106 protein-coding genes, 1 tRNA gene and 1 pseudogene (1 of these 108 only partly in view) are annotated in these 111,443 nt (G+C 67.7%); 61 read left to right on the top strand and 47 right to left on the bottom strand.

Annotation, left to right across the window (positions count from 1 at the left end):
• Together pnp and BZF57_RS07760 are read left to right on the top strand one after the other, a co-directional pair.
• Positions 1-1,157, top strand: partial view of a polyribonucleotide nucleotidyltransferase gene (gene pnp / locus BZF57_RS07765; RefSeq protein ID WP_086736467.1) — the 3' portion only. It extends 1,141 nt beyond the left edge of the window; the window shows 1,157 of its 2,298 coding nt (coding positions 1,142-2,298); its start codon lies beyond the left edge, outside the window; it ends in the stop codon at positions 1,155-1,157.
• A 71-nt stretch (positions 1,158-1,228) separates the two neighbouring features.
• The gene (locus BZF57_RS07760) at positions 1,229-1,909 is read left to right on the top strand and encodes a spermidine synthase (protein WP_086736465.1); all 681 of its coding nucleotides are present in this window, start codon (positions 1,229-1,231) and stop codon (positions 1,907-1,909) included.
• On the opposite strand, the gene BZF57_RS07755 is transcribed toward BZF57_RS07760, so the two are convergent.
• Positions 1,897-2,853, bottom strand: a complete 957-nt coding sequence (locus tag BZF57_RS07755) for a DUF481 domain-containing protein (protein ID WP_086736463.1) — start codon at positions 2,851-2,853, stop codon at positions 1,897-1,899. The genes BZF57_RS07760 and BZF57_RS07755 overlap by 13 nt on opposite strands.
• 79 nt (positions 2,854-2,932) lie before the next feature.
• Entirely contained in the window at positions 2,933-3,634 is a 702-nt protein-coding gene (locus tag BZF57_RS07750; protein WP_086736461.1) for a GcrA family cell cycle regulator, read from the bottom strand.
• 84 nt (positions 3,635-3,718) lie between these two features.
• Between BZF57_RS07750 and BZF57_RS07745 the strand changes: the two genes are divergently transcribed.
• A complete protein-coding gene (locus BZF57_RS07745; protein WP_086736459.1) occupies positions 3,719-4,621 on the top strand; it encodes an ABC transporter permease in 903 nt (300 codons plus the stop codon).
• Here BZF57_RS07745 and BZF57_RS07740 read toward each other — a convergent pair.
• Entirely contained in the window at positions 4,611-5,246 is a 636-nt protein-coding gene (locus BZF57_RS07740) for a hypothetical protein (protein ID WP_086736457.1), read from the bottom strand. The two genes, BZF57_RS07745 and BZF57_RS07740, sit on opposite strands and share 11 nt — an antisense overlap.
• A gap of 26 nt (positions 5,247-5,272) precedes the next feature.
• The gene (gene hspQ / locus BZF57_RS07735) at positions 5,273-5,653 is read right to left on the bottom strand and encodes a heat shock protein HspQ (RefSeq protein ID WP_086736455.1); all 381 of its coding nucleotides are present in this window, start codon (positions 5,651-5,653) and stop codon (positions 5,273-5,275) included.
• A gap of 180 nt (positions 5,654-5,833) precedes the next feature.
• Here hspQ and BZF57_RS07730 point away from each other — a divergent pair.
• The 7 genes from BZF57_RS07730 to BZF57_RS07700 all read left to right on the top strand — a co-directional run bounded on the left by BZF57_RS07730 (position 5,834) and on the right by BZF57_RS07700 (position 14,739).
• Positions 5,834-5,923 (top strand) — tRNA-Ser (locus tag BZF57_RS07730).
• 204 nt (positions 5,924-6,127) lie between these two features.
• A complete protein-coding gene (locus BZF57_RS07725; RefSeq protein WP_086736453.1) occupies positions 6,128-9,688 on the top strand; it encodes a hydantoinase B/oxoprolinase family protein in 3,561 nt (1,186 codons plus the stop codon).
• A complete protein-coding gene (locus BZF57_RS07720) occupies positions 9,685-10,356 on the top strand; it encodes a DUF969 domain-containing protein (protein ID WP_086736451.1) in 672 nt (223 codons plus the stop codon). Before BZF57_RS07725 ends, BZF57_RS07720 begins: the two co-directional genes overlap by 4 nt.
• Positions 10,353-11,303, top strand: coding sequence for a DUF979 domain-containing protein (locus BZF57_RS07715; RefSeq protein WP_086736449.1), 951 nt, complete (start codon positions 10,353-10,355; stop codon positions 11,301-11,303). The genes BZF57_RS07720 and BZF57_RS07715 overlap by 4 nt, the downstream gene beginning before the upstream one ends.
• Positions 11,294-12,280 (top strand): DUF2891 domain-containing protein, encoded by a 987-nt coding sequence (locus BZF57_RS07710; protein ID WP_086736447.1) that lies wholly within the window; start codon positions 11,294-11,296, stop codon positions 12,278-12,280. Before BZF57_RS07715 ends, BZF57_RS07710 begins: the two co-directional genes overlap by 10 nt.
• A 120-nt stretch (positions 12,281-12,400) precedes the next feature.
• Positions 12,401-13,906 (top strand): WS/DGAT/MGAT family O-acyltransferase, encoded by a 1,506-nt coding sequence (locus BZF57_RS07705; RefSeq protein WP_086736445.1) that lies wholly within the window; start codon positions 12,401-12,403, stop codon positions 13,904-13,906.
• Between the two features lie 35 nt (positions 13,907-13,941).
• Positions 13,942-14,739 carry an esterase/lipase family protein gene (locus BZF57_RS07700; protein WP_143738412.1) on the top strand — a complete coding sequence of 266 codons (798 nt, stop codon included), beginning with the start codon at positions 13,942-13,944 and terminating at the stop codon, positions 14,737-14,739.
• Between the two features lie 13 nt (positions 14,740-14,752).
• On the opposite strand, the gene BZF57_RS07695 is transcribed toward BZF57_RS07700, so the two are convergent.
• On the bottom strand, positions 14,753-15,676 hold the full coding sequence (locus tag BZF57_RS07695; protein WP_086736443.1) for an NAD-dependent epimerase/dehydratase family protein: 924 nt from the start codon (positions 15,674-15,676) through the stop codon (positions 14,753-14,755).
• 287 nt (positions 15,677-15,963) lie between these two features.
• Between BZF57_RS07695 and BZF57_RS07690 the strand changes: the two genes are divergently transcribed.
• Positions 15,964-18,207 (top strand): TonB-dependent receptor family protein, encoded by a 2,244-nt coding sequence (locus BZF57_RS07690; RefSeq protein WP_086736441.1) that lies wholly within the window; start codon positions 15,964-15,966, stop codon positions 18,205-18,207.
• Positions 18,208-18,223: 16 nt separating this feature from the next.
• Here BZF57_RS07690 and BZF57_RS21505 read toward each other — a convergent pair whose 3' ends face one another.
• Complete coding sequence (locus tag BZF57_RS21505; protein ID WP_206073224.1) at positions 18,224-18,334, bottom strand: enoyl-CoA hydratase; 111 nt, start codon at positions 18,332-18,334, stop codon at positions 18,224-18,226.
• 32 nt (positions 18,335-18,366) lie between these two features.
• The gene (locus BZF57_RS21500) at positions 18,367-18,480 is read right to left on the bottom strand and encodes an enoyl-CoA hydratase (RefSeq protein ID WP_206073223.1); all 114 of its coding nucleotides are present in this window, start codon (positions 18,478-18,480) and stop codon (positions 18,367-18,369) included.
• A 399-nt stretch (positions 18,481-18,879) separates the two neighbouring features.
• On the opposite strand from BZF57_RS21500, the gene BZF57_RS07685 reads away from it, so the two are divergent.
• Positions 18,880-19,215 (top strand): UrcA family protein, encoded by a 336-nt coding sequence (locus BZF57_RS07685; RefSeq protein ID WP_162290964.1) that lies wholly within the window; start codon positions 18,880-18,882, stop codon positions 19,213-19,215.
• Between the two features lie 339 nt (positions 19,216-19,554).
• Here BZF57_RS07685 and BZF57_RS07680 read toward each other — a convergent pair whose 3' ends face one another.
• A complete protein-coding gene (locus BZF57_RS07680; RefSeq protein WP_162290963.1) occupies positions 19,555-20,250 on the bottom strand; it encodes a Crp/Fnr family transcriptional regulator in 696 nt (231 codons plus the stop codon).
• A gap of 75 nt (positions 20,251-20,325) precedes the next feature.
• On the opposite strand from BZF57_RS07680, the gene BZF57_RS07675 reads away from it, so the two are divergent.
• From BZF57_RS07675 to BZF57_RS07665, 3 genes are read left to right on the top strand one after another with little or no spacing between them, the layout of a single operon-like run.
• The gene (locus BZF57_RS07675) at positions 20,326-21,018 is read left to right on the top strand and encodes a hypothetical protein (RefSeq protein WP_086736435.1); all 693 of its coding nucleotides are present in this window, start codon (positions 20,326-20,328) and stop codon (positions 21,016-21,018) included.
• Position 21,019: 1 nt separating this feature from the next.
• On the top strand, positions 21,020-21,964 hold the full coding sequence (locus tag BZF57_RS07670) for a hypothetical protein (RefSeq protein WP_086736433.1): 945 nt from the start codon (positions 21,020-21,022) through the stop codon (positions 21,962-21,964).
• A complete protein-coding gene (locus BZF57_RS07665) occupies positions 21,961-23,619 on the top strand; it encodes a Dyp-type peroxidase (protein ID WP_086736431.1) in 1,659 nt (552 codons plus the stop codon). Before BZF57_RS07670 ends, BZF57_RS07665 begins: the two co-directional genes overlap by 4 nt.
• Positions 23,620-23,640: 21 nt before the next feature.
• Here the strand turns inward: BZF57_RS07665 and BZF57_RS07660 are convergent, their stop codons facing one another.
• The 9 genes from BZF57_RS07660 to BZF57_RS07625 all read right to left on the bottom strand — a co-directional run bounded on the left by BZF57_RS07660 (position 23,641) and on the right by BZF57_RS07625 (position 36,163).
• Positions 23,641-24,939 (bottom strand): cytochrome P450, encoded by a 1,299-nt coding sequence (locus BZF57_RS07660; RefSeq protein WP_162290962.1) that lies wholly within the window; start codon positions 24,937-24,939, stop codon positions 23,641-23,643.
• Positions 24,940-24,976: 37 nt separating this feature from the next.
• Complete coding sequence (locus BZF57_RS07655) at positions 24,977-28,066, bottom strand: AAA family ATPase (protein ID WP_086736426.1); 3,090 nt, start codon at positions 28,064-28,066, stop codon at positions 24,977-24,979.
• Entirely contained in the window at positions 28,033-28,266 is a 234-nt protein-coding gene (locus BZF57_RS20610) for a hypothetical protein (protein ID WP_143738410.1), read from the bottom strand. The genes BZF57_RS07655 and BZF57_RS20610 overlap by 34 nt, the downstream gene beginning before the upstream one ends.
• 389 nt (positions 28,267-28,655) lie before the next feature.
• A complete protein-coding gene (locus BZF57_RS07650; protein ID WP_086736423.1) occupies positions 28,656-29,294 on the bottom strand; it encodes an isochorismatase family protein in 639 nt (212 codons plus the stop codon).
• On the bottom strand, positions 29,294-30,478 hold the full coding sequence (locus BZF57_RS07645; protein ID WP_086736421.1) for a CaiB/BaiF CoA transferase family protein: 1,185 nt from the start codon (positions 30,476-30,478) through the stop codon (positions 29,294-29,296). Before BZF57_RS07645 ends, BZF57_RS07650 begins: the two co-directional genes overlap by 1 nt.
• Complete coding sequence (locus BZF57_RS07640) at positions 30,475-32,373, bottom strand: hydantoinase B/oxoprolinase family protein (RefSeq protein WP_086736419.1); 1,899 nt, start codon at positions 32,371-32,373, stop codon at positions 30,475-30,477. The genes BZF57_RS07645 and BZF57_RS07640 overlap by 4 nt, the downstream gene beginning before the upstream one ends.
• Positions 32,374-32,377: 4 nt before the next feature.
• Complete coding sequence (locus BZF57_RS07635) at positions 32,378-34,435, bottom strand: hydantoinase/oxoprolinase family protein (RefSeq protein ID WP_086736417.1); 2,058 nt, start codon at positions 34,433-34,435, stop codon at positions 32,378-32,380.
• Positions 34,436-34,450: 15 nt separating this feature from the next.
• Complete coding sequence (locus tag BZF57_RS07630; RefSeq protein WP_086736415.1) at positions 34,451-35,359, bottom strand: hydroxymethylglutaryl-CoA lyase; 909 nt, start codon at positions 35,357-35,359, stop codon at positions 34,451-34,453.
• 120 nt (positions 35,360-35,479) lie between these two features.
• A complete protein-coding gene (locus BZF57_RS07625) occupies positions 35,480-36,163 on the bottom strand; it encodes a GntR family transcriptional regulator (RefSeq protein WP_086736412.1) in 684 nt (227 codons plus the stop codon).
• Between the two features lie 197 nt (positions 36,164-36,360).
• Between BZF57_RS07625 and BZF57_RS07620 the strand changes: the two genes are divergently transcribed.
• The 4 genes from BZF57_RS07620 to BZF57_RS07605 are packed head-to-tail and all read left to right on the top strand — an operon-like array spanning position 36,361 to position 40,546.
• Complete coding sequence (locus BZF57_RS07620) at positions 36,361-37,104, top strand: aspartate/glutamate racemase family protein (RefSeq protein WP_086736410.1); 744 nt, start codon at positions 36,361-36,363, stop codon at positions 37,102-37,104.
• Positions 37,104-37,538, top strand: coding sequence for a nuclear transport factor 2 family protein (locus tag BZF57_RS07615; RefSeq protein WP_086736408.1), 435 nt, complete (start codon positions 37,104-37,106; stop codon positions 37,536-37,538). Before BZF57_RS07620 ends, BZF57_RS07615 begins: the two co-directional genes overlap by 1 nt.
• On the top strand, positions 37,538-37,948 hold the full coding sequence (locus tag BZF57_RS07610) for a nuclear transport factor 2 family protein (protein WP_086736406.1): 411 nt from the start codon (positions 37,538-37,540) through the stop codon (positions 37,946-37,948). The genes BZF57_RS07615 and BZF57_RS07610 overlap by 1 nt, the downstream gene beginning before the upstream one ends.
• 39 nt (positions 37,949-37,987) lie before the next feature.
• The gene (locus BZF57_RS07605) at positions 37,988-40,546 is read left to right on the top strand and encodes a TonB-dependent receptor (protein ID WP_169712938.1); all 2,559 of its coding nucleotides are present in this window, start codon (positions 37,988-37,990) and stop codon (positions 40,544-40,546) included.
• A 102-nt stretch (positions 40,547-40,648) separates the two neighbouring features.
• On the opposite strand, the gene BZF57_RS07600 is transcribed toward BZF57_RS07605, so the two are convergent.
• Positions 40,649-41,629, bottom strand: a complete 981-nt coding sequence (locus BZF57_RS07600) for a Vgb family protein (RefSeq protein WP_086736403.1) — start codon at positions 41,627-41,629, stop codon at positions 40,649-40,651.
• Between the two features lie 178 nt (positions 41,630-41,807).
• On the opposite strand from BZF57_RS07600, the gene BZF57_RS07595 reads away from it, so the two are divergent.
• The 12 genes from BZF57_RS07595 to BZF57_RS07540 all read left to right on the top strand — a co-directional run bounded on the left by BZF57_RS07595 (position 41,808) and on the right by BZF57_RS07540 (position 56,123).
• Positions 41,808-42,896, top strand: a complete 1,089-nt coding sequence (locus tag BZF57_RS07595; RefSeq protein WP_086736401.1) for a putative urea ABC transporter substrate-binding protein — start codon at positions 41,808-41,810, stop codon at positions 42,894-42,896.
• 4 nt (positions 42,897-42,900) lie between these two features.
• A complete protein-coding gene (locus tag BZF57_RS07590) occupies positions 42,901-43,716 on the top strand; it encodes an ABC transporter permease (RefSeq protein WP_086736399.1) in 816 nt (271 codons plus the stop codon).
• On the top strand, positions 43,713-44,510 hold the full coding sequence (locus tag BZF57_RS07585; protein WP_086737079.1) for an ATP-binding cassette domain-containing protein: 798 nt from the start codon (positions 43,713-43,715) through the stop codon (positions 44,508-44,510). The genes BZF57_RS07590 and BZF57_RS07585 overlap by 4 nt, the downstream gene beginning before the upstream one ends.
• A 12-nt stretch (positions 44,511-44,522) precedes the next feature.
• A complete protein-coding gene (locus BZF57_RS07580) occupies positions 44,523-44,999 on the top strand; it encodes a CopG family ribbon-helix-helix protein (protein WP_240505889.1) in 477 nt (158 codons plus the stop codon).
• Positions 44,996-45,817, top strand: coding sequence for an urea amidolyase associated protein UAAP1 (locus BZF57_RS07575; protein WP_086736397.1), 822 nt, complete (start codon positions 44,996-44,998; stop codon positions 45,815-45,817). Before BZF57_RS07580 ends, BZF57_RS07575 begins: the two co-directional genes overlap by 4 nt.
• A gap of 22 nt (positions 45,818-45,839) precedes the next feature.
• Positions 45,840-46,478, top strand: a complete 639-nt coding sequence (locus BZF57_RS07570) for an urea amidolyase associated protein UAAP2 (protein ID WP_086736395.1) — start codon at positions 45,840-45,842, stop codon at positions 46,476-46,478.
• A complete protein-coding gene (gene uca / locus BZF57_RS07565) occupies positions 46,475-50,017 on the top strand; it encodes an urea carboxylase (protein ID WP_086736393.1) in 3,543 nt (1,180 codons plus the stop codon). Before BZF57_RS07570 ends, uca begins: the two co-directional genes overlap by 4 nt.
• A gap of 112 nt (positions 50,018-50,129) precedes the next feature.
• On the top strand, positions 50,130-51,896 hold the full coding sequence (gene atzF / locus BZF57_RS07560; protein WP_086736390.1) for an allophanate hydrolase: 1,767 nt from the start codon (positions 50,130-50,132) through the stop codon (positions 51,894-51,896).
• A 4-nt stretch (positions 51,897-51,900) separates the two neighbouring features.
• Positions 51,901-53,379: an ATP-binding response regulator gene (locus BZF57_RS07555; protein WP_162290961.1), complete on the top strand. Its 1,479-nt coding sequence runs from the start codon at positions 51,901-51,903 to the stop codon at positions 53,377-53,379.
• Complete coding sequence (locus BZF57_RS07550) at positions 53,369-54,280, top strand: response regulator transcription factor (protein ID WP_086736386.1); 912 nt, start codon at positions 53,369-53,371, stop codon at positions 54,278-54,280. Before BZF57_RS07555 ends, BZF57_RS07550 begins: the two co-directional genes overlap by 11 nt.
• A 137-nt stretch (positions 54,281-54,417) precedes the next feature.
• Positions 54,418-55,431, top strand: coding sequence for a sterol desaturase family protein (locus BZF57_RS07545; protein WP_086736384.1), 1,014 nt, complete (start codon positions 54,418-54,420; stop codon positions 55,429-55,431).
• Positions 55,428-56,123, top strand: coding sequence for a hypothetical protein (locus tag BZF57_RS07540; RefSeq protein ID WP_086736382.1), 696 nt, complete (start codon positions 55,428-55,430; stop codon positions 56,121-56,123). Before BZF57_RS07545 ends, BZF57_RS07540 begins: the two co-directional genes overlap by 4 nt.
• Here BZF57_RS07540 and BZF57_RS07535 read toward each other — a convergent pair.
• Both BZF57_RS07535 and BZF57_RS07530 read right to left on the bottom strand, forming a co-directional pair.
• Positions 56,120-56,473, bottom strand: a complete 354-nt coding sequence (locus tag BZF57_RS07535) for an ArsR/SmtB family transcription factor (protein ID WP_420810177.1) — start codon at positions 56,471-56,473, stop codon at positions 56,120-56,122. The two genes, BZF57_RS07540 and BZF57_RS07535, sit on opposite strands and share 4 nt — an antisense overlap.
• The gene (locus BZF57_RS07530) at positions 56,470-57,123 is read right to left on the bottom strand and encodes a peroxiredoxin (RefSeq protein WP_086736376.1); all 654 of its coding nucleotides are present in this window, start codon (positions 57,121-57,123) and stop codon (positions 56,470-56,472) included. The genes BZF57_RS07535 and BZF57_RS07530 overlap by 4 nt, the downstream gene beginning before the upstream one ends.
• Positions 57,124-57,196: 73 nt before the next feature.
• Between BZF57_RS07530 and BZF57_RS07525 the strand changes: the two genes are divergently transcribed.
• The 10 genes from BZF57_RS07525 to BZF57_RS21080 all read left to right on the top strand — a co-directional run bounded on the left by BZF57_RS07525 (position 57,197) and on the right by BZF57_RS21080 (position 64,468).
• A complete protein-coding gene (locus BZF57_RS07525; RefSeq protein WP_086737075.1) occupies positions 57,197-58,129 on the top strand; it encodes an MBL fold metallo-hydrolase in 933 nt (310 codons plus the stop codon).
• Entirely contained in the window at positions 58,126-58,575 is a 450-nt protein-coding gene (locus BZF57_RS07520) for a YeeE/YedE family protein (protein WP_086736374.1), read from the top strand. The genes BZF57_RS07525 and BZF57_RS07520 overlap by 4 nt, the downstream gene beginning before the upstream one ends.
• Entirely contained in the window at positions 58,572-58,994 is a 423-nt protein-coding gene (locus BZF57_RS07515; protein WP_086736372.1) for a DUF6691 family protein, read from the top strand. Before BZF57_RS07520 ends, BZF57_RS07515 begins: the two co-directional genes overlap by 4 nt.
• Positions 58,995-59,008: 14 nt before the next feature.
• A complete protein-coding gene (locus tag BZF57_RS07510; RefSeq protein WP_086736370.1) occupies positions 59,009-59,806 on the top strand; it encodes a sulfite exporter TauE/SafE family protein in 798 nt (265 codons plus the stop codon).
• Positions 59,807-59,925: 119 nt separating this feature from the next.
• A complete protein-coding gene (locus BZF57_RS07505) occupies positions 59,926-61,380 on the top strand; it encodes a cytochrome ubiquinol oxidase subunit I (RefSeq protein ID WP_086736368.1) in 1,455 nt (484 codons plus the stop codon).
• A complete protein-coding gene (gene cydB / locus BZF57_RS07500) occupies positions 61,380-62,375 on the top strand; it encodes a cytochrome d ubiquinol oxidase subunit II (RefSeq protein ID WP_086736366.1) in 996 nt (331 codons plus the stop codon). Before BZF57_RS07505 ends, cydB begins: the two co-directional genes overlap by 1 nt.
• 34 nt (positions 62,376-62,409) lie before the next feature.
• Positions 62,410-62,544, top strand: a complete 135-nt coding sequence (locus BZF57_RS07495) for a DUF2474 domain-containing protein (RefSeq protein ID WP_086736364.1) — start codon at positions 62,410-62,412, stop codon at positions 62,542-62,544.
• A 2-nt stretch (positions 62,545-62,546) separates the two neighbouring features.
• Positions 62,547-62,897, top strand: coding sequence for a thiol-disulfide oxidoreductase DCC family protein (locus BZF57_RS07490; protein ID WP_086736362.1), 351 nt, complete (start codon positions 62,547-62,549; stop codon positions 62,895-62,897).
• A 70-nt stretch (positions 62,898-62,967) separates the two neighbouring features.
• Positions 62,968-64,134, top strand: a complete 1,167-nt coding sequence (locus BZF57_RS07485; RefSeq protein ID WP_086736360.1) for an alpha-hydroxy-acid oxidizing protein — start codon at positions 62,968-62,970, stop codon at positions 64,132-64,134.
• A 178-nt stretch (positions 64,135-64,312) separates the two neighbouring features.
• Positions 64,313-64,468 carry a hypothetical protein gene (locus BZF57_RS21080; RefSeq protein WP_156076238.1) on the top strand — a complete coding sequence of 52 codons (156 nt, stop codon included), beginning with the start codon at positions 64,313-64,315 and terminating at the stop codon, positions 64,466-64,468.
• A gap of 12 nt (positions 64,469-64,480) precedes the next feature.
• Here BZF57_RS21080 and BZF57_RS07480 read toward each other — a convergent pair whose 3' ends face one another.
• From BZF57_RS07480 to tsaD, 9 genes are all read right to left on the bottom strand, one after another.
• Complete coding sequence (locus BZF57_RS07480; RefSeq protein WP_086736358.1) at positions 64,481-65,932, bottom strand: NAD-dependent succinate-semialdehyde dehydrogenase; 1,452 nt, start codon at positions 65,930-65,932, stop codon at positions 64,481-64,483.
• Between the two features lie 108 nt (positions 65,933-66,040).
• Complete coding sequence (locus BZF57_RS07475; protein ID WP_086736356.1) at positions 66,041-67,051, bottom strand: fumarylacetoacetate hydrolase family protein; 1,011 nt, start codon at positions 67,049-67,051, stop codon at positions 66,041-66,043.
• A gap of 171 nt (positions 67,052-67,222) precedes the next feature.
• Positions 67,223-67,861, bottom strand: a complete 639-nt coding sequence (maiA, locus tag BZF57_RS07470) for a maleylacetoacetate isomerase (RefSeq protein WP_086737073.1) — start codon at positions 67,859-67,861, stop codon at positions 67,223-67,225.
• A 193-nt stretch (positions 67,862-68,054) separates the two neighbouring features.
• Positions 68,055-68,396, bottom strand: coding sequence for an endonuclease domain-containing protein (locus BZF57_RS07465; protein ID WP_086736354.1), 342 nt, complete (start codon positions 68,394-68,396; stop codon positions 68,055-68,057).
• Between the two features lie 37 nt (positions 68,397-68,433).
• Positions 68,434-68,790, bottom strand: a complete 357-nt coding sequence (locus BZF57_RS07460; protein ID WP_169712937.1) for a response regulator — start codon at positions 68,788-68,790, stop codon at positions 68,434-68,436.
• 74 nt (positions 68,791-68,864) lie between these two features.
• Positions 68,865-69,449 carry a hypothetical protein gene (locus BZF57_RS07455; protein ID WP_086736352.1) on the bottom strand — a complete coding sequence of 195 codons (585 nt, stop codon included), beginning with the start codon at positions 69,447-69,449 and terminating at the stop codon, positions 68,865-68,867.
• 71 nt (positions 69,450-69,520) lie between these two features.
• Positions 69,521-71,047, bottom strand: coding sequence for a lipopolysaccharide biosynthesis protein (locus BZF57_RS07450; RefSeq protein WP_086736351.1), 1,527 nt, complete (start codon positions 71,045-71,047; stop codon positions 69,521-69,523).
• Complete coding sequence (locus BZF57_RS07445) at positions 71,044-72,045, bottom strand: NAD(P)H-dependent glycerol-3-phosphate dehydrogenase (protein WP_086736349.1); 1,002 nt, start codon at positions 72,043-72,045, stop codon at positions 71,044-71,046. The genes BZF57_RS07450 and BZF57_RS07445 overlap by 4 nt, the downstream gene beginning before the upstream one ends.
• Entirely contained in the window at positions 72,042-73,127 is a 1,086-nt protein-coding gene (gene tsaD / locus BZF57_RS07440) for a tRNA (adenosine(37)-N6)-threonylcarbamoyltransferase complex transferase subunit TsaD (RefSeq protein WP_086736346.1), read from the bottom strand. The genes BZF57_RS07445 and tsaD overlap by 4 nt, the downstream gene beginning before the upstream one ends.
• A 44-nt stretch (positions 73,128-73,171) precedes the next feature.
• Here tsaD and hemC point away from each other — a divergent pair, with 44 nt between their 5' ends.
• From hemC to BZF57_RS07425, 3 genes are read left to right on the top strand one after another with little or no spacing between them, the layout of a single operon-like run.
• A complete protein-coding gene (hemC, locus tag BZF57_RS07435; RefSeq protein WP_086736344.1) occupies positions 73,172-74,125 on the top strand; it encodes a hydroxymethylbilane synthase in 954 nt (317 codons plus the stop codon).
• Positions 74,126-74,127: 2 nt separating this feature from the next.
• Positions 74,128-74,853, top strand: a complete 726-nt coding sequence (locus BZF57_RS07430) for a uroporphyrinogen-III synthase (protein ID WP_086736342.1) — start codon at positions 74,128-74,130, stop codon at positions 74,851-74,853.
• Between the two features lie 32 nt (positions 74,854-74,885).
• Positions 74,886-75,788, top strand: coding sequence for an MICOS complex subunit MIC60 (locus tag BZF57_RS07425; RefSeq protein ID WP_240505888.1), 903 nt, complete (start codon positions 74,886-74,888; stop codon positions 75,786-75,788).
• Here BZF57_RS07425 and BZF57_RS07420 read toward each other — a convergent pair whose 3' ends face one another.
• Together BZF57_RS07420 and BZF57_RS07415 are read right to left on the bottom strand one after the other, a co-directional pair.
• Positions 75,789-76,049: a hypothetical protein gene (locus BZF57_RS07420; RefSeq protein WP_086736339.1), complete on the bottom strand. Its 261-nt coding sequence runs from the start codon at positions 76,047-76,049 to the stop codon at positions 75,789-75,791.
• Positions 76,050-76,060: 11 nt separating this feature from the next.
• Positions 76,061-77,305, bottom strand: a complete 1,245-nt coding sequence (locus BZF57_RS07415) for a UbiH/UbiF/VisC/COQ6 family ubiquinone biosynthesis hydroxylase (protein WP_206073222.1) — start codon at positions 77,303-77,305, stop codon at positions 76,061-76,063.
• 50 nt (positions 77,306-77,355) lie between these two features.
• Here BZF57_RS07415 and BZF57_RS07410 point away from each other — a divergent pair, with 50 nt between their 5' ends.
• Complete coding sequence (locus BZF57_RS07410) at positions 77,356-79,434, top strand: protein-disulfide reductase DsbD family protein (RefSeq protein WP_086736337.1); 2,079 nt, start codon at positions 77,356-77,358, stop codon at positions 79,432-79,434.
• On the opposite strand, the gene BZF57_RS07405 is transcribed toward BZF57_RS07410, so the two are convergent.
• The 3 genes from BZF57_RS07405 to uvrB all read right to left on the bottom strand — a co-directional run bounded on the left by BZF57_RS07405 (position 79,420) and on the right by uvrB (position 83,862).
• On the bottom strand, positions 79,420-80,007 hold the full coding sequence (locus BZF57_RS07405; RefSeq protein WP_086736335.1) for a hypothetical protein: 588 nt from the start codon (positions 80,005-80,007) through the stop codon (positions 79,420-79,422). The two genes, BZF57_RS07410 and BZF57_RS07405, sit on opposite strands and share 15 nt — an antisense overlap.
• Positions 80,004-81,515, bottom strand: a complete 1,512-nt coding sequence (locus BZF57_RS07400) for a S10 family peptidase (protein ID WP_086736333.1) — start codon at positions 81,513-81,515, stop codon at positions 80,004-80,006. Before BZF57_RS07400 ends, BZF57_RS07405 begins: the two co-directional genes overlap by 4 nt.
• 151 nt (positions 81,516-81,666) lie before the next feature.
• Entirely contained in the window at positions 81,667-83,862 is a 2,196-nt protein-coding gene (uvrB, locus tag BZF57_RS07395) for an excinuclease ABC subunit UvrB (protein WP_086736331.1), read from the bottom strand.
• 124 nt (positions 83,863-83,986) lie between these two features.
• On the opposite strand from uvrB, the gene BZF57_RS07390 reads away from it, so the two are divergent.
• From BZF57_RS07390 to BZF57_RS07355, 8 genes are all read left to right on the top strand, one after another.
• A complete protein-coding gene (locus BZF57_RS07390; RefSeq protein ID WP_162290960.1) occupies positions 83,987-84,544 on the top strand; it encodes a DUF3617 domain-containing protein in 558 nt (185 codons plus the stop codon).
• A gap of 70 nt (positions 84,545-84,614) precedes the next feature.
• A complete protein-coding gene (locus BZF57_RS07385) occupies positions 84,615-85,436 on the top strand; it encodes an esterase/lipase family protein (RefSeq protein ID WP_143738408.1) in 822 nt (273 codons plus the stop codon).
• Between the two features lie 101 nt (positions 85,437-85,537).
• Entirely contained in the window at positions 85,538-85,906 is a 369-nt protein-coding gene (locus BZF57_RS07380) for a hypothetical protein (RefSeq protein WP_143738405.1), read from the top strand.
• 177 nt (positions 85,907-86,083) lie between these two features.
• Entirely contained in the window at positions 86,084-87,514 is a 1,431-nt protein-coding gene (locus tag BZF57_RS07375; RefSeq protein WP_086736327.1) for a circularly permuted type 2 ATP-grasp protein, read from the top strand.
• Position 87,515: 1 nt separating this feature from the next.
• Positions 87,516-88,460 carry an alpha-E domain-containing protein gene (locus tag BZF57_RS07370; RefSeq protein WP_086736325.1) on the top strand — a complete coding sequence of 315 codons (945 nt, stop codon included), beginning with the start codon at positions 87,516-87,518 and terminating at the stop codon, positions 88,458-88,460.
• Complete coding sequence (locus BZF57_RS07365) at positions 88,457-89,344, top strand: transglutaminase family protein (protein ID WP_086736323.1); 888 nt, start codon at positions 88,457-88,459, stop codon at positions 89,342-89,344. Before BZF57_RS07370 ends, BZF57_RS07365 begins: the two co-directional genes overlap by 4 nt.
• Before the next feature lie 88 nt (positions 89,345-89,432).
• A complete protein-coding gene (locus BZF57_RS07360) occupies positions 89,433-90,179 on the top strand; it encodes a proteasome-type protease (protein ID WP_086736321.1) in 747 nt (248 codons plus the stop codon).
• Between the two features lie 142 nt (positions 90,180-90,321).
• On the top strand, positions 90,322-90,942 hold the full coding sequence (locus BZF57_RS07355; RefSeq protein WP_086736319.1) for a response regulator transcription factor: 621 nt from the start codon (positions 90,322-90,324) through the stop codon (positions 90,940-90,942).
• A 266-nt stretch (positions 90,943-91,208) separates the two neighbouring features.
• On the opposite strand, the gene BZF57_RS07350 is transcribed toward BZF57_RS07355, so the two are convergent.
• From BZF57_RS07350 to putP, 3 genes and pseudogenes are all read right to left on the bottom strand, one after another.
• The gene (locus tag BZF57_RS07350; RefSeq protein ID WP_086736317.1) at positions 91,209-91,937 is read right to left on the bottom strand and encodes an extensin-like domain-containing protein; all 729 of its coding nucleotides are present in this window, start codon (positions 91,935-91,937) and stop codon (positions 91,209-91,211) included.
• Between the two features lie 107 nt (positions 91,938-92,044).
• Positions 92,045-92,440 (bottom strand): VOC family protein, encoded by a 396-nt coding sequence (locus tag BZF57_RS07345; protein ID WP_086736315.1) that lies wholly within the window; start codon positions 92,438-92,440, stop codon positions 92,045-92,047.
• Positions 92,441-92,582: 142 nt separating this feature from the next.
• Positions 92,583-94,001, bottom strand: a pseudogene (gene putP / locus BZF57_RS07340) (sodium/proline symporter PutP).
• Positions 94,002-94,177: 176 nt separating this feature from the next.
• Here putP and BZF57_RS07335 point away from each other — a divergent pair.
• Positions 94,178-94,996: a DUF4253 domain-containing protein gene (locus tag BZF57_RS07335; protein ID WP_206073221.1), complete on the top strand. Its 819-nt coding sequence runs from the start codon at positions 94,178-94,180 to the stop codon at positions 94,994-94,996.
• A gap of 10 nt (positions 94,997-95,006) precedes the next feature.
• On the opposite strand, the gene typA is transcribed toward BZF57_RS07335, so the two are convergent.
• Entirely contained in the window at positions 95,007-96,839 is a 1,833-nt protein-coding gene (typA, locus tag BZF57_RS07330) for a translational GTPase TypA (protein WP_086736311.1), read from the bottom strand.
• A 420-nt stretch (positions 96,840-97,259) separates the two neighbouring features.
• Here typA and BZF57_RS07325 point away from each other — a divergent pair, with 420 nt between their 5' ends.
• From BZF57_RS07325 to BZF57_RS07315, 3 genes are all read left to right on the top strand, one after another.
• Positions 97,260-99,842, top strand: coding sequence for a TonB-dependent receptor (locus tag BZF57_RS07325; RefSeq protein ID WP_086736309.1), 2,583 nt, complete (start codon positions 97,260-97,262; stop codon positions 99,840-99,842).
• A gap of 125 nt (positions 99,843-99,967) precedes the next feature.
• Positions 99,968-100,369 (top strand): DUF805 domain-containing protein, encoded by a 402-nt coding sequence (locus BZF57_RS07320; protein ID WP_086736307.1) that lies wholly within the window; start codon positions 99,968-99,970, stop codon positions 100,367-100,369.
• A 99-nt stretch (positions 100,370-100,468) separates the two neighbouring features.
• Positions 100,469-101,326 (top strand): glycerophosphoryl diester phosphodiesterase membrane domain-containing protein, encoded by an 858-nt coding sequence (locus BZF57_RS07315; protein WP_086736305.1) that lies wholly within the window; start codon positions 100,469-100,471, stop codon positions 101,324-101,326.
• Here the strand turns inward: BZF57_RS07315 and BZF57_RS07310 are convergent.
• Together BZF57_RS07310 and BZF57_RS07305 are read right to left on the bottom strand one after the other, a co-directional pair.
• Positions 101,323-103,845, bottom strand: coding sequence for an ABC transporter permease (locus BZF57_RS07310; protein WP_086736303.1), 2,523 nt, complete (start codon positions 103,843-103,845; stop codon positions 101,323-101,325). The two genes, BZF57_RS07315 and BZF57_RS07310, sit on opposite strands and share 4 nt — an antisense overlap.
• Positions 103,842-104,549 (bottom strand): ABC transporter ATP-binding protein, encoded by a 708-nt coding sequence (locus BZF57_RS07305; RefSeq protein ID WP_086736301.1) that lies wholly within the window; start codon positions 104,547-104,549, stop codon positions 103,842-103,844. Before BZF57_RS07305 ends, BZF57_RS07310 begins: the two co-directional genes overlap by 4 nt.
• Positions 104,550-104,608: 59 nt before the next feature.
• On the opposite strand from BZF57_RS07305, the gene BZF57_RS07300 reads away from it, so the two are divergent.
• On the top strand, positions 104,609-105,331 hold the full coding sequence (locus tag BZF57_RS07300) for an arylesterase (RefSeq protein ID WP_240505887.1): 723 nt from the start codon (positions 104,609-104,611) through the stop codon (positions 105,329-105,331).
• A 116-nt stretch (positions 105,332-105,447) separates the two neighbouring features.
• Here the strand turns inward: BZF57_RS07300 and recF are convergent, their stop codons facing one another.
• A complete protein-coding gene (gene recF / locus BZF57_RS07295; protein WP_086736297.1) occupies positions 105,448-106,539 on the bottom strand; it encodes a DNA replication/repair protein RecF in 1,092 nt (363 codons plus the stop codon).
• A gap of 242 nt (positions 106,540-106,781) precedes the next feature.
• Between recF and BZF57_RS21495 the strand changes: the two genes are divergently transcribed.
• The 3 genes from BZF57_RS21495 to BZF57_RS07290 are packed head-to-tail and all read left to right on the top strand — an operon-like array spanning position 106,782 to position 107,277.
• Positions 106,782-106,895, top strand: a complete 114-nt coding sequence (locus tag BZF57_RS21495) for an enoyl-CoA hydratase (protein WP_206073220.1) — start codon at positions 106,782-106,784, stop codon at positions 106,893-106,895.
• Positions 106,896-106,933: 38 nt separating this feature from the next.
• A complete protein-coding gene (locus BZF57_RS21490) occupies positions 106,934-107,047 on the top strand; it encodes an enoyl-CoA hydratase (protein WP_206073219.1) in 114 nt (37 codons plus the stop codon).
• Positions 107,048-107,079: 32 nt separating this feature from the next.
• Positions 107,080-107,277 (top strand): PspC domain-containing protein, encoded by a 198-nt coding sequence (locus BZF57_RS07290; protein ID WP_086736295.1) that lies wholly within the window; start codon positions 107,080-107,082, stop codon positions 107,275-107,277.
• Positions 107,278-107,305: 28 nt separating this feature from the next.
• On the opposite strand, the gene BZF57_RS07285 is transcribed toward BZF57_RS07290, so the two are convergent.
• From BZF57_RS07285 to BZF57_RS07260, 6 genes are all read right to left on the bottom strand, one after another.
• Entirely contained in the window at positions 107,306-108,088 is a 783-nt protein-coding gene (locus BZF57_RS07285) for an SDR family oxidoreductase (protein WP_086736293.1), read from the bottom strand.
• A 4-nt stretch (positions 108,089-108,092) separates the two neighbouring features.
• Complete coding sequence (locus BZF57_RS07280) at positions 108,093-108,653, bottom strand: NUDIX hydrolase (RefSeq protein ID WP_086736290.1); 561 nt, start codon at positions 108,651-108,653, stop codon at positions 108,093-108,095.
• Positions 108,654-108,729: 76 nt separating this feature from the next.
• Complete coding sequence (locus tag BZF57_RS07275; RefSeq protein WP_086736288.1) at positions 108,730-109,404, bottom strand: TPM domain-containing protein; 675 nt, start codon at positions 109,402-109,404, stop codon at positions 108,730-108,732.
• A 3-nt stretch (positions 109,405-109,407) separates the two neighbouring features.
• On the bottom strand, positions 109,408-110,295 hold the full coding sequence (locus BZF57_RS07270) for a TPM domain-containing protein (protein WP_240505886.1): 888 nt from the start codon (positions 110,293-110,295) through the stop codon (positions 109,408-109,410).
• The gene (locus BZF57_RS07265; RefSeq protein ID WP_162290959.1) at positions 110,292-110,810 is read right to left on the bottom strand and encodes a TPM domain-containing protein; all 519 of its coding nucleotides are present in this window, start codon (positions 110,808-110,810) and stop codon (positions 110,292-110,294) included. Before BZF57_RS07265 ends, BZF57_RS07270 begins: the two co-directional genes overlap by 4 nt.
• A 1-nt stretch (position 110,811) precedes the next feature.
• Complete coding sequence (locus tag BZF57_RS07260; protein WP_086736284.1) at positions 110,812-111,441, bottom strand: LemA family protein; 630 nt, start codon at positions 111,439-111,441, stop codon at positions 110,812-110,814.
• Between the last annotated feature and the right edge of the window lie 2 nt (positions 111,442-111,443).

The following is a 111,443-nucleotide window of genomic DNA, read 5'->3' as shown; positions in this document are numbered from 1 at the left end:
ACTTCCCGCCCTATTCGGTCGGTGAAGTGGGCCGCTTCGGCGCGCCGGGTCGCCGCGAAGTCGGTCACGGCAAGCTCGCCTGGCGCGCGCTGAACCCCGTGCTGCCGAGCAAGGAAGACTTCCCCTACACCATCCGCGTTCTGTCGGACATCACCGAGTCCAACGGCTCGTCCTCGATGGCGACCGTGTGCGGCGGCTGTCTGTCGATGATGGACGCGGGCGTGCCGGTGAAGGCTCCCGTGTCGGGCATCGCCATGGGTCTGATCCTCGAAGGTGACGAATTCGCCGTCCTCTCGGACATTCTGGGCGATGAAGACCACCTCGGCGACATGGACTTCAAGGTTGCCGGGACCGCCGAAGGCATCACCACGATGCAGATGGACATCAAGGTCGCCGGCATCACGCAGGAGATCATGGCCAAGGCGCTGGAGCAGGCGAAGGCCGGGCGTCAGCACATCCTGGGCGAAATGGCCAAGGCGCTGACCGGTGCCCGCACCGAAGTCAGCAAGCACGCGCCGCGCATCGAGACGATCCAGATCGACAAGTCGAAGATCCGTGACGTCATCGGCACGGGGGGCAAGGTGATCCGCGAGATCGTCGCCGAAACCGGCGCCAAGGTCGACATCGACGATGAAGGCGTGATCAAGATCTCGTCCTCGAACCTCGACGAGATCGAAGCGGCGAAGAAGTGGATCCTCGGGATCGTCGAGGAAGCCGAAGTCGGCAAGATCTACAACGGCAAGGTCGTCAACATCGTCGATTTCGGCGCTTTCGTGAACTTCATGGGCGGCAAGGACGGTCTCGTCCACGTCTCGGAAATGCGCAACGAGCGCGTCGAGAAGCCGACCGATGTCGTCTCGGAAGGCATGGAAGTGAAGGTCAAGGTCCTCGAGATCGACCAGCGCGGCAAGGTCCGCCTGTCGATGCGCGTGGTCGACCAGGAAACCGGCGAAGAGCTGGAAGACACCCGTCCGCCCCGCGAACCGCGTGAACCGCGCGGCGACCGTGGTGATCGCGGCGACCGTCGTGGCCCGCGTGGCGGCGGCGACCGGGGTCGCGGTGGTGACCGTGGCGGACGCGGCGGTGACCGCGGCGATCGCGGCGGCCGGGAGCGCGACAGCGGTCCGGCGGGTCTGCCCGACTTCCTGAAGGACTAAGCACCTCGCAAGAGGTATGAACATCGGCCGCCCGGAGCGATCCGGGCGGCCTTGTTTTTGGGATTTGCCAGATGCTCCAGCGCGAACTGATCGACACGACCCAGATCGAGGACGGCGTCACTCTCGAACTCTACACCCATTCCGGTCATTTCATGATCGTGATGGGCCGCAACGAGTTGATGAGCACGCGGATGCGGTTCTCGGAAGAGCAACTGGCCGATCTCACGCTCGACCGGCTGGGCAAGGACCATGCCCGCATTCTGATCGGCGGCTACGGCATGGGCTTCACCTACCGCGCGGCCGCCGCCAAGCTGGGCCCGAAAGCGCAGATCGTGGTCGCGGAGATTTCCGAGGCTATCATCGACTGGGCCAAGGGGCCGATGGCCGCGCTGACGGGCGAGGGCCTGTCCGACCCCCGGCTCGACCTCAAGATCTGCGATGTCGCCGCGCTGATCGACGATGCGAACGATGGCACCTGCGCCAAGTTCGACGCGATCCTGCTCGACGTCGACAACGGCCCCGACGGGATCGTGCGCGATGCCAACAACCGCATCTATTCGCGCACCGGCCTTGCCAAGGCGCGCGATGCGCTGAAGCCGGGCGGCATCCTTGCCGTGTGGTCGGCGGGGCCGGACCCTGCCTTCCGCAAGCGGCTCTACGACACGGGGCTCAATGTGACCGAGTGGAATGTGCGATCACGCCCCAACAACAAGGGCGCGCATCACATCATCTGGTTCGCTCAGAAGTCGTAGACGAGCGTGATCCGGCTCAGGGTGTCGGTCTGCACCGCGCCCGGGGGCGGGTTGCTGTCATATTCGACCGAATAGGACAGACGCGCCTTGAGGCTGCGGTAGATCGTCGCGTCGAGCCCGGTGACGAGGTCGATCGAGGTGTTGCGCGAATCGATGATCGCCACCGCCGAGCTGCCGGTTTCCGCCACCGCATTGGTGTCCTGCGTCAGCTTGAGGCTGTCGGTGATCTTCCAGTCGAAATCGAGCGCGACGAGGCCGGCGATCCGGCTTTCCTCGCGCCCGTCGACGAATTGCGTGACGCGGTAGGCCGGCCCCGCCTTGATCGCGAGCTGCACGTCGTCGCTCTTGAGCGCCTGATAGCCCATCCCGCCCGAGACCGCATAGCGGCCCGAGAATCCCTGGAACCGGTCGCGCTCATACTGCGCCAGCGCATAGGCGTAGAAGCGGTCGGAGACATTCACGTTGGGCTCGTAGCGGCCCAGGAACTGCTCGCGCGTGGTGACGCCGTTGGCGCGTTGGTAATCGATCCGGCCCGTCAGCTTGTGGCGCCAGTCGATCCCCTGCCGGTCGAGTGTGAGGCCGGCGACAAGGCCCGTGTTTGCGGAATTGCCGGTTCCCCGGAACCCGCCGAGCTCGCCCCTGCCGCTCCAGTTATCGAAGATGTCGGCCTTGCGCAGGGCGGCCTGCTTGGCCTCGGCCTCGGAGGCCTTGCGCGCGGCGAGATCGGTCTGGAACTTGCCGACGATGGCATCGATCTCGGCCGTATCGGCGGGGTTGGTGGTGCGGGCGATATCCGCCACGGTGCGCACCTTGCCCTCATCGCCCGTGGCAATTGCGGCGTCGATCATCGCGCGGACAGGGGCAGGCAGCTCGGCCAGCGCGGGCGGCGCGGCGGCGAGCAGCGCGAAACATACGGCGATGCGCAAACCCGTTCCGGCGTCCATGTTAGCGCTCCCTTCAGGCCTCTCCCTCATAGGGGCGAGGGCAGGGCGGGGGCAAGCCCCCGCATGCCGGTGCGCGCGATCAGCGGACGCGGGGACCGCCGAAAGGCAGCGGCGGAGGCGGACGGCGAACGCCGCGCGGCAGCTGCGCCTGATAGGCGCGGCCGCAATGCTCGACGCAATAGGGGAAGCCGGGGTTCACCTGCTCGCCGCAGAAGTGGAAGTCGGGCTCGCCCGGGTGACCCATCGGCCAGCGGCAGACCTTGTCCGAAAGGTCGAGCAGGCTGGTCTTGCCGGCGATCTCGGGGCTCGGCTTGGCGGGCACCAGACGGCGCGGCGGGGCGGGCGGGATCGGGGCCTGCTGGTCGCCCGGACCCTGACGCAGGAAGCCGCCGGGGCCGACCGAGACGATCTTGGGCAGGTTTTCGGCGGGCGCAGCCGGGGCGGCGCTTTCGCCCGCAGGCTCGGCACGCGGCGCAGGGGCAGGGCTGCGCGGAGCAGGCCGCTCGGCCGCTTCGACGGGAGCTGCACGCTCCACCGGCTCGGCGGCGCGCGGCGCGGGAGGCGCAGCGGGGGCCGCCGGCTTCTTGGCGACCGGCGCTGCGGTCTTCTTCTTCTCGTTGGCCTTGACCGGCGAGGGGCGGGCCTTGAGGCCGAGACGGTGCGCCTTGCCGATCACCGCATTGCGGCTGACCCCGCCCAGCTCGGTGGCGATTTCGCTGGCAGTCGCGCCGCCTTCCCACATCTTCCTGAGCGTTGCGATGCGCTCGTCCGTCCAGCTCATATGTTCTACCTGTTCCTGTGTCCGGCGCGTGTCCGGGTGGTGGGGTGCTTGTCAGGGACGCTGGCCCGGCCTAGGCACCTCGCCATGGCCGACAACGCTCCTGCAAACCCGCCTGGCAACGCCGCTCCCGTGACTGAATTGACGGCTGATGACAAGACCGGCGGGAGCTTCCGGTTCACCCCGCGCGGGCAGCCCGTCATTATCGGGGTCAATCGCGTTGGGCTTCTGGCCCTCTATATGAAGGAGGTGCGCCGGTTTCTCAAGGTGCAGACGCAAACGATCTGGGCTCCGGCCTTCACGACGCTGCTGTTTCTGGTGATTTTCACCGTCGCATTGGGCCGTGAAGGGCGCGAGGTGCTGGGCGTGCCCTTCGCCAGCTTCGTCGCGCCGGGGCTGATCGTGATGGCGATGATGCAGAACGCCTTCGCCAATTCCAGCTTTTCTCTGCTGTCGGGCAAGATGCAGGGGACGATCATCGACCTCCTGATGCCGCCCCTGTCGAGCGGCGAGTTGATGGCGGGAATCCTCGCCGCTGCCGTGACGCGCGCGATCCTGGTGGGCTGCACCGTGGCGCTGGCGATGGCGCTGTGGCCGGGCGTCTCGCTCGGCGCGGCGCATCCCTGGGCGGTGGCATGGTTCGGGCTGATGGGAGCCCTGCTGCTGGCGACCGCGGGCCTTGCGACCTCGATCTGGGCCGAGAAGTTCGATCACAACGCGGCGATCACCAACTTCATCATCGCCCCCCTCTCGCTGCTGTCGGGCACCTTCTACGTGATCGAGAACCTCCACGGCGTGTTCCAGACGATCAGCCGGTTGAACCCGTTCTTCTACGTCATCTCGGGCTTCCGCTATGGCTTCCTCGGCGCGAGCGACATCGGCGGCGCGGACCATGTGGTGGCCGCGGGGCTCGGCCTGCTGGTGCTGAACGCGGTGCTGGCGGCCGGGGTTTACGCGGTGCTGCGCAGCGGGTGGAAGCTCAAGAGCTGATCACGGCGACCGGCGCGGCGGGAGGGGGAGCGGCGGCGATGCGGTTGACCGCCTGCTGCGCGCCCATCACATCGGCGACGAGGCCGATGACGAAGCTCTCGGTCTCGCGGTCGCCGTCGCTGTCGCGCCCGATCCTGATGGCGAGGCTGAGGGTGCCCGTCCCGTCCGGCTGCTCGCGCCGCTCGGCCGGGCCGAGGCGGTCGGCGGGTACCGCATTGACCTCGAGCGCGCGTCCGGTGGCAAGCTTCAGCACCCGCCTGTCGGTGACGACATAGAGCACCTTGCCGCGCTCCCACAGGGGCACGAAGGGGCGCGAGAGCATCCACGCGCCGATGGCGATGAAGGGCGTGCCGAACAGCGGGAAGACCCACGCGACCAACCCGAGCGGGTTCTCGCCGCTCGCGCTGCCGCTCGCCACCGCAGCAGCGCCGATGCCGGTCCAAGCGAGCGAGAAGGCCGTCCACGGTACGGCGAAGATATAGGCGAGGAAGCTGCGCGGATCGATCCGCCCGAGCTGCCAGCCATGCCACAGCACCTGCTCGTCAGCCCCGAGCTCGCGCTCGAGCGCGGCGCGCAGGCGGTCCGCATGGGCATTGTCGGGCGAGGGGAGCGCGGGGCTGGTCATGCGGGCCTTGTACCCGCACAAGGTTGTCAATGCGTAAGCGAGGCCCGCATCCGGTAGCGACCGTCCTTGAAGCTGTCGAACAGCTGGCGCACCGTCGGGTGATCGACCGGCCCGCCCTCGGGATCGGCGAGGAGGTTGCCCTGGCTCACATAGGCGACATAGGAGCTGTCGTCGTTCTCGGCGAGGAGGTGGTAGAAGGGCTGGTCGCGCCGGGGACGGATATCCTCGGGGATCGACTGGTACCATTCTTCCGAGTTGGCGAAGACCGGGTCGATATCGAACACCACCCCGCGGAAGGCGAACAGGCGGTGGCGGACCACATCGCCGATACCGAAGCGGGCGCGGGTTTGCCGGGGCGCGATAATCGTGCGTCCGGCCTGGCTCGAGAAGAACTCAGCACGTTCCATACAGGGCAATATGGACCTTTGGCGGCGCAAAACAAGGATTCTGCATCCTTCGCCACGGGATATGCCCGCATTTTGTAGGATTGCGGGTCTTGGCAAGCGCGAAGCCTTCGGCTAACGGGCGCGCTTCCTGCTGCCCGCCGCCCTCGACCGAGCGGCCCTTGCACCCGCAGCAGGCCTCGCGGAGAGGTGGCAGAGTGGTCGAATGCGCCGCACTCGAAATGCGGTTTACCGGCAACGGTAACGTGGGTTCGAATCCCACCCTCTCCGCCACACATCCTCCCGAACCGCCCGCTCCGATGTTTCACGCGAAACATTGCCAAAAGCCGTGGCCTGTGCGGGGCTAGAGGGGGCCTAGAGGGGGTCGAGAAGGGGGCGAGGCGGCGCTGGCGGGGGTCTGGCCCCGTGCGAAGTCCCGGCAGCGCGGGCGTGCGGCGCGGTTGCTTTGTGCGCGGGCTTGGACAACACCTGCGCCGCATGAATCCCGCATCCCCTCCCGCCTGGCGCTTCGCCGTCGACCGCGGCGGCACCTTTACCGATGTCGTCGCGACCACGCCCGATGGCCGGCTGGTGACCGCCAAGCTCCTGTCGGAGAACCCCGGCCACTATGCCGACGCCGCGAGCGAGGCGGTGCGGCAGCTCATGGCGGAGCATGGTGAGGGGCCGATTGCCGAGCTCAGGATCGGCACCACGGTCGCCACCAACGCGCTGCTCGAGCGCAAGGGCGAGCGGCTGGCGCTGGCGATCACGCGCGGCTTCGCCGATGCTCTCAGGATCGGCACGCAGGCGCGGCCCCACATCTTCGCGCGCCATATCGTGCTGCCCGAACAGCTCCCCGCCAAGGTCATCGAAATCGACGAGCGGGTGGCGGTCGACGGCGCGGTGCTGCGCCCGCTCGATGAAGCCGCCGCGCGCGCGGCCTTCACCGAGCTTCGCGCGGAGGGCTTCGATGCGCTCGCCATTGTCCTCATGCACGGCTGGCAGCACCGCGACCATGAAGCCCGCCTTGCACGGATCGCGCGCGATATCGGCTTCGCGCAGGTCAGCGTCAGCCACGAGGTCGCCCCGCTGATCCGCCTCGTCCCGCGCGGCGATACGACCGTGGTCGACGCCTACCTCTCGCCCGTGCTGCGCCGCTACACCGACCAGCTCGCCGCGAGCCTGCCCGAGACCGGAGCGCTCCGGTTCATGCAATCGAACGGCGGCCTCGCCGAGGTCGGCGCGTTCCGGGGCAAGGACGCGATCCTCTCCGGCCCGGCCGGCGGGGTGGTGGGGATGGTCGCCGCCTGCGCCCCCCTCGGCCACTCGCGGCTGATCGGCTTCGACATGGGCGGCACCAGCACCGATGTCGCGCATTACGCGGGCGAGGTGGAGCTGACCGGCGACAGCGTGGTCGCAGGTGTGCGCGTCGCGGCGCCGATGATGCAGATCCACACTGTGGCGGCAGGAGGAGGCTCGATCTGCCGCTTCGACGGTTCGCGCTTCCGTGTCGGGCCGGAGAGCGCGGGGGCGAACCCCGGCCCCGCCTGCTACCGCAAGGGCGGGCCGCTGACGGTGACCGACTGCAACCTATTCCTCGGGCGGATCGATCCTGCCTTCTTCCCCGCCGTGTTCGGCCCCGCAGGCGACCAGCCGCTCGATGCGGACGCTGCCCGCGACCGGCTGGAAGAGGTCGCCGCGCAGCTGCCCGAACCGCGCCCGCTCGAAGAGGTCGCCGAGGGCTTCCTCGCCATCGCCGTCGACAACATGGCCGCCGCGATCCGCAAGATCTCGGTCGCGCGCGGGCATGACGTGACCACCTATGCGCTCGCCTGTTTCGGCGGGGCGGGCGGCCAGCATGCGGCCCGCGTGGCCGATGCGCTGGGGATGGAGACCGTGCTCGTCCACCCGCTCGCCGGGATGCTCTCGGCCTATGGCATCGGCCTTGCGCCGGTGAAGGCGATCCGCGAGGCGACCGTGATGCGGCCCCTTGGCGAGAGCTTTGCGACTGAGCTGGCCGCACTGGAGGAACAGGCGCGGGCCGACCTGCTGGCGCAGGGTATCGCTCCCGGCGCGATCCGCCTCGCACCTTTCGCCCGCCTGCGCTTCGCCGGAAGCGACAGCCTGCTCGCGATCCCCTGCGGCGAGTCGGCGGCGATGGATGCCGCCTTCCGCGCGCTTCACCGCCAGCGCTTCGGCTATTCCGATGCGGAAGGCGCGATCATCGTCGAGGCGCTGAGCGTCGAGGCGTCGGGGCAGGCGGGTGGGCTGGGCGCGGCGAGTGCCATGCCTGAAACTGGCGCGGCCACTGCGAGGCAGCTGCCGGGCAATTGGCCGGCCATGGCCCGCGCGGGGCTGCGGGCGGGAGAGGTTGTGCAAGGCCCGCTGCTGATCATCGACCCCGGCTCGACCACGGTGGTCGAGGAGGGCTGGCAGGCGAAACTGGCGCAGGAGGGCAGCCTCGTGCTCACCCGCGCCGTCCCGCTTTCCCGCGAGCGCGCCGCCGGAACCGCGGTCGATCCCGTCCGGCTCGAAATCTTCAACAACCTCTTCATGGCCATCGCCGAGGAGATGGGCGTGGTGCTGCAATCGACCGCGACCTCGGTGAACATCAAGGAGCGACTCGATTTCTCCTGCGCGCTGTTCGACCGCGCGGGCGCACTGATCGCCAATGCGCCGCATATTCCGGTGCATCTGGGGAGCATGGGCGATTCCATCGCGCGGGTGATCGAAGCCCGCGGGGCCGCGCGGGACGGGCGGGGCTTCCGGCGCGGGGACGCTTACGTTCTCAACGATCCCTATCGCGGCGGCACGCACCTGCCCGACATCACAGTGATCGTGCCGGTGTTCTATTCCGGCAAGGGCGACGAGCCCGACGCCTTCGTCGCCGCAAGAGGCCACCATGCCGATATCGGCGGGATCGCGCCCGGATCGATGCCGCCCGAAAGCCGCACCATCGCCGAAGAGGGCGTGCTGCTCGACAACGTTCTGCTGGTGGACGCGGGACACTTCCGCGAGGCCGAAATCCGCGCGGCGCTGGCGGCGGCGGACTATCCGGCGCGCAATCCCGACCGCAATCTTTCCGACCTGCGCGCCCAGCTTGCCGCCTGCACCCGCGGGGCGGAGCTGCTGGCGGGGGCGGCGCGCGAGCATGGGGCAGACGTGCTCGCGGCCTATATGTACCACGTCCTCGCCAATGCCGAGGAAAGCGTGCGGCGCTTGCTGGACGGGCTTTCGGACGGGGCATTCGCCTATCCGATGGACAACGGTGCCGAGTTGCGGGTAGCGATCCGGATCGAGCGCGAGAGCCGCTCGGCGGTGTTCGACTTTACCGGCACCTCTGCGCAACTGCCCGACAACTTCAACGCCCCGAAGTCGATCACCCGCGCCGCCGCGCTCTATGTGCTGCGCACGCTGATCGACGATGCCATTCCCATGAACGACGGGTGCCTGAGGCCGGTGACGCTGGTGGTGCCCGAAGGCTCGATGCTGAACCCGCGTCCGGGCGCGGCGGTGGTGGCGGGGAATGTCGAAACCTCGCAGGTGGTCACCGACGCGCTGTTCGCCGCCACGGGCCGCCTCGCGCCCTCGCAGGGCACCATGAACAACTTCACCTTCGGGAACGAACGCCACCAATATTACGAGACGATCTGCGGCGGGTCCGGTGCGGGACCAGACCATCCGGGGACGAGCGCGGTGCAGACCCATATGACCAACAGCCGCCTCACCGATCCGGAAATTCTGGAGACACGCCTGCCAGTCAGGCTGGACGAGTTCAGCATCAGGCGCGGCTCCGGGGGCGAGGGGCGGCATTGCGGCGGTGACGGGGTGGTGCGGCGCGTGACCTTCCTCGAGCCGATGCGCGCCAATATGCTCGCCAACCGCCGCAAGGTGGCCCCGAGGGGCCTCGCGGGCGGGGGCGATGCGCTCCCCGGACAGAACTGGGTCGACCGCGCTGACGGCACCCGGGAGGACCTCGGCGCGACCGGCTCGGCCGCAATGCAGCCGGGCGACACTTTCGTGATCCTGACACCCGGAGGAGGGGGCTTCGGCGCATGAATTACTGGCCGCTGGCGGGCATCGCCATCGTCGTTCTGGGCTTTGCCTTGCGATTCAACCCGCTGCTGGTGGTGGTGAGCGCCGCGCTGGCGACGGGGGTACTGGCGGGGCTCGACCTCGTCGCGGTGATCGAGGCGCTGGGCAAGGCCTTCAACGACAACCGCTATATCTCGGTGACGTGGATCATCCTGCCGGTGATCGGACTCTTGGAGCGCTACGGTCTCCAGCAACGCGCGCGGGGCATGATCGAGGGGATGCGGGGCGCGACGATGGGCCGGCTGCTGGTCGCCTATCTCGCCTTCCGCCAGCTCGCCTCGGCGCTGGGGATGAAGGACATCGGCGGGCACGCGCAGGCCGTGCGCCCGCTGGTCGCGCCGATGGCCGAGGCCGCGGCGGTCAAGACCCACGGCGACTTGCCCGACCACGCCCGCGACGAGGTCAAGGCGATGGCCGCCGCGACCGACAATGTCGGGCTGTTCTTCGGCGAGGACATCTTCTTCGCCATCGCCTCGATCCTGCTGATCCAGGGCGTGTTCGAGAGCGCGGGCTATCCGCTCACGCCCTTGCAGCTCTCGCTCTGGGCGATCCCGACCGCGCTCTGCGCCTTCGCGATCCATGCGTGGCGGGTGCTCGCCTTCGACCGGCGGCTGGGGAGGGGGCGGCGATGATCACCTACGAGTGGCTCTATGTGCTCGCGGGCGTGGCCTTTGCGGTGTGGGCGGTGCTCTCCGCCAAGGACCGCCGCTGGGGCAATGCCGCCTTCTGGGCGCTGCTGTCGGCGAGCTTCTTCTCCGGCAGCCACCTGTCCGATCTGGCGAACGGCGTGCTGGTGCTGGCGCTGGTCGCGATTGCCGGGCTGGGCGGGCTCAAGCGCAGCGATCCGCCGACGACCTCGCCGGAAGAGCGGCAGGCCCATGCCGCGCGGCTCGGCAACCGGCTGTTCCTCCCCGCGCTGGTCGTCCCGCTCACGGCAGTCGCGGGGACGCTGCTCTACACCTACACCCCGCTCGGCCAGACCGGGCTGTTCGAGGCGCGGCGCGAGACGCTGATCCTGTTCGGTATCGGCGTGCTGGCGGCGCTGGCGGGCACGATGGTGTGGCTGCGCCCGCCGCTGATGGCGCCCGCCGAGGAGGGCCGCCGCCTGATCGATTCCATCGGCTGGGCCGCGATCCTGCCGCAGATGCTCGCCGCGCTCGGCGCGGTCTTCGCGATTGCGGGCGTGGGCGACATCATCGGCGGCGTCGCGCGCGGGGTGATCCCCGAGGGGAGCGTGTTCCTCACCGTCGTCGTCTTCGCGGCCGGGATGGCGGGCTTCACCATGATCATGGGCAACGCCTTCGCCGCCTTCCCGGTGATGGCGACCGCGATCGGCATTCCGCTGCTGATCCAGCAATATGGCGGCAACCCGGCGGTGATCGGCGCGGTGGGGATGCTCGCGGGCTTCTGCGGCACGCTGCTCACCCCGATGGCGGCGAATTTCAACATCGTGCCCGCCGCATTGCTCGAGCTCAAGGACCAGAACGCGGTGATCCGCCAGCAGATCGGCACTGCCGTTCCGTTGTGGGCGGTCAACGTCATCATCATCTATGTCGGAGCCTTCCTCCTGTGGAGCTGACCGAGACCATTGCCCGCCAGTTTGCCCGCGTGGCGCTGGGCCATGTGGCGCGGGCCTTCCCCTACAAGGACGATCACGTCTTCACTGGCTCCGAAGACCTGCGCCTGCCGCAAGAGGCGCATCCGGTGTTCTTCGGCAGCTTCGACTGGCATTCCTGCGTCCACGGCTGGTGGACGCTGCTCACCCTGCGGCGGCTCTATCCGGCGATGCCCGAGGCCGCCGCAATCGCGGCGCTCGCCGAGACCACCTTCACCGAAGAGAAGCTGGCGGCGGAGATCGCCTATCTGGGGCGCCCGTCCGCGAGGGGCTTCGAGCGGCCCTATGGCTGGGGCTGGCTGATGTATCTGCATCACGAGGCCGCGCGGCACGGGGACGCGGCGTGGGGCGAGAGGCTCGAACCGCTCGCCCGCGCCTTTGCCGCGCGCCTGCGCGATTACCTCTCCATCCTCTCCTATCCGATCACCGTCGGCACCCACTTCAACACCGCCTTCGCGCTGGTGCTGGCGCGGCGCTGGGCCGAGAGCCGCGACCCCGGCCTCGTCGTGCTGATCGACGACTGGGCGAGCCGCGCCTTCGCCCACCGCCGCGACTATGCCGGGTGGGAGCCGGGGGGCGACGAGTTCCTCTCCCCCGTCCTCACCGCGGCCTCGCTGATGAGCGAAGTGCAGCCCCACCTCGCCTTCGCCCCGTGGTTCGCCGCGCTGGTCGAGGAGAACGGCTGGCTGCTGCGCGAGTGCCGCCCCGTCACCGTCTCCGACCGTTCGGACGGCAAGATCGCGCATCTCGACGGCCTCAACCTCAGCCGGGCATGGTGCCTGAGAGACATTGCCCGCGCCCTCGGCCGCAGCGATCCCGCAGACCCCCTCCAGCGCCTCGCGGAAGAGCACCTCGCCGCGGCGCTCCCCCATGTCGAGGGCGACTACATGGGCGAGCATTGGCTGGCGAGCTTCGCCCTGCTGGCCCTGCTGCGCCCCTAGGGAAAGCCTTGACGGGGGCGGCAAGTTGACCGCCGCCCTTCGTCTGTTAGCCTCTCCTGCAACAAGCCCTCGCAAAAGGGGGCGCAAAACGGGGAGAGTGCCTTGCGCCAGTTGCAGGGAATGGACGCGTCCTTCGTGGCGCTGGAGACGCGCAATTCGCCGATGCATATCGGCTCGATCCTGGTCTACAATCCCGCGACCGCGCCCGGCAGCTTCGTGCGCTTCAAGGACATCCTGCAATTCATCGGGGAGCGTGCGCAGCTGAGCCGCACCATGCGCCAGCGGCTGGTGCGGGTGCCGTTCGATCTCGACTATCCTTACTGGGTCGAGGATCCGGACTTCGATCTCGAATATCACGTGCGCCACATCGCCTTGCCGCAGCCGGGGGACTGGCGGCAGCTGTGCATTCAGGCGGCGCGCATCTTCGCCCGGCCGCTCGATCTCGACCGGCCGCCGTGGGAGTTCACCGTGGTCGAAGGGCTCGACAATGTCCCCGGCGTCGCCCCCGGCAGCTTCGCGATGGTCACCAAGGTCCACCACGCCGCGATCGACGGGATGAGCGGGATCGACCTGATGGAGGCGCTCCACACCCTGCGCCCCACCGATCCGCCCCCGTCGAAGCCCGACACGTGGAAGCCCGAGCGTATTCCGAACCCGATCGAACTGCTCGGCAAGAGCTATTTCAACGCGGTCACCAATCCGCTCAAGCAGCTCGAAGTCGCTGCCAAGGCCGCGCCAGGGCTGGCGAAGGCCATCAAGGGTCTGGTGGTGAAGGACTTCACCGTCTCCTCCGATCTGCTCGCGCCCAAATCGCGCTTCAACCGCACCATCAGCCCGCACCGCGTGGTCGAGGGGCGGAGCTTCAAGCTCGCCGACATCAAGGCGATCCGCGCGCTGGCAGACGGGGCGAAGGTCAACGACGTGTTCCTCGCGATCATCGGCGGGGCGATGCGCAAATATCTGCTCGCGAAGAACGATCTGCCCAAGAAGACCCTGACCGCGATGGCCCCGATCTCGGTGCGCTCGGGCGGCGAGAAGGGCGACATGGGCAACCAGGTCGCCGCCATGATCGCGCCGCTCGGCACGCATATCGAGGACCCGGCCGAGCGCCTCGCCTTCGTCTTCTCGCAGACCGCCAATTCCAAGGCCATGTCCGACGCCATCGGCGCGCGCAACATGACCGAGATGAGCAAGGTCTCCCCCGCCCTGTTCATGGCCTTGGGCGCGCAGCTCTACACCCGCTTGGGCCTCGCCAACCGCGGGGTCGCGCCGCCGTTTACGACCGTGGTGACCAACGTGCCCGGCCCGCCGGTGCCGATCCACTTCGCGGGCGCGCGGCTGGAGAGCATGATGGGCCTCCTGTGCCTTACCGACGGCCTCGGTCTCGGCCACGTGGTGCAGTCCTATTGCGACGAGGCGACGATTGCCTTCACCGCCGACCGCGAGCTGCTCCCCGATCCCGATTTCTACGTAAAGTGCATCGAGGATAGTTTCGCCGAGCTGCTCGCTGCTACACAGGCTGGCGAACCCGCTCCCGCCAAGGCGGCCAAGCCCGCCGCCGCTGCCGCCAAGCCGAAACGCGCGCCTGCAAAGGCAAAGACCAAAGCCGGAGCCAAGCGGGCATGACCGCCCGCAAGCCCCGCGATGCAAAGGATCCCCCGATGGCCACAATGGCAGCCGTAGAGGCCGAATTCGATCACGCGGCCCGCCCGCCGCACCGTTTCTGGACGCTGGTCGAAGGCCGCGCCTTCTTCGAGCTGGGCGCGTTCTACATGAGCCGCCCGTTCCTTGCGACCCTGCCCAAGGGCGATGGCCACGCGGTGCAGGTGCTCCCCGGATTCATGGCCACCAACACCTCGACCGGCCCGATGCGCCGCCTGCTGCGCGAGCTCGGCTACGAGGCGCATGGCTGGGACAGCGGGCGCAATGTGCGGGTCGATAACGCCTTGATCCGGCGTCTGGAAACGCAGCTCCAGCGCCTCAACGACGATACCGGCCGCAAGGTCTCGCTGGTGGGCTGGAGCCTCGGCGGGGTGCTGGCGCGCGAGCTGGCGAAGCTCCATCCGGACCGGGTGCGGCTGGTGATCAGCCTCGGCAGCCCGATCTCGGACGACCGCAACCACACCAGCGCCGCGCGGCTGTTCGAGCTGCTCAACGGCAAGGAGCCCGAGGCGATGCAGGGCGGGCGTTTCCGCGGGCTCGACGAGGCGCCGCCGGTGCCGACCACCTCGATCCTCACCAAGACCGACGGGATCGTCCACTGGCGCGGATCGGTGCAGAAGCCTGCCAGGACCCCGACCGAGAATATCGAGGTCTATGCCAGCCATTGCGGGCTGGGCGTGAACCCGAGCGTGATGATCGCGATCGCCGACCGGCTGGCACAGGGCGAGGGCACGTGGGCCCCGTTCGAGCCTTCGCTGGCGGTGCAGTGGATGTTCCCCAGGACCAGCCTCGACTGAGGCGGGCGCCGTCTCAGGGGCGGAAGGAGGCGATGGTGGCGGCCACGCCTTCCTCGAAGGGCGTCACATCGCTCCCGAACCGCGCGCGCCACTTGCTCGCATCGACCGTGTAAGGCCGGTCCCACTGGAAGCGCATCTCCTTGAGATTGCGCAGGAACGGCACGAAAGGCGCGAGCGCGGCGAAGACGAAGCCGGGCAGTGCGGTCAGCTTCAGCGGCACCCCGGCGGCCTGCGCGCCCATCTCCAGAATTTCGCGCGAGGTTTTCGTCGGCGCGCAGGGCATGTGCCACACCTGCCCGAAGGCATCGTCGGGCGCATCGAGCAGGGTCACGATCGCGCGGCCGATGTCGGGGGTGTAGGCATAGTCGTGCGGGAGGTTGGGCGAGAACACGAAGGTCGCCCGCTTGCCCCGTGCCACCGCCGCAAGGCCCGTCTCGCCGAGGTGCGAGAGGGTCACGCCGGGGCCGTAGAAATCGGGGGCTCTGAGGGCTGCGACCTTCACTCTATCCTGCTCCTGCCACAGCCGGGTCGCGGCGGCGCGGGCGGCGGGTTTGAAGCCGTGCGCGGTGAGCGGCATGGTCTCGACCAGCGGGGCGGTCTGGGGGCCGTACATATAGAGGTTGTCGAGGAACACGATCCGCGCGCCGGTCTCCCCGCAGGCCTCGAGGAGGTTGCGCATCGTGGCCGGCCAGACCCGCTGCCAGACCTCGCCCTCGTAGGGAAAGCCGATGGTGAGCACAACTTGCGCCGCCCCGACGAGTGCGCTGCGCAGGCTGTCCAGGTCGAGCACGTCGCAGCGCACAAAGCCCACGCCCTCGGGCAGATCCTCCGGACGCCTGCGCTGGCCGACCCTGACCGCACGGCCCGCGCCGTGGAGCTGCTGCACCGCCTCGCGGCCGCAGGGGCCGTATCCGATCACCAGAATGTCTCCGCCCATACCCGCTCCCTTCCTTGCCCCGGCATTCAAACGCGGATGATCGCGGCCTGCAAGCCCCGGCGATGTTTCACGCGAAACATTGCGCAAGGGCGGTGCAATCGGGGTCTGGGAGGGGTCTGGAGGGTGTCTGGAGGGTGTCTGGGCCCGTCTGGCGCAAGGCTGGCACTGGCCAAGCCGCGGGCTGTCCCGCTGCGGGAAACGCACCGCCGCTTACCCATTTTTCACATTGACAATCATTCGCAATATCAAGAGATGCCGGCTCCATCCTACCCCTGCGCGGAGTTCCGATGTCCCGTCCCCTGCCGCCTGTCCGCCTGCTTGCCGTCGCTCTGCTCGCCGCCGCCTCCGCCCCCGCGCTGGCGACCGGCAGCGCTGCGGAGACGGCCGGAACGACCGGAGCAACCGCGCCCGAGGGCGACCCCCAAGCCGCGGGCGGGGCGACCACCACCACGCAGGCGACCTCGATCATCGTCACCGCCGCGCGCACCAGTGACCGCCTGCCCGACGAATCCGGCACGCTGATCTTCGCGGGCAAGCTCGGCGATATCGCGGTTCTGGACGACATTCCGACCGTCCCCACCCGCAACCTGCGCGTCGCGCTCGCCGACATTCCCGGCCTGCTGGTCTCGGAAGTCTCGAACGGTTCGTGGGCCTCGCTCTCCTATCGCGGGCTGGGCGAGCCGCACGAGAGCTGGAACATCCTCACCCTGCAGGACGCGGTGCCTGCCGTGCCCGACATGTATTCCTACCCCGCGGGCTACTTCACCCCGCCGCTCGAAGCGGTCGAGCGGATCGAGTTCATCCGCGGCGCATCGGGCCTGCTCTACGGCCCGCAGCCGGGCGGGGCGATCAACTATGTGCTCAAGGGCCCGCGCCGCGCCGAGGGTGTCGAGGCAGAAGCGCGGCTGATCGCGGGGAGCTGGGACGCGCGGCAGGGCTATGCCGGCCTTGCGGCGTCCGACGGCACACTCGCCGCCGACGGCTTCATCCACTATGCCGAAGGCGACGGCCCGCGCCGCGTCAACAGCGACCACCGCCAGACCACCGCCCGCGCCCGCGCGCATTATCTGGGCGAGACCGTCACGGCGACGCTTTCGCTCGATTACTACAATGCCCGCTTCGGCGAGCCCGGCGGCCTCAGCCGCGCCCGTCTTGCCGCCGATAACCGCGACGGATCGACCGCGCGCGACCGGGTGCGGATCGAGCGCCTCGCGCCGACGCTGGCGATCGAGTGGCAGCCGGACGACGCCACGCAGGTCACCGCGCGCGCCTTCTACAGCCGTTTCGAGCGTGAAAGCTGGCGGCAGGCGGGTGGCAGCTTCGGGCAGGTGACGCCCGCGGCCAATGTCCTGATCCGCCAGCTCCAGACCTTCGACACCGCCGGGATCGATCTGCGCGCGCGGCGCGATTTCGGCGGGCGGGGCCAGCATAGCGTCACGATCGGCGTGCTCGGCCACACCTCGGACGCGCCGGTCTTCGTCGACAAGGGCGCGAGCAACGCCGATTTCGCCGGCACCGCAGGCGCGCTCGCCCGCGCACAGCGCAGCGGCGATACGGCGGCGGTGTTCGGCGAGGTGAAGTTTGGTCTGGGCGACGTGCAGATCGTCCCCGGCTTCCGGCTGGAGCGCATCCGCCAGCGCGTGAGCGAGACGCTCGACCTCGGGGTCGGCAGCGTGACCGGCGGCGGGCCGGGCGCGGCGAACGGCCCGCTCGGCAACCGCGAGACCACGCAGACCGTGCCGCTCTACGGCGTGGGCGTGACCTGGGATGCCGCGCCGACCTTACGCTTCGTCGCCAATGCCAGCCGCGCTTTCAAGCCGCTGCTCTATAATGACGGCGTGACCTTCCAGGCAGGGGTGGACGCGGCGGGCACCTTCGATGCCTCCTATGCCTTCACGCTGGAGGCCGGATTGCAGGCCGAACCCGCGCCGCCGCTCCGGATCGATGCGAGCCTGTTCCGGGTCGAGTTCGAGAACCAGGTCGGCTTCCTTGCCGGGCCGCTTCCCGCATCGCCGCCCTTCGGCGCGGTGGGCGCGGGCGGCGCGCGGCGGCAGAATGTCGGCTCGATGCGCAATCAGGGCGTCGATCTGGCGCTGCGGCTCGATCTGGTGGGGCCGGAAGGGCTGGCCAAGGGCGAGGGCACGCTGCGCCTCTCGACCAATCTGCAGTTGCTCGATGCGACCTTCACCGATGGCGCCGCGGCGGGCTTCACCCCGCAATATGTGCCGGGCCACCTGCTGCGGTCGGTTCTGGCGTGGATCGGCAAGGATGGCGCGCGCGCGGCGCTGACCTTTACCTCGGTGGGGAACCAGCAGGGCGCCGACAACAATGTCGCGGACTTTGCCTTGCCGGGTTACGAGGTGTTCGATGCCTCGGTCGAATGGCCGCTGGCGGGCGGCTTCACTTTCGGGGCGGGGGTGAACAACCTGTTCGATGCGGACTATGCGAGCCGGGTCCGCCCCGGCGGCGGCGGCGGGTTCGATCCCGGAGCGCCGCGCAATGTCTTCGTCTCGATCGGGTGGAAAGGTTGAGTCCTTTCCACGCCGATCAGGCCATCAGGTTTGGGCTTGCCGGGATGATCGCATAGGCGAAGCTGGCGATGCTCAGCACGATGGCGAAGGCGGCCGAGGCGAGGCGGGTGGTGGTGTCGGAATACATGGTTGTGGTCCTTTGCTTTGGGCTGCGGCCGGTCAGGCGACGAGCGAGGGGCTGGCGGGGATGATCGCGTAGGCGAGGAACGCGGCCGAGAGCACGACCGAGAAGGCGGCGGCGGCGATGCGGTTGCTGATGTCGTTGGCGTACATGGTGGTCTCCTTGAGGTCTTTTCGGTGTTTCCCGGGACCATCCCGGGGATGCCGGATACCTTGCATCAGCCGTGCCAAACTCGAAAAATGGCGGAATTCTGCGGTTTTTGCGCTTTCACGCCGCCAACGGCCCATTCAGCGAAACGAAAGCTTGGGAAATTTTCCCAAGGGTTGGCGAACGCGATTCCGGCGCGGGCGTGAAGCGTGGGTCTGGGCGGATCGCCCCCTGACAGGCCGTGCCCATTCCTGCGTCCGCTTCGTGCTGCACAAGCACAACGCGGCTGCAACAATAGTGTCACAAGAAAAAAATTCCGACCCTGTGTGAATATGCACATCGGCAGTGCGAGTCGAAGCGTAGAAATGATCACAAGGGAGTTAGCCCTTAAGAGGAGAGTGATCATGTCGAAGTTCATCAAGACTATTGCTGCCGTTTCTCTCGCTTGCGGCCTGACTTTCGCTGCAAACGCCGACAACAGCACCACGATTACCGTCAATGATCGTGCGATCCGTACTGTCGCTGTGTCCTATGACGACCTCAACCTCGACAGCGCCGCCGGCCGCGAGACGCTCGAGACCCGCATCCGTGCGGCGGTGAAGCAGGTGTGCGGTCACACCAATGGTCGTCAGACGATCAAGGAAATGACCGATTACCAGACCTGCGTCGCCCAGGCCTCGCAGACCGCGCTCGCCGGGCTCGACCCCAAGGCCCGCGCCCGCTTCGCGATGAAGTTCTGATCCGGGTACCGGGCCGCCGGGGGGGCGGTCCGGGCTCCAAGCACCCCGCGCTTGGAAGGGCTGTCCGCCATTGGTGGGCAGCCCTTTTGGTATGTGCGGGGCAGGGCTGGCGCGACAGGCGCTTCGTGCGGGGAGAGCGGGGCAAAAGGGGCCTCGCGGGGTCTTTCGGCAATTTTTTTGAGGGGGCGGGCGGGCCATGTGTAATTTTACACATCCGCCTCCCGAGTCTCCGGCTACCCCGAATTGCGACCCGAAGACTTGGCCCCCCTCCTCACACCCGTGGCGGGGGGCCCTTTATTTCCGGGCTCGCGTTTTCTCCAAGCAAATCAGACCCGTGCCTCAGGCTTCCTCGATCTGGTCCATCAGCCGGTCGAGATCGGTGACGACCAGGTCGCGTCCGTCCTTGCGCAGGATGCCGAGTGCGATCAGCTCGCCCTGCGCGCGGGTGATCGCCTCGCGCTGGCCGCCGACGATCGCGGCCCAGTCGGCATGGGTGGGCGGATCGTGCAGCACGATCTCGTCCTCGTCCCCCTGCGCGGCGAGGGCGGTGCGCATCAGTTCGGTGTAGAACCGCATCTTCACCGAGCTGGCGGTGTTCTCGTAGATCCGGTCCGACAGATCGCGGATGCGCGCGGACAGATCGCGCAACAGGGCCTTCATCACTTCGGGGATAGTGAGGATCAGATCGGTGAAGGCCGCGCCCGAAAGCCGGCCCATCACCACCTCGGTCACAGCGATGACATTGACCGAGCGCGGCCGTCCGTCGAACACCGCGAGCTCGCCCATGTAGGAATTGGGCGGCAGCCGGCGGTAGCTGATCTCGCGCCCGGCGAGCGAATAGCGGTTCACCAGCGCCTGCCCGTCGAGCAGCAGGAAGACATCGGTATCATGCGCCTCGTGCGCGATGATGGTCTCGCCCCGCGCGAACCGGGCGACCGTGATGCGACTTCTGATGGATTCCAGCGCGTCATCCGGCAAATCCCGGAAAATGCTGAATTTTCGCAGGCGGTCATTGTCCAGATATTGGTCGTGCATACAATTTACCCCTGCCATTCAGTTAGCTTGCAAGCCCCGAGCAAACAATGAATAATGCCGTCAGAGGGGGTCTTCATGTCGAATGTTGCGGGCAAGGCCTACGGGATGATTGTGATCACCCCGATGGCGCTGCGTATCGGATGGCTCAACCGCTGGATCTTCCGGCTGGTGCGCAGCTTTCCCGGCACGCTGTCGGGTCTTCTGGGCCTGAAGTTCATCCACTTCGCGCGCTGGGTGATCATCCCGCGCAAGGCCTGGCCGAGCCTCGGGCAGGAGGCCGAGGTGCTCGAACGGGACATGATGCTGTTCCTGTCGAACTTCAACGGCACATGGGACCAGTATATCGACGCCTTTGCCGACGGCATCCCCACCGGGCTCGACCTCCTGTGGTACAAGAACGCGCGCTACCCCGGCTCTATCCCGATCACGCCGTTCAAGGACTATATCCGCGCCAACCAGATCGATTGCGATTTCTACTACAACGCCACCCCCGGCGCGGCCTATCGCGACGTCATCTCGGCCCTGCGCGTGCGCCGCGCGCTGCTGGAGCTCGAGACAATCCACGCCAACACCACACCCGAGGTTTTCGCGGGCTTCTTCCGCGAGAAGCTGCTGTCGATCCAGAACGATCTGACCACGCAGGGCTATTCGCCGGTCGCGTCGATGGAGACCGACCACGCCGAACAGAACCGCCAGCGCTTCGAGAAGCTGCGCCCGCAGATGGCCGTGGCCGAGCAGGCGCTCGAGGCCATCGACAAGGACCTGTGACGTGGCAAGCATCGAAGGATCGCACTATTTCCTGACCGTGCTGGTGCCGGTGCGCCGCTCCTGGGCCAAGGGCAGCGGCGGACAGACCACCGCGCCGATGATCCTGTTGCGCGAGAAGCTGTCGCAGATGCCGACCGCGATGCAGACGCCCGAGCGCACCCGCGGCGGGCAGATCAGCAAGTTCGCCGATTCGACCCTCACGCACTTCGCCCGCTTCGCGGTGATCGACCGGCTGGGCTACAACGGCTACGACGCCGCCGATCCGGTGCTCCAGAGCCTGAACCTGCAACGCCCGGTCCAGTACCGCGACGAGCTCATCCGCCCCTATCTGCTGTTCGCCGCCGAGTTCGACGCGCCGAGCGGTTCGCGCTCCTACGACCTTGCCGTCTACCTGCGCGAGCTGTGGGGCGTGATGCGCGAGGATCTCGTCGATATCTTCCGCCACTGCATCGGCTTCGACCCCGACGAGATCACCACTGCGGCCGATTTCATCAATTACATCAAGGCCTGCGAGCTCGAGACGACGATGCCGTTCAACGCCTATTACGTCGACAAGCCCGATCTGCCCTCGCTCACCGCGCGCGGGCTGATGATCGGGGCGGGGTTGACGGGGCTTGCGGCGGGCGGGGCGGTGTGGTGGCTGGTCCACCGCTGGTTCCCGGTGATCGCGATCATTCTGGGCGTGCTCGCCGGCCTTGCCGGAGCGGTGCTGTTCGTGGGGCACCGGCTCAAGAAATTCGGCGACCGGCCCTTTCCCCCGTCACCCGACGGCGATCTCCAGACGATCCTCAAGGCGCTCTACCTGCAGACCACCATGAGCAGCTTCGTGATCGCCAACCAGGGCGCGGAAGACGCCGATCTCTACGCCGCTTTCGGCAAGTATCTGGAGGACAGCAAACTGCACGCGCCCGATCCCAAGCACCCGGCCGGGAAGGTGTTCGCATGATCGCCCAGAAGCCCAGTCCGCCCGCCGTGCTGCGCCTTGCCGACATCCAGGGCAACATCCTCAACGCCTATGGCAAGCAGGGCTTTCCCAAGGGGCGTGCGATCCTGCTCCACGTCCACAAGGCGGAAATGGGCCGCGCCTTCATCAAGGATTTCTACCATCTGGTGACGACCGCGCTGCGCTGGCCGAGCCGCAACCCCAAGGCTGCGCCGCCTTCGCCCGATGCGCCCGCGCGGCCCGATGTCACGCTCAATTTCGCCTTCACCTATGCCGGCCTGCGCGCGCTCGGCGTGCCGGCGCGCACGCTCGGCATGATGCCCTATGAATTCGTGCAGGGGATGCGCACGCGCGCCGCGATCCTCGGCGACAACTATCCCGCCGGGGCGCTCCAGCGCTGGGATGCGGTGTGGCAGAACGAATCCAACCCCGCCAGCGCGCACAACGTCCACATCCTCGCTCTGCTCAATTCCGACATGGACCCGAAGACCGGCGCGCCGGTGGAGCACATGGAGCGCATGACCGATGCGATCCGCGGCTTCTGCGCAAACAGCGACCACGGGATCGAGATCCTGACCGGCCACGGCAAGGGCCCGGCCGAGTATCAGGATCTGAGCGCGGTGCTGGTGAAGGACGAGACCACCGGGCTCTACCAGCCCACGCCGTTCGAACATTTCGGCTTCCTCGACGGGATCAGCGATCCGGTGTTCGAAGGCCAGTTTCCGCCCGAGGTCGAGGCCCAGCGCAAGATCGGCAACGGCAAGCTCGTCGTGAAGGGCACGCGCGACGACGAGGTCACGTGGGAGCCGCTGGCGACGGGGGAATTCCTGCTCGGCTATCCCGACGAGGCCAAGGAGCTGCCGCCCGCGGCCGCGCCCAACCTGTTCAGCGTCAACGGCACCTTCATGGCCTATCGCAAGCTCGAGGAGAACGTCGAGGCCTTCGACAAATACCTCGAGGACACCGCGCCTGCCTTCGGCAAGGTCTATGGCATCGCCGATCCGGTCGAGGCCAAGGCGACGCTGATGGCGAAGTTCGCCGGGCGCTGGCAGGACGGGGTGCCGCTGGTGCTGGCGCCGACCTATGCCGACTGGCAGGCGTTCAACCAGAAATATCCGCCGACCGGTTCCGAGCGCAAGACGATGCTGGCGGACTATACCTTCGCGGGCGACATCGACGGGGCCGCCTGCCCGCCCAGCTCGCACACGCGGCGCGTCCATCCGCGCGATGCGCTGGGGCCGACGCTGGCCGCGACGCCCGGCGCGCCGAGCCCGAGCGGCACCGAGCTGGTCAACCGCCGCCGCATCCTGCGCCGCGGCCTGCCCTATGACACCACCAACGAGGCGGGCGAGCGCGAGCGCGGGATTGTGATGCTGATCTGCTGCTCCAGCCTCGAGCGGCAGTACGAGTTCGTCCAGCAGCAGTGGCTCAACTACGGCATGGACAACAATGCCGGCAACGACACCTGCCCGATGCTGGGCGCGCGGTCGGAGGCGGCGCTCAAGTTCGTGATCCCCAACCGCGTCGACGGCCCGAACCCGCCCTATATCTGCTCCAACCTCCCGCAATTCGTGGAGACCAAGGGCGGGGCCTATTTCTTCGTGCCGAGCATGACCTCGCTCAGGCTGATCGCGCTGGGGGTGATCGACCCGACCTGAGGCGGGTGCGCTCACCGGCCCTCAGTGGTCGTAGAGCACCCACAGGCTTTCGGGGAAGGGCCCGAAGCGCGTCATCTTGCCGTCCTTGCCCGGCGCGCGGCGCACGTTGCGGCGCTTGAGCAGCGGCTTGAAGGTCTGGGTGATCTGGGCATAGGCGAGCGGCGCGCCGATGCACCAGTGGAGGCCAAAGCCCATCAGCATGTAATCGACCGGCTTGCGATCGGGATCGAAGCGGGTGGGGTGTTCCACCCGGCGCGGATCGAACATCGCCGACTGGGTCGAGACGAGCAGCTTGGTGCCCTTCCTGATGGTCTTCGCGCGGCGCGTGCCGGCGGCGATGGTGACATCCTCCGCCGCGACGCGGAACGGCCCCGGGTTGAGCGGCCAGAAGCGCATCGCCTCGAACAGGCAGCGCTTCAGGCGGTCGTCGTCATCGCTGCGCGCGGCGTCCTGCGCCTGTGCCAGCCATTCCGGATTGTCGAGCAGCAGGTCGAGCATATGGCCCGATGCCATGGTGTTGGTGGGGACGAAGCCCGTGACCATGCCGATCAGGATCGCGCGGATGATCTCGTCGGGCATGCTGTCGGGATCGGCGATCTGCTTGCTCACCAGCCGCGCGGCGATGGTATCGGCCTCCGGGTTGGCCTTCGCGCGGGCGATGGCATCGTCCATGATCGGCCGCACCAGCGCGCCCGCGGCAACGGCGGCCTTCTCGAGCTTGGGATCATTGCTGGGATTGCCGAACATGTAGCTGCTCATGGCGATGGTCCAGCGCGCGAAATTGGGCTCATCGGGGATGGTGAGGCCGTAATACTTCTCGCAGATGCGGGTCGGCACGAGGGTCAGCAGTCCGCGCACCCCGTCGATCCGGCCTTCGCCCAGTTCAAGCAAGTTGCTCGCCTCGTGATAGGCCATCGGGCCGATGATCGCGGCATTGTCCTCGCGCGGGAAGACCGACATGGTCGCCTTGTGGAGCGCCTGATATTCCGGCCCGTCCGCCATCCCGAGCACGAAGTTGGGCCCGTCGTTCAGGGTCTTGATCTGCGGACCGAAGGGCACCGCGATCGCCTTGTCGTTCTGGAGCGCCTCGGCGACGTCGTCATAGCGGGTGATGATCGCCCAGCCCTTGAAGGTCGGGATCGGCCAGAACCGCCGGGCGAAGGCCATCAGCGCGAAGGGGTGGCGCACCACCCATGCGACGATCCGCGCGGTCAGCCCCGTCGATTGCAGCAGGCTTGGATCGAACCCGTCGCTCGCAGCCGGTGCCGCCTGCTTCTCCGCCGCCGGAGCCATCCGGCCGAATGTCGCCACATTTTCCATCGCAGATCCCCGCTTGTTTCCCGTCCCGGCGCGCGCGTCAGCTGACCAGCGCGACCGAGAGGCCGTATCTGTCCCACAATTCCCGGTTGTGCTGCCCCGCCAGCCGCGCCTTCTGGCGCTCGGTCCAGTGCTGCGCATACTCGGCCGAGCGCCGCGCCGAGCGGTGGTCGCCCGCGCGGAAATCGAGCACCGCCTTGAGCCCGTAATACTCGCCCAGCATGTGGTGCATGTCGTGGCTTTCGGCGGTGGCAATGGTCCAGTCGTTGACCTCGCGCGCGGCGGCATCGTCGCCCTCGGCAAGCCATGCGACCGCTTCCCAGTGCTTGTATGTCGGCTGGTAGAGGATGCTGCGGGTCTGGCGGTAATCCTCGATCGCGGCGTGGAGCTGCGCGGCGGCGCCCGGCTTGCCCTGCATCGCGGCAACCTGCGCGAGGTGCACGCGCTCGGTGTAGAGGAAATAGAGGATCTCGTTTTCCTCGCATAGCGCGATGCAATCCTCGAGGCCCTGCTCGAGCCCGTCGAAATCCTTGGTCAGCATCTTGCAGTAGTTGCGACCCACCGCCGCGAAGGCGCGGGTATAGGGCTGGCGGATCAGCTCGGCGCGCTCGCAGGCGGCGTGGGACAGTTCGAGGCCGCGCGCGGTCTCGCCGAGGTAGATCAGCGACCACGAGGCGTAGATCTCCATCGCCGCGAGCAGATCGTCGGCCACGATCTCGCGGGCCACGGCGGGGCCGGTCTTGCGCAGCAGCGCGATCCCGCTGAGCAGATCGTCGGCGGCCTGCGCATAATCGCCGAGCGGGAAGCTGGAGATGCCGCGGCTCCTCAGGCCGATCGCCTTCCACGCATCGTCATTGCGCTGTTCGGCGATGGTCAGCATGTCGTTGCAGCGGTCGCGCGAGGCGCGCATCCGGCTCAGCTGCAGATCGAAGGCCTGCTGGCCGGGCATCGCGGCGAGCAGCTTGCTGGTATCGCCCAGCTCTTCGGCCAGCGCCTTCGCGCGGTGGAACACCTCGCCCGTTTCGGGATTGGCGTGGCCGACCTGCGCCATCAGCGCCTTGCCCAGCGTCAGCAGCACATCGAGCTCGAGCCGCGCGCGCTCGCCGGCATCCTCGATCCGCTCGACCAGATCGAGCCCGCGGCGCAGGCGCGCCTCGGCCTCCTTCATCGCGAAGACCTTGAACGCCTCGGTCCCGGCCACCAGCCAGTAATGCACCGAACGCGCCGGACGGCCCGCTTCCCACGCATATTGCGCCCAGCGTTCGGCATCGGCGTGCTGGCCGCCCTGCGCCTCGGCCTCGAGCGCATCGAGCAGCCGCGCGTTGAAATCGCGCCGGTCCGCGCGCACCAGCGTTGAGTTGGCGATCTCCTGGATCAGCGCGTGGCGGAACTGGAACTCGCGCACGCCCTTCTTGAGCGGCACCACCAGCCCGACCTCGCACAGCCGATCGCAGCTGCGGTCGATCAGCTCCTCGAGATCGGGGGCGATCTGGAGCAGCTCGTGCTTGCTGAAATTGCGCCCCACGACCGAGGCGATCTGCGCCACCCGCTTGGCCTCGCCCAGCTGGTCGAGCCGGGCGAGCAGCGAATCCTGCAAGGTCTCGGGCAGATCGAAGCTCGATTGCAGCTCGTAGGTCTTGCCGCCCTCGGCATAGACATGGGCATCGGCCTGGAGAATCGACTTGGTCAGCTCCTCGACGAACAGCGCCACCCCGCCGGCGCGTTCGCTGATCGCGCGCACCATCGCGGCCGAGGCCTTGCCGCCGAGGATCGCGTCGATCAGCATCCGCGTCTCACTTTCGCTGAACGGCTGGAGCGCGATTTCATCGAGCGAGCGGGCAAGCGCCCAGTCCTCGGCAATTTCGGGCCGCGCGGTCATCACCAGCATGGTGCGCCCGATGTCGGCCCCGGCGGCGACCTTTTCGAGCAGCTCGCGGGTACTGGGATCGGACCAGTGCATGTCCTCGATCAGCATCACCACCGGCTTCTGCCGCGAGAGCAGCTCGAGCTGGCGGATCATCGCGTTGATCGTGGCCGCGCGGATCTGGGTCGCGCCCATTTCCTCCACCTCCGGCGGCGCGCCGCGGGCGAGGCCGATGCTGCGCGCCAGCAGGTGGCGATCAAGCTCGGAGGTCTCGGGCGCGAGCGAGGCTTCGAACAGCGCCAGTTGCGGTTCGGAGCGCTGGTCCCATGCGCCAGCGAGCTTGCGGAAATGGGCGATGAAGGGGCGCAGCGCCGCCTGCCGGCTGTGCGGCTTGCAGAAACAGGTGACGCGGAAGCTGTCGTCGCCCTGCGGCATCCGCGTGAATTCGAGCGCGAGCCGCGACTTGCCGACCCCTGCCTCGCCCGTGATGAGGCAGACCTGCCCCTCACCGGCGAGCACCCGCTGCCACTTGCGTTCGAGCAGCGCCTTCTCCTGCGCCCGCCCGATCAGCGCGGTCTGCGCGCGCATCAGGCGGTGGAGCCGGTCCTTGTTGCTGCGGCCGAGCACCCCGAAGGCCGGCACACCGCCGGCAAAGCCCTTGGCATCGACCAGCCCCAGGTCCTCGGTCTGGAACAGGTCGCCCACCAGCCGAAGCGTGCGATCGGAGATCACGCACTGGTTGGGCCGCGCGCCCGATTGCAGGCGTGCGGCAAGGCTGGTGACCTGCCCGACCGCGCTGTTGCCCGCATCGCCATCCTCGATCCGGCCGACGACCACGGTGCCGGTCGCGATCCCGACCCGTACGCGTGCGGGCTTGCCGTGGGGCAGGATGATGCGCGAGGCCGCATCGATCAGCGCAAGGCCCGAAAGCACCGCGCATTCGGCTGCGTCCTCGTGCGCGACGGGATAGCCGAAATAGACGATCCCCCCGTCGCCCACATGGCCGCCGATGAAAGCGTTGTAGGGGGCGACCGCTTCGGCGGCGACGGCGTGGAAGTTGGCGATCGCGTCGCGGAAGTCCTCGGGCTCGAGCGCGGCGGACAATTCGGTCGATCCGACCATGTCGTAGAACAGCACGGTGAGCTGGCGGCGTTCGGTGCGGGCGCTGCGGGCGGGCTCGCGGGCGGCAGGCGCAAGCCGTGTTCCGCACTCGCTGCAGAACTTGTGGCCCTTCAGCCGCTCGCCGTCACATACCCCACACCCCATGGGCAATTCATACGACCCAAAGGGCCGCGCGCCAAAAGGAATTTTCGCCGCGCGTCACACCGTCCCCGCGCCTGCCGGTGCAGCGGATTGCGAATTTTTATGCATTGAAAATCAGCCAGTTGCAAGATTTTTGCAACTTTTTTGCCGCCTGTGACGATTTGCACATCGCTCGCCGAAGACCCGATGTAGAACCAGAACATCGAGAGGGCACACAGACCCGATCAAAACAAACAGCAGAGGCTTTCAGGAACCTCATCAAGTAAAGATCAAATATTCAGGAGAATTATCATGGACAAGCTTTTCTTCATCCTCGTCGCCACTTTCGCCTCGATGGTCACCCTGACCTCGACCGTGCAGATCATGGTCGCCTGATCGGGCCACCGCGCCGCTCAAGCCGACCATTCCACCATCGCATTTCATTCAGGAGATTTGTCATGAGCAAGACCTACAACCTGCTCGTTGCCGTGATCGCCACCGCCTTCACCTTTTCGGCGACGATCCAGATCATGGCGGTCTGACACCGGCATCGCGCCGGCCAGCCCCTTCCAGCCGTCGAAAGGCCCGCCGCAACCCGGCGGGCCTTCGCGATTCAGGGGCGGCGAGCGGCGGCGATGACCGCGAGCGCCTCGGCCTCGGAGATGACCTCGGCATATTTGGCCTGGAGGTCGAACAGATTGGCTTCGTGCGGGCCTTCATGACGGTCGGCACAGGCATCGCGCACCACCAGCGGGACAAAACCGTATTGCATCGCATCGAGCGCGCTCGCGCGGACGCAGCCTGAGGTCGAATAGCCGGTGACCAGCAGCGTATCGATGCCCTCGGCGTGGAGCGCCTCGGCAAGCCCGGTGCCGAAGAAGGCGCTGGGATATTGCTTGGTGAACACCCGCTCACCCTCTTGCGGGGCGAGGCCTTCGGGGAAAGCGCCGAGCGGCGATCCCTCGACAAAGGCCTTGAGCACCGGGGCCTTGCGGTAGAACACCCCGCCGTCCGAGCCGTCGGGCTTGTAGCGGACATTGGTGAACACCACCGGCACGCCCGCCGCCCGCGCGGCTTGGGCAAGGCGGATGTTGCTGTCCCGCGCCGCCGCGGCGGTTTCCATGAACAGCGCCGAGCCTTCGGTGAGATAGGCCGTCACGACATCGACGATCAGCAGGGCAGGGCGGCTGCCGGGCTGGAGCCGCCCTTCATAGACCCCTGCGTAATTGTCGGCTGCCGAGGGGCTGGCCATCAGATGATACCCGCCGCCGCCAGCCGTTCGAGCTCGGCCGCGTCCAGCCCCAGCCGCTCGGCGAAGACCTCGGCATTGTCCTGCCCCGGCGCGGCAGGCGCGGGGCGGCGGATGGTGCTGGGGGTCTTCGAGAGCTTGGGGAAGGCGTTCTGCATCTTGATGCGCCCGCGGTTCTGCGTCTCGACCTCGATGATCGCCTCGCGCGCCTTGAAGTGCGGGTCGGCGAGCATCTCCGGCGCGCGATAGACGCGGCCGGCCGGGATCGAATATTCGGTCATCAGCGCATCGACCTCGTCGACCGTCAGCGTGCCGGTCCATGCGTTGACCAGCGCGTCCAATTCGTCCTGATGGATGCCGCGGGCGATGTGGGTCGCATAGCGCTCGTCCTGCGCGAGTTCCGGGCGGCCCATCGCCTGGCACAGCCGCGTGAAGATCGCATCGCCATTGGCGCCGATCATGTAGCTGCCATCCTTGCAGGTGTAGACGTTGGACGGGGCGATGCCCTTCAGCACCGAGCCCGAACGCTCGCGGATCACGCCGTTGCGGTCATATTCGGGGACGAGCCCCTCCATCACCTGCAACACCGCCTCGTAGAGCGCGGAATCGACCACCTGGCCTTCACCCGTCTTCTCGCGGTGGTGGAGCGCGGCGAGCACGCCCATGCAGCCGTAGGTCGCGCACAGGGTATCCCCGATCGAGATGCCCATGCGGCTCGGCGGACGGTCGGGCTCGCCGACTATGTAGCGCCAGCCGCCCATCGCCTCGCCGATCCCGCCGAAGCCGGCACGGTCGCTGTAAGGCCCGTCCTGTCCGTAGCCCGACATGCGGGCGATGATCAGGCCGGGGTTCATGGCGTGAAGCTCGGCGGGGCTCATGCCCCAGCGTTCGAGGGTGCCGGGCTTGAAGTTCTCGATCAGCACGTCGGCCTCGGCGATCAGCCGTTTGGCGAGCGCCTGACCTTCGGGGACGCGGAGGTTGCAGGTGACCGAGCGCTTGTTGCGCGCGATCACTTCCCACTGCACCTTCTCGTCGCCCTGACCCCAGTTGCGCATCGGATCGCCCGCGCCCGGCGGCTCGATCTTGACGACGTCCGCGCCCATGTCGCCGAGCAATTGTCCGCAGAAGGGGCCGGCGAGAAGCTGGCCCATTTCGACGACCTTGATCCCGTGGAGAGCGCCGCTCATTCCGCCGCCTCCCGCAAGCCAAGGGAAGGACCCCAGACCGGCTGGACGGGGGCGGGGAGGCCCGTTTCGGCCTCGCAATTGGCGCGCAGGGCCTCGATGCCGGGGCCGTAGTCGAACAGCGGAAGCTCGCCGCGGCTGGCGCGCATTTCCGCGCGCAGAGACTCGGTTGCAGCAGCGTCCACCACGCCTTCGGCATCGGCCACCACGCCATAGGCGCGCGCGCCTTCGGGCGTGACGAGGCCCTGCCGGATTTCGAGACCGACCAGCGCGGGATCGCGCGCCAGCGGGTCGCCCCAGCCGCCGCCGCCCCAGGTGATGAAGTGCAGGAGGTCGCCCGCCTTCACCGCCACGCTCTCGACCTTGTTGCCGACGATCGCGGTGGTGCCGTCGGCGCGTTCCAGAACCTTCCGCGCCCGCGCTCCCGGATGGCCGCCGTTGACGCCCCACGGCGGGACGAACCAGCGGTCGTCATGGATCGCGATCTCGCCGTCGGCGAGGAAGCGGTAGGTCATGTGGATGCCGTTGCCGCCGCGATGCAGCCCCGCCCCGCCGCTGTCGGGCGCGGTCGAATAGCGCTCGATGCGCAGCGGGAAGTAGCGTTCAAGAAACTCGTTGGGGACATTGGTGAAGCCCGGCCACAGCGAGTGCCCGTCCGGCCCGTCGCCGAGCGGACGGCCCGGAATGCCGCCGAAGCCGATCTGGAACAGCTGGAACCAGTCGCGCGTCCCGTCCTCGCGGCTGTCCCAGCCCGAATAGAACAGGTGGGGGCTGGAGGAGAACCCGGCGGCGTTGAGGAACTCCGGCGTCTTCTGCCCGAGGAGGCCGCCCAGAATGTCGAAGATACGCCCCAGCGCATGGGTGCGGCCCGAGAGCGCGGCGGGGAAGTGCGGCTTCAGCAGCGAGCCTTCCGGGATGCGCACCTCGATCAGATCGTAGAACCCGTCGTTGAACAGGATCTGCGGGTCGAAGACCATGATCATGTAGATGCCGAAGAACATCTTGAACATGTTCTCGTTGAGGAAGAAGTTGATCGAGGCCGCCGACTGCGGATCGGTGCCCTCGAAATCGAGGATCACCTTGTCCCCTTCGCGCCACATCGTGCAGCGGATCTTGTAGGGGCCGTAGCCCTTGCCGTCGTCGCAGATGTAGTCCTCGAAGCTGACTGGTTCTTCCGCCACCGCCATCGCCAGCAGCGCCTTCATCGCGCGGTGGTTGCGGGCGAGCAGCTCCTGCGTGGCCGAGACATAGACATCGTCGCCGAAGCGGTCGGCCATCTCGATCACGCGGCGCGCGGCGACGCGGCATGAGGCGATCAGGGCGTTGAGGTCGGCCTGGCACCAGTCGGGCTTGCGGGTCTGGTGCATGACCAGCTTCATCAGGTCTTCGTTGTATTCGCCCTTCTTCCAGATCTTGACGGGCGGGATGCGTACGCCCTCTTCGAAGATCGAGGATGCGCCGATGGGCATCGAGCCGGGGACGCTCCCGCCGATGTCGGACTGGTGGCCGAACATCGCGGTGTAGGCGAGCAGCCGCCCGTCCTTGAACACGGGGAGCAGCACCAGCCAGTCGTTCGAGTGGCTGACAGCACCGCCGCAGGAATAGGGATCGGAGAGGAATATCATGTCCCCGTCCTCGATCGTGCCGTCATATTGCTTGAGGAACCCGTCGATGAAGCTGCCGAACTGGCCGACGATCATCTTGCCGGCGGGGTCGGAGATCAGCGGGAAGGCGTCGCCCTGTTCACGGATGCCGGGGGACATGGCGGTGCGCACCAGCGTCGCGTCCATCTCGATGCGCGCGTTGCGCAGCGCGTTCTCGATGATGTCGAGCGTGACCGGATCGATGGCGACCGTGTTGAAGGGGGTGGTGTTGGGTTCGATGATCTTGGCGGGCATCGTCTTATCCCTTCGCCTTGAGAGTAATGAGGATGTTGCCGACAGCGTCCACGGTCGCGCGGCAATCGTGTTCGACCAGCGTGGTCGAATCCATCTCGGTGATGATCGCGGGGCCTTCGATGACGTCGCCCTGCTTGAGCTTCGCGCGGTCGTAGATCACCGCAGGCCGCTCCTCGCCGCCGATCCACATCACGTGGTCGCGGATCTTGGCGGCTGAGGGGTTGCCGTCGCCCTTCGGCAGTTCGGCGGCGGGCAGGGCAGGGGCCTGCCCCTGCGCGACCGCGCGCAGGTTCACGATCTCGTGGGGCGTGTCCATGTTGAAGGTGAAGAGCCGCAGGTGCTCTTCGTCGAAGCGGGCGAGGATGCCCTCGATCCCGTCCTTCTCGAGAATGTCCTGCGTGATCGTCAGCGGCACTTCGAAGGCCTGACCCGCATAGCGCACGTCGATCTCGAACAGCGAGGTGATCTGCTCTTCCGGAATGCCGTCCGCGACAAGTTCGCCGCGGGTCTGTTCGGCCATGTCGTCGAGCACCGCGACGAGATCGGCGATCGAGGTGTCGCGGGCGAGGCGCGAGAAGCTGCGCGCGGTCTCGGTGCGCATCCGGGTGGTCGCATCGCCCAGCGCGCACAGCACGCCGGGGGAGACGGGCGAGATCGCGGGCCAGCTGCCCATCAGCCGCGCGACCGCGTTGACGTGGAGCGGACCCGCACCGCCGAAGCCCATCAGCGCAAATTCGCGCGGGTCGTAGCCTTGCTGCACGCTGATCATGCGCAGGGCGCCGAACATGTTCTCGTTGACGATGTCGATGATGCCGCGCGCGGCTTCCATCAGCGTCACGCCCAGCGCATCGGCGATGGTCTGCACCGCGGCCTTCGCGCCCTCACGGTCGAGCTTGAAGCTGCCGCCGAGGAGATCTTCGGGAAGATAACCCAGAACGACGTTGGCATCTGTCACTGTAGGGAGCGTGCCGCCCTTGTTGTAGGCAACCGGACCGGGCACCGCGCCAGCGCTCTCCGGCCCGACGCGCAGCGCGCCGGTAAGCTGCGGCACGTGGGCGATCGAGCCGCCGCCCGCGCCCACGGTCTTCACATCGAGCGCCGAGGCGCGCACCGAGAGGTGGCCGACTTCGGTCGTGCGCTGGCGGCGCGGTTCGAGGCCCTGGATCAGCGCCACGTCGGTCGAGGTGCCGCCCACATCAAGCGTCAGGATGTTCTCGAAGCCGGCGTTCTTCGCCACCCACAGCGCCCCCGTCACCCCGCCGGCGGGGCCGGACATGAGGATGTTGACGGGATGCTCCTCGGCCTTCTGGCTGCTCATCAACCCGCCGTCGGAACGCAGCAGCGATAGGCGGCCCTTAAGCCCCTCGGCCTCGAGCTTGGTGCGCAGGTTGGAGACATATTTCGACACCACCGGACGCACCGCCGCATTGGCGACGGTCGAGAGCGTGCGCTCGTATTCCTGCATTTCGGGCAGGACTTCGTGGCTCAATGAGACGGGGATACCGGGCAGTTCCTCCGCCGCAATCGCCCCGATCCGCGCCTCGTGCGCGCCGTTGAGGTAGGCGTTCATCAGGCTGACGGTGAGCGCCTCGATCCCGTCACCCTTGAGCTTGCGGAGCGCCGCGCGCACCGCGTCTTCATCAAGTGGGGCGACCTCGTTCCCTCGCGCATCCATGCGGCCGGGGACCTCGACCGTGTGTTCGAGGCGGGCGAGGGGCTGCGGCTTGGGCCACACGATCCACGCGGCAAGCCCGCCGGGCACGAAGCTGCGCGCGATCTGCATGATGTCGCGGTAGCCCTGCGTGGTGACCAGGCCGACCTTCGCGCCCTTGCCCTCCAGCACGGCGTTGGTCGCAACCGTGGTGCCGTGGAGAAAATAGGTGATGTCCTCGGCGCCGATCCCGGCCGTGGCCATGATCGCCTTCACCCCGTTGAGGATGCCTTCCGAGCTGTCATGCGGGGTCGAGGGGGTCTTGTGCCGCCAGAAGGCGCCGCTTGCCTCGTCGAACAGCAGCAGGTCGGTGAAAGTCCCGCCCACATCCACACCCAGCCTGTACGTCATGCCGTTTCCTCTAGCTTATGCTGCGCGCGCGACCGCCGAGGGGAGTTCCCGCCCCAGATGGCCCGCAAACCACTTGTTTGCGGCGATGGCCGCGTCGAGATCGATGCCGCTCGCCACACCGGAGCGCTGCATCATGTAAACGAGATCCTCGGTCGCGATGTTCCCGGTCGCGCGCGGGGCGAAGGGGCATCCGCCGAGGCCGCCGAGCGATGCGTCGAACACCCGCACGCCCGCCTTGTACGCTTCCCACGCATTGGCGATGCCGGTGCCGCGGGTGTTGTGGAAATGCGCGCGCATCGGGATTTTTCCTGCGAGCAGCGCGCCGAGCTTGCCAAACAGTTCGCCTGCTTCCCACGGCGTGCCGACGCCGATGGTGTCGGCGAGCGCGATTTCCTCGGGGGCTTCCTCGGCGATGGCCTCGGCGATCTTGAGGACGGTCTCGTGCTTCACCTCGCCCTCGAACGGGCAGCCGAAGGCGGCGCTGATGGTGACCTGCGCGCGGATACCCTCGGCGCGGGCGAAGCGGAGCATCTCACGGGTTTCGGCGATGCCCTGTTCGATGGTCTGGCCCTGGTTCTTCTGTCCGAAGGTGTCGCTGGCGACCACCACGCAGCCGACCTGATCGACGCCGCGCGCGCCGCCTTCGCGGGTGGCGAGCGCGCGCAGCACCCCGCGCTTGTTGAGCACGAGGCCCACATAGGTGCAGTCCGCGCGGTCCGGCAGGCCCGCGATCACCGCCTCGGCATCGGCCATCTGCGGCACGCGGGCGGGGTGCACGAAGCTCGCCACCTCGAGCCGGCGCGCGCCGTAGCCGATCATGCGGGTGATGAGGTCGAGCTTCACCTCGGTCGAAATGATGTCGGGCTCGTTCTGGAGCCCGTCGCGCGGGCCCACTTCGACCAGTTCGATAGAGTCGCCTGACATCGGTGAATCGCCTGTAGCTGCTGCGGGGGCTTCGCGGTCTGAATTACCCGCTTTGTATACAATTGCAATCATGCTTGGACTGCACGCGATTGCAGGAACCGCAACGGCGCGGCGGCGTTGTTACGCGTCGCCCCCGTCCTTGTCGCTGGCCGCTCCGTCGCTGCGCGGGCCGACCGCTTTGGCGAAGGTGTGGAACGCGCGGCGCAGGTGGCTGCCCATCACCGCGCGTGCCCAATCGGGATCGCGTGCAGCGAAGGCGGCGACCAGCTCGTCATGGTCGCGGGCCGACTGGCGCAGGTCGCTCTGCGAATAGGTTCGCGCCGTGCGCAGCACCACCGGCGCCTCGACCAGCCGCGTCAGCAATTGCCCGAGGCGCGGCGAATCGGCCGCTTCGATGATCACCTCGTGAAAGGCGCGGTTGGCATCGAGGAAGCGCACGACATCGGGCGGGCTCTGCTCGACCGCCGCAGTCAGATCGCGGTTCACCTGCTCCAGCGCGGCGATCTGCTCGCGGGTGAGGCGCTTCGCCGCGCGCTCGGCCGCATGGCATTCGAGCATCTGGCGCAGCGTGAACATCTCCTCGATATCGTCGCGGCTCCAGTCGGCGACGAACAGCCGCTTGGTGTCCGATCGCACCAGCACCAGCTCGTCCTCCAGCCGCCGCACGGCCTCGCGCACGGGGGTGCGGCTGACGCCGGTGATCTGGGCGAGCTGGTCTTCGGTGAGCTGTTCGCCCGCCTTGACCGCGCCGCTCAGCAGATGGGCGCGGATAGTGGCATAGGCCTGGTCGGAGGCGCGGCTCATGTCGGATCGACCTGCTTGGACGAGAGGAAAGTGCGCGCTGTCATAGGCTTCCCTTGTGCGGCCTGCCAGCGGGTGCGGCAAGCCTGTGCGGTGACAAAAACACACCTCGCCGGCCATCGTGTCACAATTGTGTTTATCACTTGACGAGCGCGTTTTGTATACAATAACCACGCACCCCTAGGCAACTGGGGAGTGCCGTGAAGCGCATCAAGGTCATCGTGCCGATCGCAATGGATGAAGCCGGCGTCGCCAACAGGGCGCAGCAGCTTCCCGCCGATTTCGTGCGCCCGGGCTTCGCGCCTACCTTCGAGGCGGTGCGCTGGGGCGCGGCGCTGGGCGATTCCTACCACGACACGCTGCTGATGGACTGGACGGTGTTCCAGGCCGGGGTGACCGCCGAGGAGGAAGGTTACGCCGGCGTGCTGATCGACACGGTCAGCGACAGCGGGCTGTGGCCGCTGCGCTCGGCACTGAACATCCCCGTCGTCGGCCCGGGCGAGGCGAGCTTTGCCGCCGCGATGATGCTCGGCAAGAAATTCAGCGTCATCACCATGTGGCCGCAGTGGTTCCCGCTCTACGAGAAGGTGCTGAGCCAGCACGGCTGGGAACACCGCTGCGCCTCCGTCCGCTCGATCGACACGCGGCCCGATGTCACCGAACTGCTCGAGGGCAAGGAGGAGGTCGTCTTCGCCAAGCTCAAGGCCGAGGCAACCCGCGCCATCGAGGAGGACGGCGCGGACGTGATCGTGCTGGGCTCCACCACCATGCACCAGTCCGCCGCCTATCTCGCCAGCGAGCTGCCCGTGCCGGTGCTGAACCCGGGGCAGGTCGCCTACAAGCAGCTGGAGACGTGGATCGAGCTCGGCCTCTCCCCCTCCAAGAAGGCCTTCCCGGCACCTGAGGTGCCCAAGCACGCCGATATCCGAAAGGGCTGGTACTGATGAGTGAAAGCTGGAGCGAGGGCGGCCCCGGCCAGACGCCGCTGCCCTATCCCTTCTACGTCGATATCGTTACCAAGCGGTATTTTGACGGGGTCGACAACAAGGTCATGGACCAGGTGCTCGACTGCTTCACGCCCGATGCGGTCCTGACCGAGGTCACCAGCAACACCGTCCACAACGGGCGCGAGGCGATCCGGGCGATGTTCGTCAAGCTCTTCGCCGATTTCGAGAGCATCTGGCACGGCAACTTCGTCCACACTGCCGATCCCGAGACCAACCCGATCTGTTCGCAGTTCACCGTGCTGATCACGCCCAACGGGGGCGAGGAGCTGCGCTACGAGAACTGCAACCGCTTCTACTTGAAGGACCGGCTGTTCCACCGCGTCTATGTCTACATGTCGGGTGACAACCTGCTGAAGGAAGGGGACGCCTGATGCAGTACGAACCCACCCTCGCGCGCGCCGATCTGATCGACTTTGCGCTGAACAAGTACTTCGCCCGCGTCGATGCCAAGGACCTCGAAGGCGCGCTGTCGTGCTTCCACGATACCGCGCTGTTCTGCGTCCAGACCGCCTTCACCCGCCACAGCGGCAAGGCCGAGATCGCGCGGATGTTCGAGGATTTCTTCGCGGCCTACGCCACCATCATCCACCGCGATTTCACCTGCACCGTGGACGAGGCGAACGGGCGCATCACCGCCTGCTTCACCGCCGAGCTGCACGATCACGATGGCAATGTGACGCTGCTCTACAACACCAATTTCTGGCGCCTGCGCCCCGGCGCGGAAGGTCCGAAGTTCCAGGAAGTCTATGTCTACATGAGCGGCGCCAACCCGCTTGTCTGATCCCTTCAACCTCTCGATCCCTCTCAGGAGAGTCGCCTTATGAATATCCGTCTGGTTCTTGCCTCTGGCGCGGCTCTTGGCGCCATTGCCCTTTCCGCCCCCGCGATGGCGCAGGAGGCGCGCGAAACGACCCCGGCGGCCGAGGAGGAGGGCAATGCGATCATCGTCACCGCCCGCCGCCAGTCGGAAACCCTCGCCGAGGTCCCCGCGGCGGTCACCGTGTTCACCGCCGATGCCCTCGCCAAGACCGGCGTGCAGCGCGCGGATGACTTCGTCCAGCTGACCCCGGGCGTGACGATCGTAACCGGCACCGCCGAAGCGGGCGACACCCAGATCAACATCCGCGGCATCAACGGCGCGCGCGACGCGGAAAGCTCGGTCGCGCTGGTGGTCGACGGGATCCTCAAGACCAACACCGCGCAATTGAACCAGAACCAGGGCACGCTGCGGCAGGTCGAAATCCTGAAAGGTCCGCAGGGCGCGCTCTACGGGCGCAACGCGGCGGCGGGCGCGATCGTGCTCCAGACGCTGAAGCCGGGCGACCGGCTGGAAGGCGGGATGCTGGTGCGCGCCGGGCAGGACAACACCTACCTCGCCAACGGCTTCATCGCGACCCCGGTGGGCGACACCGCCGGCCTCGTGCTCTCGGCCAACTACTCGCGCACTGACGGCTTCTTCCGCAACAGCTTCCTCGACAACTCGAAGACCGTGGACGATCAGGAAGTCTTCGGCGTCGACGCGCGCTTCGTGACCGAACTGGGCCCCGACACCGAGCTCGACGTCAAGGCGCGCTACGCCGACCTCAAGGGCGCCTCGATCGCCTTCAACGCCGCCTTCCACCTGCCCAACTTCGCGGGCGTGAACCCGGCCTTCTTCGAGGACGTCAACGAGCACCCCTTCAACTTCTACTCGAACATCCGGCCGACCAACGACCAGACCACCTTCGAGACCTCGGCCAAGATCGAGCACAAGTTCGACGGGGCGACACTGACCGCGTGGCTGCCCTACAGCGATGTCGACCAGTCGCTGGTCGCTGACGGCACCTCGGCCGACTTCGCGCGCTTCACCTTCCCGGGCGCGACCCCCGCCTCGGTCGCGGCGTCCAACGCCTGCTTCGCCAGCACCGCCGCGCTCGCCGGCTACCCGCTCAACCAGCCGACCTTCATTGGCACCAGCCCGGTGCCCTTCATCTTCAACCCCGTGAACGGCTCGACCTTCGGGCCCTACAGCCCGACGACCTGCGACGGCACGCAGTTCCAGATCCGCCAGCAGGAAGACATCAGCGGCGAAATCCGCCTCGCCTCGAACGGCGACGGGCCGATCAACTGGCAGGTCGGCGGCTATTACCTCCACATCAACCGCGAAGTGGGCGTGAGCCTTGGCGCGGACCTCGGGCGGGGGGTGATCCGCGAGCTCTACAACGCGCCCGGCACCACCAACCCGACCTCGCAGCTCTACCACGATGCCTTCACCACCGATGTCTACGCGATCTTCGGCTCGGTCGAGGGTGACATCACCGACCGCTTCAACGTCACCGTTGCGGGCCGTTACGACATCGAGGACCGCAGGGTCGAAAGCCTCGTGCCGGCGGTGCGCGATCCCTTCACCGGCGGGCCTATCAATCCGGGTCAGGCGATCGTGGGCGGCAATGTCCAGACCATCGCGCCGCAATCGGGCAGCTTCAAGCAGTTCCAGCCCAAGATCTCGCTGCGCTACGAGCTGACCGACGATATCAACCTCTACGGCAACTGGGGCATCGGCTTCAAATCGGGCGGGTTCAACAACCAGGGCTCGGCCGCGATCGTCAATTCGGCCTTCAACCAGTTCATCGGCACCAATGTGCGGATCAACGACAAGTACCGCAAGGAAACCTCGAGCGCCTTCGAAGCGGGCGTGAAGGGCACGCTGCTCGATGGCGCGGTGACCTTCGATCTGGCGGGCTACTACACCAAGATCGACGACATGCAGTTCTTCGAGTTCTTCGTCGGCGGCTTCGGCCTGCTGCGCGTGGTCTCGAACATCGACGAGGTCGAGGTCTACGGCGGCGAGCTCAACCTCAGCGTCGAGCCGGTCAAGGGCTGGACGCTGTTCGGTTCGGCCAACCTCACCGAAAGCGAGATCAAGGCCAATGCCTCGCGTCCGGTCACGGTCGGCAACAAGTCGCCCTATACCGCCGACTACACCATCAACCTCGGCACCCAGATCGATCTGCCGGTGACCGACAGCATCAACTTCGTCACCCGCGCGGATTACCGCATCACCGGGCCGACGTGGTTCCACACGCTGCAGGACAACACCAACCCGACGCTGTTCAGCGGGCTGCTGCCGCTCCCGGCCGATGCCAATTCGCCCAACAAGCTGGTGCTGCCGGCCTTCGTGGGCGATGCCGACTACTCGGTCTCGCGCCGCGACACCTTCGGGGTGATGGACCTGCGCGTCGGGTTCGAGGGCGAGAACTGGTCGGTCACCGCCTGGGCGGAAAACCTGTTCAACGAGAAGTATCTCAACGAAGTCATCACCGCGGTCGAATTCGGGGGATCGTTCATCTCGCCCGGCGGCCGCCAGCGTTTCGGCGTGGAGCTTGGCTACAAGTTCTGACGCCTCTGATCCGATGTCCGGGCCCTTCGGGAAACGATAACGGGCACGGAAACGGGAAGCGCGCGGGGTTCTGCGACCCGCCCCGCGCGCTTCTTTTATGGCCTATTTGCCCGCAGGCGGGCTCCACCACGACAGCGTCTGGTTGTCATGCGCCGAGGTCCACACGCCCTTCGGCGTCCAGCGCAGCGCGCCGCTGCCGACCGCGGCCCCCATGCGGGCGCGGATCTTGAGGGTGGCCGGATCGATCACCACCATCGTCTGGTCGTCGGTCGTGCGCAGCCACACCGCACCGCCGCCGGTGTCGATATCGCCCCACTTGAGATTGTCGCCCACCAGCGTGCGCCCGGTGACGGCGAGGCTCGCGGGATCGATCTTTGCCACCGTCCCGTCGCCCTGTTCCTGCACCCACACCGCGCCTTCGCCCGCGGCGAGGAAGCCGGGGGTGTCGCCGAGCGCTGCGGTGCCGGTGACGGCGTTGGTGGCCGGGTCGATCTTCTGGAGCAGCTTGCCCTCGCTCGACACCGCCCACAGCGCGTCGAAGCCATAGGCGAGGTACCAGGTCTCCTTCGTCACGCCGACCGTGGCGGTGATGGTGTTGGTGGCCGGGTCGATCCGCGCGACCTTGCCCGCCGGGTCCGACGGCACCCACACCGATCCCGCGCCCGCGACCACGTTGGTCTCGCCCTTGGGGTTGGCAAGGCCGGTGGCGATCTTCGCCTCGACCGCGGCGGTGGCGAGGTTGATGCGCCACACCTCGCCCCCGGTGCAATTGGCGACCCACAGCGATCCCGCCGCAATCGCCATCGTACCGCAGGGGCGCGGCACATCGGCCTTGGCCTCGAGGCCCTTGGGCGACCATTTCTCGACCCGCCCGGCATTGGTGACCCACACCGCATCGCCATCGACCGCGAGGAAATCGGCAAAGCCGGGCACCTTCATGGCGTTCTCGGCAAGGTCGGGCACGGGGCCGACCGCGTCCTTGGGCGGCGGGCTGTTCTCGGCGCAGGCGCCCACGCTCAGGGTGGCTGCAAGGCTCGCAGCGATGATCGCGGCGAGCGGGCGGGCGGCGGTTTTGCGTGTCATGGGTATCGGCCTCCATGCAAGGGCAGGGGGAGTGGAGAGGAGCGCCTTTTGCGGGCGCGGCACCTGCCATTGTGGAACCAATCTCCCCCATATTACGTTTGCAATCAATCGTAATAATTCAGGTGGACAAACGCCCCGACAACGCGGATGTTCGCAGGCGCAACATAGGGGACGAATCATGCTCCACCACCTCTCCCGGGCAGCCCGCTTCCTCCTCCTCGGCCTCGCGGCGCTGCTGGTGACAGCATGCTCCGTCGGGGAAGAAGAGGCGTCCGCACCCAAGACCGAATTCAACATCGGCTGGTCGATCTACGCCGGGTGGATGCCCTGGCCCTATGCCGAGCAGGCGGGCATCGTGAAGAAGTGGGGCGACAAGTACGGCATCACGATCAAGTTCGTGCAGGTGAACGACTATATCGAGAGCGTGAACCAGTACACCGCGGGCAAGCTCGACGGTGTGACAGTCGCCAACATGGACGCGCTGACGATCCCCGCGGCAGGCGGCAAGGACACCAGCGCGATCATCCTCGGCGACTATTCCAACGGCAATGATGCGGTGCTGCTGAAGGGCGCCGACAATGTCGCGGGGATCAAGGGCCGGCAGGTCTATCTCGCCGAGCTTTCGGTCTCGCACTACCTGCTCGCCCGCGCGCTCGAAAAGAACGGGCTGAAGCTGACCGACGTGAAGACGGTCAACACCTCCGATGCCGACATCGCCGCCGCCTTCGCCTCACCGCAGATCGATGCCGCGGTGGCGTGGAACCCGCAGGTGACCACGATGAAGGGCGTGCCGGGCACCAGGGCGGTGTTCACCAGCGCCGATATTCCGGGCGAGATTCTCGACCTGATGGTGGTCGATACCAAGGTGCTCAAGGCCAACCCCAACCTCGGCAAGGCGCTCGCGGGCATCTGGTACGAGACGATGGCGCTGATGGCGAAGCAGGATGCCGAAGGCGCAGCGGCGCGCGCGGCGATGGCGAAGCTGGCCGGCACCGATGCCGCGGCCTTCGAGGGTCAGCTTTCGACCACCTTCCTCTACACCGATCCCAAGGCGGCGGTCGCGGCGATGGCCTCGCCCGAGCTCGTCACCACCATGACCCGCGTGCGCGACTTCTCCTTCGCGCAAGGCCTGTTCGGGCAGGGCGCGCGCTCGGCCGATGCGGTGGGGATGGAGTTCCCGGGCGGCAAGACGCTCGGCGACAAGGCGGCGATCACGCTGCGTTTCGATCCGACCTTCATGCAACTGGCTGCCGACGGGAAGCTCTGAGCCGATGCGCTGGGTAACGGCACAGCCGACCCGTCGCGGGAGCCTCCTGCTCGGCGCGCTGCCGCTGCTGGTGCTGGCCTTCGGCTACATCATCGCTGCCGCGGCGCGCCATGCGGACAATCCCGCGGACAAGATCCTCCCGCTGCCCGGCGCGATGGCCGCAGCGATGGCGGGGCTGGTGTTCGAGGCCGATCCGCTCTCGGGCCAGTACCTGTTCTGGGCCGATACCATCGCGAGCCTTTCGCGGCTCGGCATGGGGCTCGGCATCGCGACGCTTTCGGCGCTGTTGGTCGGTCTCGTGCTTGGCGCGCTGCCGCCGGTGCGCGCGACGCTCGGCCCGCTGGTGACCGCCATCGCGGTGATCCCGCCGATCGCGCTCCTGCCGATCCTGTTCATCGTCTTCGGCCTCGGCGAGACGGCCAAGGTCGCGCTGATCGTGGTCGGCGTCGCGCCCTTCATGATCCGCGACGTGGCGGGCCACATCGGCGCCCTCCCGCGCGAGCAGGTGATCAAGGCGCTCACGCTCGGCGCGAATTCCTGGGGCGTGATCCTGCGCGTCGCCCTGCCGCAGGCGATGCCGCGCCTGATCGAGGGACTGCGCCTCTCGCTCGGCCCCGCATGGGTGTTCCTGATCTCGGCCGAGGCGATCGCGGCCGACGTCGGCCTCGGCTACCGCATCTTCCTCGTGCGGCGTTACCTCGCGATGGACGTGATCCTGCCCTATGTCGCGTGGATCGCGCTGCTGGCGGTGGTTATGGACGTGGCCCTCACCTTCGCCAGCCGCCGCCTCTTCGGCTGGGCCCATCTGGGGGCGCGCTGATGAGCCTGCTGTCGCTCAGCAACGTCTGGGTCGAGTATGGCGAGAAGGTCGTGCTCGAACGCATCGCGCTCGACATCGAGGAGGGTGCCTTCGTCTCGATCATCGGGCCTTCGGGCGCGGGCAAGAGCAGCCTCTTGCGCGTGATCCTCGGGCAGGAGAAGCCGACGCGCGGGCGCATCACGCTGGACGGCGCGCCGCTGCCGGCCGAGTGCGGGCCGGACCGGGGCGTGGTGTTCCAGCGCTATTCTGTCTTTCCGCACCTCACCGTGCTGGGCAACGTGTTGCTCGGCGCGGAGTTCGCCGCCGCGCCCTTTGCCGCGCGGCTGTTCGGCAGCGCCCGCCGCGCAGCCATCGCCGAGGCCGAGGCGATGCTCGGCGAGGTCGGGCTGGGCGATGCCAAAGACCTTTACCCCGCGCAGATGTCGGGCGGGATGCAGCAGCGCTTGGCAATTGCGCAGGCACTCATCAAGCGACCGCGCATCCTGCTGCTCGACGAGCCCTTCGGCGCGCTCGACCCCGGCATTCGCGCGGACATGCACCAGCTCATCACCCGCCTGTGGCGCGAGCATGGCCTCACGATCATCATGGTCACCCACGACATCAAGGAGGCCTTCGGGCTCGGCACGCGGGTGCTGACCTTGGACAAGCGCCGCCACGATCCGCACGCCCCGCACCGCTATGGCGCAGGCGTGGTCTACGACCTCGCACTGACCCGCAAGCAGGCGGCCGAAGCGCCGCCGCCGCCGGTGGTGGACCCGCCAAGTATTACGATTGACACGATAGGTAATAATTGAGATGCCGGTCGCATGAGCTCCCCCGAACCTTCCCGCCTCGCGCGGCTCTCCATGAGCCTTCCGGCCGAGCTGTTCCGCCAGCTCGACATGATGGTCGAGGAGCGCGGCCTGCCGTCGCGTTCGCAGCTGATCGCCGAGCTGATCCGCCACGCGCTCGCTGAGCACGAGGCGCTTACGCGGCCCGACGAGACGCTCGCGGGCACGATCACCATCGTCTATCAGGGCGGGGGCGGGCGGGTGCGCCAGCAGCTCGCCGAAACGCAGGTCGATTACCTGAAAGAGGTGATCTCCTCGCAGCACGTCTTCCTCGAGGAAGACCAGTCGCTCGAGGTGCTGCTGGTGCAGGGACCCGCGGTGCGGCTGAAGCAGCTGTGCGATGCGCTGCGGGCGATCAGGGGTGTGCAGCAATTGCAGCTGGTCACCACCACCGCGCTGCTCCCGCCGCTCCACGAACAGGATGTGCCCCCTGCAAAGGAGGCCGCCGAATGAGTGCGACCGCCGACCCCAAATCCGCCCGCGAACACGCCCGCGCGCAAGGGGGTACGCGGGTCGAGACCATGCCGGTCCTGCCCCCCGTGGCGGACGATCTGCCCGAGGGTGTCGCGCCTGCCGACCTCGTGTGGGAAGAGACCGTCGCGCCGGGCGGCTACACCTCGCGCCGGATCGCGCGCGGCACGCGGCTGCGGCTGATCGACAAGGGCGGGGACGCCTGCGCCAGCCTCAACATCTTCAACGCCGAAATGCCGACCGAGCGGCTGAATGTCGCCGATACGGTCAAGGTCCAGTGGAACGCCTATCTGGGCGAGGGCAAGCTGCTGCTCTCGGACATGGGCCGGGTGCTCGCGAGCATCATCGCAGACGGCGCGGGCACGCATGACACCTTCTGCGGGGTCTCCAATGCGGCGGGCAATCTCAGGAAGTATGGCGAGGGGCGGAACTCGGGCGCGTACCCCAACGGGCGTGACCGGCTGATCCTCGGCGCGGCCAAGCACGGTCTGACGCGGCGCGATGTCCACCCCGCCGTCAACCTGTTCAAGGGCACGAAGATCGAGGCCGATGGTGCCATCACGCCCCTCGTCGGGCCTTTCGCACCGGGCCGCGAGGTGCTGCTGCGCGCCGAGATGGACGTGATCGTGGTGATCGCCAACTGCCCCCACGTCCTCGACCCGCGCCCCGAATACCACTCCACCCCGCTGCGCATCACCGCATGGCGCGGGCCTGTGACCCCCGAGACCGACACCACGCGCAATGCCACGCCAGAGGGCATGCGCGCCTTCCTCAACACCGAGGATTACTACCGCCGCTAACCCTTTCGACCGAAAGCATAACATGACCAGCGATCCGGCCCTCTCCGGCCTCACCGGCACCATCATCCACGACGAGATCGTGCCCGCGCGTGCGCCGTGGCTGCACCATGTCGCCAAGGGCGAGGTGCTGCGGATCGTCGATCTGGAGGGCAACCAGGCGGTCGATTTCCTGATCTATTCCGCCGCCGACGATGCCGAGCGCTATTCGGCGCAGGACACCGTCGCGGCGCAAGGCAACCTGTTTCTGCGAACGGGCACCGTGCTGCTCTCGAACGAGGGCAATCCGATGATGACCATCGTCGATTCCGCGGTCGAATATCATGATACCATCGGCGGCGCCTGTTCCTGCGAAAGCAACACGTTGCGCTACGGCCACCACACCCGCCACCAGCACGCCTGCGTCGACAATTTCCTCGAAGCCAACCTCGCCGAAGGGCGTGGGAAGCGCGACATCGTCTCGAACATCAACTTCTTCATGAATGTGCCGGTGGAGGATGACGGGACGCTCGGCATCGTCGACGGCATTTCCGCGCCCGGCCTCACGGTCGATCTGCGCGCGGAGATGGACGTGATCGTCGTCGTCTCCAACTGCCCGCAGATCAACAACCCCTGCAATGGCTTCAACCCGACGCCGGTGCGGATGATCGTCGCAGGCGCATGAGTTTCGACACCGTCCTCATCGCCAACCGGGGCGCGATCGCGACGCGGATCATCCGCACCGCGAAGCGCATGGGGCTGCGGACGGTAGCGGTCTATTCGGACGCGGACGCAGGCTCGCTCCATGTCAGCGCGGCGGACGAGGCGGTGTGCATCGGTGCGGGGCCGGCGGCGCAATCCTATCTCGACGTAGAGGCAATCCTCGCGGCGGCCGCGGCGACAGGCGCAGGGGCGATCCACCCGGGCTACGGCTTTCTCGCCGAGAATGCGGAGTTTGCCGAGGCTTGCGCGGCGGCGGGGATCGCCTTCATCGGGCCGACCCCTGAAAACATCCGCACCTTCGGCCTCAAGCACTCGGCCCGCGCGCTGGCATCGGCGCACGATCTGCCGCTCGCGCCGGGCACCGGACTGCTCACCGGCGAGGACGAGGCGGCCGAGGCCGCGGGGCGGATCGGCTATCCGGTGATGCTCAAGGCGACTGCCGGAGGCGGCGGCATCGGGATGCGCATCTGCGAGACCGAGGTGCAGGTGCGCGAGGGTTTCGCCGCCGTGGTGCGCCAGGGCGAGGCGAGCTTCGGCGATGCGGGCGTCTTCCTCGAACGCTACATCGCCCGCGCGCGCCATATCGAGGTGCAGATTTTCGGCGACGGCAAGGGCCGCGTCATGGCGCTGGGCGAGCGCGACTGCTCGCTGCAACGCCGCAACCAGAAGGTGGTCGAGGAGGCCCCTGCGCCTTGCCTCTCCGACACCAAGCGCGCCGAGCTGATCGCCGCCGCCGGTCGGCTGGGCGAGGCGGCGGGCTATCTCTCCGCCGGGACGGTCGAGTTCCTCTACGACGCCGCGCGCGACGATTTCTTCTTCCTCGAAATGAACACCCGCCTTCAGGTCGAACACGGCGTCACCGAGGAGGTGATGGGGATCGATCTCGTCGAATGGATGATCCGGGGTGCGGCGGGCGATTTCGCCTTCATGGACGCCCCCGCGCCCGCGCCGAAGGGGCATAGCGTGCAGGTGCGGCTCTATGCCGAAGACCCGGCGATGGATTACCGCCCGACCACCGGCACGCTCACCAATGTCGCCTTCCCCGCTGACATCCGCGCCGAGACGTGGGTGATGTCGGGCAGCGAGGTCAGCGCCTTCTACGATCCGATGCTGGCAAAGCTGATCACGAAGGGCGAGACGCGCGAGGCAGCCATCGCCGCGATGCAGGCCGCGCTCGATGCCTCGCGGGTCGACGGGATCGAGACCAATCTGCGCTGGCTGCGCGAGGTGGTGCGTGCGCCGGGCTTCACCAGCGGCGAAGTGTCGACGCGGATGCTCGACAGCATCGCCTACCGCCGCCGCGCGCTGCGGGTGATCGCGGGCGGTACGGCGACCTCGGTGCAGGACTGGCCCGGGCGGCTCGGGCTGTGGGACGTGGGCGTCCCGCCGAGCGGCCCGATGGACGATCTCTCCTTCCGCCTCGGCAACCTGATCCTCGGCAATCCGGAGGGCACGGCCGGGCTGGAAGTCACCGCGAGCGGCCCGACGCTGCTGTTCGAGGCCGATGCCCTGATCTGCCTCACCGGCGCGGATTTCGGCGCGACGCTCGACGGCCAGCCCGTCCCGCGCGGCGAGGCGCTGCACATCGCTGCGGGCCAGACCCTCGCGATGGGCCGCGCGGGCGGCGGGGGAATGCGCGGCTATATCCTGTTCGCCGGCGGGCTCGACGTGGTGCCCTATCTCGGCTCGGCGGCGACCTTCACGCTCGGCCAGTTCGGCGGCCCCGCTGCCCGCGCGCTGGTGGCGGGGGACGTGCTGCATCTGGGCGAGGGCACGACCGGCGCGCCGGTGCCCGCGACGCTTCCCGAACTCGGCAGGGAATGGCGCATCCGTGTCCTCTACGGCCCCCACGGCGCGCCCGATTTCTTCACCCCCGCCGATATCGACGCCTTCCTCGCCGCCGAGTGGCAGGTGCACTACAACTCCAATCGCACCGGCGTGCGCCTTGTCGGCCCCAAGCCCGAATGGGCGCGGCGCGACGGGGGCGAGGCGGGGCTGCATCCCTCGAACATCCACGACAATCCCTATGCCATCGGCGCGGTCGACTTCACCGGCGACATGCCGATCATCCTCGGCCCCGACGGGCCTTCGCTGGGCGGTTTCGTCTGCCCCTTCACGGTGATCGCCGAGGATCGCTGGAAGATCGGGCAGCTTTCGCCCGATGATCGCGTGCGCTTCGTGCCGGTGAGCATCGCGGACACCGCACGACCCCTGCCCATCGCCGACCTCTCGCCGATCCTCGCCGAACTGCCCGCCACGGCCACCCGCCCGCGCACCACCTACCGCCAGCAGGGCGACCGCAACATCCTCGTCGAATATGGCGAGATCGTGCTCGATATCGAGCTGCGGATCCGCATACACGCGCTGATGCAGGCGCTGGAGCGACAGGCCTTGCCCGGCGTGATCGACATCACCCCCGGCATCCGCTCGCTGCAATTGCACTTCGACGGCGCGGCGCTCGATCAGGCAAGCGCACTCGCGGCGCTGATGCAGGCGGAAGAGGCGATGGGCGACCTCGCCGACTTCGAGGCCCCCTCGCGCATCGTCCACCTGCCCTTGAGCTGGCGCGATCCGGCGACGCAGGAGACCATCGACAAGTACATCGCCGCCGTGCGCGACGATGCGCCGTGGTGCCCCGACAACATAGAATTCATCCGCCGCATCAACGGCCTTGCCGACGCAAAAGCGGTCGAGGACCTGATCTTCGATGCGAGCTACCTCGTGCTCGGCCTCGGCGACGTCTATCTCGGCGCACCGGTGGCGACCCCGGTTGATCCGCGCCACCGCCTCGTCACCACCAAATACAACCCAGCGCGCACCTGGACCCCGCCCAATGTGGTCGGGATCGGCGGGGCCTATATGTGCATTTATGGCATGGAGGGGCCGGGCGGCTACCAGCTGTTCGGGCGCACGATCCAGGTGTGGAACACGCACCGTCAGGAGGGTGCTTTCACCGAAGGCAAGCCGTGGCTCCTCCGGTTCTTCGACCAGATCCGCTTCTTCCCCGTCAGCGCGGAGGAGCTGGCCGACTGGCGGCGCGATTTCCCGCACGGGCGGCGTTCGATCCGGATAGAGGAGACGACCTTCCGCCTCGCCGACTATCGCAAGTTTCTTGCCGACAACGCGGACAGCATCGCCGCATTCGAGGCCACCCGGCAGGCCGCCTTCGATGCCGAGCGCGCCGCGTGGGAGGCGAGCGGCGAGTTCGACCGCGTCAGCGCGCTGCTCGGCGCAGATAGCGGTGCGGGCGATGCCGCCGCGATCGAGGTGCCCGAGGGCGCCGATCTTGTCGAAGCGCCCTTCGGCGGGAGCGTCTGGAAACTGCTCGTCAGCCCGGGCGATCAGGTGGCCGAGGGCGAGGTGATTGCGGTGATCGAGGCGATGAAGATGGAATGCCCCTTCGAGGCCCCGGCCAGCGGCACGGTCGAGGCGGTCTATATCGCCGAGAGCCAGTCCGTTCACCCCGGCGCGCCGATGCTGGCTTTGCGGAGGGCATCGTGATGGTGGTGCGCTGCGTATCATTCTTTTCCCGTTCGCCTCGAGCGAAGTCGAGAGGCCCCAGCGAGGTGTCTCGACTTCGCTCGACACGAACGGATTGCGGGGAGTTCGTGGCATGACCCGGTTCGCCCGCCTTTCCGCCACGGCCATCGCGCAAGAGGTCAACGCCGGCACCACCACCGCGCTGGCAGTAATGGAGGAGACCCTCGCGCGCCTTGCCGCCTATGACGCGCACCAGCCGCAAGTGTGGATCAGCCGTGCCAGCCCCGCCGCCCTGCGCGCCGCCGCCGCCGCGATCGATGCGCGCGTGGCTGCGGGCGAGCACCTGCCGCTTGCGGGCGTGCCCTATGCGGCGAAGGACAATATCGATGTCCTAGGGCTCGAGACCACCGCAGCCTGCCCGGCCTTCGGCTATCGCCCCGAACGCTCGGCGACCGTAATCGAAAGGCTCGAGGCGGCAGGCGCGATCTGTGTCGGCAAGACCAATCTCGACCAGTTCGCCACCGGCCTTGTCGGCACGCGCAGCCCCTATGGCATTCCGCGGAACGCCTATAACCGCGACTATGTCAGCGGGGGCTCGTCGTCCGGCTCGGCGGTGGCGGTGGCGGCGGGGCTGGTGGCCTTCGGGCTCGGCACGGATACCGCCGGATCGGGCCGCGTCCCGGCGGCGTTCAACCACCTCGTCGGGCTCAAGCCGAGCAAGGGCCGCTGGAGCACGCGCGGGCTGGTGCCGGCGTGCCGGAGCCTCGATTGCATTACCGTGTTCACCGATGCCCTCGCCGATGCCGAGGCGGTCGATGCGGTGCTGGCAGGATTCGATGCCGCGGATGCTTTCTCGCGCGCGCCCGCCGATGTGCCGCTCGTAGGGAAGCGCATCGGCGTGCCGCGCCGCGACCAGCGCCAGTTCTTCGGCGATGTGCAGGCGGAATATCTCTACGAGCGCGCGCTCGGGGTGCTGGCGGGCGAGGGCACAATCGTCGAGATCGACATCGCCCCGCTGCTCGAGGCCGCGCGGCTGCTCTATGGCGGGCCCTGGGTGGCCGAGCGCACCGCTGCCGTCGCCGCGCTGCTCGAAAGCAATCCGCTCGCGATCGACCCCGTGGTGCGCGAGGTGATCGGGCCGGGCAGCACGATGCTCGCGACCGAATTGTGGAACGGCATCTACCGCCTCGCCGAACTCGCGCGGGTGGCCGAGACCATGTGGCAGGGGGTCGACGTGCTCGCCTTCCCCACCACCGGCACCACCTACCGCGTCGCCGAGCTGCTCGAGGCGCCCGTCGCGCTCAACAGCAATCTCGGGTTCTACACCAACTTCGTGAACCTGCTCGACATGGCCGCGATTGCCATTCCCGCAGGTGCACGGAGCAACGCCACCGGCTTCGGTATCACCCTCATCGGCCCGGCTCACAGCGACCGGGCGTTGATCGCCCTTGCCGGGGATTACCTCGCCGCTGCCGACCTTGCCCCGCCACCACCGCTCGACCTTGGAGACCGCATGGACACCGTCAAACTCGCCGTCGTCGGCGCCCACCTCGAAGGCATGCCGCTGCACTGGCAGCTCACCAGCAGGGGCGCGACCTTTGTCGGGGCCTTCACCACCGCGCCCAATTACCGGCTCTACGCGATGGCAGACAGCGTGCCGCCCAAGCCCGCACTGGTGCATTCGGACGAGGGCGCGGCGATTGCGCTCGAGGTCTACGAGCTCGACATGGCGAGCTTCGGCAGCTTCACCGCCGAGGTGCCCCCGCCGCTCGCGATCGGCACGGTGACGCTCGCCGATGGCAGCAGCGTCAAGGGCTTCGTCGCCGAGCCGCGCGCGCTGACGGGCGCGGAGGACATCACCCATCTGGGCGGCTGGCGCGCCTATATCGCTTCGCGGTGAGATGATGGCGGGGCGGCTCTCGACCTGGCTGCGCGGAGAGGGTGAGGCCGAGGCCTCGCTCGCGTCCCTGCGCGCCGCGAAGGACGCCGCTGAAGCCGCCAACGAGGCCAAGACCCGCTTCCTCGCCAGCGTCGCCCACGAGATCCGCTCGCCGCTCAACGCGATCTATGGCTACGCCCAGCTGCTCGAACGCGGTGACGGCAAGGACGTGCTCGGCGCCGCCCGCGTGATCCGCCGCAGCGCCGAACACCTCGCCCACCTGGTCGAAGGCCTGCTCGACATCTCGCAGGTCGAGGGCGGGGCGATGACCCTCTCGCGCGAGGCGATCCGCTTTCCCGAGTTTCTCGAACAGCTGATCGCGATGCTCGAATTGCAGGCGCAATCGAAGGGCCTCGCGCTGGTGCTGGAGCGGCCCGAGCGGCTGCCCGAATATGTCCACGCCGATCCCAAGCGGTTGCGGCAGGTGCTGATCAATCTCGTCGCCAACGCGATCAAGTTCACCGATCATGGCTCGGTGACGCTCAAGGTCGATTACCGCAACGAGCTGGCGACCTTCGCGGTGATCGACACCGGCATCGGCATCGCGCCCGAGGATGCGCAGCGCATCTTCGCGCCCTTCGAACGCGTCGGCGGCCCGGCGGGCGAGCGGCCCGGCGTCGGCCTCGGCCTCGCGATCACGCAGGCGCTGGTGCACATCATGGGCGGCGAGATCCGGCTGGAGAGCGCGCCGGGTGAAGGATCGCGCTTCACCGTGCGGCTGATGCTCTCGCAGCCGCTCACCCCGCCGAGCGAGCCTGCCCCGGAGGCTGGCGCCGTGACCGGATACCTCGGGCGCGAGCGCTGGGTGGTGCTGATCGATGACGATGCGGCGCATCTTGCGATGGTGAAGGGCTTTCTCGAACCGCTCGGCTTCCAAGTGCGCACCGCGTGCGATGCGGCCAGCGGCCTTGCGATCGCGGCACAGGTGCAGCCCGATCTGGTACTGTGCGACGTGATGCTGGGCAGCGAGAACGGCTGGGATGTCGCCGCGCAATTGCGCGCGCGTCACGGCGCGGCGCTCAAGATCGTCATGCTTTCGGGCGAGGGGCTGGGCTCCACCGTCCCGCCTCCGGCCAGCGGCGGGGCGAGCGATACCTTCATCATGAAGCCCTTCGCCTTCACCGATCTGCTCGATGTTATCGCCGACCAGCTCGGCATGGAGTGGGTGCGCGCCGCGGGCGAGCCGCGCCTGCCCGCCAAGGCCGGAGATGCGGCCACCGCACTCCCGCGCATCATCGCTCCGGTTGCCGCAGCCCATTGTGCCGAGATCGAGCGGCTGGTGCGGATCGGCCATGTCCGCGCGATCGAGGCCGAGATCGACGCCATCGCCGCGCTCGCCCCGGAAGCCGCGCCGCTTGCCGAGCGGATGCGCAGCGCGCTCGACAGTTTCGACCTCAAGGCTCTCGCGGGCCTCGCCAAGGCGGTGCAGACCGATGCCGCATAAGGACACGATCCTCGTCGTCGACGACAACCCGGACTCGCTCCGGTTCCTGGTCGACACCCTCGATGCGCAGAACATGACCGTGCTGATCGCCCGCAGCGGCGAGGCGACGCTGGAGCTGCTCGGCGAGGTGCAGCCCGACCTGATCCTGATGGACGCGGTGATGCCCGGCATGAGCGGGATCGAGACCACGCAGGCGATCAAGCGCAATCCGGCGACCGCGCATATTCCGGTGATCTTCATCACCGGCCTGGGCGATCCCGACCATGTCGTCGCCGCGCTCGGCACGGGCGGGGTGGATTATGTGCGCAAGCCCATCGTTGTCGAGGAGCTGCTGGCGCGCATCCGCGTCCATCTGGCCAACGCGCGGGCCAGTTCGCGCGCGCGGCTGGCGCTGGGGCTGGCGGGGCGTTCGCTTGCGGCGCTCGACGGGGCCGGCGCGCTGGTGTGGTGCACCCCGCAGGCCGAGGCGCTGTTCCTGCGCATCGATCCGGCCTGGACCCCCGACAGCGGCGCGCTGCCCGAGGGTCTCGCAGGCGCGCTCGAAGGCCTGCTTTCCGCTGAACCCGCGCAGCCCGGTGCCTCTGTCCGTGCGAGCCTGCGCGGCATCGACATCGATCTTGCCACGGTCGAAAGCGAGCGCGCGGGCGAGGTGCTGATCAAGCTCGCCGAAGTGCGCGAGGACGGCAAGGTCGCCGCGCTCCAGAAGCAGGGCGGGCTGACCCGGCGCGAGGCCGAAGTGCTGCTGTGGGTGAGCTACGGCAAAACCAACAAGACCATCAGCGAAATCCTTGGTATAAGCCCGCGCACGGTCAACAAGCACCTCGAACAGGTGTTTCGCAAACTGGGGGTTGAAACGCGCGCGGCAGCTACGGCCATCGCCGTGCGACTGATGACCGACTGACAGATCAGAATACCGACATAACAGCGCCTTACCTCGGGATCGCAGAGTTCTACGTCATTTGCCCACTTCCTCGCGCGCGCGAGGTCGCCATGGATTTCATGACGGGGAAACCGACACATTCTCGACTGGAGTGCAGCATGGCTGGAGTGCAGGTAGGCAAGCGGATCATCGGGGCGGATTCGCCCGTGACCGTCGGCTGGGAGAACATCGGCCGGGTCGAAGGCGGGCCGATCAAGCAGTTCGTCTTCACCTATTTCCAGCCGGCGATGCTGCTGCTGGCGATCGGCTTCTGGTACTACGCGCCCAACTGGCTCGCCGTCGCCTCGACCGCCATCGCCATCCGCCTCGGGTGGACGGTGCTGCTGCTCGCGCTCGAATGGGTCAATCCGCGCTATCAGAGCTGGCAGCTGACCTGGAAGGAATTCGCGACCGACGCCTTCTACGTCGCGCTCGGCATGACCTTCCTGCGGATGGTCGATGCCTATATCGGCGACGGGGTGATGGTCGCGGCGATCCAGGACGCGTTCGACTGGGAGAAGTTCGACTGGTTCACCGGCCTGCCGCTGCTGGTGCAGGCAGTGCTGATCTCGATGATCTTCGACTTCGGCCAGTACTGGATGCACCGCGGGATGCACAACTGGTACCCGCTGTGGCTGACCCACGCGCCGCACCACTACATCACCCAGCTCAACGTCCAGAAAGGCGCGGTCGGCAATCCGGTCGAGCTGTTCCTGATCGGGCTCGGCATCGGCGGCTTCTTCGACTTCCTGCCGCGCGCCTTCCTGCTGGCGGGCGCGATCGGGATGACGGTCGGCGTCTACCAGCACATCAACGTACGCTTCAACACGCCGCGCTGGTGGCGATTCATCTTCAACACCACCGAGCATCACTCGGTCCACCACTCGCAGGATTACGAGGCGACCCGCAGCAACTACTCGGGCACCTGGATCATCTGGGACCGCATTTTCGGCACCTGCGTCGATGGCGAGGCGGAACTGCTCGGCATGGAAGGCGGGCGCCGGATGCATATCGGCGAGACGATGGTCTTCCCCTTCCGCGAAGGCTGGCGTGACGCCAAGGCATGGCTGGCCAAGCGCTTCGGCGGCGGGGCTGCGGTTCCGGCGGCGGCCCAGCTGGAACCGGCGGAGTGAGCGGCGCTGCGGTCAGTCTGCGTCAGGAACGCCCGATCGTGAAGGGTCTCAAGCTTCCGCTCATCGACAACATCTGGCGCGTGCGCGGCGCGGTGCCGATCGATCCGTCGCTCTCCGCCGACCAGGCTTTCGCCCGGGTCGATCCGCTGCTGCGCACGCCGGGCACCACCATCGTCGCCGAGGGCGGGGCGCTGGTCTACAGCAAGCACAACCCCGCCGCGCAGGACAAGCTGGCGACCTTCACCCGCGGGCGGATGTGGATCGAGCAGGCGGGTGCCGGCGCCGTGCTGCGCTTCGATCTGTTCAGTCACGCCCTGCTGCTGTGCTTCCTCGCGCCGCTCCTGTTCCTCGGCTTTGCCCAGCTGGCGGTCACGCTCAACGCATGGGAAGCCGCGGGCTCCGAGGCTTCGGCCAAGGCCGAAAAGAAGGACGAGAAGAAGCCCCCGGTGGCCAAGAAGCTCAATCCGGTGGACGAGTTCCTCGGCGCGCCCGCGCCCGAGGATCCGAGCAAGAAGAAAGACAAGAACAAGGACAAGGACAAGGGCATGCACTCGCCGGACGAGGGGTATTACCTCGCCGGGTTCTTCTTCGTCGTCTATCTGGTCGGGCGCTGGCTCGAGCCCTTTCTGGTGCGCCGCCGCCTGCGTGCGGCGCTGGCCGCTCCGCCCGCAGCTGCCGTTCCCGCAGGCTAGGACAGCCGCGCGAAGTTGGCGACGCCCGATGCGCTCTGGCGCGAGGGCGTGGCGGGCGTGGCGGGCACAATGTCCGCTGCCGGAGCAAGACTGCCCAGCGCCGCGGTCACCTGCGCGACGTCGCGCCGGGCCAGCGAATAGAACACCAGCTTCGCCTCCTTGCGGGTCGAGACGAGACCCGCCTTGCGCAGCACGCCCAGCTGCTGCGAGAGCGCGGGCTGGCCGATACCGGTCGCCTGCTCGATCTCGCCGACATTGCGCTCCTCCGCCGCGAGCGCGGTGAGGATGCGCCACCGCAGCGGATGGGCGAGAGCCTTCAGCGCCTCGACAAGATCGCCCTCGGCCATCATTCGGGCGTGCCGCCGACCGGGCGGATGAACCAGGCGGTCGCTTCCTCGGCATCGAACACCGCGTCAAGATCGTGCCGCGGCGCTTCGAGCAGCGGCTCGCCCGGCTGCCAGTTGGCCGGCGCAAGGGCGCCCGAGGTGTCGGCGGCCTGAAGCCCCTCGAGGATGCGCAGCATCTCGGGGATCGAGCGGCCGAGGTTCGCCGGATAGCAGGTCATCGCCCGGATGATCCCCTTGGGATCGATGAAGAAGGTCGAGCGCACCGCCGCGCTGTCATTGTCCTGCGCCGCGACCATGCCGAAGCCGCGGGCGATCACCAGCGTCGGATCCTCGATGATCGGGAAGCGCACTTCGACCCCGTAACGGTCGCGGATCATGCGCAGCCAGGCGAAGTGGGCGAACAGGCTGTCGACCGAGAGCGCCATCAGCGCACAGTCGCGCGCCTCGAAGGCGGCCGCCTCGCGGGCGAGGGCGACGAATTCGGTGGTGCAGACCGGAGTGAAGTCCGCCGGGTGCGAGAACAGCACCAGCCAGCGCCCGCGAAAGGCCGAGAGACGCACGGGGCCGACGGTGCTGCGCGCCTCGAAATCGGGCGCGGCATCGCCGATCCTGAGGCTGGCGCAAGGGGATGGCTGGGTGGCGGGGGTATACATGCCGTCTCCATAGCACTTGACTCCGCGATTGCAATACATATACACGATTTATGTAATTGAATGGAGCATGGCGATGGCCGAGTCCGACCCCGTTCTTCACCGCGCCGCCGATCAGGTCAGCCGCGCCCTGGCCGATCCCGCCCTGCGTCCGGAAATTGCGGGCTTTTTCGACCCGGCGACCTTCACCGTCACCTACGTCGCGCACGATCCTGCCACCCTCGAAGCGGCGATCATCGACCCGGTGCTGGATTTCGATCCCGCCTCCGGCCGCACATCGACCGCATCCGCCGACGCCGTGATCGCCCATGTCACTTCGCAAAATCTGAAAGTGACGTGGCTGCTCGAGACCCACGCCCACGCCGACCACTTCTCCGCCGCGCCCTATTTGCAGGAGCGGCTCGGCGGGAAGATCGCCATCGGTGCGGACATCACCAAGGTGCAGAAGGTGTTCGGCCAGCTGTTCAACGCCGGCAGCGAATTCGCGCGCGATGGATCGCAGTTCGACGCCCTGCTGCACGACGGCGACACCTTCACCATCGGTGCGCTGCCGGTGACGGTGCTCCACGTGCCGGGCCACACGCCCGCCTGCATCGCCTATGTCGTGGGCGAGGCGGTGTTTGTGGGCGATACCATGTTCATGCCCGACTACGGCACCGCGCGGGCCGACTTCCCCGGCGGCGACGCGCGCACGCTATACCGCTCGCTGCGCCGCATCTTCGCGCTTCCGCCCGCCACAAGGCTGTTCATGTGCCACGACTACCTGCCCGAGGGCCGCAGCGACTATGTGTGGGAGACCACCGTGGCAGCCCAGCGCGCGGGCAATGTCCACGCGCATGACGGCATCGCCGAGGATGAATTCGTCGCGATGCGCGAGGCGCGCGATGCGACGCTTGCGATGCCGCGCCTGATCCTGCCGAGCGTGCAGGTGAACATGCGCGCAGGCCACCTGCCGCCGGCGGACGACAATGGCATCGTCTACCTCAAGCTGCCGGTGAACGCGGTATGAGCCTGCCCGGCTTCCCCGATGCGGCTCCGATGGCGGGCCTTGCGGGCGGCGTACTGATCGGGCTCGCGGCGGCGCTGATGCTGCTGGGGGCAGGGCGGATCGCGGGCGTCTCGGGCATCGCCGCGCGCGCCTTCGGTCTGGCAGAGAGCTCGCTGCCGCGGGCCGGTGCCGCCGCCTTTCTCGTCGGCCTGCCGCTCGGCGCGCTGATCGTGACCGGCCAGAGCGCCGCGCCCGCTCCGGCCTTCGCAGGAACGGTGCCGCTCGTTGTCGCCGGGCTGCTGGTCGGCATCGGCACCCGCCTCGGCTCGGGCTGCACCAGCGGCCACGGCGTGTGCGGGATGAGCCGCCTGTCGCAGCGCTCGCTGGTTGCCGTAGCGACCTTCATGGCGACCGGCTTTGCCACCGTCGCGGCAATGAACGCACTCGGCCTCGCGGTGCTGCCATGAGCCGCGCGCTGATCGTGCCGCTGCTTTCCGGCACCATCTTCGGTGCGGGGCTGACCATCGGCGGCATGACCGATCCGGCGCGGGTGCGCGGGTTTCTCGACCTGTTCGGGCGGTGGGACCCGACGCTCGCCTTCGTCATGGGCGGCGCGGTGCTGGTGATGGCGCTCGCCTGGACGGCTCAGCGCCGGATGCAGCGCCCGGCCTTTGCGGAAGGTTTCTCGCTGCCCGACGCGCGCGACATCACGCCGCGCCTTGTCGGCGGATCGGCGCTGTTCGGGATCGGGTGGGGCATCGCCGGCCTGTGCCCCGGACCGGGTTTCGCGGCGCTCGCGATCGCCCCTGTGCCTGCCGCGATCTTTCTCGCCGCCATGCTCGCCGGGATGGCCTTGGTGCGTTTCCTCGAGAGGGAGAGCGCCTGAGGCGCGGTGCGACAATGATCGATCCGCTCCACCTTGCGCTTGGCGGTGTGTCGGGCGTGCTCGTCGGCTTTGCGCTCGGCCTGGTCGGCGGGGGCGGGTCGATCCTGGCCGTGCCGCTGATGGTCTATCTCGTGGGCGTGAAAAGCCCGCATGTGGCGATCGGCACCAGTGCGCTGGCCGTAGCGGTCAATGCCGCGACCGGCCTGTTCCAGCACGCCCGCGCGGGCGATGTGCGCTGGCCCTGCGGCCTCACCTATGCGGCCTTCGGCGTCATGGGGGCGCTCGCCGGATCGACGCTGGGCAAGAGCTTCGACGGCCAGAAGCTGCTGTTCCTCTTCGCGCTGCTGATGCTGGGCGTGGGGACGCTGATGTTGCGCAGTCGCAAGGAGGCGGGCACGCCCGGGGTGAGGCTGGGCCGCGACAACGCCCCGCGTCTGATCGCCTATGGCCTCGGCACCGGCGCCTTCAGCGGCTTTTTCGGCATTGGCGGGGGCTTCCTGATCGTGCCCGGCCTGATCGCCTCGACCGACATGATGATGATCAACGCGGTCGGCACGAGCCTTGTCGCGGTAACCGCTTTCGGCCTCGCGACCGCTGCCAACTATGCCGCTTCGGGCCTTGTCGACTGGCTGCTTGCGGGCGTGTTCATCACCGGCGGCGTGGCAGGCGGCCTGATCGGTACGCGGCTGTCGCACCGGCTTTCGGCGGGCGGACAGCTCAAGACTGTCTTCGCGATGCTGATCTTCGCCGTCGCATTCTACATGCTGTTCAAGAGTGGACAGGCGCTGTGGGGATCGTCCCCCGGCGCTTAACCCTGCACCGCCGGGCTCCTCCCCAATTCGCCCGGCGGTGCAACCCTTTCGCTTCCAAACCGTATATCCGGTGCAGCGATTGCAATTGATCGTGGGCTCCAAGGGATTAGCTGCTGACCATGCTTGAGAACCTCGACGCTCTGCTGCTCGCGCGGATCCAGTTCGCCTTCACGGTCAGCTTCCACTTCTTCTTCCCGTCTTTCTCCATCGGGCTGGCGAGCTACCTTATGGTGCTCGAGGGGCTTTGGCTGAAGACCGGCAAGAGCGTCTATCTCGACCTGTTCAAGTACTGGCTGAAGATCTTCGCGATCGCCTTTGCGATGGGCGTCGTCTCGGGGATCGTCATGTCCTACCAGTTCGGCACCAACTGGTCGGTGTTCTCCGACAAGGCCGGCCCGGTGATCGGCCCGCTGATGGCCTACGAGGTGCTGACCGCCTTCTTCCTTGAAGCGGGCTTCCTCGGGGTGATGCTGTTCGGGATGGAGAAGGTCGGCAAGCGGCTGCACTTCTTCGCGACCTTCATGGTGGCGCTCGGCACCTTCGTTTCGGCGTTCTGGATCCTCAGCGTCAACAGCTGGATGCAGACGCCGACGGGCTATCTGCTGGGCGAAAACGGCCAGTTCCTGCCCGGGGAGAGCTGGCTCGACATCATCTTCAACCCCAGCTTCCCCTATCGCCTCGTCCACACGGTGATGGCGGCCTATCTCACCACCGCCTTCGTGGTCGGCGCGGTGGGCGCGTGGCACCTGCTCAAGGACCGCGCCAACCCGCACGCCCGCAAGATGTTCTCGATGGCGATGTGGATGGCCGCGATCGTCACCCCCGCGCAGATCTTCGCTGGCGACATGCACGGGCTCAACACGCTCGAGCATCAGCCGGTCAAGGTGATGGCGATGGAGGGGCACTACCAGTCGCACCCTGATGGCGCGCCGCTGATCCTGTTCGGCATCCCCGACAGCGAGACCAAGACCGTGCGCTACGCGATCGAGATCCCCAAGATGTCGTCGCTGATCCTCAAGCACGATCTGAACGCCCCGCTGAAGGGCCTCGACACCGTGCCCGACAATCTCGAGCCGCCGGTGCCGGTGGTGTTCTGGAGCTTCCGCGTAATGGTCGGCATCGGCTTTGCCATGCTCGGCATCGGGCTGTGGAGCCTGTGGGGGCGGTTGCGCGGCACGCTCTACGATCTGCCGTGGCTCCACCGTGCGGCTGTGCTGATGGGGCCCTCGGGCTTTGCCGCGGTGCTCGCCGGATGGATCACCACCGAAGTCGGCCGCCAGCCTTTCGTGATCTACGGCCTGCTGCGGACCGCCGACGCCTCGAGCCCGCTTGACGCGCCTGCGGTGGCGGCCTCGCTGCTGGCCTTCATCCTCGTCTACTTCACCGTCTTCGGGATCGGCGTGTGGTATGTCCTCAAGCTGATGGGCAAGGCCCCGCAGCCGGGCGAGTACGGCGTCAAGCGCGGCGATGTCGGTCCGATCCGCACGGCAGGGATCACCCCGGGACCGACCCAGAACCCGGGCGGCGCCGAGACCCTGCCGACCGAGGCGCCGGGCGAGAAGGAGCCGGTGTGATGGACCTTACCGTCGTCTGGGCCTTCATCATCGCCTTTGCCGTCTTCGCCTATGTGGTGATGGACGGCTTCGACCTCGGCATCGGCATCCTGTTCCCGACCTTCGCACCAGGGCGCGAGCGCGACCGCGCGATGAATTCGATCGCGCCTGTGTGGGACGGGAACGAGACCTGGCTGGTGCTGGGGGGAGGGGGGCTCTTCGCGGCCTTTCCGCTCGCCTATGCGGTGATCCTGCCCGCAACCTATCCGCTGATCATCGCCATGCTGCTTGGTCTCGTGTTCCGCGGGGTGGCGTTCGAATACCGCTGGCGTGATCCGGCGCACCAGAAGTTCTGGGATGTCGCCTTCTCGGGCGGCAGCTTCGTCGCCGCGCTGGCGCAGGGGATGACGCTGGGCGCGCTGCTGCAAGGCATCGACGTGGTGGACCGCGCCTATGCCGGGAGCTGGTTTGACTGGCTTACCCCCTATACCCTCCTCACCGGCCTCGGCACGGTCGCGGGCTATGCGCTGCTGGGGGCGAGCTGGCTGATCTGGAAGCTCGACGGCGAAGAGCAGGCCCACGCCCGCAAGCTGGCGATCCGCTGGGGCGCAGCGACGATCGTGCTGATGGGCGCGGTGAGTATCTATAACATCGCTCTGAACGCCGAATATGCCGAACGCTGGCTCTCCGCGCCCGAGATCTACTACGTCGCGCCGGTGCCGATCCTGACCGCGATCGTCGCCCTGTCGATGCTGCGGGCGATCCTGAAGGAGCGTAATTCCAAGCCCTTCTGGCTCGGCATCGCGCTGTTCTTCCTCGGCATGAGCGGGCTGGGCGTGACGATCTGGCCCTATGCCGTGCCCGAAAGCGTCACCATCTGGGAGGCCGCCGCGCCCTATCGTTCGCAGGCCTTCATGCTGGTGGGCGTCGCGCTGACCCTGCCGCTGATCCTCGCCTACACCGCCTGGGCCTATTGGGTGTTCCGCGGCAAGGTCGGGCACGAGGGGTATCACTGATGTGCTCAAGTTGCGCAGCGATAGGACAGCAATAATGCTCGCGCCGCCCGAGCGACCGCCTGAAGGCCCCTTTTGGCAGCGCCTGCTCTGGATGGTCGGCATCTGGGCGGCGAGCGTCGCGGTGCTGGGCGCTGTCGCTTACGTCATCCGCCTGTGGATCGCGCCCTGAACATGACTGCGCTGGTCAAGGTCTGGTATGACGGCGCCTGCCCGCTGTGCCTGCGCGAGATCGCGCTGATGCGGCGATTGGACCGGCGCGGGGCCATCACCTTCATCGATGTCGCCGCGGGCGCCGACCCGTCCTGCCCCGTCGACCGTGGGCAGCTCCTCGCGCGTTTCCATGCCGAGGAGGACGGAGTGATCCACGATGGCGCGGCGGCCTTCGCGGCGATGTGGCGCGCGATCCCGGTGCTGCGCCCGCTGGGGCTGGCGGCCCGGAACCCGCTTGCGCTCAAGGTGCTGGAAGCCGCCTATATACGCTTCCTCCGCCTGCGCCCGCGTCTGCAACGGTTCTTCGCCTAGAAAAGCGCTTGCCCTGACGCGCCGCATCGGCTGATCTCCCGCGCAAACACAAAGGGAGAGAGCCGCCGCCATGACCTATTTCGGCGCGATGCAGAACGAGATCTACAACGCCGGCCTCAAGGGCATTCTGCCCACCTATCCGGTCGATTTCGCCACGCTCGAAAAGCGCGCGCACGAGGCGCTGGGGCCGATGCTCACCAACTATGTCGCGGGCGGCTGCGGGGACGAGCACACGCAGGACCAGAACGCGGCGGCCTTCCACCACTGGGGCATGATCCCGCGCATGATGGTCGATTGCTCGACGCGCGATCTTTCGATCGAGCTGTTCGGCCACCGCTACCCGACGCCCCTGTTCATGGCGCCCATCGGTTTGAACGGCGAGGCCTCGCAGGATCGCCACGGCGACATGGCTGCCGCGCGCGCCTCGGCGATGACGGGGGTCCCGTTCTGCGCCTCGGCCCTAGCGAATGATCCGATGGAGGATGTGAAGGCCGCCTGCGGGGATACGCCCGCGTGGTTTCAGCTCTATACGCCCAAGAACCGCGAGCTCGCCGAAAGCCTGATCCGCCGCGCCGAGAGCGCGGGCTACAAGGCGCTGGTGGTGACCCTCGACACCTGGGTGACGGGCTGGCGGCCGCGCGATCTCAATGCGTCCAACTTGCCGCAGCTGCGCGGCAAGGTGCTGCAGAACTACTTCACCGATCCCGTATTCCGCTCGCTGCTGGCGAGGCCGCCGGAGGAGGACCCGGCCGCGGCGATCTTCACCTGGGCGGCGACCTTCGGTCAGGTGCTGACGTGGGACGACATGGCGTGGTTCAAGTCAGTGACCAAGCTCCCCATCGTATTGAAGGGCATCTGCCACCCCGACGACGCGCGCCGCGCGGTCGATACGGGGGCGGACGCGATCTATTGCTCGAACCACGGCGGGCGGCAGGCCAATGGCGGGATTGCGACCATCGACCTTCTCGCCGATGTCGTCGCGGCGGCGGGCGAGACCCCGGTGCTGTTCGACAGCGGGGTGCGTTCGGGGACGGATGCGGTGAAGGCGCTGGCGATGGGGGCGCGTGCTGTCGGCGTCGGGCGGCCCTACACCTATGGCCTCGCGCTCGGCGGGGCAGAGGGCGCGGCATGGGTGCTGCGCTCGATTCTGGCCGAGGCCGATCTGCTGATGGCGGTCAACGGCTACCCCACCCTGGCCGACGTCCGCGCGGCCGGTGTGCAGCGCACAATCGGCTAGCCGATCGGCCGGTTAGCCGATCCCGCGCAAAAGCGGGAACCAAATCGTTTGCACAGGGCTTGTCCCTATTGACCTTCCCGTAACCATTTTTGCGGAGAAGGGCATTAGGACTCGTTTTATCCACAGGTTTGGTGTTAGCTAGCGCAACATAAAAACGCGCGATTCGGGGACGCGACACATGGAAAAACCCACCTTCTGGTCGAGCCGGCCAGATCCGATGCGGCGCACGGTCTGCGTCTCGGACGAGCACTCGCGCCGCGCGCGCTACGGGCGTCTCCAGCCCATGCAGTCGCGCCAGTCCTTCATCGAACGCCTCGCCAGCCTGATCGCCTGACCGGCGGGGGCCTCAGCCCCCGGCCTTCGCCAGCATCACCAGCTTGGTATCGGTGAAGGCGAGGTAGCCTTCCTCGCCGCCTTCCGATCCGAACCCGCTGTCGCCGATCCCGCCGAACGGGGTTTCGGGCGAGGACACGATCAGCTGGTTGATCCCGACCATGCCCGCCTTCAGCGCACGCCCGAGGTAGTGCGCCTCGTCGAGATCGCCCGAGAAGGCATAGGCGGCCAGACCGTAGCGCAGGGAATTGGCGATCCCGACTGCGTCCTCGATCTTCTCGAAGGGGACGATCCCGGCGATCGGGCCGAAGGGCTCTTCGGTCATGAAGCGGCTGTCGGGCGAGGGGTTGGCGATCACGGTGGGCTGGAAGAAGAAGCCCGTGCTGTCGATCACCGAGCCGCCCGTGACGACCTCGCCGCGGTTGCCACCGGTGTCGGCAACCACCTGTTCCATAGCGGAAATCCGGCGTGCGTGCGCCAACGGCCCCATGTCGACGCTCTCGTCCGCGCCCGGATCGCCGACCTTGATCTTGCCCGCGATGGCGGCGAATTCGGCGACGAAATTGTCGTAGATCTCGCGCGCCACCAGGAAGCGGGTGGGCGAGACGCAGACCTGCCCGGCGTTGCGGAACTTGGTCGTCGCGCACATCGCCACCGCCCGTGCCAGATCGGCATTTTTGCTCACGATAACAGGGGCATGGCCGCCAAGCTCGGGTGTGAAGCGCTTCATGTGAGTGGCCGCCAGCGCGCCGAGGTGCTTGCCCACCGCGGTCGACCCGGTGAAGCTCACCTTGCGGGTGACGGGCGAGGCGATGAGGTGCTCGGCAATCGGGCCCGGGTCGCCGTGGACGAGGTTCAGCACGCCCTCGGGCACGCCAGCATCGACGAAACATTCGACCAGCATCTGCGCCGAAGCCGGGGTGTTCTCGGCGGGCTTGAGGATCGCGGTGCAGCCTGCCGCGAGCGCGCCGGCGATCTTCTTGGCGGGCAGGTTGATCGGGAAATTCCACGGCGTCAGCAGCACCGCGGGGCCGATGGGTTCGTGCGTCACGATCTGCGCGAGCAGCTGGTTGCCGCGCGTCGGGATCAGCCGCCCGCCGCGACGCTTGGCTTCTTCACCAAGAAAATCAATCACATCAGCCGATCCCGTGATCTCCCCCACGGCCTGCGCTCGGGGCTTGCCCATTTCGGCGGTGATGACGCTGGCGATCTGGGGCGCGCGTTCGCGCAGGAGATCGGCGGCGCGGCGCAGGATCGCGTGACGCTCCGCGCCCGAGGTGCGGCTCCACGCGGGGAAGGCGTCGCCAGCGGCCTTGAGGGCGGCGTCGAGCTGGGCGGGCGAGGCCTTGGGACAGTGCCCGATCACGCCGCCAGTGGCCGGGTTCACCACTTCCATCGCCCCGGCCTCGCCGGTTTCGATCCACTGGCCGCCGATGAAGAGTTTGACGGTGGGGTAGGCGGTCATCGGCGGTTCCTTCGTTTGGCTTCAGGCGGGCGATGTTTCACATGAAACACCGCGCCGGAGGGGGTCTGACGGGGGTCTAGATGGGGTCTGGCAGGGGTCTGGCAACCCCTAGAGGGCCACGACGTGCTGCTCGATCGCCCCGAAGATCGAGTGATTGTGGCCATCGCGCATCTCGATCCGCACCGTGTCGCCCGCCTGCATGAAGGGCGTCTTGGGCGCGCCATCGCGGATCGTCTCGATCATGCGAATCTCGGCAATGCAGGAATAGCCCGCGCCGCCCTCGGCCACGGGCTTGCCCGCGCCGCCATCGGCGCCCTTGTTCGAGACCGTGCCGGTGCCGATGATCGTGCCCGCGGCAAGGTTGCGGGTCTTGGCCGCGTGCGCCACCAGCTGCGCGAGGTTGAAGGTCGCGTCGACCCCGGCATTGGCGCGGCCGAAGGGCTGGCCGTTCAGGTCGACCATCAGCGGCAGGTGAATGAGCGCGTCGGCCCAGGCATCGCCGAGTTCATCCGGCGTCACCGCGACGGGCGAGAAGGCGCTCGCGGGCTTGGACTGGAAGAAGCCGAAGCCTTTCTCCAGCTCGGCGGGGATGAGGCCGCGCAGGGAAACGTCGTTGACCAGCATCAGCAGGCGGATGTGCGAGGCCGCTTCCTCGACGCTCACGCCCATCGGCACGTCGCCGGTGATGCAGGCGATCTCGCCCTCCATGTCGCAGCCCCATGCGGGGTCGCCCAGCGGGATATCCTGACGCGGGCGCAGGAAGCTGTCCGAACCGCCCTGATACATCAGCGGGTCGTGGTAGAAGCTCTCGGGCACCTTGGCCCCGCGCGCCTGCCGCACCAGCTCCACGTGGTTGATATAGGCGCTGCCGTCGGCCCACTGGTAGGCGCGCGGCAGGGGGGAGTGGGCCTGCCGCTCGTGGAAGCGCTCGCACGGCACCGTCTCGTGCTCGACATCGCGGGCGAGCACTTCGAGCTCGGGCGCGACGCGGTCCCAATTATCGAGCGCGGCCTGCATCGTCGGCGCGATATAGCCCGCCGCGCAGCAGCGGGTGAGGTCCTTGCTGACCACCACCAGCATGCCGTCGCGCGTGCCGTTGTCGAGGGTTGCGAGTTTCATGTGTTTGTCCTCCCGAGACGTGTTCTTATGATCTGGCTGGTCCTGGCACCCTCGTCATTGCGAGCGCAGCGAAGCAATCCATGGCCCGCCGCCGCGCCGTGCGGAGCGGGCTGGTGATGGATTGCCGCGTCGCCTCTGCGAGGCTCCTCGCAATGACGAAAGAGGGGCTGTTCATGCCGAGGCATCCACCTGCCTGTCGGGGTGCGCCGCTGCGAAGGCAGGGAGCGCAAGGCAAGCGGCCTCGATGCGGGTCATGTGCGGGCTTTCCGACAGGTCGTAGGCAAAGCGCCGCGCGTTCGCGAGCTGCGGGACGAGGACGATCTCGAACAGCCCCGGCGCGTCGCCATGGAGGAAATCGCGGGTGCCGAGCTGGGCAAGCCGCGTCTCGACCGGATCGAGCGTGCGCTTCAGCCAGGTGCGGTACCAGATGTCGATCTCGTCCTGCGTGTGGCCGAGCGGGTCCTTGAGGTATTTGAGCACCGGCAGGTTGTTCACCGCGTGGATCTCGGTCGCGATCCCGTAGGCCAGTTCGCGCACGGTGTAGCGCGCCTCGATATCGGCGGGGAGGAACGGGGCTTGCGGATAGGCCTCGTCGAGCCACTCCAGCAGCGCCATCGATTGCGCGCGGTCGCGCCCGTTGGCTTCGAGCATGGGGAGCGAGCCGAAGGGATTGCGCTTGGTGAAGCCCGCGTCCTTGTTCTCCCCCGTGCGCAGATCGACGGGGATGTTCTCGAAGGCGAGGCCCTTGAGGTTCAGGGCAATGCGCAGGCGGTAGGAGGTCGACGAGCGGAAATAGCCGTAGAGTTTCATCGTGCTCATGCCCCTGCCATCGCAGGGTTGAAGCGGGCGGGCAAGGGGATCGCGGTTCTTGTGCCCCCGCCTCCCTCTTCTCCCTTCCCCGATGGGGAAGGGTCGGGGATGGGGGTTCGGGGATGAAGTGTCGCGCAGCGTTGCAAACGCCGAACGCCCATCCCCCAACCCCTTCCCTCAAGGGAAGCGGGGCTCAGGTGCCGACACTTCTGGCGAGTGCGATTTCTCTGGCGATTGCCGCCAGTACACCATCGATATTGCCGAGCACCTCGTTGTTCCAGAACCGTATCACGCGGTAGCCGTGAGCCTCGACGATGCGGGTGCAATTGGCGTCGGTCAGGCTCTGCGCATGCTGACCGCCATCAAGTTCGATGGCGAGGCGCAGGCTTCGGCAGGCGAAATCGACGATGAAGCCGCCGATCGGAAATTGCCGCGTGAACTTCGCGCCTTCGAAACGGCTGGCCCGCAAATGCCCCCAAAGGCTTTGCTCCGCGTCGGTCGGTGTGTTGCGCAATCTGCGCGCGACACGGGTCATCCGCTTGGCGGTTATCGGGGCAAGCCCGGCGCCCCTCTCAAACCGGGGTCAGCACCCGGCTTACCGTGTCGAGCAGTTGCGCGGGCGGGCAGGGCTTGGCCAGTGTCGTTGCGCCGGGGAAGCGGACCGCGAGGGCGCGGGCGTCTTCGGGGGCGGAGTGGAGGATGACGGGGACGTTGTCGTCAATCAGCTTCTGCGCCAGTTCGTAGGTCAGCCCGTCGGCCAGCTCGACATCGAGCAGCGCGAGATCGGGCTTTTCCTTCTGGCAGGCGAGCATCGCGGAGGATATGCCGGCGTGCGGCCCTTCGACCTCGTAGCCCGCTTCCTCGAAAGTATCGCACAGATCGAAGGCGGTAATGAACTCGTCTTCGGCCACCAAGATTCGCAAAGCCATCGGTCGTCTCCCGTGTTTTCGAATCCCAATGAAAGGGACTGTATCACGGTTTGGACGTCCAGCTTTGCGGAATCTCATCCATTCCTGCCAAATTGTTCGGCAAAGCCGCTTTCATCGCCCGCAGCGAGCATTTGCGCCTGCGCCACCCACTGGTCACGGGTGATGCGGCCCGAGAAGCGGCCGAGCTTGGCATCGATGCGCTCGATCTCCTCGGGCGTCCAGGCGGCGATCTGGGCGTAGGATGTGATGCCGAATTCGCCGAGCAGCGCGGCGATCTTGGGGCCGAGGCCCTTGATGCGGGTGAGGTCGTCGCCCGAGCCCGGCGCGGCAGGGGGGGCGGCGGGGGCTTCGGGAGCGGGGGCGACCTGCGGTCCGGCCTCGGCATCGGTGCCCATCGGGGCGGCGGCGGTGGGCTGGGCATTGGCGGCGGCGGTGAGCTCGCCGAAGGACACGTCCATCGCGCGCGGCGCGTCGATCAGCGCCTGGTTGCGCGGGGCGGGCGCGGCGCCCTCGGCCAGCACGTCGCGGGCGAGCGGCGCGCCGCTCTCGTCGGCGATGACGCGGGCCTTGCGGTTCACGCGGGTGAAGATCACGATCGCCAGCACCAGCGCGGCGAGCGCGATCAGGATCAGCGGCAGGTTGGCGGTGATATCGGCCATGGCGGCGGGTCTCCTGCGGGATTCGGGTTACGGCGCGCGCTCTAGCAGCCCGGTGGCCCTAGCGCACCCTCTCAGGACAGGTCGGTCTCGGGATCGGGAACCACCTGTTTGCGGAACAGCACCTTGTCGGTCTCGTCGAAACCGCGCCGCCAGATCACCACCGCATAGGTGCCGAGCACGGCGGGCACGCCGAGCAGCAATTCCATCCATTCAGGGAGCCAGGTGAAGGCATATCCGACCACCACGGCAGGCGCGGCGGCGTAGACCAGCGCCCAGCGCCAGTTGGAGACCGGGGCCTTGAGCAGGTGCTTGAGCAGCAGCGCCTTGACGAGGCTCGAGGTTGCGAGCGCCACCAGCAGCGCACCGGCCGCGCCTGCCGCCTGGAACCCGCGCCCGAGGCCCTGTGCCTGCGCGATCTTGATGAAGGCGATGGTGAGCACCGCCTGCAAGGCGATCACCGCGACCGAGATCGCAAGGTTGCGCTTCCTCGCGATGTAGACCAGCACGCTCTCCGAGACGACCGCCATCGAGGCGGCGACTTCGGCAGCGAGCAGGAAGGCGAGCGCCGCGGTGCCCGCGACATAGGCCGGGCCCCACAGGCCCATGACCGCTTCGCCCGGCACGCCCAGCACCAGCGCGATGCCGAGCTGGATGGCGATGATCCAGAACCCCACCTGCCGCACCTGCGCGGCGATCGCCTCCATGTTGCCGATCCGCAGGTTCTTGGTGATCACTGGCGAGAGGATCGGCTCGAAGCTGGTCTTGAGCTTCTGCGGCAGCGAGGCGATCTGCTGCGCGGCGTAGTAGATGCCGACCGCCGAGGGCGGGGCGAACAGGCCGAGGATGAAGATGTCGAGCAGGCGCGTCCCCCGCTCGATCGCGTCCGCGCCGACGATCGGGAAGGCCCGCGCCGACATACGCGCGAGCGTGCCCGGGTGCGGCTTCCATGCGCGCGGCAGGCCATAGGTGCGCAGGAACGGCCACAGCGCGGTCAGCAGCCCGGCATAGATCGACGCGATATAGGCGAGCGCCAGCCCGCTCTCGCGCGTGGCGGGGAGGAAGAAGAACACGCCTGCGCCGATCGAGATCGTCCACGGCTCCACCACCGCCCGTGCGCGCACCGTGGTGGCGATGTCGAAGCGGTAGGCCTGCGCCGCGAGCAGGATCTCGGTGACGGCAAAGGCGGGGATGGTGGCGATCAGCCACAGGTCCCAGCCTGAGTTCATCCCGTTGGGGAACATCGGCTCGGGGAAAACCCAGAGCACCGCGGCGGCGACGGCGGAGTAGGCGAGCGCCAGCAGGATTCCGTCATAGACGAGGTTCGTCTCCGCCGCCCGGTTCTCGCCCGCGCCTTCCGACAGGCGCTGCGCCAGCCCGCGCTTCTCGCCGAGCGAGCACAGCAGCGCGACGATCTCGATCAGCACCAGCGCCGAGGCGAACCGGCCGAGCGCTTCGGCGCCATAGAGGCGGGTGGCGATGACGAGGAAGGGGATGCGCGCGATGAGGCGCACCACGAAGCCCAGCGTGTTCGTCCGCCCGCCCTTGGCCAGGGCGGCGAGGTCTTCGTCCTTCTCGGGCGCGGCGGCGGGGGCGTTCACTGAGGCGCGTCCCGCTCGGCCTTGAGGGGGCGCGCCAGCAGAGCGGCGACCACGGCGCGGGCGTTCTCGCCCTTGAGGATCGCATCGACCGCGGCGACGATCGGCATGGCGATCCCGCGCGTATCGGCCAGCCCGGCGAGGACGGGCGCGGTGAAGGCGCCTTCGGCCACGGTGCGCCGGTCGGCCATGAGATCGGCGGCGGAAGCACCTCCGCCCAGCGCCTTGCCGAGGCTGAAGTTGCGGCTCGAGGTGGAGGAGCAGGTCAGCACCAGGTCGCCCAATCCGCACAGGCCGGAGAGTGTCTCGGCCCGCGCGCCCAGCGCCTCGCCGAAGCGCAGCATCTCGGCATAGCCGCGCGCGATCAGCGCCGCGCGCGCGTTCTGGCCGAGGCCGAGCCCGTCGACCACCCCGCAGGCGATGGCGAGCACGTTCTTGACCGCGCCGCCGATCTCCGCGCCGATGACGTCGTCTGAGTAGTAAGGCCGGAAGGCAGGCCGCGCGATGGCGGGCGCAAGCCGCTCCCACTGCGCCGTTCCGCCCGCGCAGGCGAGGGTGACGGCGGTCGGCAGCCCGGCGGCGACCTCGTGCGCGAAGGTCGGCCCGGAGAGCACCGCGATGGCGCTGCCGGGGGCCGCCTCGCGCGCGACGTCGTTCATCATGCGGCCCGTCCCCGCCTCGATCCCCTTGGAGCACAGCACCAGATCGCGGGGGTGGGAGGGGAGGCCGGCCAGCACCTTGCCCAGCACCTGCGCGGGGGTTACGACCAGCACGGTCTCGAGCCCCGCCAGTTCCGCAATCTCGCCCGTCGCGCGGATGGTCGGGGCGAGGGTGGCCGAGGGCAGGTAGAGCGGGTTGCGGTGTCCGCCGTTGATCGCGGCGACCACTTCGGGCTCGTAAGCCCACAGCACCACATCGCGCCCGTCGCTTGCGAGCATCTGCGCGAGCGCGGTGCCCCATGCGCCCGCGCCGATGACGCCGATGGCCTGCGTGCCCGTCATGCCTTGTACCCCGCGCCGCGCACGGCCTCGGCGGCCGGATCGAGCGGCCAGCGCGGGCGCGCGAGGAAGTCGAGCGGGTCGCCGGCGAAGCCTTCGCCTTCCTGCGCCAGACGCTCGCACCCGGCCCAGGCGATCATCGCGGCATTATCGGTGCACAGCGCCAGCGGCGGCGCGGTGAAGCGCATCGCGTGCTTGGCGGCGAGCGCTTCGAGCGCCGCGCGCACGGTCTTGTTGGCGGCAACCCCGCCTGCGACGACCAGCGCCGGGAAAGGGCCAGCGGTATCCAGCGCCAGTTCGAGCCGGTCGATCAGGCACTCCACGGCGGCTTGCTGGAAACTCGCGGCGATATCTGCGGGCGCGTGGGCACCGCTCTCGACCGCCCGCAGCACAGCGCTTTTGAGGCCGGCGAAGGAGAAATGCGGTTCCTTCGCACCCTTCAGCGGTCTCGGAAGCGGCACCGCCTTGGGGTCGCCCTCCAGCGCAAGCCGCTCGACCGCAGGGCCGCCGGGAAAGCCGAGGCCCAGGATCTTCGCGGTCTTGTCGAAAGCCTCGCCCAGCGCATCGTCGATGGTGGTGGCAAGGCGGCGGTATTGCCCGACGCCCTCCACCGCGAGAATCTGGCAATGCCCGCCCGAAACCAGCAGCAGCAGATAGGGAAAGGCGAGTTCGCCATCCGCGAGGCGCGGCGAGAGCGCGTGGCCCTCCAGATGGTTGACCGCCAGCAGCGGCTTGCCCGACGCCATCGCCAGCGCCTTGGCGCTTACCAGCCCGACCATCACGCCGCCGATCAGCCCCGGCCCGGCGGTCGCGGCAATCGCATCGACATCGGCGAGCGCCACGCCGGCCTCGGCCATGACCTTCTCGAGCATCGGCGCCAGCCGCTCGGCATGGGCGCGGGCGGCGATCTCGGGGACGACGCCGCCATAGGGGGCGTGTTCGGCCTCCTGGCTGGCGATTGCCTGCGCTACGATCACGCGGTTGCCGCGCACCAGCGCGACCGCGGTTTCATCGCAGCTCGACTCGATACCGAGCACGAGAGGGGGCACCAGAGGCGCTTCAAGGGTGTGCGTTGCCGATCCCATCCGGCTTCCATCTAGTCGCTATGGCGGGTAGGGCAAGCGTGGCTATGACTGACGCACACCAAACGACGCCGCGCCCCAAGGCCCGCCTGCGCCTCGGCACCCGCAATTCTCCGCTGGCGATGGCGCAGGCCTACGAGACCCGCGCGCGCCTGTGTGCCGCCCACGGCTGGGCCGAGGACGAGGTCGAACTCGTCCCCGTGCTCGCCAGCGGCGACAAGGTGCTCGACCGGCCCCTGTCCGAAATCGGCGGCAAGGCGCTGTGGACCAAGGAGCTGGACCAGTGGCTGGGCGAGGGGCGGATCGACCTTTCGGTCCACTCGGCCAAGGATGTCGAGACGATCCGGCCCGATGTGTTCCATTTCCCCGCCTTCCTGCCGCGCGCCGACCGGCGAGACAGCCTCGTGGGGGCGGCCAGCATTGCCGACATCCCCGAGGGCGCGACCGTCGGCACCAGCGCGCCGCGCCGCGCTGCGCAGCTTCTCAACCTGCGGCCCGATTGCAAGGTCGTAACCTTCCGCGGCAATGTCGCCACGCGCCTCAAGAAGCTCGCCGAGGGCGAGGCTGATGTGACCTTCCTGGCTGCCGCGGGTCTCGAGAGGCTCGAGCAGTCGGACGTCGGCAATCCGCTCGGCTCGGACGAGTGGATTCCGGCCGCCGCGCAGGGCGTCATCGCCATCGAGTGCCGCGCCGACGATGCCGCGACCACCGCGCTCCTTGCCGCGATCGACCATGCGCCGACCCGCGCCGAGCTGGAGGCCGAGCGCGCGCTGCTCGCCGCGCTCGGGGGCACGTGCCACTCGCCGGTCGCGGTGCTGTGCGAGCTTTCGGGCGAGACGCTGGCGATGCGCGCCGCGCTGTTCTCCCCTGACGGGGCCGACCGGATCGAGGGCACCGCCAGCTTCGCGCCGGGCGATCACGCCGCGGTCGAGGCGCTCGCCGCCGATCTCCTCGCCCGCGCGCCCGAGGCCATCACCGCGCATTTCCGGGCTGCGGGCTGAGCATGCAGGTGCTCGCGCTCAGGCCCGAGCCGGGGCTTGCCGCGACGCTGGAGAGAGCCCGCGAAGGGGGCCTCGCGGTCACCGGCCACGCCCTGTCGGCAATCCGCGCCGTGGCGTGGGACTGTCCCGATCCTGACGGGATCGACGGGCTCCTGATCGGCAGCGCCAACGCGATCCTGCACGGCGGGCCGCATCTCGTGCGGCTCGCCGGAAAGCCCGTCTACGCCGTGGGGGAGGCGACCGCCGCCGCCGCCCGCGCCGCCGGGTTCACCGTCGCCATGACGGGGAGCGGGGGCCTGCAAGGCGTGCTCGATGCCATCGAGGGCCCGCGTCATCTGCTGCGCATCGCGGGCGAGGAGCACGTGCCGCTGACCCCGCCGCCGGGCGTCACCTTCGCCGAGGTGATCGCCTATCGCTCGGAGCTGCTGCCGCTCGATCCGGTGGCCGAATTGCTCGCCTCGGGCGAGGCGCTGGTGCTGCTCCACTCCGCCGCCACCGCCAGCCATTTCGCTGCCGAATGCGACCGGCTCGGGCTTGAGAGCACCCGCATCACGCTCGCCGCGCTCGGCCCCCGGATTGCGGCAGCGGCGGGGGAGGGATGGGCCGCCATCCACACCGCCGCCCGCCCCGACGAGACCACGCTGATGCAATTGGTGTTTGACTTGTGCGGCCAGCCGCGCTCCATTCCCGCCGTCGCGCCGGACGGGCCGAATAGCCCGGACCGGTGACAGAACGCACAGGGTCAGACGAACGGATCAGGATGGCATCGCAGCCCGGATCATCTCCTTATGACAGCCCCCCCAAGCCCGGGTCGGCGCGCGCGCTGATCCTGGCCGCTTGCCTCGCCTTTTTGGCGGGGGGCGGGCTGGTCGGCTGGGTGGTGTGGTACAACCTCGCCGGAGAGCGCGCCGCACCGCCGCGCCCTGCGGCTGCCGTTGCGGCGCCGTCCCCGTCACCCTCGCTTGCCACCGCCCCCACGCCGCTCGCTGCCGCGATGAAGGCCGAACAGGCGGCCGAGCGCGTGGCCGAGCAGCAGGGCGGCATCGACCAGCGCCTCGCCGCCGCCGAGCAGCGCCTCACCCGCCTCGATCTCCAGGCTCAGGCCGCCGCCGGCAATGCCGCGCGCGCCGAGAGCCTGCTGATCGCCTTCGCCACCCGCCGCTCGGTCGAGCGCGGAGCGGAACTCGGCTATCTCGCCGACCAGCTGCGCATCCGCTTCGGCGACCAGTGGCCCAACGCTGTGGCGACGATCATCGACTTCTCGCGCAACCCGGTCCGGATCGACAGCCTCACCGCGCGGCTCGACGGCCTCGCCCCGCAATTGCGCGAGAGCAGCGAGGGCCCCTCGTGGGGCGCCTTCAAGCGCGAGCTGAAACAGCTCTTCGTCTTCCGCCGCGAGACCACCCCCTCGCCCCAGCCGCAAAAGCGCATGGAGCGCGCGCGCTGGGCGCTCGAGCAGGGGCGCTATCAGGCCGCGATCGACGAGGTGAAGGGCATGCCCGGCGCCGCCAAGGCGCAGGCGTGGATCAGTGACGCGGAACGCTACAAGAAGGCGATGGACGCCCTCGAAGTGATCGAGACCGCCGCCGTGCTCGACCAGCGCGGCCTGCGCGACGGGGCGGGCAATCCGGTCCGCCAGCTGAGCCCGCTGGTGCGGCCCTGATCAGGGGCGCTTGTCCCTCTCCACGAAAGATAGTGTCAGCCGGGCGGCAAGGGCGAAGACCAGATCGAAAGCCAGAAGCACCGCGATCCCCAAGGCGGCCTGACCGGCGGCATGCCAGCTCGGATTTATCGCCAGCGCAACCACGACGAGGGCCGCCAGCACAATGGCCAGCCGGCGCCATCCTCTCCGTAACGTGCGGATGAGATCATGCTGCCATGCCATCAGGCGATTAGTGTCGTCCTGATCCGGCAGTGGCCACATGGGAGCAGCCTTCAGGCCTTCAGCACTTCGGGCAGATCGCCCGACACGCCGCGCGCCTCGTCCATGAAGAACTGCTTGAGGAGCGGCGTGCGCTGCACCGCGGCCATGCCGAGGCGGCGCACCGCGCTCGCAGTCTTGCCGGGGACACCGAACAGGCGGGTGAGGCCGTCGGTCGCGAGCGCCACCATGAAGCTGTCGAGCCCGCGCCAGGTCTCGTAGCGCTTGAGCAACTCCGGATCGCCCGGATCAAGGCCGAGCCGCGCGCCTTCCGCCAGCACTTCGACGAGCGCGCCCACGTCCCTCAGCCCGAGGTTGAGGCCCTGACCCGCAATCGGGTGGATGCCGTGGGCGCTATCGCCGATCAGCGCGAGGCGCTCGGCGGTGATCTTGGCGGTGTGGTGGAAGCCGATCGGGTAGGACGAGCGCTGCCCGACGGTCAGCACCTTGCCCAGCACGCCCCCCATGCGCTTCTCGACCTCGGCCAGAAACGCGCGGTCACCGAGCTTGGTGACGCCCGCCGCATCCTTTTCCGACACGGTCCACACCAGCGAGCAGCGATGGGTGCCGTCGGCATCGTCATTCAGCGGCAGCAGCGCGAAGGGCCCGGCGGGGTAGAAAATCTCCCAGGCGACATTGCCGTGTGGCTTTTCGTGGGTGAGCCCGCAGATGATCGCGCGGTGCTGGTAATCCCACTTGGCAATGGTGATCCCCGCCGCATCGCGGGTGGGGGACTGGCGGCCTTCGGCGGCGACCATCAGGCTGCCCTTGAGCTTGCGCCCGTCGGCCAGCACCGCGGCGACGCCATATTCGGAACGCTGGCGCTCGGTCACGTGGGCCTTGGCGACCCAGTTGATCAGCGGCTCCTTCGCCGCGGCCTCGAACAGCGCCAGCCGGAGCCGGCGGTTGGGGAACATCCGGCCCAATGTGCCGTCACCCTCGCCGGGGACGAAATCGAGGCGGCCGGGCTTCTGCTGGTCGGTCACGGCGATGCTGGCGATGTCGCAGGCGAATTGCTCCAGCCCCTCGGCGATGCCGATGTTCTCGAACAGGTGCCAGCTCGCGGTCGAGATCGCGGTGGCGCGGTCGTCGAAGCCCTCGGCGGTGAGTTCCGCCGGATCGGCGCGGTCGATCACGTGGCTGGAGAGGCCCTTCTTCGCCGCCGCCAGCGCCAGCGTCATCCCGACGAGACCGCCGCCGAGGATCACGAGGTCGCGGCTCCCCCCGGCTGCTTCAAGATTGTCTGAAGTTGCTGTCACCTTGGCGGCTCCGATTGCGAAGTAGGGGGGCAAAGCCTAGAGGGTTGCCCGTGCGACACGCAAGAATCTTCACATCCCCGATCCGACAATTCGCTGCATGGGTGCTTGCGCTGGCCGCAATGCTGGTGCTCGCGGGGCCTGCCGCCGCGCAGACAACGATGCCGGGCGAGGCGAAGTTCGGCGACGCGAATATCGCGGTCGAGCTCCACACCGAGGGGCAGCCTGCCGAGGGCAAGGAATGGCTGCTGGCGCTGCACTTCACCCCCAAGGGGCCGGAGTGGCACGGCTACTGGTCGAACCCCGGCGATGCGGGGGCGGGGATGAGGCTGACGCTTGACCTGCCGCCCGACTGGGAGGTGGGCGAGGCGCGCTATCCGGTGCCCGAACAGCTCCTGATCAGCGGGCTGATGAACCACGTCTATCAGGGACCCTACACCGTGCTGGTGCCCGTCACCCCGGGGCCGAGCGTCAAGGGCTTTGCCGGAACGCTGAAGGCGCATGTCGAATATCTCGCCTGCACGGACCAGATCTGCGTGCCGCAGGACGCGCTGCTGGAGGCAAAGCCCGGCGGCGATTTCGCGCGCTGGCGGGCCGGGGTCGCGCCGCTGCTCGATGCCCGGGCGACTTTCGCGATCTCCGGCAAGACGCTGCGGGTGGCGATTCCGCTGCCCGAAGGGATGGCGCTCGGCAAACCCCATGTCTTCGTCGCCAACGAGAAACTCGTCGCCCATGCCGCGCCGCAGGTCTTCCGCCGCAAGGGCGATGTGCTGATCGCCGAGATCCCGCTCGACGAATACGGCTCCGGCAAGGCCGAGGCGGTCTCGGGCATCCTTGCCTTCGGCGACAAGGACGCTGGCGGGTTCGCATTCAAGGCTGCCCTCGGCGATGTACCGGCGGGAGGCGAGGTGGTCTCCGACCCCAAGCAGACGCCGGTCGCTCCGTGGTGGACGCTGGTGTTCGGCGCGCTGGTGGGCGGCCTTCTCCTCAACATCATGCCCTGCGTCTTCCCGATCCTGAGCCTCAAGGCGATCGCGCTTGCCCGTGCGGGGGAGAGCGAGGCCAAGGCGCGCTCCGAGGGGCTGGCCTATACCGCGGGCGTGGTGCTCGCCTGCATCGGCCTTGGCGCGCTGCTGCTCGCCTTGCGCGCGGCGGGCGAGCAGGTCGGCTGGGCGTTCCAGTTGCAGCAACCCGGCGTCGTGGTCGCGCTGCTGGTGCTCGCCGCCGCGATCACCGCGAACTTTGCCGGCCTGTTCGAGCTGCCCTCCTTCTCGGTGAGCATGGGCGGGGAGAAGGCGGGGGCCTTCGCTACCGGGCTTCTCGCGGCTTTCGTGGCGACCCCCTGCACCGGGCCTTTCATGGCGGCGGCCCTGGGTGCGGCGCTGCTGCTGCCGGTGCCGCAGGCGCTGGCGCTGTTCGGCCTGCTGGGCTTCGGGCTGGCGCTGCCCTTCCTGCTGCTCGGCTTCGTGCCGCCGCTGCGCAAGATGCTGCCCAAGCCCGGCGCGTGGATGGATCGGTTCCGGCGGCTGATGGCGATCCCGATGGCGCTCACCGCGCTCGCGCTCCTGTGGCTGACGGTGCAGCTTGGCGGGCGCGGGTTCGGGATCGTGGCGCTGGTGCTGGCCTTCGGTGTGCTGCTGGGCCTGTTCGTGGTTGGCAAGCTGCAACGCGGCGGCAAGATGGCCTGGCCCGCCTTCGCCCTCGTCGCCGCGCCCTTCCTCGCCTTTGCCCTGATCGCGCTGCCCAATGTCTACGAGGCCAAGGGGGCCGAGGCCAAGGCGAGCCTCCTTGCGAGCGAACCCTTCAGCCGCGACGCGCTCGCGCAGGCGCGTGCCTCGGGCAAGCCGGTGTTTCTCTATTTCACCGCCGACTGGTGTGTCACCTGCAAGGTCAACGAGGCGACCTCGATCGAGCGCGAGAGCACGAAGGCCGCCTTCGAGAAGGCGGGCGTCAAGGTGCTGGTGGGCGACTGGACCGTCCGCGACGAGGCGATCACGACCTTCCTGACCGAACAGGGCGCGGCGGGCGTGCCGCTCTACCTGTGGTATGCGCCGGGCAGCGACAAGCCCGAGCAGCTGCCGCAGGTGCTCACCCCGGACTTGCTGGCACAGAAGGCCTCAGCGGGCGGCTGAGGCCTCGGGGGCGAGCGGCTCGGCGGCCTGCGTATCGGCGGCTTTGCCCCGGCAGGTCGTGACCAGCTCCAATGGCAGCGGGCTCGGATTGAGCTTCAGCAGCCCCGCACCCGGCACGGTAACGGTCGACTCGCGTTCCGGCTTGAGCGCCGCCCACTCGCGCTGCGTGGCGGGCACGTCGCCCTGCCACAGGCTCTGGCCCCTCACATCGGTCGCATCGACCGGGAAGCGCCCGATCCAGCCATTGCCGATCAGCGCGAGCAGCGCGCTCGCGCCTTCGTCCGCGGGGACATGGCGGGTGATCCGCAGGCGCGCTTCGGGGGTGGCGGGCTCGAGACATTCGAGCGCCAGCAGCACCGGCTGGCCGGGGATGCCATAGACCAGCCGCAGCGGGTTCGCCGTCTTCGCCCACGCCGCGCCCGTGACATCGGGCGAGGGCAGCGGCTCGGATGGCCCGCCCGCGCGCTCCGCCAGCGACACCCGCGCCACGGCACTATCGGTCGGCGGCGGCTTGCATCCGGCGAGGCCCGTCAGCGCGAGGCCCGCCAGCAGCGCCAGCGGCAGCCGCATCATCGCGCGCGGATGAAGGCGCGCACATCGGCCGAGAGCTTCGCCCGGTCCTCGTCGCGCACATACATCATGTGCCCCGCGTCGTAGTATTTCCACGTGATCCGTTCCTGCGGAATGCCCGGCCGCTTCAGCGAATATTCCGCGCCGAAGAAGGGCGTGGCGAAATCGTAGTACCCTTGCGCGTTGAACAGCCGCAGCTGGCTGTTCTGGCGCATCGCCTGCCCGATCAGCGGGGCGACGTTGAGATAGGCCGCGCGGTCAGGTTGCGACAGGCTCCAGTCCCAGTAATTCCCCGGTTCGCGACCGATCGACTGATATTCGCGGTCGGTGCGATAGCCCAGCGTCTCGCGCGCCCAGGTGTTGATCGCGGCGGTGTAGCCCGCGTCGATGCCGTAGAAGCTGGGGTCGTTGTCCGGCGTCTCGCCGGCATTGTCGTAATCGGTGCCGGTGTAGCGTGCGTCGAGCCGCCCGACGGTCTGCCCGCGGTCGCGCAGCAGCTCCTTGTAGAAGCGCTGGTCGGTGACGCGCAGGTTGGCCTGATCGAGATAGGTTTCGCTGAGGCCGGTGAGGCGCGAGAGCTCCTTGCGCACAGCCGCGCGCTCGGCGGCGGGCAGGTCCTGCCCCTTGAGCAGTGCGGTGGCGAAGGGTCCGATGGCAAAGGCGCGCGCTTCGGCGGTGATCGCCTCGACAGAGGGGGCCTGCACCTTGCCGTGATAGAACGCCGCCGCCGCCATGCTCGGGAGGGTGACGACATAGGCCATTTCGTTGCCGGGCGTCGTATCCTCCACGCCGAAATCGAGGATCGTCGAGATCAGGATCAGGCCGTTGAGGCCGACATCGTTGTAGGTCGAGCCCTCGAGCTCGTCGGCCACCATCGCGGTGCGGGTGGTGCCGTAGCTCTCCCCGCCGAGATATTTGGGGGAGGACCAGCGGCCGTTGTCGTTGATCCAGCGGCGGATCACCTTGCCGATGGCGCGCGCGTCTTGCCTCAGGCCGTAATACTTCTTGGGATCGGTGCCCGGCGTCAGATAGCTGAAGCCCGTCCCCGGCGGATCGATGAACACGAGATCGGCGACATCGAGCAGGCTGTCGGGGTTGTCGAGCAGCGGATAGGGCGGGGCGCCGTCATCCTTCGCGTTCGAGGGGATCGCCACGCGCTTGGGCCCGAAGGCTCCCATCTGGAGCCACACCGAGCCCGAACCCGGCCCGCCGTTGTAGATGAAGAACACCGGCCGCGTCGGATCGGCGGGGGTCTTCACATAGGAGGTGGTGACGATCACCGCCTCCGCCTTGCCCGCATCATCGGTGAGGATCGTGTCGGCGATGGTCGCCTTGAACGCGATCCGCTGCCCGCCAAAGGTGCCGACCAGATCGCGGCTGCGGCTCTGCGCCTCGGGCGACGGCGCGGGCTTGGCGGCTGCCTCGGCCTTGTGCGCGTCCTGCGCGAGGGTGGGCATGGCAAGAGCGAGAGTGCTGGCAGCGGCCAGCGCGGCAATGAGTCGGCTGTTCATGGGCGAGGGGAGTGGCAGGGCGAAAAGGCCGGATCAAGTCCTCGACCCGGAGTCGTCACCCTCAACTTGTTTCAGGGTCCATCTTTCTTCGCGGGCCGTCGTTCCGGGAGGCCGGATGGATGCTGAAACGAGGTCAGCATGACGACGGGGTTTAGGGCTTCCCGCCCATCTTCTTGTAGCGCGTCTTGCCGAAGCGCGTCTTGCGCGTCCCGGGCTTGCCCTCGTTGCTACGCCCGACGATCGGCGCGCGCTTCTGGTCGTCTGGCAGGCCGAGCTCGTCCGCTTCCAGCCGCCGGATTTCGTCGCGCAGCCGGCCTGCCTCTTCAAACTCGAGGTTCGCGGCGGCATCGCGCATCCGCTTTTCGAGGTCCTCGATATACGAGCGCAGATTGTGCCCGACGAGGTTGTTGCGCTCGTCATCGCCGGTGTCGACCAGCACGCTATCCTGCGCCGCCGTATGCGCGACAATGTCGTGGATGTTGCGCTTGATCGTCTGCGGGGTGATCCCGTGTTCTTCGTTGTAAGCCTGCTGCTTGGCGCGGCGGCGGTCGGTTTCGGCGAGCGCGCGCTCCATGCTGCCGGTAATTCGGTCGGCATAGAGGATCACCCGGCCATCCACGTTGCGCGCGGCGCGGCCGATGGTCTGGATCAGCGAAGTCTCGGAGCGCAGGAAGCCCTCCTTGTCGGCGTCCAGAATGCACACCAGCCCGCATTCGGGAATGTCGAGGCCCTCGCGAAGCAGGTTGATGCCGACCAGCACGTCATAGACCCCGAGCCTGAGGTCGCGGATCAGCTCGATGCGCTCCAGCGTCTCGACGTCGGAGTGCATGTAGCGCACCCGCACGCCGGCCTCGTGCATGAACTCGGTGAGGTCCTCGGCCATGCGCTTGGTGAGCGTGGTGACGAGGGTGCGGTAGCCCTTGGCGGCGGTCGCCTTGCACTCGGTGATGCAGTCCTGCACCTGGTCCTCGACCGGGCGGATGGTGACGGGCGGGTCGATCAGGCCGGTGGGGCGGATGACCTGTTCGGCAAAGACGCCGCCGGTCTGCTCCATCTCCCACCCGCCGGGGGTGGCGCTGACCGCGAAGGTCTGCGGGCGCATCGCGTCCCATTCGTTGAACCGCAAGGGGCGGTTGTCGATGCAGCTCGGCAGGCGGAAGCCGTATTCGGCGAGCGTCAGCTTGCGGCGGTGGTCCCCGCGCGCCATCGCGCCGATCTGCGGCACGGTCTGGTGGCTCTCATCGACGAAGAGGAGCGCGTTTTCGGGCAGGTATTCGAACAAGGTCGGCGGCGGTTCGCCGGGGAGCCGTCCGGTCAGAAAGCGGCTGTAGTTTTCGATCCCCGCGCAGCTGCCGGTGGCGGCGATCATCTCGAGGTCGAAATTGGTGCGCTGTTCGAGCCGCTGACGTTCGAGCAGCTTGCCCTCCGCCTCAAGCTCCTTGAGCCGCTCCTCGAGCTCGAATTTGATCGCGGCAGCGGCCTGCTTCATCGTCGGCCCGGGGGTCACGTAGTGCGAGTTCGCATAGACGCGCACCTTCTCCAGCTTCGCGCCCTTGGTGCCCGTGAGCGGATCGAACTCGGCGATCTCCTCGATCTCGTCACCGAAGAAGGTGACGCGCCAGGCCATGTCCTCGTAGTGCGAGGGGAAGATTTCGAGGCTGTCGCCGCGCACCCGGAAATTGCCTCGCGCAAAGGCGGCGTCATTGCGCTTGTATTGCAGGGCGACGAGCTTGCGGATCAGCTCGCGCTGGTCGACGACCTCGCCCACCTTGATGTCGAAGATCATCGCCGAATAGGTCTCGACCGAGCCGATACCGTAGAGGCACGACACCGAGGCGACGATGATCACGTCGTCCCGCTCCAGCAGCGCGCGGGTGGCCGAGTGGCGCATCCGGTCGATCGCTTCGTTCACCGAGCTTTCCTTCTCGATGTAGGTGTCCGAGCGCGGGACGTAGGCTTCGGGCTGGTAGTAATCGTAATAGGAGACGAAATACTCGACCGCGTTTTCGGGGAAGAAGCTCTTGAACTCCCCGTAGAGCTGCGCGGCGAGGATCTTGTTTGGTGCAAGGATCAGCGCCGGGCGCTGGAGCGTCTCGATCACCTTGGCCATCGTGAAGGTCTTGCCGCTCCCGGTGACGCCCAGCAGCACCTGCGTCTTCTCGCCCGCAAGCGCGCTTTCGGTCAGCTCGGCAATCGCGGTCGGCTGGTCGCCCGCCGGCTCGTAGTCCGAGACCAGCTTGAACGGGATGCCGCCCATCGACTTGTCGGGGCGCTGGGGGCGGTGCGGGACGAAATCGGCGCCCGTTTCGGGCTCGTCCAGTCCGCGGCGGATCACGAGTTCGGCCATGCGCCATCTATGGGGAACAAAGCGGGGACGTGCAAGGCGGGGTGAGGGCGATCGGGCGCTTTTCGGGGCACGGTTTGGCGCGCGGGCCGTTGTGGCTCTGCACAGACCCTCAGGAGATGCCCCGATGACCCCGCGTTCTCTCACAATCCTCGCCGCCGCCCTGCTCGCCGCAGGCTGTTCGGGCGAGAAGGAGGATGCTGCGGGTGAGGGCGCACCCGCCAGCCTCGCCGAAGCCGCCAAACAGGCCGAGGCGCAGGGGCTGAGGCCGCAGCCGGGGCTCTACAAGACCACGCTCACCATGACCGGGCTCGACATCCCCGGACTGCCCGAGGACATGAAAGGCCACGGCGCAGGGCTCGTCCGCACGCTCGAAAGCTGCCTCACCGCGGCCGAGGTCGACAAGGGCTTCGAGGTGCTGCTGAAGAGAGGGCAGGACGGTGTTTGCACCTTCGAGACCTTCGCCCTCAAGGACGGCGCGTTTCAGGGGATGCTGGTGTGCAAGGCGCAAGGGGCGACCACGCGCACCGCGATGGAAGGCACCGCCAAGGCCACGGGTGCGGACTTCACCGCCGCCACGAAAATGGATTTCGGCGGGATGGCGGGGACGATGAATGTCTCCGGCCAACTCCAGCGGACAGGCGACTGTCCGGCCCCCGGCGCGCCCGAAACACCGGCCAGGTGAAATGTGTCGGATTTGTTACGCGGGTTACAATTAATTGACCGTTCAGGGCGGTTCTGGCCTTGTGCCCGGCATGGCTTCGCGCTTCGCCTTTGACCGTCCCCGATTGCCCGCGCCGCTGGTTGCGGCTGGCGGCCGCGCGCAGCAGGCCTATGCCGCGAGCGAGCTGGCGCGCCGCGTTGCGCTCGCCCGCGAGGCGATCCCCGAGGAACACGAAAGCGGCAAGCCGCGCCTCGTGCGCCTTCTGGGCGAGGCGCAGGTGCTGCTTGAACCCGTCCGCCGCGCGCGACGCAAGCTCGACATCGCGCCCACCGCCAACCCGCAGGTGGTGATGCTGCTCCCCGGCTTCGGCGCGCACCCGATGCGGATGCGCTATCTGGCGCGCCAGATGGAGAGCGCGGGCCACATCGCCAAGCGCTGGGGTCTCGGCTTCAACTGGGGGCCGACCGAGGAACGTTTCGACGCGGTCGAGGAACGGCTGCTCCAGCTCCACGCGCGCCACGGGCGCAAGGTGGTGTTGGTCGGATGGAGCCTTGGCGGACTCTATGCGCGCGAGATCGCCAAGCGCCAGCCGCAGGCGGTGGCGAAGGTTGTCACGATGGGCTCGCCCTTCAGCGGCTCTCCGCGGGCGAACAACGTGTGGCGCGCCTACCAGTTCATCACCGGCCACTCGGTCGACGCGCCTCCCGTCGCCGCCGAGCTGCGGGTCAAGCCGCCGGTCGAGACGGTCGCGCTGTGGAGCGGCAATGACGGCGTCATCGCCCCGCGCTGCGCCGCCGGCCGCCCGGGCGAACGCGACCGTGCGGTGGCGCTGCGCTGCACGCACATGGGCTTCACCTATGATCCGCAAGTGATCCGGACGGTGCTGGCGGAGCTGGAAGTGACCCGCAGCTAGCGCAGGTGCCACGTCTGGTAACAGTGTGAGGGCGGCGGTTTCGGAATGGCGCGAAACGGGTGGAAATGCGGCCTTAAGCGATCATCTGCCATAAGATGTGCATGGCACAATCAGAGACCATCACGTCGGACTGGCTGGCAGATCGAGCCGCGCTGCACGATGCTATTGTAGTTTCGGCTCATTGGGCTGAGTCGACGTTGAAAATTGAGATCGATGACGAATGGCCCAACTTGCTGGTTTCAGAAAAGAACGACCATAATCAATTTGGAGGTTGGTTGGTCTTTGAAGGAGCGCAAATCATTCACGGCAACTTGAGCGATGTGCTCAATCGCTATGTGAATGAACTCAAATTTGACGATGGGATGTGGTCGATCTACTTCGCAAGGAAATCATTGGTCTCGAAGCGGAGCTTGCTGACGATCAGTGCTGAGTCTGCAGCCTTTGAGCCGAGGCAACGAATGATCGAATGACCGCAACGGGGTCGCTAGCTGGACGGCACTCTTTATCCGGTTGTCACCCAAAGCGGACCTCTGGCCACCCCCTCCCACATTCCCGCATTCCACCCCATCTACGTCAGATGCCCCACCCGCTTTCCTTTTGCGAAAGCCCGGTTAGAGTGGCCGGACTAAGTCATTCTGCGGGGGTCGATGCAGGCGCGGGGCAGCAATTTCGACGAGATGTTCGATGGTGAGGGCAACACCCGCCCCGCCTATGCCGAATATTGCCGCTGGCATGACGAACAGCCGCCCGAGTTCCTGCGCCGCAAGAACCGCGAGGCGGATGACACCTTCCGGCGCACCGGTATCACCTTCAACGTCTATGGCGAGAACGAGGCCGAAGAGCGCCTGATCCCCTTCGACATGGTGCCGCGCATCATCACCGCGGCCGAGTGGCGCAAGCTGTCGAAGGGCATCGAGCAGCGGGTGCGCGCGCTCAATTCCTTCCTCTACGACCTCTATCATCGGCAGGAGATCGTGCGCGCAGGGAGGCTGCCCGAGCGGCTGCTGCGCGGCAATGACGCCTGGCTCGCCAACATGGTCGGCTTCACGCCGCCCGGCGGGATCTACACCCATATCGTCGGGATCGATCTGGTGCGCACCGGGCCGGACGAGTTCTTCGTGCTCGAGGACAATGCGCGCACCCCCTCGGGCGTCTCCTACATGCTCGAGAACCGCGAGACGATGATGGGGATGTTCCCCGATCTGTTCAGCCGCATCGGGGTCGAGACCGTCTCGAACTACCCGCGCCGCCTTGCGCGCAGTCTCGCGGCTTGCGTGCCGCCCGCCTATTCCGGCGGCAAGCCGGTTGTCGCGGTGCTGACGCCGGGGATCTATAACTCGGCCTATTTCGAGCACGCCTTCCTCGCCGACCAGATGGGGGCCGAGCTGGTCGAGGGCAGCGATCTGCGCGTGGTCGAGGGGCGGGTGCAGATGCGCACCACCCGCGGCTACAAGCCGATCGACGTGCTCTATCGCCGCGTCGACGACGAGTTTCTCGATCCGCTCACCTTCAACCCCGATAGCGTGCTGGGCGTGCCGGGGATCATGGACGTCTATCGCTCCGGCGGGATCACCATCGCCAATGCGCCGGGGACGGGCATCTCGGACGACAAGGCGATCTACAGCTTCATGCCCGAGATCGTCGAATTCTACACCGGCGAGCGGCCGCTGCTGCCCAACGTCCAGACCTGGCGCTGCGCCGACAAGGACAGCCTTGCCTATGTCCTCGACAACCTCGCCGAGCTGGTGGTCAAGGAAGTGCACGGTTCAGGCGGCTACGGGATGCTGATCGGCCCGACGTCGAGCAAGCGCGAGATTGCCGCCTTCCGCGAGAAGCTGGTCGCCAAGCCCGACAACTATATCGCCCAGCCGACACTCTCGCTGTCGACCTGCCCGATCTACACCGCCAAGGGCCTTGCCCCGCGCCATGTGGACCTCAGGCCTTTCGTGCTGGTCAGCCCCGAGGGCATCGACATCACCCCCGGCGGGCTCACCCGCGTCGCGCTCAAGAAGGGGTCGCTGGTGGTCAACTCCAGTCAGGGAGGCGGCACCAAGGATACCTGGGTGCTGAAGGACTGACATGCTCGGGAGAACCGCCAACGGATTGTTCTGGATGTTCCGCTATCTTGAGCGGGCCGAGAACACCGCGCGCCTGCTCGAGGCCGCGCTGCGCATGGCGCTGACCCGCGACGTGATCACCGCCGAGGCCGAATGGCGCTCGGTGATCGCGACGCTCGGCCTCAGCGCCGCATACGAAGCCGTGCACGAGGGCTATGACGGCACCTCGGTCTGGAACTTCGTGCTGCGCGGGCCGTCCAACCCCGGCAATGTCCGCGCGATGTTCGCCAGCGTGCGATCGAACGCGCGCGAGAGCCGGATCAACATCTCCTCGGACGTGTGGGAAGCGGTCAACGAGAACTGGATGCGGATCGACCGCCTGCTGGCGCGGCCCGTGGGCCAGACCATGGTGGGCGAGGTGCTCGCCGCGATCCGGCGGGCGGGAACGCAGGTCCACGGCGCCTTCGACGGCTCGATCCTGCGTGACGAGGGCTACCACTTCGCCCGCGCGGGCACCTTCATCGAGCGCGCCGACAGCACCGCGCGCATTCTCGACATGAAGTATTTCATCCTGCTGCCCTCGCTCTCCTATGTCGGATCGAGCCTCGACACCGGCCAGTGGGAACAGGTGCTGCGGTCGGTCGCGGGGGCGCGGGTCTATTCCTGGCTCAACGCCGGGCAGATCGAGGCGCGCGGGATCGTCGAATTCGTGGTGCTCGACGACCGCTTCCCCCGCAGCCTCGCCTTCTGCCGCAATGCGCTGCGCGATTGCCTCGGCGCGCTCGCCCGCACGCACGGGGTGGAGGGCCGGGCGGTCGCCCTGATGCGCGAGGCCGACACCCGGATCAGCCACCTCACTGTCGACCAGATCTTCGAGGGCGGCCTGCACGAATTCCTCGTCGATTTCCTCGCCCGCAACAACGCCATCGCCCGCGCGATCGCCGAGGATTACCGGTTCCACGCATGAGCAAGCTCAAACTCCAGGTCCGCCACACGACGCACTACGCCTTTGCGACGCCGGTGGTGCACGCGCTCCAGCGACTGCGGCTGACGCCGAAGGAGACGCAGGGCCAGCGGATCATCGACTGGAGAATGCATTTCGAGAATGCCGCGACCGAGCTCCAGTATGACGACCAGCATTTCAACCACGTCACCCTGATCGGCCTCACCCCCGGCGCGCGCGAGGTGACGGTGACCTGCGAGGGCGTGGTCGAGACCGAGGACAATGCCGGGGTGATCGGCCGCCATTCGGGGCACCTGCCCTTGTGGAGCTTCCTGCGCCAGACCCCGCTCACCCGTCCGGGCGCCAAGCTGCGCACGCTGCTGCGCGAGGCGCAGGGGGCAGGGGGTGCTGCGCCGCTCGATTTCCTGCACTCGCTTTCGGGCCTGATCCGCGAGCGGGTGGCCTATGAAACCGGCCGCACCCACTCCGCCACCACCGCCGAAGAAGCGGTCGGCCACGGCGCAGGCGTATGCCAGGATCACGCGCACATCTTCATCAGCGCCGCGCGCGCGGGCGGCATCCCTGCGCGCTATGTCAGCGGCTATCTGCTGATGGATGACCGGATCGAGCAGGAGGCCACCCACGCTTGGGCCGAAGCCCATGTCGAGGGGCTGGGCTGGGTCGGTTTCGATGTCTCGAACGGCATCTCTCCCGATCCGCGCTATGTCCGCGTGGCGACGGGGAGCGACTACCGCGATGCCGCCCCCGTCACCGGCATCAGCATCGGCGCGACCGATCAGGTGCTGACCGTGGGCGTGGCGGTGGAAGCCCAGCCGCTGACGGTGCAGAGCCAGAGCCAGTCGGGCTCCCCTGCGCAGGGCCAGTCCCAGAGCCAATCTACGCAATAAGCCGAAAGCCCGTGTGAGGCCTTTGCGCGATGCGTTGCTTCGCGCTAGGGCGCGGCGCAAGCGATGCTGCGAATACAAGGATGACGGCATGACCTATTGCGTTGGCATGGTGCTCGACAAGGGCCTCGTCCTGATGAGCGACACGCGCACCAATTCGGGCGTCGACAACATCTCGACCTTCCGCAAGCTGTTCCACTGGAGCGTGCCGGGCGAGCGGATGATCGCGGTCATGACTGCGGGCAACCTTGCCACCACGCAAGCCGTGATCAGCCAGCTGGAAGAGCGCACCAAGGCCCCGTCCGAGCGCGAGAACTGCCTCTTGAAGGGCGCGACCATGTTCAAGGTCGCGACCGAAATCGGCCGCCTGCTGCGCACCACCATCGAGGAGGTGCAGCGCGTCAACGGCGAGGGCGGCAAGGGGCGCTTTACCGCAACCATGATCGTCGCCGGGCAGATCCGCGGAATGCAGCCGCGCCTGTTCATGATCTATCCCGAAGGCAACTTCATCGAGGCGAGCTGGGACACGCCCTTCTTCCAGATCGGCGAGACCAAGTACGGCCGCCCGATCCTGATCCGCGGCTATGATAAGGACATGAGCTTCGAGGACGCGGTGAAGCTGCTGATGGTCAGTTTCGATTCGACTCTCAAGGCTAACCTGTCGGTCGGCCTGCCGCTCGATCTGCTGGTGATCGGCAAGGACGCCTTCGCCGCCACGCACGAACACCGCGTGACCGCCGAGGACGAGTATTTCGATACGATTTCATCGGGTTGGGGAAATGCCCTGCGGTCGGCCTTCCACTCGCTTCCGCCCTATACTTTCAGCGATGACGCGTAAGGGTCAGTCCTGATCTGCCTCCGATACGGACGTAAATTCTCTCAATAATTCAAACACTTGATACTCCGGGGATATGGTAAATCCTCCGGAACGGGGCTGCTCCTGCGTGAATCCCGACATAGGTTAGCGCAGACATCCTCACATGACACGCAAAGCCTCACTCCACTTCATCGATTCGTGCAGCCGCCAACGCGCCGAACTGGCGCGGGTAGGCTTCGGTCTTGGCCACCACTGCGAGGTCTATGGTGACCTTTCCGAGCTGGCGGTCCACCCGCCGCGCGAAGGGATCATCATCGCCCGCGACACCGCCGAGGAAGGCGGGGTGGGCATGATCCTCGACCGGCTCGGCCGGCTGGGCATCTGGCTCCCGCTGATCGCGGTGGACGTGCAGCCCCGCCCGGGCCGCATCGTGGAGGCGATCAAGGCCGGCGCGCTCGATTACCTCGCCCTGCCGCTCGATCCGGAACGCTTCACCCGCTGCCTGCTGCGCATCGAGAAGGAAGCCGAACAGTTCGGCGCCGCGCGCCGCCGCATGATCGAAGCGCGTGACCGCATCTCGACCCTCTCGGCCCGCGAGCGCGAAGTGCTCGACTGGCTGGCCGAAGGCAGCAGCAACAAGGCGATCGCGCGGGAACTCGATATCAGCCCGCGCACGGTGGAGATCCACCGCGCCAACATGATGACCAAGCTCGGCGCGCGCCACGCGGCCGAAGCGGTACGTTTGAAACTGGAGGCGAAGCTCGAACCCAGGATGCGCGCCTGAGGGGATGCCGGGGCAGGTTCCGCAGCTCCGGCATCTACGACCTCGGGCAACACGCCCACCGAAACCGGCCCGGCTCATCCCCCCTTTTGAGAACAGGGGCCGTGCGCAGACTGGTCATTCGCAAGCTCCGCCCCCTTGGCGGCCCCGGCGCTGGTCATGCAGCGCCCGGGGCCGCCGTCGTTTTGGCGGCCGTGCGGATGTGCATCTGGAGGAGGGGGCTTGGCTTCAGATGGCCTGTGGTGGTTGGCCGCTGCCGGCGGCTTGCCTCAGCGGCAGAATTTCGCGCCGGTGCCTTCCAAGTGGAAGTGATCCTCGTGCGCGGCATTGTATTCCGGGCCGAGCACCGTGCCGAAGCGCTTGCAGGCGCTCTTGTGCACCACCTGCAGGAACTCGCGCGTCGCCGCATCGCCGCCCTGCCAGTCGCGCTTGAGCACGATCCGCCTGCCATCGGCGAGGACGAAGGCCGACACATCGATCGCCTCGGCGCGGGCGTGGGCCGAGCGGCGCTCGGTGCCCGCTACATTGCGGCAGCTGTAGGACCCCATCGTCTCGATTTTCGCCACCGGGCTGCCGAGGATCTGGCGCGCGGCGCGGTCGACCCCGAAGCGCGCCCAGTCACCGAAGGCCTTGGCGACATGGCACTGCACCGGCCCGAGGTTGGCGACGCTCAGCGGCGCGCGGTCGCCCGCCAGCGCCATCAGTTGGACCGTGCCGAGCTTGTTGCAGCCCGGGGCGGCATAGCTGTCGGGCAGGGGAGCAAAGCTGGCTCCGGTCGCGCCGAGATCGGCGATGCAGCTCAAGTCGTCAGGGCGCGGGGCGTAGCTTTGCGGAGCCGAGGCGACCGGCACTGCGGGCCGGGCAGGGGCGCGGGCCGTGCTGCTCACGGGCCGCGATACGGCGCCGCCCCCGGCGGAGGGCACAAGCGAACCGCATCCCGCCAGCGCCAGGGCGCTCGCCAGTAAAACCGCTCTGCCAAGATGTGCCACGTGCTTCATAGCTAGGCACTATTGCGCAGTTATCCTTAAGCCCTGCGCAACAAACTGGGTTAATGGTCCGTTACCCGGTTACCACGTAGCCTTAACGGGTGGCCGCGCTGCACGGCTCAGGGCAGGGCGTCCTCGACCTGCTCCCATAGCTCGATCTTTACCCCGTCCGGATCGAGCAGCCATGCAAACTTGCCATAGCCCTCGTCCGCCTCGCCGAGGATGTCGACGCCCTTGTCGCGCAAGGCAGCGATGAAACCCGCCAGATCGTCGACCCGCAGGTTAATCATGAAGCCCCCAATGCCCGGCTTGATGTAACCATCATCGCCGAAATGGCTGATCAGCGAATAGGGGTTGGCGCGCGGCTCGCCGGCCCAGGCCAGCTGCGGGCCGTAGGCCCCGTCGATCCCCAGCACCTCGCGATACCACGCGCGGCTCGCCTCGGGGTCCTTGACCACGTAGAAGATCCCGCCAAGCCCCGTGACGCGTGGACCATGTGCAGAATGGTCTCCCATACCCTTTCCTCCCCTCGGGCGATTATGCCGCAAGGCGCGACCGGAGGAAAGGGCGCGAGACCCGCACTCGCTCCCGGCAGGAGGGAGGCCGGGGGTCGAGGCGAACCTCGCTCCCCCCTGTTCGCGGGGCTCGGGCCTGCGGTTACACCTCGGCGCGCGCGGTGAGCCGGCTGACGATCACGATCGCGAGGAAGGCGGCAATGAAACCCGGAACGATCTCGTAGAGGCCGGGGCCGCCCATGAATTCCTTGTTGAGCCCCAGAACGATCCACCCCGCGACCACCCCCGCGCCCGTCACCAGCCCCGCGACCGCACCCGCGCCGGTCATGCGCGGCCATGTCAGCGCGAGCAGGATCAATGGGCCGAACGCCGCGCCGAAGCCCGCCCAGGCGTTGGAGACGAGGCCCAGCACCTCGCTCTCGGGATCGGCCGCAATCACCAGCGCCGCTGCCGCCACCAGTGCGACGCACAGCCGCCCGATGTTCACCAGCTCACGCTCGCTCGCATCGCGGCGCAGGAACAGACGGTAGAAATCCTCGGTCAGCGAGGACGAGGAGACCAGCAGCTGCGAGGCGATGGTGCTCATGATCGCCGCCAGCAGCGCGGCATAGAGAAAGCCCGTCACCGCCGGGTGAAACAGCAGGCCAGCGAGGATGATGAAGATCGTCTCGGGATCGTCCACCACCAGCCCGTTCGCCTCGGCATAGGCGCGGCCCGCCAGGCCCACGGTCACTGCGCCCGCGAGCGAGATCACCATCCAGCCCATGCCGATGATGCCGGCCTTGGGCACGTTCTCGACCCGGTCGATCGCCATGAAGCGCACGATGATATGCGGCTGCCCGAAATACCCGAGGCCCTATGTGACCGCGCTGATCACGCCCACGAGCGTTGCGCCCTGCGTGAGGCTGAGGAACCCCGGCTGCGGCACGCTCGCAAGGTCGAGTCCTGACGTGCCCCCCGCGTCCGACAGGATCACCAGCGGCATCACCACCAGCGCGACCATCATGATCATGCCCTGCACGAAGTCGGTGAGGCTGACAGCGAGGAAGCCCCCGATGGTGGTGTAAACCAGCACGATCCCGGCGGTCAGCAGGATGCCGACCATGTAATCGCTGAGCCCCGTCACCGGCAGCGCGCCCGCGAACGCCGTCTCGAACAGCTTGCCCCCGCCGACCATGCCGCTTGCGGTGTAGACGGTGAAGAAGCCCACGATCACCACCGCCGAAACCACACGCAGCACCGTCCCCTGCTCGGGGAAGCGGTTGGCGAGGAATTGCGGGATGGTGAGCGCATTGCCCAGCCGCTCGGTCTGCTCGCGCAGGCGCGGGGCCACGATGATCCAGTTCAGGGCCGCGCCGACCGTCAGCCCGATGGCGATCCACGCCTCGACAAGTCCCGAGGCATAGAGCGCCCCCGGCAAGCCCAGCAGCAGCCACCCCGACATGTCCGACGCCCCCGCCGACAGCGCGGTAACCGCCGGCCCGAGATCGCGCCCGGCGAGCAGATACCCCTCCGACGTGTTGCGGGTCTTCGCCCAGGCATAAATGCCGATGGCGACCATCAGCAGGAAATAGGCGGCAAGGCTGGCGAGGGTGTAGGTGTTCATGGGGGAGGGGGTAACGGCTGCGGGCGGGGTTGGGAAGCGGGCCCGACCACTTGGCAACAGGTGATGCGCTCGCCTAGCATCGCGGCGCGCAATCATGCGCGAGAGGGTCGGCGATGGAGCGCAGGGGCGTAGTGAAAGGACTGTTCGGCGGATTGTTCGCGCTGCTGGGCACCGGGCGCGGCAGGGCGCAAGGAACGGCGGGTGCGGGCGGTGCCGAACCGGGATTCGATCCCGAACAGCTCAAGGCGATGATCGCATACCCTGTCGAAGTGGTCGACGGCGCCAAGGCGCTTGCCCGCTGGGAGCAACTTCGCGCGCAAGGCAAAGGCTATCCGGTTGTCGTCGGCGATGCCGATGCGATGTCCTTCTTTGCCGAGGCGGCGAGCTTCGACGACCGCGAGGACCCGCAGGCGATCCTCGCCCGGGCAAGCGGGCTCGCCTGGCCGCAGGCGATGTACGATGCGCGTCGGCGTGAGCGCGAGGCTTTCGCGGCCGAGTATGCCCCGGGCGATATCGAGGAGGAGGTCGAGGCCGATGTCGGAGAGTGGCCTGCCACGGTTGCCGATGGGCCTGAGCTGACCACCAGCGAGGATATCCTCACCGGCAAGCCCTACCGCCCATGTTTCATCGTCATCTTCCCCGCGCGGCATGGGTGGGAGGTGCCAGCCTATGCCAACTGGGGCGGGTGGAACGCCAACCCCGAGCCGGCGCTCCACGTTGCCGCCTTGAAGTCATGGCACGAACGTTACGGCGCCGAGCTTGTCGGCATGAGCGGCGATGTCATGAACCTGCGCATCGCCGGACGGCCCGCCACCCGCGAGGAGGCTTTGCGCCTCGCCCGCGAGCACTATGCCTATTGCGCCGACATCGTCGATCAGGGTGTCGGCACGCTGTCGGCGCTGGCGGCGACCTATCTGAAGAGCCGCTGGTGGTTCTTCTGGTGGGACTGACCCAGGCGGATCAATCTTCCTTCTTGCGCTTGGCCTTCTTGCGCTCGTGCGGGCAGAGCAGGGCCTTGCGCAGGCGGATCGACTGGGGGGTGACTTCGACCATTTCGTCGTCGTCGATATAGGCGATCGCCTGTTCGAGGCTCATGCGGCGCGGGGGGGTGAGGCGGATCGCGTCGTCCTTGCCGCTCGAGCGGATATTGGTGAGCTGCTTGGCCTTGAGCGGGTTGACCTCGAGGTCATCCGGCTTGGCGTTCTCGCCGATCACCATGCCCTCGTAGACCTTCATCTGCGGGCCGATAAACAGCGTGCCGCGTTCCTCGAGTGAGTTGAGCGCATAGGCCACCGCCTCGCCGTCGCCGTTCGAGATCAGGACGCCGTTGAGACGGCCCTCGATCGGGCCCTTGTAGGGGCCGTACTTCTCGAACAGGCGGTTCATGATCCCGGTGCCGCGCGTGTCGGACAGGAATTCGCCGTGGTAGCCGATGAGGCCGCGCGAGGGGGCCGAGAAGGTGATGCGGGTCTTGCCCACGCCCGAAGGGCGCATTTCGGAAAGGTCGGCCTTGCGGCGCTGCATCTTCTCGACGACCGTGCCCGAGTGCTCGTCATCGACGTCGATCACGACGGTCTCGTAGGGCTCCATGCGCTTGCCGTCTTCCTCGCGGAAGAGGACGCGCGGGCGGCTGATGCCGAGCTCGAAGCCTTCGCGGCGCATGGTTTCGATCAGCACGCCGAGCTGCAATTCGCCGCGGCCGGCGACTTCGAAGCTGTCCTTGTCCTCGGATTCCGTGACGCGGATCGCGACGTTGGTTTCGGCCTCGCGCAGCAGGCGGTCGCGGATCATGCGGCTGGTGACCTTGCTGCCCTCGCGGCCCGCGAGCGGCGAATCGTTCACCGAGAAGCGCATAGCGAGCGTCGGCGGGTCGATCGGCTGGGCGGCGATGGGATCGGTGACGCTGGGGTCGCAGATGGTGTTGGCGACGGTCGCCTTTTCGAGGCCCGCGAGCGCGATGATGTCACCCGCGCGCGCGATCTCGACCGGCACGCGCTCGAGCCCGTCGAAGCTCATCAGCTTGGTCGCGCGGCCCGTTTCGATCACCTTGCCGTCCATGTCGATGGCGTGGATCGGATCGTTGACGCGGATCGTGCCCGACTGGACGCGGCCTGTGAGCACGCGGCCCATGAAGTTGTCGCGGTCGAGCAGGGTGGCGAGGAAGGCGAACTTGGCGTCGGGGTCGAGCCCGGGGGCCGGGACGTGCTCGATCACCTTGTTGAACAGCGGGGCGAGGGTGCCGCTGCGGGCGTCCATGTCCTCGCTGGCATAGCCTTCGCGGCCCGATGCGTAGAGCACCGGGAAATCGAGCTGCTCGTCATTGGCATCGAGGCTGACGAAGAGGTCGAACACCTCGTCGAGCACTTCCTGCGGGCGGCCGTCGGGACGGTCGATCTTGTTGACGACGACGATCGGACGCAGGCCCAGCGCCAGCGCCTTGCCGGTCACGAACTTGGTCTGCGGCATCGCGCCTTCGGCACTGTCGACCAGCAGGATCACCCCGTCGACCATCGAGAGGATGCGCTCGACTTCCGCGCCGAAGTCGGCGTGGCCGGGGGTGTCGACGATGTTGATGCGGGTGGTTTCGCCGCCCTGTTCCCACTCCACGCTGGTGCACTTGGCGAGAATGGTGATCCCGCGTTCCTTTTCGAGATCGCCCGAATCCATCGCGCGTTCTTCCACGCGCTGGTTCTCGCGGAAGGTGCCCGACTGGCGGAAGAGCTGGTCGACCAGCGTGGTCTTGCCGTGGTCGACGTGGGCGATGATCGCGATATTTCTGAGGGCGGACGACATGCGGGGAAAACTTCCGGTGAAAAGCCGGACACGGACTGTCCGGGGCAGGAAACAGGGGCAAACCGCCGGGGGCGGCTCGCGTTAGGCAGCATTTGTGGCGGGTTAGCGACAGCGCCGGACGCTACGGCAAGCGCAGCCGAGGCGTCCATGTGCTGCGATGCAACATCGCCGGCGCGCCTAGCAGGGGTGCGCGCGGGGGGCAAGCGTCGGGGCAACACGAGGGCGTGCAGCGGGGGGAATCAGTGTGACTCTTGCGCAACAATCGGCGGACATGGCCCGCAAAATCGCGGGTCTGACGCTTGTTCGGCGCGGCGCACTGGCCTATCACTTTGGCCACACGACCTCGGGAGAGAGCGCACTGGGACGGTGCGTGCCCGACAAAGGGCGCCGGGGTCGCGGGATTTTTGGAGAGGAGCTTCCATGCGTTCGACCTTCACCGGCCCTGCCGGCGCCTATCGATTCACCCTGCTTGCAGGCGCCGCCTGCGCTCTGGCGATGCCGGGCGTGGCCTTTGCCCAGGAGGCTGAGCCCGACGCCGGCAGCGAAGACAGCAGCAACGTCATCATCGTCACCGCGTCCAAGCGCGAGCAGACCCTGCAGGAAACCCCGATCTCGGTGTCGGTGACCAGCGGCGAAGTGCTCGAGCAGGCGCAGATCCGCGACGTGCTCGACCTGCAGACCGTCACCCCCTCGCTGCGCGTCAGCCAGCTGCAGAGCGCCTCGGCGACCACGTTCATCATCCGCGGCTTCGGCAACGGCGACAACAACTTCGGGATCGAGCCCTCGGTCGGCGTGTTCATCGACGGCGTGTTCCGCTCGCGCTCGGCAGCGGCCCTGTCGGACCTCAACATGGTCCAGCGCATCGAAGTGCTGAACGGGCCGCAATCGACCCTGTTCGGCAAGAACGCTTCGGCTGGTGTGATCTCGGTCGTCACCAAGGAGCCGCAGTACGAATTCGGCGGCCAGGTCGAAGCGAGCTACGGCAACTATGACGCGGTCGTGCTGCGCGGCGAAGTGACCGGTCCGATCGCCGAGAACATCGCCTTCTCGCTCGACGGTTCGTACAACCGCCGCGACGGCTATGCCCGCATCGTCAACCTCAACACCGACGTGTCGGACCGCAACCGCTGGTCGGCCCGCGGTCAGCTGCTGATCGAGCCGACCCCGGACTTCAAGATCCGTGCGATCGCCGACTACGCCAAGATCGACGAGACCTGCTGCCTCGTCTCGACCCTCGTCGCCGGCCCGACCGCGCCCGCGATCCGTGCGGTGGGCGGCAACCTCGACACCGACTTCTTCAGCTACAACACCTACCTGAGCCAGGTGCCGGTCAACACCGTCGACAACTACGGCGGCTCGATCCAGGCCGACTGGAGCACCGGTCCGCTGACCTTCACCTCGATCACCGCCTACCGCGAACTGAAGAACTTCCTCGATCAGGACGTCGACTTCACCAGCGCCGACGTGGTGACCGAAACCCGCGACCAGAAGGTCAACACCTTCACCCAGGAACTGCGTCTGACCTCGGACTTCGACGGCCCGATCAACTTCCTGCTCGGCGGGTTCTACTTCGATGAATCGATCGAACAGAACAGCAAGCTGACCACCGGCCCCGACGCGCGCACCTTCTTCGCGCTGCTGGGCGGCAACCCGCTGCTCTTCAACGGCGTGGAAGCCGGCCTCGGCCTGCCGCAGGGCTCGATCTTCAGCGCCGGTCCGTTGACGGCCGAGCAGTATTCGATGGACAACACCGCATGGTCGGTGTTCGGCACCGTCGACTTCGAGCCGGTTGATGGCCTCGTCTTCACCGGCGGCTTCAACTACACCGACGACAAGAAGAGCTTCTCGCTGGCGCAGCAGTCGTTCGACGAGCTGTCGAACACCAACCTGGTCGATGCCTTCATCACCGGCGCGACGCTGCAGAACCCGAACCTTCCGGACGTGTTCACCCGCGCGCAGTTCCAGGCGCTTCCGTCGGCGGTGCAGCAGCAGCTTCTTGCGGCTGCGACCAACCCGGCGACCAACCCGCTGCTCGGCCTGACGCCGTTCCAGTTCCAGCCGCCGTTCCTCAACATCCCGAACGCGGTGGAACCGGGCAAGACCAACGACGACAAGTTCACCTACCTCCTGCGTGTCGCCTACCAGATCTCGCCGGAAGTGAACGTCTATGCGAGCTACGCGACCGGCTTCAAGGCGAGCTCGGTCAACCTCTCGCGTGACAGCCGTCCGGCCTTCGGCGACTACATCCCGGGCCCGGGCCGCTCGAGCTTCGCCGCGCCGGCCTCGCCGATCACCAATGCCGGTCTCGGGGTGGCCAACCTCACCACCGGTTCGCGCTTTGCCGGTCCGGAAAACGCGGAAGTCTACGAACTGGGCATGAAGGCGCAGTGGGACGGCTTCGGCTTCAACCTCGCTCTGTTCGACCAGACCATCAAGGGCTTCCAGAGCTTCCTGTTCACCGGCACCGGCTTCCAGCTGAACAACGCCGGTCAGCAGTCGGTTCGCGGCTTCGAGCTCGACGCCACGATCCGTCCGAGCGACAGCCTGGTGTTCACCTTCGCGACCACCCACCTCGATCCGAACTTTGACAGCTTCACCGCCAGCCCGGTCGGTGATCTGACGGGCTTCCGTCCAGCGGGCATCCCGTCGTGGAGCATCGCCACCTCGGCGACCCACACGCTCGAACTCGGCAACAACAAGCTGATCACCCGACTCGACTACAGCCACGAAAGCAATGTCGCGATCAACAACGGCCTGCCGACCTTCAACGGTCCGGTGAACGCCCGCCGCGATCCGCGCATCTTCCAGCGCGAAGTCAACCTGGTGAACGCTTCGACCATCTTCCAGCTCGACAACGGTCTGGAAGTCGGCCTGTGGGCGCGCAACCTGCTCAACGACCAGTACATCATCACGGTGTTCGACGGCGTGGCGCAGGCCGGCACGGTCTCGGGCTACCCGAGCCAGCCGCGCACCTATGGCGGCCTCGTGCGCTACAAGTTCTGATCTGGGCTTACCCGCAAGGACACGAAGGGGCCTCGCACCACTGGTGCGGGGCCCTTTTCTTTTGGCGCAGCTGGAGGCCCCGCGGGGCTTGCGCGAAGGGCGCAAAGGGGGACATAAACGGCGCGATGCTCGACCTGCTGATCCAGCCTTTCCGCCAGATAATCGACTTCAAGGGCCGCGCGCGGCGCACCGATTACTGGGGCTTCATCCTGTGGCAGCTGGCGCTCCTTGCGCTGGTGGTGAACCTGCTCGCCCTGACTCCGCTGGCCGGGCAGGACGCGGGCGACGAGGCCGTGGCATGGGTGGCACTGGGCTGGATCGCGGTGTTCGGCCTGCCGACCACAGCCTTGCAGGTGCGCCGTCTGCACGATCACGGCACCAACGGCTGGATGCTCACGGTCATGTTCCTGCCCTATATCGGCGCGGGCTGGCTGTTCTGGCTGATGATCGCCAAGGGCACCTTCGGCCCCAACCGCTATGGCGAGGACCCGCGGCTGGCAGGCTTCGACAACGCCATCTTCGAATAGCGGCGGACAAACGGGCGTAGCGCGGTTTTTCCGTTTGCCTGAGGCGCTTGACCTTTGCATCCTGCGTTGGCGGCAGGGGACGCCGCAAAGGGGTATGCGATGATCGATATCGGAAATGTGTTTCGCACCATGGGCCGGATGCTGCGGCAGAGGTTCTGGGGCCTGGTGGGGCTGTGCGCGGTGTTTCTCGCGATCCAGTTCGGCGGGCTTCTGGTGCTGGGCGTCGGCATGGCAGTGATCGGTGCCGCGGGCGCGGCGGCGGCAGGGGCGGGGCTCGAAGATCCCGCGGCCTTTGCGGGCATGGGCTTCGGGCTGATCGCCTTCATCGTGGTCTTCTATGCCGCCTACATCGTGATTTTTTTCGCCGAGCAGGCCGCGCTGGTGACGCTCGCCTCGCCGCTGGAGGATGCGTCCTTCGGCGCGGCGATGAGCCGCGGGTTCAAAAGCGCGCTGCCCTTCTTCGGGATCACCGTGCTGCTGATGCTTGCCTATATCGCGGTCGGCGCGCTGGTCGGCGGAGCGTTGGGCGCGGCGGGTGGCGGCACGACGCTGGTCAATGTGGTCCCGCTGCTGTTTCTGCCGGTGATGGTCTATTTCGGATGCCGCTTCTCGGTGCTGATCCCGGTGGTGGCGGTCGACCAGGTGTTCAACCCGGTCAAGGCGATCCGCCGCAGCTGGCAGCTGACCCGCGGGAACGTGTGGCGCATCTTCCTCTCGAACGTCGTCTACACGATCGGTGCGGTGCTGCTGCTTGTGGTTCCGGTCGTGCTGATGTTCGGCGTGACCGATGCGACCGGAGCGGGGCCGGGCGCCGCGATGTTCGCTGCAGGGGCGATGTTGCTGCTGTTTTTCCCGATCCTGTTCCTCTACCTGATGTCGCTCTCGGCCTTCATGGCCTCGCTCCACAGCGAGGTGACCGGCGGCGGCGCGGAGGCGCTGGAGGAAATCTTCGCCTAGAGCTCTCTCAATGCCCGCGCCGGCTTCGCTCCCAGCAAGGGCAGCGATCCGGCGAGCGCGAAGCCGAGCACCAGCGCGACACCGAGGGCGAGGACGCCGAGCACCTCGCCCCAGTCGGGCAGCCAGTCGAATTCGAACAGCTGGGTGATGACAACCCACGCCAGCCCGCCGCCCAGTGCCAGCGCGACCAGCGCGAGCACGGCGGCGAGCAGGCCGTATTCGGCGAGCTGCAACAGCAGAATCTGCCGCCGGCTCGCACCGAGCACACGCAGCATCACCGTGTCATAGGTCCGCGCGGCCCGCGCTGCGGCAATCGCGCCCATCAGCACCGCGAGCCCCGCCAGCACCGTCACCGCAGCAGCGGCGAGGGTGGCGAGGCTGACCTGCTCCAGGAGCTTCCTGGCCTCGACCAGAATGCCGCCGACCTCGATCACCGAAGAGGAGGGCAATTCCTTCACCAGCGCGCGCAGCAGCCGGCCCTTGGCGGCGCTGTCCGCCCCTTCGGGCAGGTCGATGGTGGCCGAAAGGTTGTGCGGGGCATCTGCAATCGCGCTCGCGCTGAACACCAGCGCGAAATTGAAGCCCATGCTCTCCCAGTCGATCTCGCGGATATTGGCGATCCGCGCCGTGCGCTCGACGCCGAGGATGCCGATGGTGAGGTAGTCGCCGGGCTTGAGGCCGACCGCCTCGGCAAAGCGCGCGTCGACCGAGACCTGCGGTTCGGGCTCGCCCGCCTTCCACCACGTGCCGTCGGTGATGCGATTGCCTTCGGGCAGGGCGTCGGCATAGGTCAGCCCGCGCTCGCCGCGCAGCGCCCAAGCGCCTTCGGGAATTTCTTTGAGATCGGCAACGCGGATCATCTTGTCCTTGGGGCCATAGGCCAGCACCGCGCCGCGCATCGTGGGCACGGTCCGCACCTTGGCTTGCGGAAACTCGGTGTGGATCAGCTCGGTGAAGCGCGCCTCTTTGGCGGGCGGCACGTCGAGCACGAAATAGTCGGGCGCCTCGCGGGGGACGCGCTGGGCGATGTTGCCGTCGATCGCGCTCTGTACAGCGGCGAGGAGGACGAAGGCGGCAAGCCCGAAGCCCAATGCCGTCACCAGCGCTCCGGTCGGCGCGCCGGGGCGATGGATGTTGGCGATCGCACTCCTGAGCAGGGGATTGGCCGGACGCGGCAAGCGGCGCGCGAGACGCTGGATGCCCCAGCCGAGCCCCGCCAGCAGCGCCAGCGCACCGCCCGCACCGAGCAGGAACCCGCCCGAGAGCATCGGCTGCGCGGTCGTCAGCAGCGCCAGCGCGCAGATCGCCGCAAGGCCGAGGCCGGTCGCCAGCAGAGCGCGCTTGTCGCGGGCGAGGGGCACGATCCCCGAACGCATCAGCGCCATCGCCGGGAAGGTCCGCGCGCGCAGCAGCGGCGCGGCGGCAAAGGCGAAGGCCACCAGCAGGCCGTAGCCCGCCGCCAGCGCCAGCGGAGCGGGGGCGATGATGAAGCCGCTCTCGACCGGCAGCAGGCCTTGCAATGCGCCTGCCAGCAGCGGGGTGATGGCAACGCCCGCGGCCAGCCCCGCAAGGCTCCCCGCCAACGCCGCGACGCCGATCTGCATGGCGTAAATACGCACGATGTCGTTGGAGGTCGCGCCCAGCACCTTCAGAGTAGCGATGCTCGAACGGCGCTGGTCGAGATAGGACGACACGCCGCCCGCAATCCCGATCCCCGCGATCACCAGCGCGGCAAGGCCCACCAGCGTCAGGAAATCGCTCATCTGCCGCACGAAGCGGTCCGCCCCGGGCGAGGCGCGGTCGCGGGTGCGGATGTCGAAGCCTGCGGTCGGGAATTGCTTGGTCAGCGCCTCCTCGACATCTTCGGGGTTGCGCGAGGGGTTGCTGAAGGCGATGCGGTGCTTGCTCTGGTAAAGCGCGCCCGGGGCGATCAGCCCGGCCTCGGCAGGTACGGTGTCGGCGACGATCACCGTCGGGCCGAGCTGGAAGCCTTCGGACAGGCGGTCGGGCTCGTCCTTGATGACACCCGCCGCGCGCAGGGTGACGGTGCCGACCTTGAAGCTGTCACCGACCCTGATCCCGAGCCGCTCCAGCGCCGATTGCGCGATCCACGCGTCCTTGCCAGAAGGCGCGCTGACCGAGCGCCCGTCCTCCAGCGTCAGCGTGCCGAACATCGGCCACTTCGCGTCGACCGCCTTCAGCTCGACCGGCGCGGCGGCATCGGGGGTGCTCGCCATGGCCTGCATCCTGTAACCGCTCGAGATGGTGCCATAGGCGGATAGCGCCTTCACCTCTTCTGGCCGGAGCGTGCGCTGCCACACCTCCACCTCCAGATCGCCGCCGAGCTGCGTCTGGCCGGAGGATTCAAGCTCGCTTTCGATCGCCGAGGTCAGTGTGCCGATCGCGGCGAGCGCGGCGGTGCCGAGGAAAATGCACACCAGCAGCAATCTGAGGCCGCGGAAGCGCGCGTTGAGATCGCGCCGGGCGATGGCCCAGGCGGTCGATAGGGGAAGGCTCATGCGGCCGCCGTCACGCCGGTGCGGGTGTCGGACACGATTACCCCGTCCGCCATCGTCAGCACCCGCTCGCAGCGCGCGGCAAGACCCGCGTCGTGGGTGATGATGAGCAGCGTCGCCCCGGTCTCGGCCCGGCGGGCGAAGAGCAGCTTGATGATCTCCTCGCCGGTCGCTGCGTCGAGGTTGCCGGTCGGCTCGTCGGCGAAGATCAGGTCGGGACGCGGCGCGGTGGCACGGGCGATGGCGACGCGCTGCTGCTCGCCGCCCGAAAGCTGGGTGGGGTAGTGCCCGGTGCGGTGGCCGAGGCCGACCGCTTCCAGTTCCGCCAGTGCGCGGGGTGCGGCATCGGCCATCCCGGCGAGCTCCATCGGGGTCGCGACGTTCTCGGCCGCAGTCATGGTGGGAAGCAGGTGGAAGGCCTGAAGCACGATCCCGATCCGGCCCCGGCGCGCGGCGGCGAGGCCATCCTCATCGAGGTTGGTGAAATCTGCGCCCGCGACAGTCAGGCTCCCCCCGCTTGCGCGTTCCAACCCCGAAAGCACCGCCATCAGCGAGCTCTTGCCCGAACCCGAAGGCCCGAGCAGCGCAACCACCTCGCCGCGCGCGATGTCGAGATCGATCCCGCGCAGGATCGTCACCGGCGCATCATTGCTGCCGAGGGTGAGGGTAAGGTTGCGGGCGCTGATTGCGAGAGAGGGACTTGTCACGCGGTTCCGATGGCATAGGTGGGAGAGAGCAACAAGCTACAGGTATGGAAGGTCCGCGGATGCACAAGCGCTCTTGGTCGAAAATCGCGGTTGCAGGCGCGGCGCTGCTGGCGCTGGCGGCATGCAGCGGCGAGGCGGAGGATGCGGCCAAGGCGCCTGAGGTGGCCGAGGATGGCCAGCCCGCTCTGCCCGCAATCCCCGTGATGGGGCCGGAGCGCAAGATCATCGCCTTCGGGGACAGCCTGTTCGCCGGCTACGGCCTCGACCCGCGCGATTCCTATCCCGAGAAGCTCGAGAACGCCCTGCGCGCCAAGGGGATCAACGCCGACGTGATCAATGCGGGCGTTTCGGGCGATACCACCGCGGCGGGCCTGCAGCGGCTTGAATTCACCCTCGCCTCGCAGAAGGACGCGCCGCCTGCGCTGTTCATTCTGGAGCTGGGCGGCAACGACCTGCTGCGGGGCCTCTCGCCCGACGAGACGAAAGAAAACCTCGGCAAGATGCTCGGCACTCTGCGCGAGCAGAAGGTGCCGGTGCTACTGATGGGCATGCGCGCGCCGCCCAATTACGGGCCCGAATTCCAGGCCAAGTTCGATGCGATCTATCGCGATCTGGCCAAGGAATACGGCGCCAAGCTGATCCCCTTCTGGCTGGAGAGCATCTACCGCGATCCCTCGCTGTTCCAGCAGGACAAGATTCACCCGACCGCAGACGGGGTCGAAAAGCTGGTGGCGGCGACCTTGGGCGAGGTCGAGGGGGCCTTGCCGCCGGTGGAGAAGTAAACCTCGTCATTGCGAGGAGCCGAAGGCGACGTGGCAACCCATGGACTGCTGTAGCGGCTGTGGGCGAGGCCGGGCGATGGATTGCTTCGCCTGCGGCTCGCAATGACGAGAGGGAGTTAAATCCGCTCCACCCCGCCGCCAGAGACGCGCCACACCGCCGCCTCGCTGCGGATCGCCTCGAAGGGGGCGAGTTCGGTGCCGGTCATCCACACCTGCGCCTTGCCGCTCCTGAGGCGGTTGAACAGCTCGGTCCGGCGCACCGGATCGAGATGCGCGGCGACCTCGTCGAGCAGCAGCACGCTCGGGCGTCCTGCAGCGGCGAGGATGCCGTGGGCGAGGGTGATGGCGATCAGCATCGCCTTCTGCTCGCCGGTCGAACAGGACGCGGCGGGCTGGCCGGTCGAGGCCATCCTGACCTGCAACTCGTCGCGCTGCGGGCCGGTGAGTGCGCGCCCGGCCGCACGATCGCGCGGGCGGCCTTTGGCGAGTTCGGCGCGGAAGGCCGTCTCGTCGAGCGGCCCTCCGGGAAGGTAGGTGAGGGCGGGGCGCGCGAAAGGCTCGGGCGGCAAGGCGGAAAGCTCGTCGGCAAGGCGCAGCACGAGGTCGGCACGGGTGCGCGCCACGGCTGCGCCGTGCTCCGCCGCCTGCGCCTCGACCGCATCGAGCCAGCGCGGATCGCCGCCCGTATCGAGGAGTTTGCCGCGCTCGCGCAGTGACGCCTCGAGCGCATTGACCCGCCGTGCATGGTCGGGGGCGATGGCGAGCGCCATGCGGTCCATGAACCGCCGCCGCGCGCCCGCGCTGTCGGTGAAGAGCCCGTCCATCGCCGGGGTGAGCCACGAGAGCGCCAGCCACTCGGCGAGGCTCGCCGCCGTGGCCGCCGCCCCGTTCACCCGCACCAGCCGCCGTCCGGGCTGGCCGTCTTCGGTATAGGTGCCGATCCGTGCCGAGACCGTCCCGGCCTCGGTCAGGCTCGCGCCGATCGCGAAGGGGAGGGGCAGCAGATCGCCGGGCGAGGCCCGCCGCGCCAGATCGCCGAGGTTCGCGCGCCTCAGGCCGCGCCCCGGGCCGAGCAGCGACAGGGCTTCGAGGATATTGGTCTTGCCCGCCCCGTTCTCGCCCACCAGCAGGTTGAAATGGGCCGTCTCCGCAAGGCTCGTCACGGCGTGGTTGCGGAAGTTTTCGAGGGTGATCCGGCTGAGGCCCATGGCCCTATCGCGGGTAGCGGGAGGGGGCCGCTTTGGCCAGTGGCGCAGCAGCGGAAATGCCCGATCCCAACCCTTGGCGAAAAATCCTAAGCTTTCGTTTGGCTGAACGCGCTGTTTGCTGTGCGAAAGCCGGAGAACCCCAGAAATCCGCCATTTTTCGAGTTTGGCACGCCTGATGCAGAGTATCCGGCATCCCCGGGACAGTCCCGGAAACACCGCAAGATACACCAAGGAGACCCCACATGTTCGTCACCGAAACCAGCAACCGCCTCTTCGCCGCCGCTTTCTCGGTCGTGCTGTCGGCAGCCTTCTTTGCCTACGCGATCATCCCCGCCAGCCCGACGCTGATGGCCTGATCCGACCCGTTCCACCGCTTCTGCAAGGACACCAGACCATGTTCGGACAAGACACCACCGCCCGCTTTGCCTCTGCCGCTTTTGCTGTCATCCTGACGCTCGCCAGCTTCGCCTATGCGATCGTCCCTGCCAGCCCCGGCCTGATTGCCTGATCGAACCACGCATCCCAAGGAGACTGACTGACATGAACGACATCCAGCCCCAGCGCGAAGGCTTCCGCCTCGACAAGGCCAACAGCAAGGTCTTCGGCGTGTGCGCCGGGATCGGCAACTACTCCGGCATCGACCCGCTGCTGGTCCGCGTCGGCTTCGTTGCTGCGACCTTGCTCGGCTTCGGCAGCCCGGTGCTGATCTACCTCGCGGTCGCGCTGATCGCCAACTGAGAGGGGCCGCAGGGCCCCTCTCGCCCGTTTACATCGCCGAAATCCCGCCATCGAGCTTCAGCTCGGCGCCGGTCATGAAGCGGCTTTCGTCGCTCGCGAGATAGAGTACGGCGTTGGCGATATCGTTGGGCTCGCCGACGAACTTGAGCGGGATCTGCCGCGCCAGTTTCTCCATCAGCACATCTTTGTCGAGCGCATGGGCGCGCGCCGTGCCGTCGAGGATCGGCGTGTCGACGAAGGTCGGGTGGACCGAGTTGCAGCGGATCTGCATGCCCTTCTTGGCGCAATGGAGCGCGATCGACTTCGAAAGCATCCACACCGCCGCCTTGCTGGCGTTGTAGGCGGGCATGGTATCGCTCGCGATCAGCCCCGCGATCGACGAGATGTTGATGATCGAGCCCGGCGCGTGCTCGCGCATAAGCGGCAGGGCCTTCTGGCAGCCGTGGAAGATCGAATTGACGTTGATGTCGAAGCAGCGCTGCCAGTCGCCAAAGTCGCAGGCCTCGATATTGCCCGGAACACCAATCCCGGCATTGTTGACGAGCACGTTCAATCCGCCGAGCTTCTCGCGCGCGGCGTCGACCGCGGCTTCCCACTGCTCGGGCTTGGTCACGTCATGCGCCATGCCGAAAGCCGTGCCTTCGCCCAGTTCGGCATTGATGATCGCGGCGGTTTCCTCAGCGCCTGCGCCGTTGATGTCGGTCGCCAGCACCCGCGCGCCTTCCTGCGCGAGGCGGATGCAATGCGCACGGCCGAGGCCCTGCGCGCCGCCCGTCACCAGGGCCATCTTGCCCGCTACACGTCCTGCCATAGTCCTATTCCTCTCCCAGATATCCCGGCGTCAAAAGCATCGCGATCCGCACGTCGACCGCGTGCCCGGCGCGCCGCCACTCGGCCACAAAGCGCGAAAGATCGCGCAAGGCAACCCGGTGGACGGTGATGTTTTCCCCTTCCGTCCCGCCGCCCTCGCCGACGCGGGTGAGACCGGTCGCCTTGAGCAGCGTGAAGCTTTCCGAGACCATGCCGGGGGAGGAGTAGAACTCGCCCAGCACCTCCATTTTCGCGGCGCGGTAGCCGGTCTCTTCCTCCAGCTCGCGCGCAGCGGCGGCGGTTGCGTCCTCGCCCTCGGCCCCGGCATCGTCGCCGACGAGGCCGGCGGGGATTTCGAGGCTGAAGCGCGACAGCGGCACGCGGTACTGGCTGACGAGGATCACGTGGTGGGTGCCATCCGGGTCGTCGTCGAGCGCGATGATCGCGGCGGCGCGGATGCCCCGCGCGCGGCCGACATATTCCCAGCGCCCCCGCGTCTTGGTGGTGATGAACTTGCCCTCCCACTGCACGATTTCAGGCAGGTCGGCGTCGCGGTCTTTGATCACGGGGATGCTCCGTCGATTGGCAGCGGGGAGCGCCCTTCGACAGGTTCAGGGGCATCGGGTCAAGAGGGAAGGGCGCCTAGACCTCGATCAGCCGGTCCGGCAGCTCGTTCACATCGTCCGCGCCGCGCGGGAAGTGTTCGGCCAGCACGTGGCCGACATCGCGGATGCCGACCGCGAGCCCCTCGGCAAGGCGGCCGTGGCGGATGTGGGCGAGCATGTCGCCCATCGCCTCGCCCCAGACCTCGGCCGGAACCATCGCGGCGATGCTCTCGTCGGCGACGATCTCGGCGCGGTGCTCGCGCATCGAGAGGTAGATCAGCACGCCGGTGCGCCCCGTGGTGCGCCGTTCCGCGCCGACCTTGAACTGGCGCACCGCCTGGTCGCGCACGCGCAGGGCCTTCACCGGGCCTGGGATCAGCGCCCATTTGAGCGGCTGCCACTGCTGCACCAGCATCACGCCGAGGAACTTGATCATTCCCAGCGCGATCACGAGGCTGGCCAGCTCGCCGCTGGTCCATTCGTGGCCCCAGCCGGCGAACCAGTGGTCCCAGGTGTCAAGAAAGGGCTGGGGGAAGGCCGCGAACACGCTCATCGCGGTGAAGGCCGCGCCGACCGCCCACAGCAGGGCGACATCGGTGTAGCCGTCCGAGGCTTCCGCGAGCACGGTGACGATCTCGCCCGAGGTCGCGCCTTCCGCCTCGGTCACGGCTACGCTGACGAGCTTGCGTTCGGCATCATCCATATAGGCCATGTCTCACCACCCTCCCGAGGCGCCGCCGCCCCCAGAGGAGCCGCCGCCAAAGCCGCCAAAGCCCCCGCCGCCGCCTCCGAAGCCGCCGCCACCCCAGCCGCCACCACCACCGCCGCGGCCGCTGTTCTCGATGATCCCGCGCGCAATCGCGCTGCCGACCTCCCACAGGATCACGTCGCGCGCCGTATCGCCGAGCCCGCGGCTGCCCCACGGGCCCTGCCCGCGCGAGCGGTACTTGCGCCGCCTCCCGCGCCGCGCGAGCAGCGGGACGACGAAGAAGAACAGCATGAAGGCGATCCAGATCAGCACGCCGATGGGAAAGCCCCCGTCGCTGCGGCTCTTCTGCGCCTGCGCGGCCTGGGCGGCTTCCTCGATCGCGACCGCATCCTCGGGGCTCTTGGCGAGGTGGGCGAGGATCGCGGCGACACCATCGGTGACGCCTGCGTCGAAATTGCCCTCCTTGAAGCGCGGGGCAATCACGTCGTTGATGACGCGCCCGGCCATGATCCCGCCGAAATAGCCGTGGAGGCCGTAGCCCACCTCGATCCGCATCCGGCGCTCGTTGGGGGCGATCAGCAGGAGGAGGCCGGTGTCGCGTTCCTTGCCGCCGATCCCCCACTTGTCGGTGTAGAGCGTGGTCGCATAGGTCTCGATCGAAGCGCCGCCGAGGCTCGGCACGGTGGCGACGATGATCGCGCGGCCGGTCTCGGCGTTATAGGTGCGCAGTTCGGCATCGAGCTGGGACTTGGTCGCCTCGGACAGTATGCCCGCTCCGTCATAGACCGGGCCATCGGGGCGGGGCGGATAGTCCTGCGCATGGGCCGCAACACCTGCGAAGGCGAGCAGCATGGCGGCGAGGCAGAGCGATGCGAGGGCCTTGAGCCTGTTCATGCCGCGTCCTTCATGATCTTCACGCAATAGGGGCTGACCGGCCCGGGCGCGACCTTCGCGGTGTCGATCCGGGTGATCAGCGCCTCGACACCTGCGCGGACGCCCGCGTCGAACGCGCGCTCGCGGAAGCGGGGGAGCATGGTCTCGTCGAGCACTTGCTTGGCGGCGGCGTTGGTCACGACGGTCTCGAGCCCGCAGCCGACCTCGATCCGGGCCTTGCGCTCGTTCGGGGCAACCAGCACCAGCAGGCCGCGATGGGTGTCGGCAGACCCGATGCCCCCGTCGGCGAACATGCGGCGCGCGGTGATCTCGATGGTCTCGCCCTTGAGGCTCGGTACGGTTGCGACCACGATCGCGGTCTCCTTCGTTTCCCGGTACCCCCGCAGCCGGTCAGCCAGTGCCTGTTCTGCCTGCGGGGACAGAATGTCCGCCGCATCGGCCACCGGCACCCCCGGCGCAGCGCTACAGGCGGTTGCCAGCAGCGCGAGAGCCGGGAGCGCGGCGCGTGCGCTCACCTCAGTTTGCGGGCGCAGGCGTGGCCCCGCCGGTGATCGCGCTCATGTCGACCTTGGGGTTGGCCTTTGCCGCCTCGTCCGCCTCGAAATATTCGAGCGGCTTGGCCCCGTGAATCACGTTTGCCCCGATGCTCGAGGGGAAGGTGCGGATCTCGGTGTTGTAGTCGCGCGCGAGGTCGTTGTAGCGCACCCGCTCGGTGTTGATCTGGTTGTTGGCCTCGTCGATCGCCACCATCAGATCCGAAAAGCGCGGCTGGCTGGCGAGCTGGGGGTAGTTCTCCACCACGGTGCGCAGCTGGCCAAGCGCCTGCGTCAGCTGGTTCTGCGCATCGTTGAACTTCTTGAACTCTTCGGGGTTCGAGAGGTCATCGGTGGTGATGTTGATCGAGGTCGCCCGGGCGCGCGCGTCGATCACGCCCTGGAGGATGTCCTTTTCCGAGATCGCGGCGGCCTGCACCACGGCGACGAGGTTGGGGATCTTGTCCGAGCGGTTCTGGAGCGCGCTTTCGACATTGCCCCACTGCGCCTTGGCGGCTTCCTGCTTGGTCGGCACCGAGTTGATGCCGCAGGCCGCGAGGCTGAGCGCGGCGAGGGCGGCAATGGCGCCGCGCCAAATTGTTGTGAACGTCATCG

The sequence above is a fragment of the Erythrobacter colymbi genome (genome assembly GCF_002155685.1).
In the GTDB taxonomy this organism is placed as follows: domain Bacteria; phylum Pseudomonadota; class Alphaproteobacteria; order Sphingomonadales; family Sphingomonadaceae; genus Erythrobacter; species Erythrobacter colymbi.
The sequence above is the reverse complement of the archived record's forward strand: the minus strand, read 5'-3'. Positions and strand labels throughout refer to the sequence as shown.

Excerpts from the sequence above, each read along its gene's own strand:
- BZF57_RS07760 (WP_086736465.1), top strand. The coding sequence starts at position 1,229 with ATGCTCCAGCGCGAACTGATCGACACGACCCAGATCGAGGACGGCGTC.
- BZF57_RS07755 (WP_086736463.1), bottom strand. The coding sequence starts at position 2,853 with ATGGACGCCGGAACGGGTTTGCGCATCGCCGTATGTTTCGCGCTGCTC.
- BZF57_RS07750 (WP_086736461.1), bottom strand. The coding sequence starts at position 3,634 with ATGAGCTGGACGGACGAGCGCATCGCAACGCTCAGGAAGATGTGGGAA.
- BZF57_RS07745 (WP_086736459.1), top strand. The coding sequence starts at position 3,719 with ATGGCCGACAACGCTCCTGCAAACCCGCCTGGCAACGCCGCTCCCGTG.
- BZF57_RS07740 (WP_086736457.1), bottom strand. The coding sequence starts at position 5,246 with ATGACCAGCCCCGCGCTCCCCTCGCCCGACAATGCCCATGCGGACCGC.
- hspQ (WP_086736455.1), bottom strand. The coding sequence starts at position 5,653 with ATGGAACGTGCTGAGTTCTTCTCGAGCCAGGCCGGACGCACGATTATC.
- BZF57_RS07725 (WP_086736453.1), top strand. The coding sequence starts at position 6,128 with ATGAATCCCGCATCCCCTCCCGCCTGGCGCTTCGCCGTCGACCGCGGC.
- BZF57_RS07720 (WP_086736451.1), top strand. The coding sequence starts at position 9,685 with ATGAATTACTGGCCGCTGGCGGGCATCGCCATCGTCGTTCTGGGCTTT.
- BZF57_RS07715 (WP_086736449.1), top strand. The coding sequence starts at position 10,353 with ATGATCACCTACGAGTGGCTCTATGTGCTCGCGGGCGTGGCCTTTGCG.
- BZF57_RS07705 (WP_086736445.1), top strand. The coding sequence starts at position 12,401 with ATGGACGCGTCCTTCGTGGCGCTGGAGACGCGCAATTCGCCGATGCAT.
- BZF57_RS07700 (WP_143738412.1), top strand. The coding sequence starts at position 13,942 with ATGGCCACAATGGCAGCCGTAGAGGCCGAATTCGATCACGCGGCCCGC.
- BZF57_RS07695 (WP_086736443.1), bottom strand. The coding sequence starts at position 15,676 with ATGGGCGGAGACATTCTGGTGATCGGATACGGCCCCTGCGGCCGCGAG.
- BZF57_RS07690 (WP_086736441.1), top strand. The coding sequence starts at position 15,964 with ATGTCCCGTCCCCTGCCGCCTGTCCGCCTGCTTGCCGTCGCTCTGCTC.
- BZF57_RS21505 (WP_206073224.1), bottom strand. The coding sequence starts at position 18,334 with ATGTATTCCGACACCACCACCCGCCTCGCCTCGGCCGCCTTCGCCATC.
- BZF57_RS21500 (WP_206073223.1), bottom strand. The coding sequence starts at position 18,480 with ATGTACGCCAACGACATCAGCAACCGCATCGCCGCCGCCGCCTTCTCG.
- BZF57_RS07685 (WP_162290964.1), top strand. The coding sequence starts at position 18,880 with ATGTCGAAGTTCATCAAGACTATTGCTGCCGTTTCTCTCGCTTGCGGC.
- BZF57_RS07680 (WP_162290963.1), bottom strand. The coding sequence starts at position 20,250 with ATGCACGACCAATATCTGGACAATGACCGCCTGCGAAAATTCAGCATT.
- BZF57_RS07675 (WP_086736435.1), top strand. The coding sequence starts at position 20,326 with ATGTCGAATGTTGCGGGCAAGGCCTACGGGATGATTGTGATCACCCCG.
- BZF57_RS07665 (WP_086736431.1), top strand. The coding sequence starts at position 21,961 with ATGATCGCCCAGAAGCCCAGTCCGCCCGCCGTGCTGCGCCTTGCCGAC.
- BZF57_RS07660 (WP_162290962.1), bottom strand. The coding sequence starts at position 24,939 with ATGGAAAATGTGGCGACATTCGGCCGGATGGCTCCGGCGGCGGAGAAG.
- BZF57_RS07655 (WP_086736426.1), bottom strand. The coding sequence starts at position 28,066 with ATGGGGTGTGGGGTATGTGACGGCGAGCGGCTGAAGGGCCACAAGTTC.
- BZF57_RS20610 (WP_143738410.1), bottom strand. The coding sequence starts at position 28,266 with ATGTTCTGGTTCTACATCGGGTCTTCGGCGAGCGATGTGCAAATCGTC.
- BZF57_RS07650 (WP_086736423.1), bottom strand. The coding sequence starts at position 29,294 with ATGGCCAGCCCCTCGGCAGCCGACAATTACGCAGGGGTCTATGAAGGG.
- BZF57_RS07645 (WP_086736421.1), bottom strand. The coding sequence starts at position 30,478 with ATGAGCGGCGCTCTCCACGGGATCAAGGTCGTCGAAATGGGCCAGCTT.
- BZF57_RS07640 (WP_086736419.1), bottom strand. The coding sequence starts at position 32,373 with ATGCCCGCCAAGATCATCGAACCCAACACCACCCCCTTCAACACGGTC.
- BZF57_RS07635 (WP_086736417.1), bottom strand. The coding sequence starts at position 34,435 with ATGACGTACAGGCTGGGTGTGGATGTGGGCGGGACTTTCACCGACCTG.
- BZF57_RS07630 (WP_086736415.1), bottom strand. The coding sequence starts at position 35,359 with ATGTCAGGCGACTCTATCGAACTGGTCGAAGTGGGCCCGCGCGACGGG.
- BZF57_RS07625 (WP_086736412.1), bottom strand. The coding sequence starts at position 36,163 with ATGAGCCGCGCCTCCGACCAGGCCTATGCCACTATCCGCGCCCATCTG.
- BZF57_RS07615 (WP_086736408.1), top strand. The coding sequence starts at position 37,104 with ATGAGTGAAAGCTGGAGCGAGGGCGGCCCCGGCCAGACGCCGCTGCCC.
- BZF57_RS07610 (WP_086736406.1), top strand. The coding sequence starts at position 37,538 with ATGCAGTACGAACCCACCCTCGCGCGCGCCGATCTGATCGACTTTGCG.
- BZF57_RS07605 (WP_169712938.1), top strand. The coding sequence starts at position 37,988 with ATGAATATCCGTCTGGTTCTTGCCTCTGGCGCGGCTCTTGGCGCCATT.
- BZF57_RS07600 (WP_086736403.1), bottom strand. The coding sequence starts at position 41,629 with ATGACACGCAAAACCGCCGCCCGCCCGCTCGCCGCGATCATCGCTGCG.
- BZF57_RS07595 (WP_086736401.1), top strand. The coding sequence starts at position 41,808 with ATGCTCCACCACCTCTCCCGGGCAGCCCGCTTCCTCCTCCTCGGCCTC.
- BZF57_RS07590 (WP_086736399.1), top strand. The coding sequence starts at position 42,901 with ATGCGCTGGGTAACGGCACAGCCGACCCGTCGCGGGAGCCTCCTGCTC.
- BZF57_RS07580 (WP_240505889.1), top strand. The coding sequence starts at position 44,523 with ATGAGCTCCCCCGAACCTTCCCGCCTCGCGCGGCTCTCCATGAGCCTT.
- BZF57_RS07575 (WP_086736397.1), top strand. The coding sequence starts at position 44,996 with ATGAGTGCGACCGCCGACCCCAAATCCGCCCGCGAACACGCCCGCGCG.
- BZF57_RS07570 (WP_086736395.1), top strand. The coding sequence starts at position 45,840 with ATGACCAGCGATCCGGCCCTCTCCGGCCTCACCGGCACCATCATCCAC.
- uca (WP_086736393.1), top strand. The coding sequence starts at position 46,475 with ATGAGTTTCGACACCGTCCTCATCGCCAACCGGGGCGCGATCGCGACG.
- atzF (WP_086736390.1), top strand. The coding sequence starts at position 50,130 with ATGACCCGGTTCGCCCGCCTTTCCGCCACGGCCATCGCGCAAGAGGTC.
- BZF57_RS07555 (WP_162290961.1), top strand. The coding sequence starts at position 51,901 with ATGGCGGGGCGGCTCTCGACCTGGCTGCGCGGAGAGGGTGAGGCCGAG.
- BZF57_RS07550 (WP_086736386.1), top strand. The coding sequence starts at position 53,369 with ATGCCGCATAAGGACACGATCCTCGTCGTCGACGACAACCCGGACTCG.
- BZF57_RS07545 (WP_086736384.1), top strand. The coding sequence starts at position 54,418 with ATGGCTGGAGTGCAGGTAGGCAAGCGGATCATCGGGGCGGATTCGCCC.
- BZF57_RS07535 (WP_420810177.1), bottom strand. The coding sequence starts at position 56,473 with ATGATGGCCGAGGGCGATCTTGTCGAGGCGCTGAAGGCTCTCGCCCAT.
- BZF57_RS07530 (WP_086736376.1), bottom strand. The coding sequence starts at position 57,123 with ATGTATACCCCCGCCACCCAGCCATCCCCTTGCGCCAGCCTCAGGATC.
- BZF57_RS07525 (WP_086737075.1), top strand. The coding sequence starts at position 57,197 with ATGGCCGAGTCCGACCCCGTTCTTCACCGCGCCGCCGATCAGGTCAGC.
- BZF57_RS07520 (WP_086736374.1), top strand. The coding sequence starts at position 58,126 with ATGAGCCTGCCCGGCTTCCCCGATGCGGCTCCGATGGCGGGCCTTGCG.
- BZF57_RS07515 (WP_086736372.1), top strand. The coding sequence starts at position 58,572 with ATGAGCCGCGCGCTGATCGTGCCGCTGCTTTCCGGCACCATCTTCGGT.
- BZF57_RS07510 (WP_086736370.1), top strand. The coding sequence starts at position 59,009 with ATGATCGATCCGCTCCACCTTGCGCTTGGCGGTGTGTCGGGCGTGCTC.
- BZF57_RS07505 (WP_086736368.1), top strand. The coding sequence starts at position 59,926 with ATGCTTGAGAACCTCGACGCTCTGCTGCTCGCGCGGATCCAGTTCGCC.
- cydB (WP_086736366.1), top strand. The coding sequence starts at position 61,380 with ATGGACCTTACCGTCGTCTGGGCCTTCATCATCGCCTTTGCCGTCTTC.
- BZF57_RS07495 (WP_086736364.1), top strand. The coding sequence starts at position 62,410 with ATGCTCGCGCCGCCCGAGCGACCGCCTGAAGGCCCCTTTTGGCAGCGC.
- BZF57_RS07490 (WP_086736362.1), top strand. The coding sequence starts at position 62,547 with ATGACTGCGCTGGTCAAGGTCTGGTATGACGGCGCCTGCCCGCTGTGC.
- BZF57_RS07485 (WP_086736360.1), top strand. The coding sequence starts at position 62,968 with ATGACCTATTTCGGCGCGATGCAGAACGAGATCTACAACGCCGGCCTC.
- BZF57_RS21080 (WP_156076238.1), top strand. The coding sequence starts at position 64,313 with ATGGAAAAACCCACCTTCTGGTCGAGCCGGCCAGATCCGATGCGGCGC.
- BZF57_RS07480 (WP_086736358.1), bottom strand. The coding sequence starts at position 65,932 with ATGACCGCCTACCCCACCGTCAAACTCTTCATCGGCGGCCAGTGGATC.
- BZF57_RS07475 (WP_086736356.1), bottom strand. The coding sequence starts at position 67,051 with ATGAAACTCGCAACCCTCGACAACGGCACGCGCGACGGCATGCTGGTG.
- maiA (WP_086737073.1), bottom strand. The coding sequence starts at position 67,861 with ATGAAACTCTACGGCTATTTCCGCTCGTCGACCTCCTACCGCCTGCGC.
- BZF57_RS07465 (WP_086736354.1), bottom strand. The coding sequence starts at position 68,396 with ATGACCCGTGTCGCGCGCAGATTGCGCAACACACCGACCGACGCGGAG.
- BZF57_RS07460 (WP_169712937.1), bottom strand. The coding sequence starts at position 68,790 with ATGGCTTTGCGAATCTTGGTGGCCGAAGACGAGTTCATTACCGCCTTC.
- BZF57_RS07455 (WP_086736352.1), bottom strand. The coding sequence starts at position 69,449 with ATGGCCGATATCACCGCCAACCTGCCGCTGATCCTGATCGCGCTCGCC.
- BZF57_RS07445 (WP_086736349.1), bottom strand. The coding sequence starts at position 72,045 with ATGACGGGCACGCAGGCCATCGGCGTCATCGGCGCGGGCGCATGGGGC.
- tsaD (WP_086736346.1), bottom strand. The coding sequence starts at position 73,127 with ATGGGATCGGCAACGCACACCCTTGAAGCGCCTCTGGTGCCCCCTCTC.
- hemC (WP_086736344.1), top strand. The coding sequence starts at position 73,172 with ATGACTGACGCACACCAAACGACGCCGCGCCCCAAGGCCCGCCTGCGC.
- BZF57_RS07430 (WP_086736342.1), top strand. The coding sequence starts at position 74,128 with ATGCAGGTGCTCGCGCTCAGGCCCGAGCCGGGGCTTGCCGCGACGCTG.
- BZF57_RS07425 (WP_240505888.1), top strand. The coding sequence starts at position 74,886 with ATGGCATCGCAGCCCGGATCATCTCCTTATGACAGCCCCCCCAAGCCC.
- BZF57_RS07420 (WP_086736339.1), bottom strand. The coding sequence starts at position 76,049 with ATGTGGCCACTGCCGGATCAGGACGACACTAATCGCCTGATGGCATGG.
- BZF57_RS07405 (WP_086736335.1), bottom strand. The coding sequence starts at position 80,007 with ATGATGCGGCTGCCGCTGGCGCTGCTGGCGGGCCTCGCGCTGACGGGC.
- BZF57_RS07400 (WP_086736333.1), bottom strand. The coding sequence starts at position 81,515 with ATGAACAGCCGACTCATTGCCGCGCTGGCCGCTGCCAGCACTCTCGCT.
- uvrB (WP_086736331.1), bottom strand. The coding sequence starts at position 83,862 with ATGGCCGAACTCGTGATCCGCCGCGGACTGGACGAGCCCGAAACGGGC.
- BZF57_RS07390 (WP_162290960.1), top strand. The coding sequence starts at position 83,987 with ATGACCCCGCGTTCTCTCACAATCCTCGCCGCCGCCCTGCTCGCCGCA.
- BZF57_RS07385 (WP_143738408.1), top strand. The coding sequence starts at position 84,615 with ATGGCTTCGCGCTTCGCCTTTGACCGTCCCCGATTGCCCGCGCCGCTG.
- BZF57_RS07380 (WP_143738405.1), top strand. The coding sequence starts at position 85,538 with ATGGCACAATCAGAGACCATCACGTCGGACTGGCTGGCAGATCGAGCC.
- BZF57_RS07375 (WP_086736327.1), top strand. The coding sequence starts at position 86,084 with ATGCAGGCGCGGGGCAGCAATTTCGACGAGATGTTCGATGGTGAGGGC.
- BZF57_RS07370 (WP_086736325.1), top strand. The coding sequence starts at position 87,516 with ATGCTCGGGAGAACCGCCAACGGATTGTTCTGGATGTTCCGCTATCTT.
- BZF57_RS07365 (WP_086736323.1), top strand. The coding sequence starts at position 88,457 with ATGAGCAAGCTCAAACTCCAGGTCCGCCACACGACGCACTACGCCTTT.
- BZF57_RS07360 (WP_086736321.1), top strand. The coding sequence starts at position 89,433 with ATGACCTATTGCGTTGGCATGGTGCTCGACAAGGGCCTCGTCCTGATG.
- BZF57_RS07355 (WP_086736319.1), top strand. The coding sequence starts at position 90,322 with ATGACACGCAAAGCCTCACTCCACTTCATCGATTCGTGCAGCCGCCAA.
- BZF57_RS07350 (WP_086736317.1), bottom strand. The coding sequence starts at position 91,937 with ATGAAGCACGTGGCACATCTTGGCAGAGCGGTTTTACTGGCGAGCGCC.
- BZF57_RS07345 (WP_086736315.1), bottom strand. The coding sequence starts at position 92,440 with ATGGGAGACCATTCTGCACATGGTCCACGCGTCACGGGGCTTGGCGGG.
- typA (WP_086736311.1), bottom strand. The coding sequence starts at position 96,839 with ATGTCGTCCGCCCTCAGAAATATCGCGATCATCGCCCACGTCGACCAC.
- BZF57_RS07325 (WP_086736309.1), top strand. The coding sequence starts at position 97,260 with ATGCGTTCGACCTTCACCGGCCCTGCCGGCGCCTATCGATTCACCCTG.
- BZF57_RS07320 (WP_086736307.1), top strand. The coding sequence starts at position 99,968 with ATGCTCGACCTGCTGATCCAGCCTTTCCGCCAGATAATCGACTTCAAG.
- BZF57_RS07315 (WP_086736305.1), top strand. The coding sequence starts at position 100,469 with ATGATCGATATCGGAAATGTGTTTCGCACCATGGGCCGGATGCTGCGG.
- BZF57_RS07310 (WP_086736303.1), bottom strand. The coding sequence starts at position 103,845 with ATGAGCCTTCCCCTATCGACCGCCTGGGCCATCGCCCGGCGCGATCTC.
- BZF57_RS07300 (WP_240505887.1), top strand. The coding sequence starts at position 104,609 with ATGCACAAGCGCTCTTGGTCGAAAATCGCGGTTGCAGGCGCGGCGCTG.
- recF (WP_086736297.1), bottom strand. The coding sequence starts at position 106,539 with ATGGGCCTCAGCCGGATCACCCTCGAAAACTTCCGCAACCACGCCGTG.
- BZF57_RS21495 (WP_206073220.1), top strand. The coding sequence starts at position 106,782 with ATGTTCGTCACCGAAACCAGCAACCGCCTCTTCGCCGCCGCTTTCTCG.
- BZF57_RS21490 (WP_206073219.1), top strand. The coding sequence starts at position 106,934 with ATGTTCGGACAAGACACCACCGCCCGCTTTGCCTCTGCCGCTTTTGCT.
- BZF57_RS07290 (WP_086736295.1), top strand. The coding sequence starts at position 107,080 with ATGAACGACATCCAGCCCCAGCGCGAAGGCTTCCGCCTCGACAAGGCC.
- BZF57_RS07285 (WP_086736293.1), bottom strand. The coding sequence starts at position 108,088 with ATGGCAGGACGTGTAGCGGGCAAGATGGCCCTGGTGACGGGCGGCGCG.
- BZF57_RS07275 (WP_086736288.1), bottom strand. The coding sequence starts at position 109,404 with ATGGCCTATATGGATGATGCCGAACGCAAGCTCGTCAGCGTAGCCGTG.
- BZF57_RS07270 (WP_240505886.1), bottom strand. The coding sequence starts at position 110,295 with ATGAACAGGCTCAAGGCCCTCGCATCGCTCTGCCTCGCCGCCATGCTG.
- BZF57_RS07260 (WP_086736284.1), bottom strand. The coding sequence starts at position 111,441 with ATGACGTTCACAACAATTTGGCGCGGCGCCATTGCCGCCCTCGCCGCG.